This window comes from uncultured Modestobacter sp. (assembly GCF_947486615.1).
In the GTDB taxonomy this organism is placed as follows: Bacteria; Actinomycetota; Actinomycetes; order Mycobacteriales; family Geodermatophilaceae; genus Modestobacter.
The window spans coordinates 221,978-332,820 of sequence record NZ_CANKUD010000003.1 but is presented as its reverse complement, the minus strand read 5'-3'; the positions used below and the strand labels follow the sequence as shown (position 1 = coordinate 332,820).

109 protein-coding genes, 2 pseudogenes and 2 riboswitches (2 of these 113 running past the window's edge) are annotated in these 110,843 nt (G+C 74.6%); of the genes and pseudogenes, 71 read left to right on the top strand and 40 right to left on the bottom strand.

Annotated elements, in window-relative coordinates:
• Both Q1A09_RS07830 and Q1A09_RS07825 read left to right on the top strand, forming a co-directional pair.
• Window positions 1-359, top strand: partial view of an MOSC domain-containing protein gene (locus Q1A09_RS07830; protein ID WP_299953294.1) — the 3' portion only. 253 nt of this gene lie to the left of the window's left edge; the window shows 359 of its 612 coding nt (coding positions 254-612); its start codon lies off the left edge, out of view; it ends in the stop codon at window positions 357-359.
• A gap of 62 nt (window positions 360-421) precedes the next feature.
• The gene (locus Q1A09_RS07825; protein ID WP_299953292.1) at window positions 422-1,141 is read left to right on the top strand and encodes a hypothetical protein; all 720 of its coding nucleotides are present in this window, start codon (window positions 422-424) and stop codon (window positions 1,139-1,141) included.
• A gap of 45 nt (window positions 1,142-1,186) precedes the next feature.
• On the opposite strand, the gene Q1A09_RS07820 is transcribed toward Q1A09_RS07825, so the two are convergent.
• Window positions 1,187-2,314: an NDMA-dependent alcohol dehydrogenase gene (locus Q1A09_RS07820; RefSeq protein ID WP_299953290.1), complete on the bottom strand. Its 1,128-nt coding sequence runs from the start codon at window positions 2,312-2,314 to the stop codon at window positions 1,187-1,189.
• A 181-nt stretch (window positions 2,315-2,495) separates the two neighbouring features.
• On the opposite strand from Q1A09_RS07820, the gene Q1A09_RS07815 reads away from it, so the two are divergent.
• Window positions 2,496-4,397 carry an L-lactate permease gene (locus tag Q1A09_RS07815; protein ID WP_299953288.1) on the top strand — a complete coding sequence of 634 codons (1,902 nt, stop codon included), beginning with the start codon at window positions 2,496-2,498 and terminating at the stop codon, window positions 4,395-4,397.
• Window positions 4,398-4,571: 174 nt separating this feature from the next.
• Entirely contained in the window at window positions 4,572-5,984 is a 1,413-nt protein-coding gene (locus Q1A09_RS07810; protein WP_299953286.1) for a bifunctional 3-(3-hydroxy-phenyl)propionate/3-hydroxycinnamic acid hydroxylase, read from the top strand.
• On the opposite strand, the gene Q1A09_RS07805 is transcribed toward Q1A09_RS07810, so the two are convergent.
• The gene (locus tag Q1A09_RS07805) at window positions 5,981-6,340 is read right to left on the bottom strand and encodes a hypothetical protein (protein ID WP_299953283.1); all 360 of its coding nucleotides are present in this window, start codon (window positions 6,338-6,340) and stop codon (window positions 5,981-5,983) included. The two genes, Q1A09_RS07810 and Q1A09_RS07805, sit on opposite strands and share 4 nt — an antisense overlap.
• A gap of 259 nt (window positions 6,341-6,599) precedes the next feature.
• Here Q1A09_RS07805 and Q1A09_RS07800 point away from each other — a divergent pair, with 259 nt between their 5' ends.
• The 3 genes from Q1A09_RS07800 to Q1A09_RS07790 are packed head-to-tail and all read left to right on the top strand — an operon-like array spanning window position 6,600 to window position 8,725.
• On the top strand, window positions 6,600-7,259 hold the full coding sequence (locus Q1A09_RS07800; RefSeq protein WP_299953281.1) for a maleylpyruvate isomerase family mycothiol-dependent enzyme: 660 nt from the start codon (window positions 6,600-6,602) through the stop codon (window positions 7,257-7,259).
• Between the two features lie 43 nt (window positions 7,260-7,302).
• A complete protein-coding gene (locus Q1A09_RS07795; RefSeq protein ID WP_299953279.1) occupies window positions 7,303-7,500 on the top strand; it encodes a hypothetical protein in 198 nt (65 codons plus the stop codon).
• A gap of 22 nt (window positions 7,501-7,522) precedes the next feature.
• Window positions 7,523-8,725, top strand: a complete 1,203-nt coding sequence (locus Q1A09_RS07790) for a cysteine desulfurase-like protein (RefSeq protein WP_299953278.1) — start codon at window positions 7,523-7,525, stop codon at window positions 8,723-8,725.
• A 27-nt stretch (window positions 8,726-8,752) separates the two neighbouring features.
• Here the strand turns inward: Q1A09_RS07790 and Q1A09_RS07785 are convergent.
• The 4 genes and pseudogenes from Q1A09_RS07785 to Q1A09_RS07770 form a co-directional block, all read right to left on the bottom strand.
• A pseudogene (locus tag Q1A09_RS07785) lies at window positions 8,753-9,892 on the bottom strand (MFS transporter); the annotation flags it as partial.
• The gene (locus Q1A09_RS07780; protein ID WP_299953275.1) at window positions 9,892-10,470 is read right to left on the bottom strand and encodes a winged helix-turn-helix domain-containing protein; all 579 of its coding nucleotides are present in this window, start codon (window positions 10,468-10,470) and stop codon (window positions 9,892-9,894) included. The pseudogene Q1A09_RS07785 and the gene Q1A09_RS07780, both read right to left, overlap by 1 nt.
• 43 nt (window positions 10,471-10,513) lie before the next feature.
• Window positions 10,514-10,978, bottom strand: a complete 465-nt coding sequence (locus Q1A09_RS07775) for an SRPBCC family protein (RefSeq protein ID WP_299953273.1) — start codon at window positions 10,976-10,978, stop codon at window positions 10,514-10,516.
• 11 nt (window positions 10,979-10,989) lie between these two features.
• On the bottom strand, window positions 10,990-11,712 hold the full coding sequence (locus tag Q1A09_RS07770) for a hypothetical protein (protein ID WP_299953271.1): 723 nt from the start codon (window positions 11,710-11,712) through the stop codon (window positions 10,990-10,992).
• Window positions 11,713-11,849: 137 nt separating this feature from the next.
• Between Q1A09_RS07770 and Q1A09_RS07765 the strand changes: the two genes are divergently transcribed.
• On the top strand, window positions 11,850-12,398 hold the full coding sequence (locus Q1A09_RS07765; protein WP_299953269.1) for a hypothetical protein: 549 nt from the start codon (window positions 11,850-11,852) through the stop codon (window positions 12,396-12,398).
• Window positions 12,399-12,604: 206 nt separating this feature from the next.
• On the top strand, window positions 12,605-13,423 hold the full coding sequence (locus tag Q1A09_RS07760) for a mycofactocin-coupled SDR family oxidoreductase (protein WP_299953266.1): 819 nt from the start codon (window positions 12,605-12,607) through the stop codon (window positions 13,421-13,423).
• A gap of 60 nt (window positions 13,424-13,483) precedes the next feature.
• On the opposite strand, the gene Q1A09_RS07755 is transcribed toward Q1A09_RS07760, so the two are convergent.
• Window positions 13,484-14,077, bottom strand: coding sequence for a TetR family transcriptional regulator (locus Q1A09_RS07755; RefSeq protein ID WP_299953264.1), 594 nt, complete (start codon window positions 14,075-14,077; stop codon window positions 13,484-13,486).
• A gap of 134 nt (window positions 14,078-14,211) precedes the next feature.
• Between Q1A09_RS07755 and mftA the strand changes: the two genes are divergently transcribed.
• The 12 genes from mftA to Q1A09_RS07695 all read left to right on the top strand — a co-directional run bounded on the left by mftA (window position 14,212) and on the right by Q1A09_RS07695 (window position 25,351).
• Window positions 14,212-14,331, top strand: coding sequence for a mycofactocin precursor MftA (mftA, locus tag Q1A09_RS07750; protein WP_299953261.1), 120 nt, complete (start codon window positions 14,212-14,214; stop codon window positions 14,329-14,331).
• A gap of 29 nt (window positions 14,332-14,360) precedes the next feature.
• A complete protein-coding gene (gene mftB / locus Q1A09_RS07745; protein WP_299953258.1) occupies window positions 14,361-14,690 on the top strand; it encodes a mycofactocin biosynthesis chaperone MftB in 330 nt (109 codons plus the stop codon).
• A 91-nt stretch (window positions 14,691-14,781) separates the two neighbouring features.
• A complete protein-coding gene (gene mftC, locus Q1A09_RS07740; protein ID WP_299953255.1) occupies window positions 14,782-16,017 on the top strand; it encodes a mycofactocin radical SAM maturase in 1,236 nt (411 codons plus the stop codon).
• Between the two features lie 357 nt (window positions 16,018-16,374).
• On the top strand, window positions 16,375-17,211 hold the full coding sequence (locus Q1A09_RS07735; protein ID WP_299953250.1) for a mycofactocin-coupled SDR family oxidoreductase: 837 nt from the start codon (window positions 16,375-16,377) through the stop codon (window positions 17,209-17,211).
• 93 nt (window positions 17,212-17,304) lie between these two features.
• Window positions 17,305-18,558: a pre-mycofactocin synthase MftD gene (gene mftD / locus Q1A09_RS07730; RefSeq protein ID WP_299953248.1), complete on the top strand. Its 1,254-nt coding sequence runs from the start codon at window positions 17,305-17,307 to the stop codon at window positions 18,556-18,558.
• Window positions 18,559-18,570: 12 nt separating this feature from the next.
• The gene (locus tag Q1A09_RS07725) at window positions 18,571-19,392 is read left to right on the top strand and encodes a mycofactocin-coupled SDR family oxidoreductase (protein WP_299953245.1); all 822 of its coding nucleotides are present in this window, start codon (window positions 18,571-18,573) and stop codon (window positions 19,390-19,392) included.
• A 100-nt stretch (window positions 19,393-19,492) separates the two neighbouring features.
• Window positions 19,493-20,323 carry a mycofactocin-coupled SDR family oxidoreductase gene (locus Q1A09_RS07720; RefSeq protein WP_299953243.1) on the top strand — a complete coding sequence of 277 codons (831 nt, stop codon included), beginning with the start codon at window positions 19,493-19,495 and terminating at the stop codon, window positions 20,321-20,323.
• Window positions 20,324-20,335: 12 nt separating this feature from the next.
• Complete coding sequence (locus tag Q1A09_RS07715; protein WP_299953241.1) at window positions 20,336-21,169, top strand: mycofactocin-coupled SDR family oxidoreductase; 834 nt, start codon at window positions 20,336-20,338, stop codon at window positions 21,167-21,169.
• A 46-nt stretch (window positions 21,170-21,215) separates the two neighbouring features.
• Window positions 21,216-22,217, top strand: a complete 1,002-nt coding sequence (locus tag Q1A09_RS07710; RefSeq protein WP_299953239.1) for a MoxR family ATPase — start codon at window positions 21,216-21,218, stop codon at window positions 22,215-22,217.
• A gap of 63 nt (window positions 22,218-22,280) precedes the next feature.
• Entirely contained in the window at window positions 22,281-23,213 is a 933-nt protein-coding gene (locus tag Q1A09_RS07705; RefSeq protein WP_299953236.1) for a VWA domain-containing protein, read from the top strand.
• A gap of 55 nt (window positions 23,214-23,268) precedes the next feature.
• A complete protein-coding gene (locus tag Q1A09_RS07700) occupies window positions 23,269-24,666 on the top strand; it encodes a TrkH family potassium uptake protein (protein ID WP_299953234.1) in 1,398 nt (465 codons plus the stop codon).
• Entirely contained in the window at window positions 24,659-25,351 is a 693-nt protein-coding gene (locus Q1A09_RS07695) for a TrkA family potassium uptake protein (RefSeq protein ID WP_299953231.1), read from the top strand. The genes Q1A09_RS07700 and Q1A09_RS07695 overlap by 8 nt, the downstream gene beginning before the upstream one ends.
• A gap of 58 nt (window positions 25,352-25,409) precedes the next feature.
• On the opposite strand, the gene Q1A09_RS07690 is transcribed toward Q1A09_RS07695, so the two are convergent.
• Complete coding sequence (locus Q1A09_RS07690) at window positions 25,410-25,889, bottom strand: pyridoxamine 5'-phosphate oxidase family protein (RefSeq protein WP_299953229.1); 480 nt, start codon at window positions 25,887-25,889, stop codon at window positions 25,410-25,412.
• A gap of 57 nt (window positions 25,890-25,946) precedes the next feature.
• Between Q1A09_RS07690 and mftE the strand changes: the two genes are divergently transcribed.
• The gene (gene mftE, locus Q1A09_RS07685) at window positions 25,947-26,642 is read left to right on the top strand and encodes a mycofactocin biosynthesis peptidyl-dipeptidase MftE (protein ID WP_299953227.1); all 696 of its coding nucleotides are present in this window, start codon (window positions 25,947-25,949) and stop codon (window positions 26,640-26,642) included.
• Window positions 26,643-26,697: 55 nt separating this feature from the next.
• Here mftE and Q1A09_RS07680 read toward each other — a convergent pair whose 3' ends face one another.
• Window positions 26,698-27,699 carry an iron-siderophore ABC transporter substrate-binding protein gene (locus Q1A09_RS07680; RefSeq protein ID WP_299953225.1) on the bottom strand — a complete coding sequence of 334 codons (1,002 nt, stop codon included), beginning with the start codon at window positions 27,697-27,699 and terminating at the stop codon, window positions 26,698-26,700.
• 178 nt (window positions 27,700-27,877) lie between these two features.
• On the opposite strand from Q1A09_RS07680, the gene Q1A09_RS07675 reads away from it, so the two are divergent.
• The gene (locus tag Q1A09_RS07675) at window positions 27,878-28,129 is read left to right on the top strand and encodes a type B 50S ribosomal protein L31 (protein WP_299953223.1); all 252 of its coding nucleotides are present in this window, start codon (window positions 27,878-27,880) and stop codon (window positions 28,127-28,129) included.
• A gap of 66 nt (window positions 28,130-28,195) precedes the next feature.
• Here Q1A09_RS07675 and Q1A09_RS07670 read toward each other — a convergent pair whose 3' ends face one another.
• Both Q1A09_RS07670 and Q1A09_RS07665 read right to left on the bottom strand, forming a co-directional pair.
• Window positions 28,196-29,188 (bottom strand): hypothetical protein, encoded by a 993-nt coding sequence (locus tag Q1A09_RS07670; protein ID WP_299953222.1) that lies wholly within the window; start codon window positions 29,186-29,188, stop codon window positions 28,196-28,198.
• Window positions 29,185-29,511, bottom strand: coding sequence for a PadR family transcriptional regulator (locus tag Q1A09_RS07665; protein WP_222194668.1), 327 nt, complete (start codon window positions 29,509-29,511; stop codon window positions 29,185-29,187). Before Q1A09_RS07665 ends, Q1A09_RS07670 begins: the two co-directional genes overlap by 4 nt.
• A 136-nt stretch (window positions 29,512-29,647) precedes the next feature.
• Here Q1A09_RS07665 and Q1A09_RS07660 point away from each other — a divergent pair, with 136 nt between their 5' ends.
• From Q1A09_RS07660 to Q1A09_RS07645, 4 genes are all read left to right on the top strand, one after another.
• Window positions 29,648-31,126, top strand: coding sequence for a cytosine permease (locus tag Q1A09_RS07660; protein ID WP_299953187.1), 1,479 nt, complete (start codon window positions 29,648-29,650; stop codon window positions 31,124-31,126).
• A complete protein-coding gene (locus Q1A09_RS07655; protein WP_299953185.1) occupies window positions 31,123-31,689 on the top strand; it encodes a cysteine hydrolase family protein in 567 nt (188 codons plus the stop codon). The genes Q1A09_RS07660 and Q1A09_RS07655 overlap by 4 nt, the downstream gene beginning before the upstream one ends.
• Window positions 31,686-33,119 carry a mycofactocin biosynthesis glycosyltransferase MftF gene (gene mftF / locus Q1A09_RS07650; protein ID WP_299953183.1) on the top strand — a complete coding sequence of 478 codons (1,434 nt, stop codon included), beginning with the start codon at window positions 31,686-31,688 and terminating at the stop codon, window positions 33,117-33,119. The genes Q1A09_RS07655 and mftF overlap by 4 nt, the downstream gene beginning before the upstream one ends.
• A gap of 136 nt (window positions 33,120-33,255) precedes the next feature.
• The gene (locus Q1A09_RS07645) at window positions 33,256-34,608 is read left to right on the top strand and encodes a multidrug effflux MFS transporter (protein WP_299953180.1); all 1,353 of its coding nucleotides are present in this window, start codon (window positions 33,256-33,258) and stop codon (window positions 34,606-34,608) included.
• A gap of 94 nt (window positions 34,609-34,702) precedes the next feature.
• Here the strand turns inward: Q1A09_RS07645 and Q1A09_RS07640 are convergent, their stop codons facing one another.
• A complete protein-coding gene (locus Q1A09_RS07640) occupies window positions 34,703-35,527 on the bottom strand; it encodes a hypothetical protein (protein WP_299953178.1) in 825 nt (274 codons plus the stop codon).
• A gap of 102 nt (window positions 35,528-35,629) precedes the next feature.
• Between Q1A09_RS07640 and Q1A09_RS07635 the strand changes: the two genes are divergently transcribed.
• The 6 genes from Q1A09_RS07635 to Q1A09_RS07610 all read left to right on the top strand — a co-directional run bounded on the left by Q1A09_RS07635 (window position 35,630) and on the right by Q1A09_RS07610 (window position 44,456).
• The gene (locus Q1A09_RS07635; protein WP_299953176.1) at window positions 35,630-36,847 is read left to right on the top strand and encodes an MFS transporter; all 1,218 of its coding nucleotides are present in this window, start codon (window positions 35,630-35,632) and stop codon (window positions 36,845-36,847) included.
• Between the two features lie 136 nt (window positions 36,848-36,983).
• Window positions 36,984-38,873: a hypothetical protein gene (locus Q1A09_RS07630; protein ID WP_299953174.1), complete on the top strand. Its 1,890-nt coding sequence runs from the start codon at window positions 36,984-36,986 to the stop codon at window positions 38,871-38,873.
• Window positions 38,874-39,032: 159 nt separating this feature from the next.
• On the top strand, window positions 39,033-39,587 hold the full coding sequence (locus tag Q1A09_RS07625; protein ID WP_299953172.1) for a (2Fe-2S)-binding protein: 555 nt from the start codon (window positions 39,033-39,035) through the stop codon (window positions 39,585-39,587).
• Window positions 39,584-42,079 carry a xanthine dehydrogenase family protein molybdopterin-binding subunit gene (locus Q1A09_RS07620; protein ID WP_299953170.1) on the top strand — a complete coding sequence of 832 codons (2,496 nt, stop codon included), beginning with the start codon at window positions 39,584-39,586 and terminating at the stop codon, window positions 42,077-42,079. The genes Q1A09_RS07625 and Q1A09_RS07620 overlap by 4 nt, the downstream gene beginning before the upstream one ends.
• Before the next feature lie 28 nt (window positions 42,080-42,107).
• Window positions 42,108-42,965, top strand: a complete 858-nt coding sequence (locus Q1A09_RS07615; protein ID WP_299953167.1) for a xanthine dehydrogenase family protein subunit M — start codon at window positions 42,108-42,110, stop codon at window positions 42,963-42,965.
• Window positions 42,966-43,175: 210 nt separating this feature from the next.
• Entirely contained in the window at window positions 43,176-44,456 is a 1,281-nt protein-coding gene (locus Q1A09_RS07610) for an SRPBCC family protein (RefSeq protein ID WP_299953165.1), read from the top strand.
• Window positions 44,457-44,559: 103 nt separating this feature from the next.
• Here Q1A09_RS07610 and Q1A09_RS07605 read toward each other — a convergent pair whose 3' ends face one another.
• Genes Q1A09_RS07605 through Q1A09_RS07595 form a run of 3 tightly spaced genes read right to left on the bottom strand, consistent with a single transcriptional unit; the run spans window position 44,560 to window position 46,582 of the window.
• Window positions 44,560-45,186, bottom strand: coding sequence for an alpha/beta family hydrolase (locus tag Q1A09_RS07605; protein WP_299953164.1), 627 nt, complete (start codon window positions 45,184-45,186; stop codon window positions 44,560-44,562).
• Window positions 45,183-45,863, bottom strand: coding sequence for an HAD family hydrolase (locus Q1A09_RS07600; protein WP_299953162.1), 681 nt, complete (start codon window positions 45,861-45,863; stop codon window positions 45,183-45,185). Before Q1A09_RS07600 ends, Q1A09_RS07605 begins: the two co-directional genes overlap by 4 nt.
• Complete coding sequence (locus tag Q1A09_RS07595; protein ID WP_299953160.1) at window positions 45,860-46,582, bottom strand: DedA family protein; 723 nt, start codon at window positions 46,580-46,582, stop codon at window positions 45,860-45,862. Before Q1A09_RS07595 ends, Q1A09_RS07600 begins: the two co-directional genes overlap by 4 nt.
• Before the next feature lie 71 nt (window positions 46,583-46,653).
• Here Q1A09_RS07595 and Q1A09_RS07590 point away from each other — a divergent pair, with 71 nt between their 5' ends.
• Complete coding sequence (locus tag Q1A09_RS07590) at window positions 46,654-47,946, top strand: amidohydrolase family protein (RefSeq protein WP_299953158.1); 1,293 nt, start codon at window positions 46,654-46,656, stop codon at window positions 47,944-47,946.
• Between the two features lie 81 nt (window positions 47,947-48,027).
• Here the strand turns inward: Q1A09_RS07590 and Q1A09_RS07585 are convergent.
• Together Q1A09_RS07585 and Q1A09_RS07580 are read right to left on the bottom strand one after the other, a co-directional pair.
• A pseudogene (locus Q1A09_RS07585) lies at window positions 48,028-48,207 on the bottom strand (cupin domain-containing protein); the annotation flags it as partial.
• Between the two features lie 170 nt (window positions 48,208-48,377).
• On the bottom strand, window positions 48,378-49,184 hold the full coding sequence (locus Q1A09_RS07580) for an MBL fold metallo-hydrolase (protein WP_299953156.1): 807 nt from the start codon (window positions 49,182-49,184) through the stop codon (window positions 48,378-48,380).
• Between the two features lie 163 nt (window positions 49,185-49,347).
• Here Q1A09_RS07580 and Q1A09_RS07575 point away from each other — a divergent pair, with 163 nt between their 5' ends.
• From Q1A09_RS07575 to Q1A09_RS07565, 3 genes are all read left to right on the top strand, one after another.
• Window positions 49,348-49,686, top strand: coding sequence for a UBP-type zinc finger domain-containing protein (locus tag Q1A09_RS07575; RefSeq protein ID WP_299953154.1), 339 nt, complete (start codon window positions 49,348-49,350; stop codon window positions 49,684-49,686).
• Between the two features lie 81 nt (window positions 49,687-49,767).
• Complete coding sequence (locus Q1A09_RS07570; protein WP_299953152.1) at window positions 49,768-51,279, top strand: TldD/PmbA family protein; 1,512 nt, start codon at window positions 49,768-49,770, stop codon at window positions 51,277-51,279.
• Entirely contained in the window at window positions 51,276-52,664 is a 1,389-nt protein-coding gene (locus Q1A09_RS07565; protein WP_299953149.1) for a metallopeptidase TldD-related protein, read from the top strand. Before Q1A09_RS07570 ends, Q1A09_RS07565 begins: the two co-directional genes overlap by 4 nt.
• Before the next feature lie 45 nt (window positions 52,665-52,709).
• On the opposite strand, the gene Q1A09_RS07560 is transcribed toward Q1A09_RS07565, so the two are convergent.
• Window positions 52,710-53,000: a hypothetical protein gene (locus tag Q1A09_RS07560; RefSeq protein WP_299953147.1), complete on the bottom strand. Its 291-nt coding sequence runs from the start codon at window positions 52,998-53,000 to the stop codon at window positions 52,710-52,712.
• A gap of 73 nt (window positions 53,001-53,073) precedes the next feature.
• A riboswitch (ZMP/ZTP riboswitch) is annotated at window positions 53,074-53,156 on the top strand.
• 18 nt (window positions 53,157-53,174) lie between these two features.
• On the opposite strand from Q1A09_RS07560, the gene Q1A09_RS07555 reads away from it, so the two are divergent.
• From Q1A09_RS07555 to Q1A09_RS07540, 4 genes are all read left to right on the top strand, one after another.
• Complete coding sequence (locus Q1A09_RS07555; RefSeq protein ID WP_299953145.1) at window positions 53,175-54,617, top strand: glycine hydroxymethyltransferase; 1,443 nt, start codon at window positions 53,175-53,177, stop codon at window positions 54,615-54,617.
• A gap of 201 nt (window positions 54,618-54,818) precedes the next feature.
• The gene (locus Q1A09_RS07550) at window positions 54,819-55,124 is read left to right on the top strand and encodes a hypothetical protein (protein ID WP_299953143.1); all 306 of its coding nucleotides are present in this window, start codon (window positions 54,819-54,821) and stop codon (window positions 55,122-55,124) included.
• Window positions 55,125-55,215: 91 nt separating this feature from the next.
• Window positions 55,216-55,695: a hypothetical protein gene (locus Q1A09_RS07545; protein ID WP_299953141.1), complete on the top strand. Its 480-nt coding sequence runs from the start codon at window positions 55,216-55,218 to the stop codon at window positions 55,693-55,695.
• A gap of 131 nt (window positions 55,696-55,826) precedes the next feature.
• Window positions 55,827-56,831 (top strand): C40 family peptidase, encoded by a 1,005-nt coding sequence (locus tag Q1A09_RS07540; protein ID WP_299953139.1) that lies wholly within the window; start codon window positions 55,827-55,829, stop codon window positions 56,829-56,831.
• Between the two features lie 111 nt (window positions 56,832-56,942).
• Here Q1A09_RS07540 and Q1A09_RS07535 read toward each other — a convergent pair whose 3' ends face one another.
• Window positions 56,943-57,524: a YdeI family protein gene (locus tag Q1A09_RS07535; protein ID WP_299953135.1), complete on the bottom strand. Its 582-nt coding sequence runs from the start codon at window positions 57,522-57,524 to the stop codon at window positions 56,943-56,945.
• A gap of 121 nt (window positions 57,525-57,645) precedes the next feature.
• Here Q1A09_RS07535 and Q1A09_RS07530 point away from each other — a divergent pair, with 121 nt between their 5' ends.
• From Q1A09_RS07530 to Q1A09_RS07505, 6 genes are read left to right on the top strand one after another with little or no spacing between them, the layout of a single operon-like run.
• Window positions 57,646-58,398, top strand: a complete 753-nt coding sequence (locus Q1A09_RS07530; RefSeq protein ID WP_299953133.1) for a histidine phosphatase family protein — start codon at window positions 57,646-57,648, stop codon at window positions 58,396-58,398.
• Window positions 58,379-59,269, top strand: a complete 891-nt coding sequence (locus Q1A09_RS07525) for an NAD(P)H-hydrate dehydratase (protein WP_299953131.1) — start codon at window positions 58,379-58,381, stop codon at window positions 59,267-59,269. Before Q1A09_RS07530 ends, Q1A09_RS07525 begins: the two co-directional genes overlap by 20 nt.
• 48 nt (window positions 59,270-59,317) lie before the next feature.
• Entirely contained in the window at window positions 59,318-59,644 is a 327-nt protein-coding gene (locus Q1A09_RS07520; protein ID WP_299953128.1) for a hypothetical protein, read from the top strand.
• Window positions 59,645-59,699: 55 nt separating this feature from the next.
• The gene (locus Q1A09_RS07515) at window positions 59,700-60,230 is read left to right on the top strand and encodes a gamma carbonic anhydrase family protein (RefSeq protein WP_299953126.1); all 531 of its coding nucleotides are present in this window, start codon (window positions 59,700-59,702) and stop codon (window positions 60,228-60,230) included.
• A 4-nt stretch (window positions 60,231-60,234) separates the two neighbouring features.
• A complete protein-coding gene (locus Q1A09_RS07510) occupies window positions 60,235-60,723 on the top strand; it encodes a hypothetical protein (RefSeq protein ID WP_299953124.1) in 489 nt (162 codons plus the stop codon).
• On the top strand, window positions 60,720-61,391 hold the full coding sequence (locus Q1A09_RS07505) for a sigma factor-like helix-turn-helix DNA-binding protein (protein ID WP_299953122.1): 672 nt from the start codon (window positions 60,720-60,722) through the stop codon (window positions 61,389-61,391). The genes Q1A09_RS07510 and Q1A09_RS07505 overlap by 4 nt, the downstream gene beginning before the upstream one ends.
• Before the next feature lie 72 nt (window positions 61,392-61,463).
• Here the strand turns inward: Q1A09_RS07505 and Q1A09_RS07500 are convergent, their stop codons facing one another.
• The 3 genes from Q1A09_RS07500 to Q1A09_RS07490 form a co-directional block, all read right to left on the bottom strand.
• Window positions 61,464-62,570, bottom strand: a complete 1,107-nt coding sequence (locus Q1A09_RS07500; protein WP_299953120.1) for an acyl-CoA desaturase — start codon at window positions 62,568-62,570, stop codon at window positions 61,464-61,466.
• A 163-nt stretch (window positions 62,571-62,733) separates the two neighbouring features.
• The gene (locus Q1A09_RS07495) at window positions 62,734-63,843 is read right to left on the bottom strand and encodes a homoserine O-acetyltransferase (protein WP_299953118.1); all 1,110 of its coding nucleotides are present in this window, start codon (window positions 63,841-63,843) and stop codon (window positions 62,734-62,736) included.
• Between the two features lies 1 nt (window position 63,844).
• Window positions 63,845-65,137: a bifunctional o-acetylhomoserine/o-acetylserine sulfhydrylase gene (locus tag Q1A09_RS07490; RefSeq protein WP_299953115.1), complete on the bottom strand. Its 1,293-nt coding sequence runs from the start codon at window positions 65,135-65,137 to the stop codon at window positions 63,845-63,847.
• A 43-nt stretch (window positions 65,138-65,180) separates the two neighbouring features.
• A riboswitch (SAM riboswitch) is annotated at window positions 65,181-65,297 on the bottom strand.
• A gap of 52 nt (window positions 65,298-65,349) precedes the next feature.
• Between Q1A09_RS07490 and Q1A09_RS07485 the strand changes: the two genes are divergently transcribed.
• Together Q1A09_RS07485 and Q1A09_RS07480 are read left to right on the top strand one after the other, a co-directional pair.
• Window positions 65,350-65,601, top strand: a complete 252-nt coding sequence (locus Q1A09_RS07485) for a DUF167 domain-containing protein (RefSeq protein ID WP_299953113.1) — start codon at window positions 65,350-65,352, stop codon at window positions 65,599-65,601.
• A 22-nt stretch (window positions 65,602-65,623) separates the two neighbouring features.
• On the top strand, window positions 65,624-65,932 hold the full coding sequence (locus Q1A09_RS07480; protein WP_299953111.1) for a hypothetical protein: 309 nt from the start codon (window positions 65,624-65,626) through the stop codon (window positions 65,930-65,932).
• 18 nt (window positions 65,933-65,950) lie between these two features.
• Here Q1A09_RS07480 and Q1A09_RS07475 read toward each other — a convergent pair whose 3' ends face one another.
• Window positions 65,951-67,012 (bottom strand): low specificity L-threonine aldolase, encoded by a 1,062-nt coding sequence (locus Q1A09_RS07475; RefSeq protein WP_299953109.1) that lies wholly within the window; start codon window positions 67,010-67,012, stop codon window positions 65,951-65,953.
• A 27-nt stretch (window positions 67,013-67,039) separates the two neighbouring features.
• Here Q1A09_RS07475 and Q1A09_RS07470 point away from each other — a divergent pair, with 27 nt between their 5' ends.
• Complete coding sequence (locus tag Q1A09_RS07470; protein ID WP_299953107.1) at window positions 67,040-68,068, top strand: zinc-binding dehydrogenase; 1,029 nt, start codon at window positions 67,040-67,042, stop codon at window positions 68,066-68,068.
• Window positions 68,069-68,073: 5 nt separating this feature from the next.
• Here Q1A09_RS07470 and Q1A09_RS07465 read toward each other — a convergent pair whose 3' ends face one another.
• Both Q1A09_RS07465 and Q1A09_RS07460 read right to left on the bottom strand, forming a co-directional pair.
• Window positions 68,074-68,616 carry a hypothetical protein gene (locus Q1A09_RS07465; protein WP_299953105.1) on the bottom strand — a complete coding sequence of 181 codons (543 nt, stop codon included), beginning with the start codon at window positions 68,614-68,616 and terminating at the stop codon, window positions 68,074-68,076.
• Window positions 68,613-69,542 (bottom strand): mechanosensitive ion channel family protein, encoded by a 930-nt coding sequence (locus Q1A09_RS07460; protein ID WP_299953103.1) that lies wholly within the window; start codon window positions 69,540-69,542, stop codon window positions 68,613-68,615. Before Q1A09_RS07460 ends, Q1A09_RS07465 begins: the two co-directional genes overlap by 4 nt.
• A 211-nt stretch (window positions 69,543-69,753) precedes the next feature.
• On the opposite strand from Q1A09_RS07460, the gene Q1A09_RS07455 reads away from it, so the two are divergent.
• On the top strand, window positions 69,754-71,601 hold the full coding sequence (locus Q1A09_RS07455; RefSeq protein ID WP_299953101.1) for a BCCT family transporter: 1,848 nt from the start codon (window positions 69,754-69,756) through the stop codon (window positions 71,599-71,601).
• Between the two features lie 81 nt (window positions 71,602-71,682).
• On the opposite strand, the gene Q1A09_RS07450 is transcribed toward Q1A09_RS07455, so the two are convergent.
• Genes Q1A09_RS07450 through Q1A09_RS07440 form a run of 3 tightly spaced genes read right to left on the bottom strand, consistent with a single transcriptional unit; the run spans window position 71,683 to window position 74,662 of the window.
• Complete coding sequence (locus tag Q1A09_RS07450) at window positions 71,683-72,507, bottom strand: ABC transporter ATP-binding protein (RefSeq protein ID WP_299953099.1); 825 nt, start codon at window positions 72,505-72,507, stop codon at window positions 71,683-71,685.
• Window positions 72,504-73,598, bottom strand: a complete 1,095-nt coding sequence (locus tag Q1A09_RS07445) for an iron chelate uptake ABC transporter family permease subunit (RefSeq protein WP_299953098.1) — start codon at window positions 73,596-73,598, stop codon at window positions 72,504-72,506. Before Q1A09_RS07445 ends, Q1A09_RS07450 begins: the two co-directional genes overlap by 4 nt.
• Window positions 73,595-74,662: an iron ABC transporter permease gene (locus Q1A09_RS07440; RefSeq protein WP_299953096.1), complete on the bottom strand. Its 1,068-nt coding sequence runs from the start codon at window positions 74,660-74,662 to the stop codon at window positions 73,595-73,597. Before Q1A09_RS07440 ends, Q1A09_RS07445 begins: the two co-directional genes overlap by 4 nt.
• Window positions 74,663-74,815: 153 nt before the next feature.
• On the opposite strand from Q1A09_RS07440, the gene Q1A09_RS07435 reads away from it, so the two are divergent.
• Window positions 74,816-75,826 (top strand): endonuclease/exonuclease/phosphatase family protein, encoded by a 1,011-nt coding sequence (locus Q1A09_RS07435; protein WP_299953094.1) that lies wholly within the window; start codon window positions 74,816-74,818, stop codon window positions 75,824-75,826.
• Window positions 75,827-75,929: 103 nt separating this feature from the next.
• Here the strand turns inward: Q1A09_RS07435 and Q1A09_RS07430 are convergent, their stop codons facing one another.
• Window positions 75,930-76,523 carry a TetR/AcrR family transcriptional regulator gene (locus tag Q1A09_RS07430; RefSeq protein WP_299953092.1) on the bottom strand — a complete coding sequence of 198 codons (594 nt, stop codon included), beginning with the start codon at window positions 76,521-76,523 and terminating at the stop codon, window positions 75,930-75,932.
• Window positions 76,524-76,652: 129 nt separating this feature from the next.
• On the opposite strand from Q1A09_RS07430, the gene Q1A09_RS07425 reads away from it, so the two are divergent.
• Both Q1A09_RS07425 and Q1A09_RS07420 read left to right on the top strand, forming a co-directional pair.
• A complete protein-coding gene (locus tag Q1A09_RS07425; protein WP_299953089.1) occupies window positions 76,653-77,822 on the top strand; it encodes an acyl-CoA dehydrogenase family protein in 1,170 nt (389 codons plus the stop codon).
• A 147-nt stretch (window positions 77,823-77,969) separates the two neighbouring features.
• Window positions 77,970-78,239: a DUF2277 domain-containing protein gene (locus Q1A09_RS07420; RefSeq protein WP_299953087.1), complete on the top strand. Its 270-nt coding sequence runs from the start codon at window positions 77,970-77,972 to the stop codon at window positions 78,237-78,239.
• Window positions 78,240-78,311: 72 nt separating this feature from the next.
• Here Q1A09_RS07420 and Q1A09_RS07415 read toward each other — a convergent pair whose 3' ends face one another.
• Window positions 78,312-80,375, bottom strand: a complete 2,064-nt coding sequence (locus Q1A09_RS07415) for a PTS mannitol transporter subunit IICBA (RefSeq protein ID WP_299953084.1) — start codon at window positions 80,373-80,375, stop codon at window positions 78,312-78,314.
• A gap of 368 nt (window positions 80,376-80,743) precedes the next feature.
• Here Q1A09_RS07415 and Q1A09_RS07410 point away from each other — a divergent pair, with 368 nt between their 5' ends.
• Window positions 80,744-81,802 (top strand): zinc-dependent dehydrogenase, encoded by a 1,059-nt coding sequence (locus tag Q1A09_RS07410; RefSeq protein ID WP_299953081.1) that lies wholly within the window; start codon window positions 80,744-80,746, stop codon window positions 81,800-81,802.
• Window positions 81,803-81,954: 152 nt separating this feature from the next.
• Here Q1A09_RS07410 and ilvA read toward each other — a convergent pair whose 3' ends face one another.
• Window positions 81,955-83,214, bottom strand: coding sequence for a threonine ammonia-lyase IlvA (gene ilvA / locus Q1A09_RS07405; protein WP_299953080.1), 1,260 nt, complete (start codon window positions 83,212-83,214; stop codon window positions 81,955-81,957).
• A 603-nt stretch (window positions 83,215-83,817) separates the two neighbouring features.
• Window positions 83,818-84,720 carry an SDR family oxidoreductase gene (locus Q1A09_RS07400; protein ID WP_299953077.1) on the bottom strand — a complete coding sequence of 301 codons (903 nt, stop codon included), beginning with the start codon at window positions 84,718-84,720 and terminating at the stop codon, window positions 83,818-83,820.
• Between the two features lie 200 nt (window positions 84,721-84,920).
• Between Q1A09_RS07400 and Q1A09_RS07395 the strand changes: the two genes are divergently transcribed.
• On the top strand, window positions 84,921-88,298 hold the full coding sequence (locus Q1A09_RS07395; protein ID WP_299953074.1) for a pyruvate carboxylase: 3,378 nt from the start codon (window positions 84,921-84,923) through the stop codon (window positions 88,296-88,298).
• Here the strand turns inward: Q1A09_RS07395 and Q1A09_RS07390 are convergent.
• Window positions 88,295-89,059, bottom strand: a complete 765-nt coding sequence (locus Q1A09_RS07390) for an SDR family NAD(P)-dependent oxidoreductase (RefSeq protein ID WP_299953072.1) — start codon at window positions 89,057-89,059, stop codon at window positions 88,295-88,297. The genes Q1A09_RS07395 and Q1A09_RS07390 overlap by 4 nt on opposite strands.
• Window positions 89,060-89,161: 102 nt before the next feature.
• Between Q1A09_RS07390 and nhaA the strand changes: the two genes are divergently transcribed.
• Both nhaA and Q1A09_RS07380 read left to right on the top strand, forming a co-directional pair.
• Entirely contained in the window at window positions 89,162-91,810 is a 2,649-nt protein-coding gene (nhaA, locus tag Q1A09_RS07385; RefSeq protein WP_299953069.1) for a Na+/H+ antiporter NhaA, read from the top strand.
• A gap of 13 nt (window positions 91,811-91,823) precedes the next feature.
• Window positions 91,824-92,825, top strand: a complete 1,002-nt coding sequence (locus Q1A09_RS07380; RefSeq protein WP_299953066.1) for a DUF2332 domain-containing protein — start codon at window positions 91,824-91,826, stop codon at window positions 92,823-92,825.
• 37 nt (window positions 92,826-92,862) lie between these two features.
• On the opposite strand, the gene Q1A09_RS07375 is transcribed toward Q1A09_RS07380, so the two are convergent.
• Together Q1A09_RS07375 and Q1A09_RS07370 are read right to left on the bottom strand one after the other, a co-directional pair.
• On the bottom strand, window positions 92,863-94,125 hold the full coding sequence (locus Q1A09_RS07375; protein ID WP_299953064.1) for a glutathionylspermidine synthase family protein: 1,263 nt from the start codon (window positions 94,123-94,125) through the stop codon (window positions 92,863-92,865).
• Complete coding sequence (locus Q1A09_RS07370; protein WP_299953061.1) at window positions 94,122-94,547, bottom strand: hypothetical protein; 426 nt, start codon at window positions 94,545-94,547, stop codon at window positions 94,122-94,124. Before Q1A09_RS07370 ends, Q1A09_RS07375 begins: the two co-directional genes overlap by 4 nt.
• Window positions 94,548-94,731: 184 nt before the next feature.
• On the opposite strand from Q1A09_RS07370, the gene Q1A09_RS07365 reads away from it, so the two are divergent.
• The 3 genes from Q1A09_RS07365 (at window position 94,732) to Q1A09_RS07355 (ending at window position 96,865) form a co-directional block, all read left to right on the top strand.
• A complete protein-coding gene (locus Q1A09_RS07365; RefSeq protein WP_299953058.1) occupies window positions 94,732-95,295 on the top strand; it encodes a hypothetical protein in 564 nt (187 codons plus the stop codon).
• A gap of 88 nt (window positions 95,296-95,383) precedes the next feature.
• Window positions 95,384-95,785 carry a VOC family protein gene (locus Q1A09_RS07360; RefSeq protein WP_299953056.1) on the top strand — a complete coding sequence of 134 codons (402 nt, stop codon included), beginning with the start codon at window positions 95,384-95,386 and terminating at the stop codon, window positions 95,783-95,785.
• Between the two features lie 126 nt (window positions 95,786-95,911).
• Window positions 95,912-96,865 (top strand): DMT family transporter, encoded by a 954-nt coding sequence (locus tag Q1A09_RS07355; protein ID WP_299953053.1) that lies wholly within the window; start codon window positions 95,912-95,914, stop codon window positions 96,863-96,865.
• A gap of 19 nt (window positions 96,866-96,884) precedes the next feature.
• On the opposite strand, the gene Q1A09_RS07350 is transcribed toward Q1A09_RS07355, so the two are convergent.
• The gene (locus tag Q1A09_RS07350) at window positions 96,885-97,283 is read right to left on the bottom strand and encodes a DUF2237 family protein (RefSeq protein WP_299953050.1); all 399 of its coding nucleotides are present in this window, start codon (window positions 97,281-97,283) and stop codon (window positions 96,885-96,887) included.
• A 102-nt stretch (window positions 97,284-97,385) separates the two neighbouring features.
• Here Q1A09_RS07350 and Q1A09_RS07345 point away from each other — a divergent pair, with 102 nt between their 5' ends.
• The 4 genes from Q1A09_RS07345 to Q1A09_RS07330 all read left to right on the top strand — a co-directional run bounded on the left by Q1A09_RS07345 (window position 97,386) and on the right by Q1A09_RS07330 (window position 101,774).
• Window positions 97,386-98,300 (top strand): NAD(P)H-binding protein, encoded by a 915-nt coding sequence (locus Q1A09_RS07345; RefSeq protein WP_299953047.1) that lies wholly within the window; start codon window positions 97,386-97,388, stop codon window positions 98,298-98,300.
• Entirely contained in the window at window positions 98,297-99,091 is a 795-nt protein-coding gene (locus Q1A09_RS07340; protein WP_299953045.1) for a CPBP family intramembrane glutamic endopeptidase, read from the top strand. Before Q1A09_RS07345 ends, Q1A09_RS07340 begins: the two co-directional genes overlap by 4 nt.
• Before the next feature lie 53 nt (window positions 99,092-99,144).
• On the top strand, window positions 99,145-100,416 hold the full coding sequence (locus Q1A09_RS07335) for an amidase (protein ID WP_299953042.1): 1,272 nt from the start codon (window positions 99,145-99,147) through the stop codon (window positions 100,414-100,416).
• A gap of 95 nt (window positions 100,417-100,511) precedes the next feature.
• Window positions 100,512-101,774 carry an acyl-CoA dehydrogenase family protein gene (locus Q1A09_RS07330; protein WP_299953040.1) on the top strand — a complete coding sequence of 421 codons (1,263 nt, stop codon included), beginning with the start codon at window positions 100,512-100,514 and terminating at the stop codon, window positions 101,772-101,774.
• 5 nt (window positions 101,775-101,779) lie between these two features.
• Here the strand turns inward: Q1A09_RS07330 and Q1A09_RS07325 are convergent, their stop codons facing one another.
• Entirely contained in the window at window positions 101,780-102,700 is a 921-nt protein-coding gene (locus Q1A09_RS07325; RefSeq protein ID WP_299953038.1) for a polysaccharide deacetylase family protein, read from the bottom strand.
• Between the two features lie 193 nt (window positions 102,701-102,893).
• Here Q1A09_RS07325 and Q1A09_RS07320 point away from each other — a divergent pair, with 193 nt between their 5' ends.
• Entirely contained in the window at window positions 102,894-103,937 is a 1,044-nt protein-coding gene (locus Q1A09_RS07320; protein WP_299953036.1) for a heparan-alpha-glucosaminide N-acetyltransferase domain-containing protein, read from the top strand.
• Window positions 103,938-103,946: 9 nt separating this feature from the next.
• Here Q1A09_RS07320 and Q1A09_RS07315 read toward each other — a convergent pair whose 3' ends face one another.
• Window positions 103,947-106,634 (bottom strand): ATP-binding protein, encoded by a 2,688-nt coding sequence (locus tag Q1A09_RS07315; protein WP_299953034.1) that lies wholly within the window; start codon window positions 106,632-106,634, stop codon window positions 103,947-103,949.
• Window positions 106,635-106,931: 297 nt separating this feature from the next.
• On the opposite strand from Q1A09_RS07315, the gene Q1A09_RS07310 reads away from it, so the two are divergent.
• Window positions 106,932-107,309 (top strand): FKBP-type peptidyl-prolyl cis-trans isomerase, encoded by a 378-nt coding sequence (locus Q1A09_RS07310; protein ID WP_299953032.1) that lies wholly within the window; start codon window positions 106,932-106,934, stop codon window positions 107,307-107,309.
• Between the two features lie 87 nt (window positions 107,310-107,396).
• Here Q1A09_RS07310 and Q1A09_RS07305 read toward each other — a convergent pair whose 3' ends face one another.
• On the bottom strand, window positions 107,397-108,101 hold the full coding sequence (locus Q1A09_RS07305) for an SDR family oxidoreductase (RefSeq protein ID WP_299953031.1): 705 nt from the start codon (window positions 108,099-108,101) through the stop codon (window positions 107,397-107,399).
• A gap of 96 nt (window positions 108,102-108,197) precedes the next feature.
• Between Q1A09_RS07305 and Q1A09_RS07300 the strand changes: the two genes are divergently transcribed.
• The 3 genes from Q1A09_RS07300 (at window position 108,198) to Q1A09_RS07290 (ending at window position 109,714) form a co-directional block, all read left to right on the top strand.
• Window positions 108,198-108,563 (top strand): MerR family transcriptional regulator, encoded by a 366-nt coding sequence (locus Q1A09_RS07300; RefSeq protein ID WP_299953029.1) that lies wholly within the window; start codon window positions 108,198-108,200, stop codon window positions 108,561-108,563.
• A 41-nt stretch (window positions 108,564-108,604) separates the two neighbouring features.
• Window positions 108,605-108,898, top strand: a complete 294-nt coding sequence (locus Q1A09_RS07295) for a DUF1905 domain-containing protein (RefSeq protein WP_299953028.1) — start codon at window positions 108,605-108,607, stop codon at window positions 108,896-108,898.
• Window positions 108,899-109,021: 123 nt separating this feature from the next.
• Complete coding sequence (locus tag Q1A09_RS07290) at window positions 109,022-109,714, top strand: DsbA family oxidoreductase (protein ID WP_299953026.1); 693 nt, start codon at window positions 109,022-109,024, stop codon at window positions 109,712-109,714.
• Window positions 109,715-109,778: 64 nt separating this feature from the next.
• On the opposite strand, the gene Q1A09_RS07285 is transcribed toward Q1A09_RS07290, so the two are convergent.
• Window positions 109,779-110,741 (bottom strand): nitronate monooxygenase family protein, encoded by a 963-nt coding sequence (locus Q1A09_RS07285; protein ID WP_299953024.1) that lies wholly within the window; start codon window positions 110,739-110,741, stop codon window positions 109,779-109,781.
• Window positions 110,742-110,791: 50 nt separating this feature from the next.
• On the opposite strand from Q1A09_RS07285, the gene Q1A09_RS07280 reads away from it, so the two are divergent.
• Window positions 110,792-110,843, top strand: partial view of an NUDIX domain-containing protein gene (locus Q1A09_RS07280; RefSeq protein ID WP_299953022.1) — the 5' end (the start) only. It continues 404 nt past the right edge of the window; only the first 52 of its 456 coding nucleotides appear in the window; the start codon lies at window positions 110,792-110,794; its stop codon lies beyond the right edge, outside the window.

Here is a 110,843-nt window from a genome sequence, read left to right as displayed (position 1 = left end):
TCGACCCGCTGGCGACCCGGCGCAACGTCGTCCTGCGCGGTGCGGAGGTGGAGGCGCTGCGCGGGCAGCTGTTCAGCCTGGACGGCGGAGAGGGTGCGGTGCTGCTGGCCGGCGGCCGGCCGGCGAACCCGTGCGCCTGGCTGGACCTGGCGCTGGCACCGGGCGCGCACCGTGGGCTGCGCGGCCGGGCGGGGATCCGCTGCGCACCCCGCACCGACGGCGTGCTGCGGCTGGGCCCGGCCGTCCTCCGGTCCGCCGTCCGGCTGGACGCGGCGCGGGCGGGCGACGCCGTCCGGCCCGTCCCGCGACACGCCGCGGCACAGCCCCCGCACAGTCCGGCGGCGCGCGAGTCGCGATGATCTCGCGTGTCGCCGCACGAGCACGTGCGCGGCACCGGCCAGAGACGGGACGACCCATGCACGTGCGACAGCGAGTCGCGACCCAGCTGACCGCCGGCCTGGCAGCCGCCGTGCTGCTCACCGGCTGTGGCGGCTCCGACGAGAGCTCGGAGGACGCCGCTGCCAGCAGCGCGGCGAGCAGCAGCAGTGCGAGCGAGGAGACCGGCGCCGAGGTGGCCGCCGACGCCGCCGACGCGCTCGAGGAGGCCGGCGCCGCCCACGTCACCGGCACCATCGGCACCGGCGCCGAGGAGCAGGCCATCGACCTGTACCTGCAGGGCGAGGACGCCACCGGCTCGATCACCGTGGCCGGCCAGGAGGTCCAGCTGCTCACCGTCGGCGGGGTGTCCTACTTCCAGGGGCCGGCGGACTTCTGGCTGAGCTCGGGCGTGCCGCAGGAGGCGGTCGACCAGCTGGTCGGGGTGTGGGTCGTCGTCCCCGCCACGGAGGCGGCCGCCTTCCAGCAGCTCACGCTCACCGGTCTGGCGCAGGAGCTGCGCTCGCCCACCGACGGCGCGGTCGAGGACGAGGTGACCACCGAGGAGCTGGACGGCGAGGAGGTCCTGGTCGTCACCCAGGCCGACGGCAGCTCGCTGTACGTGGCCGCCGACGACCCGCGCTACCCGCTGCAGATCGTCAACTCCGGCGACGACGCCGGCACCCTGACCTTCGACGGCTTCGGCGAGGAGCAGGAGATCACCGCCCCGGCCGACGCGCTCGACCTGTCCGAGCTCGGCGCCTGAGCTCGTTCCCGGCCCGGCGCCCTCCGCGGGGCGGCGGGCCGGGAGTCAGCGGTCGGCGTCGGTGTAGACGATCAGCCCGCGGATGTTCTTGCCGTCCCGCATGTCCTGGTAGCCCTGGTTGACCTGCTCCAGCGAGTACTTCTGCGTCACCAGACCGTCGAGCTTCAGCTGGCCGGCCTGGTAGAGGCCGAGCAGCGCCGGGATCTCCGCACGCGGGTTGGCCCCGCCGAAGATGGCACCCTGCAGGTCCTTCTGCAGCAGGGTGAACTCGAACAGGTTCAGCTTCACGTCCATGTTGGCCGCGTTGCCCATGCCGGTGACGACGACCCGGCCGCCCTTGCCGATCATCGAGACCGCCGTCTGGACGTCCTCGCCCTGGATGTCGCCGACGGTGATGATCGCCTTCTCCGCCATCCGGCCCCACGTCATCTCGTGGACCGCGGGCATCGCCTCCTCGGCGGTGGCGAACACGTGCGTGGCGCCGAAGTCCTTGGCCCACTGGTGCTTCTCGGCGACCGGCTCGACCACCACCACGTGCCGGGCCCCGGCGGCCGCGGCGCCCTGGACGGCGTTCATCCCGACCCCGCCGGCGCCCATGATGACGACCGACTCACCCGGGCGGACGTCGGCGACCTTCGTGGCCGAGCCCCAGCCGGTGGTGACGCCGCAACCGACCAGCGCCGCGACCTCCAGCGGGATGCTCGGGTCGATCTTCACCACCGACGCCTGGTGCACGGTGATGTAGGGGGCGAACGTGCCGAGCAGGCACATCGGGACGACGTCCTGGCCCTGCACCTGCACGCGGTAGGAGCCGTCGGAGATCGACGTCCCGGCGAGCAGGCTGGCGCCGAGGTCGCAGAGGTTCTGGTGGCCGTTCGAGCACGGCGGGCACTGCCCGCAGGCCGGGATGAAGGCGGTCACCACGTGGTCGCCGACGGCCAGCCCGGTCACCCCCGGCCCCACCGCGGTGACGACGCCGGCGCCCTCGTGCCCGCCCAGCACCGGGTAGGAGGCGACCGGGGTGCCGCCGGTGACCAGGTGCTCGTCGGAGTGGCACAGCCCCGAGGCGGCGAGCTCGACGGTCACCTCGTTCGCCCGGGGGTCGCCGATCTCGATCTCCTCGATCGACCACTCCTGGCCGACGCCCCACAGGATCGCGCCCTTGGTCCTCATCGCCGCTTCCTCCCAGCACCTACGCCACGTCGCCGTTGACGTGGTCGAGCTCACAGACTGCTGAGGGGTCTCGACCGCGTCAAGGTGGACGCCGAGGGGTGGCGGACGGCCGTGTCGTGCGCCACAGTGCAGTGTCCGCGCGCCGCAGAGCGCGCAGATCATGCCGACGAGAGGCGTCAACGTGGACAACCTCGCTGTGCTCAGCCTGCTGGCGTTGCTGCCGATCCTGGTGGTCGGCGTCCTCCTGGCCGGGTTGCGGTGGCCGGCCAAGCGGGCGATGCCCGTGGGCTTCGTGGTCGTGGTGCTGGTGGCCCTGTTCGCCTGGGAGATGAGCGCGACGGCGATCGCCGCCTCCGTCGTCCAGGGGCTGCTGCTGGCGCTGACCCTGCTCTACATCGTGTTCGGCGCGCTGCTGCTGCTGGAGACGCTGACCAAGAGCGGCGCGATGGCCACCATCCGCGCCGGTTTCACCAGCATCAGCCCCGACCGGCGGGTGCAGGCGATCATCATCGGCTGGCTGTTCGGCAGCTTCATCGAGGGTGCGTCGGGCTTCGGCACCCCCGCCGCCGTGGTCGCGCCGCTGCTGCTGGCCCTGGGCTTCCCGGCGATGGCCGCGGTCATGGTCGGCCTGATCATCCAGAGCACGCCGGTGAGCTTCGGCGCGGTCGGCACCCCGATCCTGGTCGGCGTCAGCGGCGGGCTCAGCGGCTCCGGCGCCGTCGAGGAGCGGACGACGGTGCTCGGCATCCAGTTCCCCGAGCTGCTGGAGCGGATCGGCCTGCAGGTGGCGCTGATCCACGCGGCCATCGGCACGCTGATCCCGCTGTTCCTCGCCTGCATGCTGTGCGGCTTCTTCGGTGAGCGGAAGCGGTTCGCCGACGGCCTGGCGATCTGGCCGTTCGCGCTGTTCGCCGCGTTCGCCATGACCATCCCGTCGGTGACCGTCGCCGCGGTGCTCGGCCCGGAGTTCCCGTCGCTGCTGGGCGGCCTGACCGGCCTGGTCATCGTGATGTTCGCGTCCAGCCGCGGCTTCCTGATGCCGAAGAAGACCTGGGACTTCCCGGCCCGCGAGCGCTGGGCGGCCAACTGGATGGGCAGCCTCGCCCCCGAGGACGAGAAGGGCGTCGCCGGCCCGAAGATGAGCATCTGGCTGGCCTGGACGCCGTACGTCATCGTCGCGGCGCTGCTGGTGCTCAGCCGCACGATCGACCCGGTGACGGAGTTCCTCACCACCGGCTGGCGGGTGGTCAACGTCGACGACATCTTCGGCACCGGCATCGCCCAGGCGCTGCAGGTGGTCTACCTGCCCGGCTTCCTGTTCATCCTCACCTGCCTGATCACCTACGCCCTGCACCGGATGAAGCCGGCGCAGATCGCCGCGTCGTGGAAGGTGGCCGGCAGTCAGCTGGCCGGGGCGGCGGTGGCGCTGCTGTTCGCCCTGCCGCTCGTCCGGGTGTTCATCAACTCCGGGGCCGACTTCAACGACTCCGGCCTGGCGTCGATGCCGCTCACCCTCGCCGAGGGGGCCGCGTCGATCGCCGGCAACACCTGGCCGGCGTTCGCGCCGTGGATCGGGGCGCTGGGCGCGTTCGTGGCCGGCAGCAACACGGTGAGCAACCTGATGTTCTCGCTGTTCCAGTTCTCCACCGGCGAGCAGATCGGCGTCACCCCGGAGACCGTCGTCGCCACCCAGGCGGTCGGCGGTGCGGCGGGCAACATGATCACGGTGCACAACATCGTGGCGGCGTCCGCGACGGTCGGCCTGATCGGCCGCGAGGGCGACCTGATCCGCAAGACGATCCTGCCGACCATCTACTACTGCCTGATGGCCGGCGGCATCTCGCTGGTGGCGATCTACGGGTTCGGGGCCAACCTGAGCACGCTGTGGCTCGCCGTCCTGCTGGTCGCGCTCGCGGCGCTGATCGTCGCGCTGCGGCGGGCGCCCGGCCGGGACAACGACGAGCTGGTCGGCGCCGGGGGTGGCACGGTGACGGGTGGGGCGGAGACCGGTGGCGCGCCCGGGGACGGGCGCGAGCACACCGACCTCGTCGTCGACCCCAGCCGCACCCGCGACGAGCGCTGACCCGGCGCCGCTGATCGTCCCCCGCCCCCTGCGTCATCCGGCGCAGGGGGGCGGTCGGGGTCGGCAGTTCGCGGGCGGCGGTGCGCGGACCGGCGATGACGCGGCCCGCGTCCGCTGGCCGGCCCGGATGCCCGCCCGCTGTCCCGGGGGAGGGTGCCGGGCAGACTCGCCGGCGTGACGGTGGTGGTGGTCGGTGCCGGCCCGGTCGGGGTGACCGCGGCGCTGCTGCTGGCCCGCCGCGGCGTCGACGTCCTGGTGCTCGACCGGCACCCGGCCGCCTATCCCCAGCCGCGCGCGGTGCACCTGGACGACGAGTCGCTGCGGGTGCTGCAGGCCGCCGGCGTCGCCGAGGCGTTCACCGCGGTCAGCCGGCCGATGGCCGGGCTGCGCCTGCTGGACGGCGAGCACCGCACGCTCGCCGAGTTCCCCCGCGGGGACGGCGAGCACGGCTGGCCGCAGGCCTCGATGTTCAGCCAGCCCGACCTGGAGGCGGTGCTCCGCGATGCGCTGGCCGCCGAGCCGCGGGCGTCGCTGCGCGGCGGGGTCGAGGTGTTGCACGTGGAACAACCGGGACCCGTCCGTCTCACCGTCCGCGACCGGGCCACCGGCGCCGAGGACGTGCTGACCGCCGACGCCGTGCTCGGCTGCGACGGCGCGAACAGCACGGTGCGCCGGCTGATCGGGTCGTGGATGGTCGACCTCGGCCCCTCCGAGCGGTGGCTCGTCGTCGACCTGGCGGCCGATGCCCCGCTGGACGTCTGGCCCGGCGTGCACCAGGTCTGCGACCCGGTGCGCCCGGCGACGTTCATGCCGATCGCCGGCGACCGCTACCGCGCCGAGTTCCGGCTGGGCGCCGAGGAGTCCGCCGCCGATCTCGACCTGCCGGCGCTGCTCGGCCGGTTCGGTGCGCAGGGTTGCACCGTCGTCCGCCGGGCCGAGTACACCTATGCCGCCCAGGTGGCCGACCGCTGGCGGGACCGGCGGGTGCTGCTGTGCGGGGACGCCGCGCACCTGACCCCGCCGTTCATCGGTCAGGGCCTCGGGCTCGGCTTGCGCGACGTGCACCAGCTGACCTGGAAGCTCGCCGCGGTGCTCGACGGCGCGGACGACGCCCTGCTCGACACCCACCAGGCCGAGCGGGCCCCGCACGCGACCGCGCTGATCCGGGTCGCGGTGCTCCTCGGCCGGCTGATGACCGGCGGCGGCGACCGGGCGGCCCTGGCCCGGCGGGCCGCGCTGACGGCGGTGCAGCGGCTGCCCCGGCTGGCCGCCTTCGCCGCCGCCAGCCGGACGCCTCCGCTGCGTCGCGGACCGCTGGTGCGCCGGGCCCGGTTCGCACCCGGCTCCCCGGTCGGGTCGCTCCTGCCCCAGCCGCCGGTCGCGGGCGTCCAGCGGTTGGACGACCTCCTCGGCCCCGGCTGGGCGGTGCTCACGGCGGGTGGGCCGGTGCCGGCGGACTGGCCCGGGCGCCGGGTCGTGCTGGGCGCGGACGTCGACTCCCCGGAGCTGGCCCGGTGGCTGCGCGGTCGCTCGGTGCTGGTGCGCCCCGACCGGATCGTCGCCGCCGTCCAGCCGGGGACCGCCTAGAGGTACTGCTCTCCGGCGGAGGCCGCTCGCTCGGCCTTCGCGGCGGCCGCGGCCTGCTGCGTGAGGGCGGCCGCCAGCGCCGAAGCGCAGGCGTGGACACGCTGCTGGGCGGCCCGGATCGCCTGCTCGTCCGCCTTGGCGTCGACCAGGCGCTGCAGCGCCTCCTGCGCCTCGGCGAGCTGCTGCTTCAGCGCCGCGATCGCGGGCGTGCTGCCGTCCGTGGTGCCGCTCGCAGGGGCTGCCCCGGCGGCGCCGCCGGGCGTGCGCTGTGCCCCGGTGCGGGCATCGGCCGCCTGGGACTGACGGAACGCTGCAGCGATCACCGCACTGCTGCTTCCCACCGCACTGATCGACACGACGCCTCCTCGGAGTGACTGCTCCCTCTTGCCATCGGCTGCCGTGCGACGTCCTTGATCCGAGCGGTCGATCTCCTGCCCACCGAGCGCGCCCGGTCGTGCGACGTCGCACCTCTCGGCGCCCACTCCCCTGCCCTGACCGACCGCGCACGGCACTCACGTAGTCGCCCAGGTCGCGGCGGCCGCTTCGCGGTGACGCGCCGGATCGTCGGCGGACCGGGGACCTGCCAGGGTGGGGTGCCGACGAGAGGGGCAGCGCGTGGCTGACACGGACCCGGTGGACCCGTTCCCGCTGGCTGCGGCGCGCCGGCGCGCGGTCGCCGACCTGCTCGAGGGCCTGGACGACGCCCAGCTGAGCACGCCGAGCCTGTGCGCGGGGTGGGACGTGCGCACGGTGGGTGCCCACCTCGCCGACTCCACCGCCCCCGGGGCGCTGGGGGAGTTCGTGCGGGACCTGGTGCGCGCCCGCGGCCGGCTGCACCGGGCCAACGACGAGGCGGCCCGTCGAGCCGGGCGTCGTCCGGTGGCCGAGACGGTGGCGTTGCTGCGGGAACGGGCGGAGAGCCGGTCCACCCCACCGGTCACCGGCCCGCGGGCGCCGCTGACCGAGGTGCTGGTGCACGAGGGGGACATCAGGGTCCCGCTGGGGCTCCCGTTCGACCCGGATCCCGCGGCGGTGCGGGTGGCGCTGGAGTTCGTCACCACCGGGCGCCCGGTGGGGTTCGTGCCCCGCGGCCGGCTGCGTGGCCTCCACCTGCTGGCCACCGACCTGGACTGGTCGGCGGGGGACGGCGCCGAGGTCCGCGGGCGGGGGATCGACCTGCTGCTCGCTGCCTGCGGCCGGTCCGCCGTCCTCCCGCAGCTCGAGGGCCCGGGGCGGCAGCTCCTCGTCGACCGGCTCGGAGCTCCCCCGGCGTGACGGGGCGCTGTACAGGCGCGGCCGGCTGCGCCATCCTCCGCGCATGCCCGAGCGCCGCCGTCCGTTGCTGCTGACCGCCGAGATCGGCTGGCTGCTCGTCTCCACAGTGCTGCTGGCCATCGCCGCCACCCAGACCGATGGGTGGCGGGCCGTCTGGCTGGTCGTCCTGGCGGTGAACGCCGTGGTGGTCGGCCGCCGGGTCGCGGTGATGGCCCGCCGGGCTGGGCGCGCCCACCCGTAGCCGGCGCGGCTAGCGTGGCCGGGTGAGCTTCGACGTCGCCGCCCTCCGCGCCCACTTCCCGGCCCTGACCGACGGGGCCGCGCACTTCGACGGCCCGGGCGGCTCGCAGACCCCCGACGTCGTCGCGCAGGCGGTGGCCGCCACGATGACCCAGCCGATGGCCATCCGCGGTTCGGTCACCCAGGCCGAGCGGAACGCCGACGCGGTGGTCGTCGAGGCCCGGCAGGCGGTCGCCGACCTGACCGGTGGGCACCCCGGCGGCGTCGTCTTCGGCCGCAGCGCCACCGCGCTGACCTACGAGTTCGCCCGCGCGCTGAGCGCCGGCTGGGGCGCCGGTGACGAGGTCGTCGTCACCCGGCTGGACCACGACGCCAACATCCGGCCCTGGGTGCAGGCGGCCGAGGCGTGCGGGGCGACGGTGCGGTGGGCCGACTTCGACCCGGCCACCGGCGAGCTCGACCCGGCCACCGTCGGGGCGCTGCTGTCCGACCGCACCCGGCTGGTCGCCCTCACCGGCGCCTCCAACCTGCTCGGCACCCGCCCCGACGTCGCCGCGATCACCGCCCTCGCACACGACGCCGGGGCGCTGACCTGGGTCGACGGCGTGCACCTCACCGCGCACGCGCCGGTCGACGTCACCGCCCTGGGCGCGGACTTCTTCGTCTGCTCGCCGTACAAGTTCCTCGGCCCGCACGTCGGCTGCCTGGTCGCCGCCCCGGAGCTGCTGGAGACGCTGCACCCGGAGAAGCTGCTGCCCTCCAGCAACGCCGTCCCGGAGCGCTTCGAGCTGGGCACGCTGCCCTACGAGCTGCTGGCCGGCACCACCGCGGCGATCGACCTGATCGCCGCGCAGGCCGGTGCCGAGGGCGACCGCCGCAGCCGGCTGGTCGCCGCGATGGCCGCCTTCGAGCAGCACGAGGACCGGCTGCGGGAGCGGGTCGAGGACGGCGTCCGGGACCTGCCCGGCGTCACCCTGTGGTCACGGGCGGCGCTGCGCACCCCCACCCTGCTGCTCACCTTCGACGGCCGGGACGCCGCCGAGGCCCATCGGGCCCTGGCCGAGCGGGGCGTCAACGCCCCCGCCGGCTCCTTCTACGCCATCGAGGCCAGCCGCCACCTGGGGCTGGGCGACGCCGGCGGGCTGCGGGTCGGGCTCGCCCCCTACACCGACGACGCCGACGTCGACCGGCTGCTCGCCGGTCTCCGGGAGTGGCTGGCTGCCTGACGCCGGCCGGGTGCACAGCCGGACGCCGGTGACGGCCAGGACGGCGACCGCGACGGCGATCAGCAGCCGGAAGTCGACCAGACCGACCAGCACCGCGCCCAGCCCGGAGGAGACGGTCTGCGCGCCGTTCATCGCCACCATGCCGGCGCCGGCCACCCGGCCCTGCAGGTGGCGGGGCGTGCGCTTCTGCCGCGCGGTGACGTAGGCGACGACGAACCAGGGGATCGCCGCCCCGGCCAGCGCCGAGCCGGCGAGCACCAGCGCCGTGGAACCGAACGCCATCGGGGTCAGCGCGACGGCGAAGGCGGCCAGCGCGACCCCGACCGCGCGCCCCTCACCCACCCGGCGCAGCAGCCAGGCGGCGGTGAGCCCGCCGAGGACGCTGCCCGCGCCCTGCACGCTGGTCAACACGCCGAAGAACGCGGCCGGCTGACCGAGCCCCTCGTCGATGACCGCGAAGACCACCGTGTCGAGGAGGCCGAGCACGCCCATCCCGGCCGCCAGGGCCAGCACGATCTGCCGCAGCACCGGGTCACCGCCCAGGTGCCGGAACCCGGCGGCGAACTCCCGGCGGAACGACTCGCGGGCCACCGCCGCCGGGTCGGACTCGGCGATCCGCACGGTGGTCAGCATCAGGGCGGCGACCGCGAAGGTCCCGGCGGTCAGCACCGCCACCGAGCCGCCGCCGAACCCGGCGTACAGGGCCGCGCCGACCAGCGGGCTGACCAGTCGCAGCCCCTGGTCGACGGTGGACAGCGCGGCGTTCGCCGAGCCGAGCTGGGCGTCGGGGAGCAGGTCGCGGAGCAGCCCGGACTGCGCCGCGCTGTGCGTGATCGCGACCAGGCCGTAGCCCAGCGCCACCGCGTAGAGCAGCCACAGTTGCTCGGGTCCGTGGACGGTGAGCAGGGAGAGCACGCCGGCGCCGGCGGCGAGGTCGACCCCGATCAGCAGCGGACGGCGGCGCACCCGGTCGACCAGGTGGCCGATCACCGGGGCGGCCGCGGTGGGCAACAGGATCGCCAGGAAGACCAGGCCGGCGGCGGAGTTGCTTCCGGTGAGCTCCTTGGCCCAGATCGCCAGGGTCAGGTACAGCGCGCTGTCGCCGAAGTTGCCCAGTGACCAGCCGAGGAACAGCCGGCGGAACCGCGGCTCGGCGAAGGCGCCCATCAGCCGGTGCCGGTGCTCAGGCCCACGCTGGTGGCGGTGAACAGCCGCACCGGGCGGGCGCCGTCGGGGCGGCCGGCCGGGTCGCCGGCGCGCTGGACGAAGAACTGCTCGACCACCGCGGCCAGCGCCTCGTGCAGCTCGCCGACCTCCTCGGCGGTGAGCCAGGCGGTCGAGCCGGTCATCCGGGTGGCGTCCCGCCAGGGCGGCTCCTCGCCGTCTCGCCGCGCTGACCAGGCGCGCAGCCGCCCGAGCTCCTGGTCCAGGAAGAACTCGTCGACCGCGGCGGCGACGGCCCGGCCCTCCGCGTCCTGCGCCGGCTCGATCAGCTGGGTCGTCGAGGTCAGCCGCCAGGGCTTCTCCCGCCCGGTGCCCGGTGCCCGCTCGATGAAGCCGTGCTTCTCCAGGGTGCGCAGGTGGAACGAGCAGCTGGCCACGCTCTCGCCCACCAGTTCGGCGCACCGGGTGGCCGTCGCGGTGCCCTCGCCGGAGAGGGCCTCGAGCAGGGCCAGCCGCAGCGGGTGGGCGAGCGCCCGGATCGCCTGCGGGTCCCGGACGTGCCGGCGTCCGTCGTCGGTCATACGAGGAGCGTGGCATGCGCAATAAGTATTGCGCAAGAACTCTTTAGCGTTCGGCGATGCCCTTGATGGCAGCCAGCGTCGCCGGGATGCCCTCGTGGGCGGCGCGGGTGCGGTTCTCGATCTGGGTCTGCGCCTGGTCGCCGTAGTTCTCGGCGAAGAACTGCTGGCCGGCGGGCAGGAACTCCCACGACTCGGTCAGTCGGGTGCCGTCCTCGACCGGGGTCATGGTGAAGCCCCAGCGCACCAGCTTCCCGCCGACCAGCCAGGCGAACTCGCGACCGCGCTCGGCGGCGACCACCTGGCTGCGGGTCTCCCAGACCCGGCCGGGCACCTCGTTGCGGCCGGTGAACCAGTCGCCGACCTGGCCCGATGCCCCCTCGTCCCACCAGCAGGCGGTGCAGATCGGGCTCCACTCGCCGGTGCGGGTCACGTCCGACACCAGGTCGTAGAGGGCCTCGGGGGTGGTGGCGACGACGATCGACTCGGCGTGGGTCAGGCTCTCGGTCACCGGGGCAGTCTCTACCTGTGCTGACGGCGGCTGCCGCCGTGCCAGTCCTCCTGCGCGCCCACCTGGTCCGGCTCGACGCCGAGCCCGCGCAGCTGGGGCAGCTCGCGCAGGCTGCGCTTGAGCTCGGCGAACCCGGGGAAGCTGGCCAGACCCACCACGTGGTCCCACAGCGCGACGGCGTCCTCCTCGGCGGGCAGCCGGCTGATCACCGGGCCGAAGAACGCGACCCCGGCCGGCGGCTGGAAGTGCAGGATCGGCGTCCCGACGTCCTTGCCGGTGAGCGCCAGCGCCTCGTCGGTCTCGGCCTGGATCAGCCGGTCGTACGAGGAGTCCTCCAGCGCGTCGGCCAGCCCGGCCGGCAGCCCGGCGCCGGTCAGCACCGGCTCGAGGTAGCCGCGGGTGCCCCGGTCGCCACCGGTCGCGCCGGGCTCGGGTGGGGTGTCGAAGATGCGCCGGCCCAGCGCCTCGTAGAGCGTGCCGACCGCCGCCGGGCCGTGCTCGGCCCGGGTGCGCGCGGCGACCCGCAGCAGCCGCAGGCCCGCGGTGTGGCCGGCCTCGTACTCCGGCGGGAACTGCGCGGCGTAGTCGACGTGCGCGTTGACCAGCCGCAGCGAGATGAACCGCCACTCGACGGTGTAGTCGCGCTGGGCCATGACCAGCCGCACCCACTTGCTGGTCATCCAGGCGAACGGGCAGACGGGGTCGAAGTAGAAACGGACGTCGGCATCGGCCATGGCCCGAGGCTGCCACCGACGGACCGGTCCGGCTCGTCGCGGGCCCGAGGGGTGGAACCGAGACCGGCGGGTACCGGGCTGCCCATGTGCGGCGCCGTGCGGTCGCCGCCCCGTCCCTCGACCTCAGGAGCGCCGCCATGGCCCGCAACACCCTCTCCCGTTCCCTGCACGACGTCGGCCTCGCCGCCTGGTTCGGCGGCACGCTCGCCAACGCCGTCGCCCTCAACCCGGCCTCCGGCGAGGCGGGCAGCGCCCGGGCCACCGGCGCCGTCGCGAACGACGGCTGGAACCGGTGGACGCCGGTCAACGCCGCCGCCATCGGCGCCCACCTCATCGGCAGCGTCGGCCAGCTCGGCGCGAACAAGCAGCGGGTCGCCCAGCAGCAGGGCGCCGGCGCCATGTCCGGGGTGAAGACGCTGCTCACCGTGGCCGCCCTCGGGGTCACCGCCTACAGCCGGGTGCTCGGCAAGGTCGTGTCGCAGGGCGGGGCCACGCCGTCGAAGCGGGCGACCAAGCCCTCCAAGCGGGCGCGCGGCGAGATCGCCGCCGCCCAGGAGCGGCTCGACCAGCTGCAGTGGGTCGTCCCGGCGCTGACCGGCGCCCTGGTCGTGGTCAGCTCCTACGCCGGGGAGCAGCAGCGCCCGTCCGAGGTGCTGCGCGGCATCTCCGGCACGACGACGGTCTGACCCGTCTGCCCCCGGGCCGGCGGCAGGCCGCCGGCCCGGGGGCGGAAGGCCCCTGCGGCCGGCTGCGTCCCGGTCGCGGGCCCGGAGTCGACCGCGCGCCGACAGGTGCGGCTTGCACCGGCTGGCACTCGGTGCCAGCGTGGTGGTGACGGAGCACGGGCCACCACCACCACCGCGCCACCGACGGCGCAGGGCGGAGCGATCCCATGACAGGACGGCTGACCGGCAAGGTCGCCTTCATCACCGGTGCGGCTCGCGGACAGGGGCGGGCGCACGCGGTGCGGCTGGCTCGCGAGGGGGCGGACCTCCTCGCGCTGGACCTGGCCGGGCCGCTGCCCGGTGTGCCGTACGAGTCGGCGACCCCCGACGACCTCGCGGAGACCGCGCGGCAGGTCGAGGCGCTGGACCGCCGGGTGCTCACCCACCAGGGCGACGTCCGCGACCTGGCCGGGATGAAGGCCTTCCTCGACCAGGGCGTTGCCGAGCTGGGCCGGCTGGACGTCGCGGTCGCCAATGCCGGCATCTGCATCCCGGCCACCTGGGACGAGACCACGCCGCAGGTCTTCCAGGACCACATGGACATCAACGTGACCGGGGTGTGGAACACGGTCATGGCCGCGGCGCCGCACATGATCAGCGGCGGCAACGGCGGCGCCATCGTGCTGACCAGCTCCTACGCCGGCAAGAAGATGCAGCCCTTCATGGTCCACTACACGGCCAGCAAGCACGCCGTCACCGGCATGACCCGGGCCTTCGCCGCCGAGCTCGGTCAGCACGGGATCCGGGTCAACTCGGTGCACCCCGGCGCCGTCGCCACGCCGATGGGCGGCGGCGACATGCAGAGCGCCATCGAGCGCACCAACGCGAGCTACCCGCGGCTGGCCGGGATGGGCACCGCATTCCTGGACCCGCCCTACGCCGAGGCCGACCAGATCGCCGACGCCGTGGCCTTCCTGGTCTCCGACGACGCGCGGTGGATCACCGCCGAGCACCTGTCGGTCGACGGAGGCGCCCAGTACTTCTGAGCGGCTGTGCGGCGGTGGGCGCAGCCCGGTCGGCGGAGGCTCGGAGCGTCCGTGGACCGGTCAGCGCAGGCTGGGGAAGCCGGCGGAGAGCTCGTCGAAGGCGTCGTGCAGCGCGCGGGCCAGTGGCAGCCGGACGTCGTCCAGCCAGGTCTCGAACGCCGTCGTCGCGGCCGCCCGGGTGCTGGCGGCGACCAGCCGGGGCACCAGCGCGTCGGGTCGCCCGCCGGTGCGCCGGGCCACGTGCGCGGCGACCACCCGGTCGACGTCGCCGTAGCGCACCTGCGAGTGGGCCAGCAACGCCGGCTCGGTGAGGATCAGCCGCATCCGCTGGCGCAGCATCGGCAGTGCGTCGTCGGCGTAGGCGTTGACCTCGACGTAGGCCGCGCAGATCGAACCGAGCACCGGCTGCCCCGCGGGGGTGGCGGCCAGCATCGCGTCCAGCCGCCGCACGTGCGCGGCGAAGTCGCCCCACACCGCGTCCGCCTTCGACTCGAAGCACCGGAAGAAGGTGCGACGGCTGGTGTCGGCCGCCTCGGCCACCTCGTCCGCGGTGACCTGCTCGAAGCCCCGCGCGGTGAACAGGTCGAGCGCCGCCCGCTCCAGGCGTGCGCGGGTGGCCTCGCGGGTGTCGGGAGCGACCAGCGTCTTGGTCATGGGCGCCATCGTCCTCCCCGGGCACGTCGCACCGACGTTGACACGATCGTCATGTCGCGGAGGTTGCTGGTGGCACTGGGTGTCACTAACGTCGGCGTCGTCCGCACCGTGAGCAAGATCACCAGGAGGTCATCGTGCCCGAGACCAGCCAGAACGACGTCCAGACCGACACCGCCGCCCCGGCCGAGGAGGCCCTGGTCGAGGAGTCGCTCGTCGAGGAGGTCTCCATCGACGGCATGTGCGGGGTGTACTGATCGACACCCCGACGCCCCCGTCCGGGCTGGTGACCGGCTCCTCGGCCGGTGCCCAGCCAGCCGCGGAGCCGGTCACCGTCCCCGCCGACGAAGCGCCCTTCGACCCCGCGGTCCCGTGGCGGAAGTCGGCCTCGGTGGCCCTGCGGCCCGAACCGTTCGGCGCGCTCGTCTACCACTTCGGCAACCGGAAGCTGTCGTTCCTGAAGTCCAAGCCCCTGGTCGCCGTGGTCACGGCGCTGGAGGAGCACCCGGACGTCCCCGGCGCCCTGGCTGCCTGTGACGTCCCGGAGGCCCAGCACCCGGCCTACGTGACCGCGCTCGCCACACTCGCCCGTTCGCAGATGATCGAGCGCCGCTGACCGACCCCCTGTCGCGCCGGCCCCGAGCTGGCCGTGGCCGGTAAGAGCCCCAGACCCGGGCTGCACCCAGCGCAACACCCGGAGGTGTTCCATGACCGCCGTCCTGCCCACCCGACCACCGGCACCGGCACGGCCGACCGGTGGCAAGCTGATCGACCAGTTCGAGTACGGCCTGGACGCACCCATCTGCCTGACCTGGGAGCTCACCTACGCCTGCAACCTGGCGTGCGTGCACTGCCTGTCCTCCTCGGGCCGGCGCGACCCCCGGGAGCTGTCCACCGCCGAGGCCGAGGCGGTGATCGACGAGCTGCAGCGGATGCAGGTGTTCTACGTCAACGTGGGCGGCGGCGAGCCGACCGTCCGGCCGGACTTCTGGCACCTGCTCGACTACGCCATCGGGCACGACGTCGGGGTCAAGTTCTCCACCAACGGCGTCAAGCTGGACAAGGCCCGCGCCGCGCAGCTGGCCCGCACCGACTACGTGGACGTGCAGATCTCCCTGGACGGCGCCACCGCCGAGGTCAACGACCGGGTCCGCGGCACCGGCTCGTTCGCCACCGCCACGAAGGCGCTGGAGAACCTGGCCGAGGCCGGGATGAAGGACTTCAAGGTCTCCGTCGTGGTCACCCGGGAGAACGCCGGGCAGCTCGACGAGTTCAAGGAACTCACCGACCACTACGGCGCCCAGCTGCGGATCACCCGGCTGCGACCGTCGGGCCGCGGGGCCGACGTCTGGGACGAGCTGCACCCCACGATGGCCCAGCAGAAGGACCTGTACTCCTGGCTGCTGGCCAACGGCGACAAGGTGCTCACCGGCGACTCGTTCTTCCACCTGTCGGCGTTCGGCGAGGCGCTGCCCGGGCTCAACCTGTGCGGCGCGGGGCGCGTGGTGTGCCTGATCGACCCGGTGGGTGACGTGTACGCCTGCCCGTTCGCCATCCACGAGAACTTCCTGGCCGGCAACGTGCGCTCCCCCGGTGGGTTCCAGCAGGTGTGGCAGGGCAGCGAGCTCTTCGCCGACCTGCGCAACCCGCAGACCGGCGGTGCCTGCACCAAGTGCCAGCACTTCGACTCCTGCCGGGGCGGCTGCATGGCGGCGAAGTTCTTCACCGGTCTGCCGCTGGACGGACCCGACCCGGAGTGCGTGCAGGGCTACGGGGAGAGCGCGCTGGCCGCCCGCGACCTGGAGCTGGTCACCCCCAAGAGCCACCTCGACCACTCGCACACGGGGCCGGTGCGCGGCCAGCCCACCTTGCTGGGCATGCCGAGCGTCCCCCCGGCGAAGATCTGCGACGAGTCCCCGCTGGCCGGCCTGCAGCTGGGCTGACCCGGACGCCCGCCGCTCGCCGCCCGTCGCCCTGCTGCCAGCAGGGTGGCGGGCAGCGGGCGTGCGCCCTCCCGTCCCCGGGCTCCGGGCCGGGCGTCCGGCGGTCAGCGCCCGGACATTGCGACCGGATGACGCTTCGCCGGACGGGTGTAGCCGCCGGCGCGTTCGGGCAGGTCCACGAGCAGGCAGCGAGCTGAACCCAGCGCTCGTGCCTGCCGGACCTCGCCTCCCTGGCGGTCGTGCAGTGCGCACCCACGGAGGCCGGTGGCGCCCCCGGTAGGGGTGGCGCCCATCTGATCCCCCGCTGAGCCGAGGCGAGAGACCGGATCCCGAGACGATCAGTCAGAGGAGAAGGACATGGCACTCACCAGCAACCACGAGGGCAAGGTCGCCCTGATCACCGGCGCAGCCCGCGGCCAGGGCCGCAGCCACGCCGTCCGGCTCGCCGAGGAGGGCGCGGACATCATCGCGGTCGACCTGTGCGCGCAGATCGGCTCGGTGGCCTACCCGATGGCCACCCCCGACGACCTGGCGCAGACCGCCAAGGAGGTCGAGGCGCTCGACCGGCGGATCGTCACCCGCCAGGCCGACGTCCGGGACATGGCCGCCCTGCAGGCCGCGGTCGACGAGGGCATCGCCGAGCTCGGCGCGGTCGACATCGTGCTGGCCAACGCCGGCATCGCACCGCAGCTGACCTCCGACCCGGACCCCGACCACGAGCAGGCCTTCCGCGACGTGGTCGAGGTGAACCTCTTCGGCGTCCGCAACACCGTGCACGCCGCCGTCCCCAGCATGATCGACAAGGGGCAGGGCGGGGCGATCGTGCTCACCAGCTCCACCCAGGGCCTCACCGGTCGCGGCGGGGACGGCAGCGGCGGGATGGACGGCTACGCCGCCGCCAAGCACGGCGTCGTCGGCCTGATGCGCACCTACGCGAACTGGCTGGCCGAGCACAAGATCCGGGTGAACACCGTGCACCCCACCGGTGTGCAGACACCGATGATCGAGAACGACGAGATGACCGCCTACATGGAGGCGAACCCCGGCATCTCCGCCGCGCTGGAGAACCTCATGCCGGTGGAGAGCGTCGAGGCGGTCGACATCAGCAACGCCATCGCCTGGCTGGTCAGCGACCACGCCCGCTTCGTCACCGGGGTGACCCTCCCGGTGGACGCCGGGTTCACCGTCAAGTGACCGCCGGCCCCGCCCGCGGGCGGGGCCTCCCGACCGGTGACCCGGCCGCGGGCCGGGTCGCCGGCGACCCCACGAACAGGAGACAGGAGCACCATGGCCAGCACCAAGGACTGGTTCGAGACCGTGAACGAGGCCCAGTGGCGGGCGAAGAAGCGGCTGCCGCGGTCGGTCTACCTGGCACTGCTGGCCTCCACCGAGCGGGGGCTCACCCTCTCGGACAACGTCGGCGCCTTCGACGAGCTGGGCTGGCGGCCGAGGATCGCCGACCTCCCCGGCGAGCGCGACCTGAGCACCACGGTGCTCGGCCACGAGATCTCGATGCCGCTGATGATCTCGCCGGTGGGCGTGCAGGCGGTGCACCCCGAGGGTGAGGTCGCCGTCGCCCGTGCCGCCAAGGAGGAGGGCACCGCGATGGGCCTGTCCGCCTTCGGCAGCAAGCCGGTGGAGGAGGTCGCCGCGGCCAACCCGCTGACCTTCCTGCAGACGTACTGGGTGGGCTCCCGGGACGACATCCTGGCCCGCGCCGAGCGCGGCAAGGCGGCCGGCGCAAAGGCGTTCATCCTCACCCTCGACTGGTCGTTCGCCTCCCGCCGCGACTGGGGCAGCCCGCCCATCCCGCAGAAGCTGGACCTCAAGACGATGGCCAGCTTCGCCCCCGAGGTGATCCGCAAGCCGCGGTACCTGGCCACCTACCTGCGGCACAAGCAGCTGCCGGAGCTGGGCGTGCCCAACATCGGCGCGGTCGGCGAGGAGCCGCCGGGGTTCTTCGACGCCTACGGCATGTGGATGCAGACCCCGCCCCCCACCTGGGACGACCTCGCCTGGCTGGTCGACCAGCTGGACCTGCCGGTGGTGATCAAGGGCGTCAGCCACCCGGACGACGCGCGCCGGGTGGTGGACATCGGTGCCGCGGCGCTCTCGGTCTCCACCCACGGGGGCAACAACCTGGACAGCACCCCTGGCTCGATCCGCTCGCTGCCCGGCGTCGTCGACGCGGTCGGCGACCAGGTCGAGGTCCTCTTCGACGGCGGCATCCGCCGCGGCGCGGACGCGGTCAAGGCGCTGGCACTCGGCGCCCGGGCGGTGATGATCGGCCGGGCCTACCTGTGGGGCATGGCCGCGGGTGGCGAACAGGGCGTGCGCAACGTGCTGTCGATCATGCGCAGCGGCATCGACGAGACGCTGCTGGGTCTCGGGCACTCCTCCGTGCACGACGTGCGCCGCGAGGACCTCATCGTCCCGGCCGGCTTCACCCGGCTGGACGGCGAGCCCCCGGCCGCCGCGACCGCGGTCGCGGCCCTGCCGACGACGCGGCAGGCCCCGCCCACCGCGCACCCCGAGGGCTGACCCACGGGCACGATGGAGGGCAAGGTCGCCCTGGTCACCGGCGCCGCACGTGGCCAGGGGCGCAGCCACGCGGTCCGGCTGGCGGAGGAGGGCGCCGACGTGATCGCCGTCGACCGGTGCGGCCAGATCGGCACGGTGCCCTACCCGATGGCCACGCCGGACGACCTGGCCGAGACCGTGCGGCAGGTCGAGGCGGCCGACCGGCGGATCGTTGCCGCCCAGGCCGACGTCCGGGACGGTGCGGCGATGAAGCAGGTCGTGGACGACGGGGTCGCCCGGCTCGGCCGGCTGGACGTCGTCGTCGCCAATGCCGGGGTGACCAGCTACGCCCGGGCGGAGGACCTCTCCGACGAGATGTGGGACGACGTCGTCGGCACCTGCCTCTCCGGCGTCTTCCGCACGGCCCGGGCGGCCATCCCGCACCTGAAGGCCGACGGCGGTGCGATGGTGCTGATCAGCTCCACCGAGGGGCTGACGGCCAACCAGCACATGGCGCACTACACCGCTGCCAAGCACGGTGTCGTGGGCCTGACCAAGGTGCTCGCCCTGGAGCTGGCACCGCACCGGATCCGGGTCACCTCGGTGCACCCCACCTCGGTGGACACCGGGATGATCCACAACGAGGCCACCTACGAGCTGTTCCGGCCCGACCTGGCCCCCGGCGAGATCTCCCGGGACGACGTCGCCGGGCCGTTCCAGGGGCTGAACGCGCTGCCCGTCCCGTGGATGGACCCGGTGGACACCACCGAGGCGGTGGCCTGGCTGGTCAGCGACGCGGCCCGGTACGTCACCGGGATCCAGCTGCCGGTCGACGCCGGCGCCACCACCACGTAGCTCCCCATCCACGCAACGGGCCGACCCCGGTTGCGTGGGCTGGCCGCCGGCAGCTCCCAGACCCGGAGCGGGCCGGCACCCCCGACCGAGAGGACCTCTCATGGGAAAGCTCGACGGCAAGGTCGCATTCGTCACCGGCGCGGCACGCGGTCAGGGCCGCAGCCACGCCGTGCACCTGGCACGCGAGGGGGCGGACATCATCGCCGTCGACCAGTGCGCCCCGGTGGGCACGGTGCCCTACGACCTGGCCACCCCCGACGACCTGGCGCAGACGGCCACGGAGGTCGAGGCGCTGGACCGCCGGATCATCACCACCCAGGCCGACGTCCGGGACGGCGCGGCGATGAAGCAGGCGGTGGACGACGGCGTCGCCCAGCTCGGCCGGCTGGACATCGTCGTGGCCAACGCCGGCATCCTCAGCTTCTCCACCGCCGAGGAGATGAGCGACGAGATGTGGGACGACATGATCGCCACCAACCTCTCCGGCCAGTTCAAGGCGGTGCGCCCGGCGATCCCGCACCTGAAGGCCAATGACGACGGCGGGGCGATCGTGATCACCAGCTCCACCGCCGGCCTCAAGGCGGTGCAGAACCTGGCGCACTACACCGCGGCCAAGCACGGCGTCGTCGGTCTGGTGAAGGTGCTCGCCCTGGAGCTCGCGCCGGACAAGATCCGGGTCAACTCGGTGCACCCCACCAACGTGAACACCGACATGATCCAGAACCAGTCGACGTACTCGAACTTCCGGCCCGACCTGGACAACCCGGGCAAGGACGAGGTGCAGGACACCTTCGCCAGCCTCAACGCGCTGCCCATCCCGTGGGTGGAGTCCGCCGACGTCAGCGAGGCGGTGCTCTACCTGGTGTCCGACTCCGGCCGGTACGTCACCGGCATCCAGCTGCCGGTGGACGCCGGGATGCTCACCAAGTAGGAGGAGATCGCCATGGCAGGACGACTCGAGGGCAAGGTCGCCTTCATCACCGGCGCCGCACGCAGCCAGGGACGCAGCCATGCGCTGCGGCTGGCCGAGGAGGGCGCCGACATCATCGCCGTCGACATCGCCGCCCCGGTGGAGTCGATCGGGATGTACCCGCCGGCCACCGAGGACGACCTGGCGGAGACCGTGCGCCAGGTGGAGGCCCTGGACCGGCGGATCATCGCCACCAAGGCCGACGTCCGCGACCCGGCGGCGCTGAAGTCCGCCGTCGACGACGGCGTCGCCCAGCTCGGCAAGCTGGACATCGTGCTGGCCAACGCCGGGGTGTTCGAGATCTTCCCGGCGCTGGAGCTCGCCGACAGCGCCTGGCAGGAGATGATCGACATCAACCTGACCGGCGTGTGGAACACCTGCAAGGCGACCCTGCCGCACCTGATCGAGAACGGTGGCGGGGCGATGGTGCTCACCAGCTCCACCGCCGGGCTCAAGGGGACGCCGAACACGATCCACTACACCGCGGCCAAGCACGGCGTGGTCGGGATCATGCGGACGCTGGCCAACGAGTTCGCGGCCAACTCGATCCGGGTCAACACCGTGCACCCGACCGGGGTGGACACGGTGATGATCCAGAACGAGAAGACCCGCGGGCTGTTCCTCGGCGGCGCGGAGAACCCGACCCGGGAGCAGGCGGCCGAGGCGTTCGAGGCCACCAACGCGCTGCCGGTGCCCTGGGTCGAGGCCCGGGACATCTCCAACGCGATCCTGTTCCTCGTCTCCGACGAGGCGCGGTACATCACCGGGGTCACCCTGCCGGTCGACGCCGGCTACACCGTCAAGTGACCACCCCCGGTGCCGGGGAGCAGCTCCGGCACCGGGGTCGCAGATCGTGGAGGTCGACATCAGCGCGCAGCAGGGCACCAGCGACGAGGTCGTCACCGGCAGCCGGGTCACCGGCGACACCGGGGAGCAGGTCCGCAAGGCCCGGGAACGGATCGCCGAGCACGTCGTCGGCCGGGAACGGGAACTGGACCTGCTGCTCGCCGCGGTCGCCGCCGGCCGCGACCTGCTGCTGGAGGGCCCGCCGGGCACGTCGAAGTCGACGCTGCTGCGCGCGGTCACCGAGGAGTGGGGCATCCCGCTGGTCTTCGTGGAGGGCAATGCCGACCTGACGCCGTCCCGGCTGATCGGCCACCACAACCCGGCCCGGGTGCTGCGCGAGGACTACACGCCGGAGAACTTCGAGCCCGGACCGCTGGTGCAGGCCATGCGGCAGGGCGGGTTCCTCTACGTCGAGGAGTTCAACCGGGCACCGGAGGACACCCTCAACGCGCTGCTCACCGCGATGGCCGAGCGCCGGGTCACCATCCCGACCGCCGGCACGGTCGACGCCGAGCCGACCTTCCGGGTGGTCGCCTCGATGAACCCGTTCGACAACGTGGGCACCACCCGGCTGCCGCAGAGCGTGCACGACCGGCTGTGCCGGCTCGCGATCGGGTACCAGGACGCCGAGGCCGAACGGGGCATCACCGTGCGCCGCACCGGCGTGGAGAACGGCCGGCTGGTCGCCGATGCGGTCGCGGTCAGCCGGGCCACCCGGGAACGGGACGACGTCCGGCAGGGCAGCAGCGTGCGCGGCGCCATCGACATCACCCTGGTGGCCGCCCAGCTGGCCGCGGTGCGGGACGTCGACCTGCCGGCCGAGGACTCGGTCGACCCGCCGCGCGGCCTGCCCGAGCAGTACACCACCGTCGTGCTGGACGCGATGATCGTCGCGCTGTCCGGCCGGATCCAGGTCGACGAGGTCAGCGGCGCCACCCCGGAGAGCGTGATCCGGGAGATCTGGGAGGACCACTTCCTGCTCGAGCCCTCGGCGGCCGAACCCGGTTGAAGGGACGTCGCCGCCGACGCGCCGGTGGAACGCCGGCGGCCCGGCGGAGGGCGCCCCCAGGGCATGCAGCCGCTGCGCCGCAAGCCCAAGCAGCTGGACGAGGAGCCGTCGCTGTTCCAGCCGTCCTCCGGTGGGGGCGGCGGCCTGGTGCTCCGCGGCGGGGACCGGGGCCGGCGGCGCGACGCCCCGCAGCCGGGCAGCGCCGCCCCGGGGGAGACCGAGGAGGAGGGCTCGGTGGTGCCGCTCGACGACCTGCAGGCCGAGAGCGAGGCGGACGCCCGTACCCGCCAGCGGGCCCGGGAGATCGCCGCCCGGCTCGCCGTCCCCCGGCCGCAGCGGGACCGGTCGGCCCGACGTGGTGTGGGTGAGCTGGTCAGCCTGCGCTACCGCGGTGGCTCCGACGAGCTGGACCTGGACCGCACGCTCGAGGTCCTCGCCGCCGACCCGGTGCCCGCGGAGGACGACCTGGTCGTGCGCGAGCGGCTGCGCACCCGGCGGTCGGTCGTGCTCGTCGTCGACGTCTCCGGGTCGATGAAGGGCGAGCGGGTGCGCACGGCGGCGGCCGCCGTCGGCGCGCTCGCCGGTGAGCTGGGTCGCGACTCCCTCGCCGTCGTCGCCTTCTGGTCCGACGCGGCGGTGCTGGTGCCGCTGGGTGCCCAGGTGCAGCCGCTGGAGGTGCTCGACCTGCTGCTGCGGGTGCCCACCCAGGGGCTGACCAACGTCTCCTTCGCGCTGGAGACCGCCGGCGAGCAGCTGGTCGGCGTGCCGCAGCGGGACGCCCGGGTGCTGCTGCTGTCGGACTGCGTGCACAACGCCGGCCCGGACCCGCGGATCGCGGCCGGCCGGCTGCCCCGGCTGGACGTGCTGCTGGACACCTCCGGTGAGGACGACGTCGACCTGGGCCGGGACCTCGCGCAGGTCGGCCGGGGCCGGGTGCGGCTGGTCCGCGACCACCGCGACGTCGCCGGCGCGCTGAGCGCCGTGTTCGCCGACTGAGGCCCCCGGGGCCGGTCGTGCCCGCGCCGCCGACCCGCTGACCTAGTGTTCCGGCGTGGCCGGGAGGAGTGCTGACGCGCCGGTCAGGTCCGACCCAGCTCGGCGCCGTCGGCTGCGCGGGCTGCACGTGCGGTTCCGGCACCCGGCGCAGGCGGTGGTCGCCGCCTTCGCCGCGGCGGTGGCCGTCGGCACCGGGCTGCTCTCCCTGCCGGGGGCGACCGCCGGCCCGGCGCGGGCCGGGTTCATGGAGGCGCTGTTCACCGCCACCTCCTCGGTCTGCGTGACCGGGCTGGTCACCGTGGACACCCCGACGTACTGGAGCGGCTTCGGCCAGGCGGTGATCCTCGCCCTGATCCAGGTCGGCGGCTTCGGGATCATGACGCTGGCCTCGGTGCTGGCCCTGCTGCTCGCCCGCCGGCTCGGGCTGCGGGCCCGGCTGAACGCCGCGGCGGAGACGAAGAGCCTGGGCGTCGGTGACATCCGGCAGCTGCTGATCGGGGTCGCCACGGCCAGCCTGCTGTTCGAGTCCGTGGTCGCCGTCCTGCTGACCGCGCGGTTCGCCCTCGGCTACGACGAACCGCTGCCCCGGGCGCTGTGGCTGGGCGTCTTCCACTCGGTGTCGGCGTTCAACAACGCCGGTTTCGCTCTCTACAGCGACAGCCTGATGTCCTTCGTCACCGACCCGTGGATCTGCCTGCCGATCGTGGGCGCGGTGATCGCCGGCGGCCTCGGGTTCCCGGTGCTGCTGCAGCTGCGGCGCGAGTTCCGCACCCCGCGCACCTGGACGGTGAACACCCGCCTGGTGCTCGCCGGCACCGCGGCGCTGCTGCTGCTCGGCACGGTGTTCCTCACCGCGCTGGAGTGGCGCAACCCCGACACGCTCGGCCCGCTCAGCGTCCCGGGCAAGCTGCTCGCCGGGTTCACCGCCGCGGTCATGCCGCGCACCGCCGGCTTCAACAACCTCGACATCGCCGCGATGGAGCCGGCCAGCTGGCTGGGCATGGACCTGCTGATGTTCATCGGCGGCGGACCGGCCGGGACGGCGGGCGGCATCAAGGTCACCACGTTCCTGGTGCTGTTCTTCATCATCTACACCGAGGTGCGCGGCGAGGGCGCCGTCAACGTCTTCGGCAAGCGGCTCCCGCGGTCGGTGCACCGGCAGGCCACGACGGTGGCCCTGCTGTCGCTGGCCGCGGTCATGGGGCCCACCCTCGTGCTGCTGGTCATCACCCCGTTCACCCTCGACCAGGTGCTGTTCGAGGTGGTCTCCGCCTTCGCCACCGTCGGCCTGTCCACCGGCATCACCGCCGACCTGCCGGTGGCCGGCCAGCTGCTGCTGGTGGCGCTGATGTTCATCGGCCGGCTCGGCCCCATCACCCTCGCCTCGGCGCTCGCGCTGCGGCAGCACACCCAGCTGTACGAACTGCCGAAGGAGCGACCCGTCATTGGCTGACTGGCTGACCCGCCACCGCCCGCAGGAACGCGCCGACTCCAACGCCGTGGTCGTGATCGGCCTCGGCCGGTTCGGCTCCGCGCTGGCCCTGGAGCTGATGGCCGCGGGCACCGAGGTGCTGGGCATCGACGACGACCCGGACATCGTGCAGGGCCTCAACGGCCGGCTGACCCAGGTCGTGCGGGCCGACAGCACGAAGGAGGAGGTGCTGCGCCAGCTCTCGGTGCCCGACTTCGACTTCGCCGTCGTCGGGATCGGCACCAACGTGGAGGCCAGCATCCTGACCGCCTCGCTGCTGCTGAACTTCGAGATCCGCAACGTCTGGGCCAAGGCGCTCAGCGAGCCGCACGGCCGCATCCTGCAGCAGCTCGGCGTCGGCCACGTCGTCTTCCCCGAGCACGACATGGGGCGCCGGGTGGCCCACCTGGTGCGCGGGACGGTGCTGGACTACATCCAGTTCGAGGACGACTTCGCCATGGTCAAGACCCGGCCACCGGCCGAGATCCTGGGCCGCCGGCTCGGCGACACCGGGGTGCGCACCCGGTACGGCGTCACCATCGTGGCCGTGCACCGCCGCGGCGAGGGGTTCAGCTACGCCACCGCCGACACCGTGGTCGAGGCAGACGACATGATCCTGGTCGCCGGCCGCACGAAGCTCGCCGAACGCTTCAGCCGCCTCCACTGACCGCCGCCGTCCTGCACCAGCCGTGCGGTGCAGGACGACGGCGGCGTCGAGCTGCGTCTCAGAGGTCGACGCGCTCGTTCTCCCCGCCGGAGTGCGGCTGCCCGGTCGCCTTGGCCTTGGCGAAGCTGATCGCCGAGGCGATCCGGCCGCCGGGGGAGTTCCAGTACTCCGCGGAGGCTGCCTCCACCCGCAGCAGCACGATGTCCGGGTCCTCCGGGCCGTCGGGGAACCAGGCCTCCACGGCCTTGTTCCACAACTTCTTCTTCCGCTCCAGCTCGTCGATCACCACGGCGTGCCCGGTCAGGGACACCCAGCTGTCGCTGCCGGAGGTGGCCACGTTGACCTGCGGGCTGGCGGTGACGTGGGCGACCTTGCGGGAGCCCCGGCTGGCGAAGAACCACAGGTCGCCGTCGAACTCGATCTCCTGCATGGCCATCGGCCGGCTCATGAGCGTGCCGTCGGGGGCGGTGGTGGTGAACACGGCGATGCGCTCGTCCTTGAGCAGCTCCGCCACCTTGCGGGTCTCGTCGGTAGCCATGGGGTGCCCGTGCCCGGTTCGGCGCACGGTGACACCCCGTCTGACAGGGTTCCCGGCGTGAGGTTGCAGCAGGCCACCTGGCCGGACCTGGACGGGCGGTCGCCGCTGGTCGTCGTCGCGCTCGGGTCGGTGGAGCAGCACGGCCGGCACCTGCCGCTGACCACCGACACGGTGATCGCCCAGGCCGTGGCCGAGGCCGCCGTCCCCGAGCTGGACGACGCGGTGCTCGCGCCGTCGCTGGCCTACGGCGCGAGCGGTGAGCACGAGGGCTTCCCCGGCACCATCTCGATCGGCACCGAGGCGCTCACCGCGCTGCTGGTCGAGTACGGGCGCTCGGTGGGGCGCTGGGCGGGCCGGCTGCTGGTGGTGAACGGCCACGGCGGCAACCTCGACGCGCTGCGGACGGCGGTGCCCCGGTTGCGGCAGGAGGGCCGGGACGTCGCCTGGTTCCCGTGCGGCGTCCCCGGCGGCGACGCCCATGCCGGGCGGACCGAGACGTCACTGGCGTTGCACGTGGAACCAGCCGGGGTGCGCAGCGAGCTGGCCGCGGCGGGGGAGACCGCACCGATCGGGGAGCTGCTCCCCCGGCTGCGGGCCGGAGGGGTCCGCGCGGTCAGCCCGGACGGCGTGCTCGGCGACCCGGCCGGGGCGTCGGCGGCCGAGGGGGCGGAGCTGCTGACCGGGCTGGTCGACCGGCTGGTCGCCGCCGTCCGGGGCTGGGACGCCGACGCCGCCGGGCGGCTCCTGGGCTGACCCAGGTGCGCGCCCGGCGGCGCCGGTGGTGCGGTCGTGCAGGGAGTGCGGGTGCTCAGTCCGCCAGCGCGTCGGCGAACAGCGGGACGGCGTTGTCCAGGGCGTACTGGATGCCCTGCGGGGTGCCGATCGAGAAGGCGTTGGTCAGCGTGGTGTCGTCCAGGACGACGGCATTGCCGGCCTGCACCGACGGGATCGCCTGCCACAGCGGGTTGCCGGTGATCTCGCTGGCCTCGACGAAGATCGGGAAGGCGACGGTCAGGTCGGCGTCCAGCAGCGGCAGCTGCTCCTCGCTCACCGACACGTAGAAGCTCTCGTCTGCCAGGTCCTGGACCGCCGGGGAGTTGGTGAACCCGAGCTGCTCCATGAAGTCGACCCGGGAGTCGCCGCGCACGTAGGCGCCGAACCCGTCGGAGGTGTAGGCCGCGACGGCGACCTCGGTGCCGTCGAACTCCGGGTGCGCCTCGGCGGCGTCGGTGAAGGCCTGCTCGACGTCGTCCTGGACCGCCTCGGCCTCGTCGGTCCTGCCGAGGGCCTGGCCGATCAGGTCCAGCTGCTGGTCGAGGGAGACGACGTAGGCGTCGGTGCCCTCGGGCTGGCTGATCGTCGGGGCGATCTCGCTCAGTGCGTCGTACCGCTCCTGGGTGGCCGGGGACTTGGTGTCCAGGATCAGGTCGGGGTCCAGCGCCGCGATCGCCTCGATGCTGGGCTCCAGCGTCTCGATGATCTCCGGGGCCTCGTCGTACTCGCCCTCGGCCCACGGGCCGACGCCCTCGCCGCCGAAGCCGAGCCAGTCGCTGGCGCCGACCGGCTGCACGCCCAGTGCGAGCGCGATCTCCGCGTCGCCCCAGCCGAGCGCGACCACGCGGGTCGGCTCCTCGGGGACCTCGACGTCGCCGAAGGCGGTGCTGACGGTGACCGGGAAGGCGCCCGAGGAGCTGCCGGTGCTGCCACCGCCCTCGGCACCGGTGTCGTCGCTGGCGTCGGTGCCGCCGCAGCTGGTGACGACGAGTGCGGTCGCCACGAGGGCGGCACCGCGGAGGGCGTTGCGGGACATGCGAGCTCCTTCGAGGTGGTCAGGTGAGGCTGACCTAACCACACGGAGGTCACGGTCCGGTCACCGTCCGGCCGGGGTGTGCGGGGAACAGTCGGGGCCCCACCGCGGTTGACCAGGACAGTCGCGATCAGCCCGCCCCACCGGGGGTGGACGTCCCGCGCAGACCGAGGAGATCACCATGCGAAACGGCATCCACCCCGAGTACCGCACCGTCGTGTTCCAGGACACCTCGACGGGCGAGACCTTCCGGACCCGCTCGACGGTCGAGACGACCCGGACGATCGAGCTGGACGGCGAGACGCTGCCGGTGGTCCCGGTCGAGATCAGCTCGTCCTCCCACCCGTTCTGGACCGGCAACCAGCGCGTGCTCGACACCGCGGGCCGGGTCGAAAAGTTCAACCAGCGGTACGGCGCGCGCACCCGCGGCTGACCGCCCGCACTCCCTGATCGACGCCGCCGGGCCCCGCGTGGGCCCGGCGGCGTCGTCGTGTGCGGGTCAGGCCGGGACGTCGGCCGGCAGGGCGCGCAGCGCCCGCGTGCCCACCGCCCCGGTGGCCGCCGCCGCCAGCAGCACGCCGACGGTGACCGCCAGCACGGTCGGGGCGTAGCCGGCCGGGGTGTCGTAGGGCAGCCGGCTCGCCAGGGCGGGCAGCAGGGCGACCGCCAGGACGGCGGTGGCCAGCTCGGCGGCCCCCCGCTCCGGCCGCCGGCGGGCGAGCAACACCACGGCCGTGGCCACCAGTGCGATCCCCAGCTGGACGAACTGGTCGCCCAGCGCGAGCAGCCCGTCGGCCGGCCCGGCAGGGAGCAGCGTCACCAACGTGGCGCCGACCACCCACGGCGCAACGAGCAGCAGGCCGAGCCAGACGGGCCACCAACGGCGGTGTACCGGTGGGCCGGTCGGGGCGAGGGCGGCGGCGACCACCGGCACGGCGACGGTCAGCTGGGTCAGCAGGGTCAACAGCGCGCCCGGGCCGCCCACTGTCGTCACCGCCTCGACGACGAGGGTGGCCAGGACCACCAGGGCCAGCGGGCGGGTGGCGGCCAGCCCGCGCAGGGCGCAGACGCCCAGGGTCACGGTCAGCCCGCTGACCAGCGTGGCGACGGCGTCCCAGGGGCCCCACCCCACCGGTCCGAGCTCGGGGGCGTCGACCAGCGGCAGCAGACCGTGCAGCCACGCCCTCGACACCAGGCCGACCAGTGCCATCGAGGCCAGCGCCAGGGTCCCGGCGACGGCGACCAGCCGCACCGTCCGGCCGGTGGCCACCGCCCGCACCGACGCACCCGGTGCCCCCAGCCGCAACCGCAGGGCCAGCCGGGCGACGTCCAGCCGGTCGGCGAGCGACGGGCTGCCGAACTCCGCGTACTCCGGGTCGTCGGTGGTGGTCGCCTCGAGCCAGGTCCCGGTCATGTCGTCGGCCCACCGGGAGCGGGCCGGTTCGGGCAGCCAGGTCAGCAGCCGGCGGTAGCGCTGCTCCAGCGGGCTCACGCCGGCCGCACCGCGAGCCGGGCCCGGACGGCGCGGGCGTTGGACTCCTGCCGGGCCAGCTCGGCCTCCAGCGCCTGCCTGCCGGCCGCGGTGAGCCGGTGGTAGCGGCGCACCCGGCCGGCGTGCACCTCCTCGCGGTCGGGCTCGACCCGCCCCTCGGCGACCAGTCGGTCGAGGACGCCGTAGAGCGTGCCGACCCGCAGCGTGACCCGGCCGCCGGACAGCTCCTCGACCTCGCCGATCACCCCGTAGCCGTGCCGCGGGCGGTCGGCGAGCGCGGCGAGCACCAGGAACGTCGGTTCGGTGAGCGGCCTCGCGTCCATGCCGGGACGCTAACGCGGTGATGCATCGGCTGTCGATGCATCGTGTCGCGGAGTCCGGTACGGCTGTCGGTGGGCGCGGTTAGGGTCCGGCTCCGGGAGCGGGGCAGCAGCGCCCGCCGGCGAGGACGGAGCACCGATGGCACACCAGGCGACGGGGGAGACGGGCGCCCCGGCGGCGGCCCCCACCCCGCGGGTGGCGGTGGAGGCCAACGGCATCAACGTGATCGCCGAGGCCGAGCGCAAGGGCACGCCCCGGCAGCTCTTCTGGCCGTGGTTCGGCGCCAACGTCAGCGTGCTGGGCCTGGCCTACGGCGCGTTCGTGCTCGGCTTCGGCATCTCGTTCTGGCAGGCCGTCGTCGCCGGCCTGGTCGGCATCGTGGCCAGTTTCACCCTCTGCGGCCTGATCGCCATCGCCGGCAAGCGCGGCTCGGCGCCCACCCTGGTGCTCAGCCGCTCGGCGTTCGGGGTCACCGGCGGCCGGGTGCCCGCGGTCCTGTCCTGGGTGCTCACCGTCGGCTGGGAGACGGTGCTCTGCTCCCTGGCCACGCTGGCCACCGCGACGGTCTTCACCGAGCTCGGCTGGGGCGGCGGCACGGCCACCCAGCTGGTCGCGCTGGTGGTGGTGGCCGCGCTGGTGGTCGCCGGCGGGGTGCTCGGGTTCGACCTGATCATGCGCATGCAGGCGGTGATCACCGTGGTCACCGGCGTGCTCACCGTGGTCTACCTGCTGCTGGTCGCCGACGAGATCGACTGGTCCGCGGTCAGCGCCGTCCCGTCCGGGTCGACCGCGGCGTTCATCGGGGCGCTGGTGTTCGTGATGACCGGCTACGGCTTCGGCTGGGTCAACGCCGCGGCCGACTACTCCCGCTACCTGCCGCGCACCGCCGCCACCCGCGGCGTCGTCGGCTGGACGACGTTCGGCTCCGCGCTCGCCCCGGCGGTGCTGCTCGTGGTCGGGCTGCTGCTGGCCGGCTCCTCACCCGACCTGGCCGGGGCGATCGGCGGTGACCCGATCGGGGCGCTGGCCACGCTGCTGCCCACCTGGTTCCTGGTGCCGTTCGCCGTCGTCGCCGTGCTGGGTCTGATCGGCGGCGCGCTGCTGGACATCTACTCCTCCGGCCTCGCCCTGCTGGCCGCCGGGGTGCGCATCCGGCGCCCGGTGGCGGCCTCCATCGACGGCGCGCTCATGGTGCTGGGCACCGTCTGGGTCGTCTTCCTCGCCGAGGGCGACTTCTTCACCCAGTTCCAGGGCTTCCTGATCACCCTCGGCGTGCCGGTCGCCGCCTGGTGCGGCATCGTCCTGGCCGACCTGCTGCTGCGCCGCCGCGACTACGACGAGGCCGCGCTCTACGACCCGCGCGGGCGCTACGGCGCCGTCCCGCCGGTCCCGCTGGCGCTGCTGGCCGCCGGCACGGTGCTCGGCTGGGGGCTGGTCACGAACACCTACGCCGGGTGGCTGCAGTGGCAGGGCTACCTGCTCGGCCCGCTGGGCCTGGGCGGCAAGGACGGCGACTGGGCCTTCGCCAACCTCGGCGTGCTGGTCGCGCTGGTGGTCGGCTTCGCCGGCACGCTGCTGCTGCGGCGCGGGGCGGTCCGGCAGCAGGAGGCCGGGTGACCGAGGCGCCGATGGGTCATGCGCCCGTGACCGACGGCGTGCTCGTCGTCGTCGACGTCCAGCACGTGTTCGCCGACACCGGTTCCCCGTGGGGTGCGCCGCGGTTCGCCGAGGTGCACCCGGCGATCCGGCGGCTGACGGCCGCCTTCGCCGGGCGCGTGGTGCACACCCGGTTCGTCGCGCCGGCCGAGCCGGCCGGGGCGTGGGTGCCCTACTACGCGCAGTTCCCGTTCGCGCTCACCTCGCCGGACGCCCCGCTGTACGCGCTGGTCGACGACCCGGGGGAGGCGCCGGTGCTGACCGCGACGACGTTCGGCAAGTGGGGCCCGGAGCTCGCCGCCCTGGTCGGGGACGGGCCGCTGGTGCTGGCCGGGGTCTCCACCGACTGCTGCGTGCTCTCCACCGCCCTGCCGGCCGCGGACGCCGGGGTGCCGGTGCACGTGGTCACCGACGCCTGCGCCGGGGCCACCGACGCCGACCACGAGCGGGCACTGGCTGCCATGGCGCTCTACGCTCCGCTGATCACGCTTACCACCACCGACGCCGTGCTCGGCCGCAGATGACCGTCCCTGCGCCGTCGGGCACGCTGCCGCCCGGGCTCGTGGTCGCCCTCGACCCGGCTGTCCAGCGCCGCGAGGACGGCGCCGTCCTGGTGGGCGGCTCGCCGCTGCGCCAGCTGCGGTTGTCCGCCGCTGCTCGGGCGATGCTCGACGGCGACCGGCTGACGGTCACCGACGCCCGCACCGCCGGTCTCGCCGGCCGGCTGCTCGACACCGGGCTGGCCCATCCGCAGGTCGAGCCGGTGCGGCCGGCCGAGGTGACCGTCGTCGTACCGGCCAAGGACCGCACCGAGGGGCTGGCCCGGTTGCTCGCCGCGTTGCGCACCGACCCGGGGACCGCGGACCTGCCGGTGCTCGTGGTGGACGACGGCTCGACCGACCCGGCTGCGGTCGCCGCCGCCGCGGCCGGCGCTCGGGTGCTCCGCCGCGAGCGCTCCGGTGGCCCCGCCGCGGCCAGGAACACCGGGCTGCGCGCCGCCGACACGCCGCTGGTCGCCTTCCTCGACTCCGACGTCGTGCCCGAGCCCGGCTGGCTGGACCGGTTGGCCGGGCACCTGGTCGACCCGCGGCTGGCGCTGGTCGCCCCACGGATCACCGCGCTGCCGGGATCCGGCGCGAGCGGCTGGGTGGCTCGCTACGAGGCGCTGTCCAGCGCGCTGGACATGGGGGACCGCTGCGCACTGGTGCACCCCCGCAGCGCACTGCCCTACGTGCCCAGCGCGGCGCTGCTCGCCCGGCGAGTGGCCCTGGGCGCGGGCTTCGACGAGTCGTTGCAGGTGGGGGAGGACGTCGATCTGGTCTGGCGGACCATCGGCGCCGGCTGGCGGGTGCGGTACGAGCCGGCCGCGCGGGTCGCGCACGAGCACCGGGTCCAGCCCCGCGAGTTCCTCGCCCGCCGGGCCTTCTACGGCAGCAGCGCCGCTCAGCTGGCCCAGCGGCACGGCGCCCTGGTGTCCCCGGTGGTCATCTCGCCCTGGTCGGCGGCCGCGCTCGCGCTCGCGGGCACCGGTCGCCCGCTGGGGCTGCTGGGGGCCGGTGCGGTGCTCGGCGAGGCCACCCGGCGGCTGGCCGCCCGTGTGGCCGCCCCCGACGGCGCACGGCCCTGGAGGTGGTCGGCCGGGCTGGTGCTGCGCGGGACGGCCGGCGCCGCCCGGATGCTGGCCCGCACGGTGACCCGGCACCACTGGCCACTGGCGCTGGCCGCCGGGCTGGTCTCCCGCCGTGCCCGCCGGGGAGTGCTCGCCGTCGCCGTCGCTGACGCCGTCCTCGCCTGGTGGCCGCACCGGAGCGAGGTCGACCTGCCGGCCTTCGCCGCCGGTCGCCGGCTGGAGGACCTCGCCTACGGCGCCGGGCTCTGGTCCGGCGCGTTGCGGGCAGGCTCGGTCCGCGCCCTGCTGCCGGCCGCACCGGAGCCGGTCAGCCCGCAGGCATGAGCCGCGGCGATCCGAACGGCGGATGAACTCCGCCGCCGGCCGGAATGCGGTTGCATCGTGCAGCCTTGTCCTCCTCGTACCGCGAGCGTGGCCAGCGTCGGTCCTGCGTGAGCACAGCACCGACCAGGGGGACCCGATGACCGCCACCCAGGACAGCCGAACCGCCGCCCCACCCGTGGGTGCCGCCGCCCCACCCGTGGGTGCCGCCGCCCCCGTGGCGGCCACCGCCCAGGCCGGGGCCGCCGCGACGCAGCTGCCGGACCGCTCGATCGAGAAGCCGCGCACCGCGCGCCTCGCGCTCACCCTGGGCGCCTTCGTCGCGCTCGGGCCGCTGACCATCGACATGTACCTGCCGGCCCTGCCGACGATCGCCACCGAGCTGGAGACGACGTCCGCGGCGGTGCAGCTCACCCTCACCGGCACGCTGATCGGCCTCGCGCTCGGCCAGTTGGTGCTCGGCCCGCTGTCGGACCGGTTCGGCCGCCGCCGCCCGCTGCTGGCCGGCACCGCGGTGCACGTGGTCGCCTCGCTGCTGGTGCTGCTCGCGCCGAACATCGCCGTCCTGGGTGCGCTGCGGGTGCTGCAGGGGGTGGGCACCGCGGCCGGCGCGGTGATCGCCATCGCCGTCGTCCGCGACCTGTTCGACGGCCGCGCGGCCGCCACGATGCTCTCCCGGCTGTTCCTGGTGCTCGGCGCCGCGCCGGTGCTCGCGCCCACCATCGGCGGCGAGGTGCTGCGGTTCACCTCCTGGCGCGGGGTGTTCGTGATCCTGGCGCTCTACGGGCTGGCGCTGCTGGCCATCGGCTTCTTCCTCATCCGGGAGACCCTGCCGCCGGAGCGGCGCAGCACGGCGGGGGTCGCCGGCACGTTGCGCGGCTACCGGTCGCTGTTCGGTGACCGTGCCTACGTCGGCCTGGTGCTGGTCGCCGGGCTCACCATGGCCGGGCTGTTCGCCTACGTGTCGGGCTCCTCCTTCGTGTACCAGGACCAGTTCGGCCTGGACGAGCAGCAGTTCGGGCTGCTCTTCGGCGCCGGCGCCTTCTGGTTGATCGCGGCCACCCAGCTCAACCCGGTGCTGCTGCGCCGCTTCTCCCCGGCGCAGGTGCTGGTCGCCGGCACGGTGGCCGGCACGCTCTCCGGGCTGGCGCTGCTGCTGCTGGCCGCCACCGACACCGGCGGGCTGTTCGCGGTCGCGATCCCGCTGTGGGCGGTGCTGTTCGCCTGCGGCCTGGCGCTGCCCAACGCCCCGGCCCTGGCACTGTCCCGGCACGGCGAGTCCGCCGGCACCGCGGCGGCGCTGCTCGGCGCGGTGCAGTTCGGCGTCGGCGCGGCCGTCTCGCCGCTGGTCGGCCTGCTCGGCAACGACGCCGTGGCGATGGGCATCGTGATCGTCGGGTCGCTGGGGCTGGCGATCGTCGTGCTGGTCACCGTCGTCCGGCCCTGGCAGCTGGCCGACGTCGACACGGACGCCGCGGTCGCCGTCCACTGACGGCGCGAGTGCCCGGCCGTCCACGGGCGGCCCAGGCGCCCAGCCATCCACGGACGGGTGGCCATGCGTCCGGCCGTCCACGGACGGCCAGGCGTCAGCCGATGACGACGGCCTCGGTGGTGCCGACCTGCACCAGCCGGGTCACCCCGGTGCTGGCGCTGGTCACCTGCTGCTCGAACCAGAAGACGTAGGGGACGCCGGGGGTCAGCCCGGCGATGGTGACGGTCATCGGCTGGCAACCCTCCACCTGGGCGACCGCCTGCACGACCGGCGGCGGCTGCACGCCGCCGACCAGCCGCTGGCTGACCGCCTGCACCCGGTAGCCGAGCACCTCGGGGCGGGGGTCCGACATCCAGTCCAGCGTCGCCGAGCCCGGCCCGGGCACGACACCGGGGACGATCCGGCGGGGCGTGGTGCCGGCGCCGCCGCAGGGGTCCGGGCGCCGCTCGTACTCCGGCGCCCGGCCGACGGCGGCGTTCGGCATGATCGTGATCCGCCCGGGGCGGGGTGGCTGGGGGATCGCCAGTCCGCCCTCGGCCGCGACCGCCGCCCGGGAGGCGGCCGAGGCGCGGGAGTCCGCGACGTCGTCCAGCGTGTCGACGCCCTGCGCCTGGGCCAGCACCGGCGCCGGGGTCGTGGTGGGGGTGGGGGTCGCCGGCTCGGGGGCGGCGGTCTGGGGCGCTGCGGAGTCGGGTGCGACGGTCTCGGGGGCGACGGTCTCGGTCGAGGCGGTGAGGTCGACCAGCGCCGGGGTCACCTGCGGGGCGAGCACCGCCGCCCCGACGGTCACCGCCAGCAGCGGCACCAGCCAGCGGGTGTGGTCACGCCGGCGACGGGCCGGGGCGCGCCGCGGGCCGGCCGGGCGACTGCCCGCCGGGCGTCGTCGCTGGTCGGCCGTGGCAGCCCGCTTGCCGGTCATCGGTTGACCATCGGCAGACCGCCCCCGGGACTTGTGCCGAAACACCCGAAGGGGGTCCTGGCCGCGGGAATGCGGCGCGCGGGCACGGTCTTGGCCTCAGCTGTGAGTGCACCCCCCGCCGTCGGGACGACGCAGGCCCCGCCCCTCCCTTCCGCCCGGACCGCGGCGCTGGCGACGGTGGCCCTCGGCCTCGGGGGCTTCGCCATCGGCACCACCGAGTTCGTGACCATGGGCCTGCTGCCCGACATCGCCGAGGGGATCGACGCGAGCATCCCCTCCGCGGGTCACCTGATCTCCGCCTACGCGCTCGGGGTCGTGGTCGGCGCCCCGGTGATCGCCTCGCTCGGTGCCCGGCTGCCTCGCCGGGCCCTGGCGATGGCGCTGATGACGGCGTTCGTCGTCGGCAACGCCCTCAGCGCCCTGGCCTCCGGCTACGGCAGCCTCGTGCTGGCCCGCTTCGTGGCCGGCCTGCCGCACGGTGCCTACTTCGGGGTCGCCTCGCTGATCGCCGCCTCGCTGGTGCCGGCGCACCTGCGCGGCCGGGCGGTCAGCTCGGTGATGCTCGGGCTGGCCGTGGCCAACGTCGCCGGGGTGCCGGCCGGCACCTGGCTGGGCCAGCACCTGGGCTGGCGGTCGGCGTACTGGGCGGTGGTGCTGATCGGCGCGCTGACGGTGCTGGCCGTGCTGACCGTCGTCCCGTCGGTGCCGGGGCGGTCGGAGGCGAGCATCCGGTCGGAGCTGGGCGCGCTCCGGCGGCCGCAGGTGATCCTGACGCTGGGCGTGGCCACCGTCGGCTTCGGCGGCATGTTCGCCATGTACAGCTACATCGCGCCGATCGTCACCGAGGTCGCCGGGCGCCCGGCGAGCTTCGTGCCGATCGTGCTGCTGGCCTTCGGCATCGGCGGCGTGCTCGGGACCGTGCTGGGCGGCAAGCTCGCCGACCGGGCGCTGTTCCGCTCCCTGGTCGGGGCCACGATCGCCACCGGGGTGCTGCTGGCCGTCATGGTCGTCGCCGCCGGCAACGCGTTCACCCTCACCGCCACGGTGTTCACCATCGCGGCGGCGGCCTCGACCATGGTGGTGCTGCTCCAGCTGCGGCTGATGGAGGTCGCCGGTGACGCGCAGATGCTGGGCGCCGCGCTGAACCACTCCGCGCTGAACGCGGCCAACGCCCTCGGTGCCTGGCTGGGCGGACTGGTCATCGCGGCCGGGTACGGCTACCGGGCGCCCAGCGCGGTCGGCGTGGGCCTGGCGGTGCTGGGGCTGGGCTTCCTGCTGGCCTCGGCCGTGCTCCGCCGCCGGGAGCTCGCCGCCGCCTGACCGGGTGAGCACAGCGGGTGCACAGCCGACTCCTCAGTGACGTCGCGCGTCGCCTAGGTTGTGGTCCAGGACACACCTCAGGTGGTCCCGCCGGCCACCCCGCCGGCGACCGTCGACCGAAGGCAGGCCGTCGCCCATGCACCTCCGGGTCGTTCAGCGCAGAGACAACTCGGTTCCCCGCCCAGGTCGCGCCCGCCGGCGCGTCCCCGCCCTCGCCGCCACCGCGCTGGCCGGTGCACTGCTCGCCGCGGCACTGCCGACCGGGGTGGCCACCGCCGCACCCCGGCCGGCCGCCGGCCAGCAGCAGCCCGACCTCGGGCCGAACGTGCACGTCTTCGACCCGAGCATGCCGTCCGCGGAGATCGAGGCGACGGTCGACGCGATCGCCGCCCGGCAGGTCGACAACCACTTCGGGCCGGAGCGGTACGCCCTGCTGTTCATGCCGGGCACCTACGGCAGTGCCGCAGACCCGCTGGACATCGAGGTCGGCTACGGCACCGAGGTGGCCGGGCTGGGCGCCGCACCCTCCGACGTGGTGGTCAACGGCCACGTCGAGGTCTACAACCGCTGCTACCCCACGGCACCGGGCGCACCGAGCGACTGCACCGCGCTGAACAACTTCTGGCGGTCGCTGTCCAACCTGACGATCAACATCACCGACCTCGACCGGGGCTGCCGGGCCGGCACCAACTTCTGGGCCGCCTCCCAGGCCTCGCCGATGCGCCGGGTCGACGTCACCGGCGGCCAGCTGTCGCTGATGGACTACTGCACCGACGGCCCGCAGTACGCCAGCGGCGGCTACATCGCCGACTCCCGGGCCGGCACGGTCGTCAACGGCTCGCAGCAGCAGTACCTGATCCGCGACAGCACGATCGGCAGCTGGTCCAACGGGGTGTGGAACCAGGTGTTCTCCGGGGTCGAGGGTGCCCCGGCGCAGAGCTTCCCGGACCCGCCGTACACCACGCTGCCCACCACCCCGGTCTCCCGGGAGAAGCCGTACCTCTACGTCGACGACCGCGGCGCCTGGCAGGTCTTCGTGCCGGCCCAGCAGACCGACTCCGCCGGGACGACGTGGGCCGACGGCGCCACCGAGGGCCGCTCCATCCCGCTCAGCGACTTCGTCATCGCCCGGCCCGGTGACCGGATCGGGCAGATCAACGGCGCGCTGGCCCGCGGGCAGCACCTGCTGCTCACCCCCGGCGTCTACGACGTCGACCAGACGATCAAGGTCAAGCGGGCCGACACCGTCGTCCTCGGCCTGGGGCTGGCGACGCTGACCGCCCAGCGGGGCGCGGTGCCGATGGAGGTCTCCGACGTCCCCGGGGTGACCATCGCCGGGCTGATGATCGACGCCGGACCGGTGAACTCCCCGGCGCTGCTACGGGTGGGCAGCCGGCCCGGCTCCGACCGCGGGTACGCCTCCGGGAACGACACCGCGCTGATGGACGTCTTCTTCCGGATCGGTGGGCCGCACGTCGGCAAGGCCTCGGTGAGCCTGGAGGTGGACAGCGACCACGTGCTGCTGGACCACATCTGGGCCTGGCGCGCCGACCACGGCGAGGGCGTGGGCTGGACGGTCAACACGGCCGACACCGGCGTGGTCGTCAACGGCGACGACGTCACCGCCCTGGGGCTGTTCGTCGAGCACTACCAGCGCTACCAGACGATCTGGAACGGCGAGCGGGGCCGCACGGTGCTCTACCAGAACGAGATGCCCTACGACCCGCCGAACCAGGCGGCGTGGCAGCATGACGGCGTCCTGGGCTGGGCCGCGTACAAGGTCGCCGACCACGTGCGCGAGCACGAGGCCTGGGGGCTGGGCAGCTACATCTACACCAACGTCGACCCGACGATCCACGCCACGACCGCGTTCGAGGTGCCGGTGACGCCGGGGGTGCGGCTGCACGACCTGCTCACCGTCTCGCTGAACAACGCCGGCACGATCGACTCGGTGGTCAACGGGGTGGGGGCGCCCGCCCGCGCCGAGCAGTCCGGCGTGGCCAGCACGGTGGTCAGCTACCCCTGACCTGCGCCTGAGCAAGACGAGGGCCGGGGGCGCAGTCGCGTCCCCGGCCCTCGGTCGTCGTCCGGCTCGGTATGGCGTGCGGAGTGTGTCCGCTGACACACTCACGCCGAGGCCGGGTGACCCCGGCCACACCTGCCCTGCAACGGAGCGGAGGACTCGGTGACCCAGATCAACGTGCGGGTCGACGGGGCGTCCTACCAGGACGACGTCGAACCCCGGACCCTGCTGGTCCACTACCTGAGGGAGCAGCTCGGCAAGGTCGGCACGGTCGTCGGCTGCGACACGAGCAACTGCGGCGCCTGCACCGTCCACCTGGACGGCCACGCGGTGAAGTCGTGCACGGTGCTCGCCGTCCAGGCCGACGGCTGCCAGGTCACCACCATCGAGGGCGTCGCCACCGGCGAGGGCCCGACCGCCACCCTGCACCCGGTGCAGCGGGCCTTCCACGAGATGCACGGCCTGCAGTGCGGCTTCTGCACGCCCGGCATGATCATGGCCTCGATCGACCTGCTCGAGGAGAACCCCGACCCCAGCGACGAGGAGGTCCGGGAGGGCATCGAGGGCAACCTCTGCCGCTGCACCGGCTACCAGAACATCGTCCGGGCGGTGCGTCAGGCCGCGGCCGAGATGAGCGGCACGGCCGCCGACGACCCGAAGGCCGAGCCCGCCGCCGTGGACACCGCGGCCGCCGAGCACGTGGCGGTGCAGGCGTGACCGCCGTCGAGGACCCGGCCGCCCCGGTCGACGCCCCGGCGAAGGAGGTCGGCCAGGCGCGCCGCCGCAAGGAGGACGCCCGGCTGATCACCGGCAGGACGACGTGGACCGACAACATGGTGCTGCCCGGGATGCTGCACCTGGCGGTGCTGCGCAGCCCGGTCGCGCACGGCCGGATCACCCACCTGGACGTGAGCGCCGCGAAGGAGCGGGGAGGCGTCGTCGCCGTCTACACCGGTCGCGACCTCGCCGAGGAGCAGGGCTCGCTGCCCTGCGCCTGGCCGGTCACCCCGGACATGGTCAACCCCGGCCACCCCTCGATCGCCGTCGACCAGGTCAACCACGTCGGCGAGGCGGTCGCGATCGTCGTCGCCCGCAGCCGCACGGCCGCCGCCGACGCCCTGGAGGCCATCGACGTCGACTACGAGCCGCTGCCGGTGGTGCTGGACATGGAGCAGGCGGTGCAGGACGGCTCGCCGCTCGTGCACGACTCCACCAGCTCGAACACCAGCTACCACTTCGTCTTCGACGCAGGCGAGGCCGGCACCGGGGCCGACACCGACGGTGCCTTCGCCGACGCCGAGGTCACCGTCAGCCGGCGGTTCGTGCAGCAGCGGCTCATCCCGGCGTTCATGGAGCCCCGGTCGGTCGTCGTCCAGCCCTCCGGGGACAGCTACACGATGTGGTCGGCCACCCAGATCCCGCACATCCTGCGGGTGATGGCCGCCATGGTCACCGGCATCCCCGAGCACAAGCTGCGGGTGATCGCCCCCGACGTCGGCGGCGGGTTCGGCGGCAAGCTGCAGGTCAACCCGGAGGAGATCCTCTGCCTGCTGATCGCCCGGCGGCTGGGCAAGCCGGTCAAGTGGACCGAGACCCGCAGCGAGTCGCTGATGACCGCCCACCACGGCCGCGACCAGGTGCAGTTCATCGACATCGCCGCCGATCGGGACGGCACGGTTCGCGGTCTGCGGGTGCGGCTGCTGGCCGACATGGGCGCCTACCTGCGGCTGATCACCCCGGGCGTGCCGGCGCTGGGGGCGTTCATGTTCCCCGGCATCTACAAGTTCCCGGCCTACCGGTTCGAGTGCGACGGCGTCTTCACCAACAAGGTGCCCACCGACGCCTACCGCGGCGCCGGCCGGCCCGAGGCCACCTTCGCGATCGAGCGGATCATGGACGAGCTCGCCGTCGAGCTGGACATGGACCCGCTCGAGCTGCGCCGGAAGAACTGGATCGGCGCCGAGGAGTTCCCCTTCACCACCGTGGCGGGCCTGGAGTACGACTCCGGGGACTACCACCAGGCCACCGAGCAGGCGCTGCAGCTGATCGGCTACGACGAGCTGCGCGCCGAGCAGCGGCGGCGACGCGAGTCGGGCGACCCGGTCCAGCTGGGCATCGGCTTCTCCACCTTCACCGAGATGTGCGGGCTGGCGCCGTCCCGGGTGCTGGGCTCGCTGGCGTTCGGCGCCGGCGGCTGGGAGCAGGCCTCGATCCGGATGCTGCCCACCGGCAAGGTCGAGGTCGTGACCGGCTCGACGCCGCACGGGCAGGGCCACGAGACGGCCTGGAGCCAGATCGTCGCCGACCAGCTGGGCGTGCCCTTCGAGGACGTCGAGGTGCTGCACGGCGACACCGCCATCTCCTCACGCGGGCTGGACACCTACGGCTCCCGGTCGCTGGTCGTCGGCGGCACCGCCGTGGTCAAGGCCGCGGAGAAGGTCGTGCAGAAGGCCCGGGTGATCGCTGCTCACCTGCTCGAGGCCAGCGAGGACGACCTGGAGTTCACCGGCGGGAAGTTCACCGTCCGCGGGACGCCGGGCGCCGGGGTCGGCATCCAAGAGGTCGCCCTGGCGATCTTCGCCGCCCACGACTACCCGGAGGGCATCGAGCCCTCGATCGACGCCGAGGCCACCTTCGACCCGGAGAACTTCTCCTTCCCGCACGGCACGCACATCTGCGCGATGGAGGTCGACACCGAGACCGGCTTCGTGAAGATCCGCAAGTACGCCTGCGTGGACGACGTCGGCACGATCGTCAACCCGCTGATCGTGGAGGGGCAGGTGCACGGCGGCCTGGCCCAGGGCATCGCGCAGGCGCTGTACGAGGAGGCGATCTACGACGCCGACGGCAACCTGACCACCGGCAGCTTCGTCGACTACCTGGTGCCCGCCGCCTCCGACCTGCCGCACTTCGACACCGGCAACACCGTGCACGCGGCGACCAGCAACCCGCTGGGCGCCAAGGGCGTGGGGGAGGCCGGCTGCATCGCCAGCACCCCGGCGGTGGTGAACGCCGCGCTCGACGCCGTCCGGCACCTGGGCGTCAGCGACATCCGGATGCCGCTGACCCCCGAACGGGTCTGGCGGGCCGTGCACCAGGGCGGGGACGGCGGCGACCGGGCCGCCGCGGGCAGCAACGCCCAGGGCGCCTCCGCCGCGGAGGCCGCCGCTGCGTCCACCGACCCGTCGTCGAACGGGAGCCACCTGTGACCCGCCGGACCGACCTTGGAGCGAAGCCATGATCCCCGCACCGTTCGCCTACGCCCGCCCGACCACGGTGGAGGAGGCGCTGCAGGCGATCGCCGACGGCGGTGAGGACGTGAAGGTCCTCGCCGGCGGGCAGTCGCTGATCCCGGTCATGCGGCTGCGGCTGGCCGCGCCGGAGACCGTCGTCGACCTGACCCGCGTCGAGGGGCTGCGCGGCGTCCGGGAGGAGGGCGACCAGCTGGTGGTGGGCGCGATGACCACCCACGCCGACGTGCTCACCGACCCGCTGCTGGCCCGGTACGGGCAGCTGGTGGTGCAGGCGACCGAGACGGTGGCCGACCGGCAGGTGCGCCGCCGCGGCACCTTCGGCGGCGCGCTGGCCCACGCCGACCCGGCCGGTGACCTGCCGGCGGTGGCACTGGCCCTGGACGCCGAGTTCGTCATCGCCGGGTCGGGCGGGCGGCGGACCGTCGCGGCGGCCGACTTCTTCGTCGACTACCTCACCACCGTGCTGGAGGAGGGGGAGCTGCTGGTGGAGATCCGGCTGCCCAAGCTCGGCGAGGACTGGGGCGTCCGGTACGAGAAGTTCAACCGGGTGGCCCAGGCGTGGTCGATCGTGGCGGTGGCGGCCGCGGTGCGCCGGGAGGGCGGCCGGATCGCGGAGGCGCGGATCGGGCTGACCAACATGGGGCCGACCCCGCTGCGGGCCAGCGCCACCGAGGCGGCGCTGGTCGGGGTGGACGTGAGCATGGAGACGGTGACCGCGGCGGCCGCCCAGGCGGCCGAGGGCACCAGCCCCAGCAACGACCTCAACGCGCAGGCCGACTACCGGCAGCACCTGGCGCAGGTGCTCACCCGGCGGGCGGTGGCGGCCGCGGCCGGCTTGTGACAGGGCGCGCCGGACCGGTCCGTCACGACCGGTCCGGCGCGCCGACGGCCTCCCACCTGCGCCGGGCCGCCGGTCGTGATCGGATGTCGGCAACGGGCGCGGCGCGGCGCGGTAGCGTCGCCGTCTCGCCCGTGATCACCGCACGACCCGGACGGGCTGTCGCCGACTCGTCGCCTCCCGCCCGGGCTGTCCACACTCGGAGGTCCTGCAGTGCAGCTGGAGAACGCGTTCACCGTCCCGGTGCCCATCGACGAGGCCTGGCGGGTGCTGCTGGACATCGAGCGCATCGCGCCCTGCATGCCCGGGGCGGCCCTGGACTCGGTGACCGGCGACGAGTTCACCGGCCGGGTCAAGGTCAAGCTCGGCCCGATCAACCTGACCTATCAGGGCAAGGCCGAGTTCGTGGAGAAGGACGAGGCCGCGCACCGCGCCGTCATCGACGCCCGCGGCAAGGACCAGCGCGGCAACGGCACGGCGGCGGCGGTGATCACCGCGACGCTGGCCGCCGAGGGCGACACCACCCGCGTCGACGTCCTGACCGACCTGAACATCACCGGCCGCCCGGCCCAGTTCGGCCGCGGCGTGATGACCGACGTGGGCAACAAGCTGCTCGGCCAGTTCGCCGACAAGCTCTCCGCCCAGCTGGCCAGCGGCGATGCCCAGGGCGACGCCGCCCGGGCCGCCGCGGCCGCGGGCTCGCAGGAGCCGACGGTGGCGAAGAAGGCCACCGCAGCGGCCGCCAAGGCCGCCGCGACGACCGCGGGCGTCGTGGAGGAGGCCGCCATGTCCGTCGAGGGCGCGGCCGCCGACACCCCGGCGGCCGGGGCCGCGAAGAAGGCCGGCTCCGCGGCGAAGAAGACCGCCGCCGCGGCTGCGGACAAGGCCGCGGACGCCGAGCAGGCCGCCACCCCGGCCAAGGCGGCCAAGAAGGCGGCGCCCGCCAAGAGCGCCCCGGCGAAGGCGGCACCGGCCAAGGCCGCGCCCGCCAAGGCCGCGCCCGCCAAGTCGACGCCGGCCACGGCGACCACCGCCCGGGTGCCCGACCCGCTGACCCCGCCGGCCAAGGGTGCACCGGCCGCCACCTCGGCCGCGCCCGCCGACGGTGACGCCGCCCCCGCGGCCGAGGACACCGCGCCCGCGGCCACCGGCGCCGCGCCGTTCTCCGGCACCGGCACGGTGGAGGACCAGGAGATCAGCGCCGAGCCCGCGTCGACCACGGCACCGGACGCCTCGGTCGGCGCCCCCGCCAAGAAGGCCCCGAGCCGCCCGCCGGCGCGCACCACCGCCCCGCCGAACCGCCCCGCGGGCGGTGGCCCGGCCAAGAGCACCCCGTCGTCCGGCCCGCGCCCGCAGGCGGCCGAGCCCGAGCCGATCGACCTGCTCGAGGTGGCCGGTTCTGCCGCGCTGACCCGGTACGCGGCCCCGGCCGCCGGGGTCACCGTCCTCGCGCTGCTGATCGCCCTCCTGGTGCGCCGCCGCCGCAAGCACTGACCCGCGCGCCCTGACGTCGATCAGGTGACTTGATCACCGGCTGTCCCCCTGCCCCAGCGTTGGTGCAGGGGGACAGTCGTCGGTGCGGGAGGACGCCCCGCGATCAGGTCGCGAGGCGGGTGCCCAGCCAGTCGACGGCGGCGGTGGCGACGGCGCCCGGGTCCTTCTTCAGGCCGTGGTCGCCGGGAACTGCCTGTACCTGCCCCGGGTGGCCGGCGAGCGCAGCCTCGACCTCGGCCGGCCGCCCGAACGCATCGGTCCCGCCCTGCACCACCAGCAGCGGGACGTCGACCTGCGCCAGCTCGGCGGCCCGGCTCTTCTCCGGCTTCCCCGGCGGGTGCAGCGGGAAGGCCAGCGCCAGCACCCCGGCGGCGCCGAGCGCGGCGGCGGTGCGGCAGGCCACCCGGGCCCCCGCGCTGCGGCCGCCGACGACCACCGGTCCGGTGAGTCCACCGGCGGCGCGCAGCTGGGTGACCACCGCCGTCCATCCCTCGTCCAGCCGGGCCGGAGCGGGAGCGATCCGCCGGCCGGCCACCACCCACGGCTGGTCGACCCGCAGGACCGCCCAGCCGGCCGCGCAGGCGGCGTCCGCGACGGCCAGCAGGTCGGCGCTGTCGCTGCCGGCACCGGCGCCGTGGCCCAGCAGCAGCGTGCCGCGCGGGGCGCCGTCCGGCTCGGTGCGGTGCACCCGGGCGGGGCCGTGCGGGGTGGGGACGTCGCGGGTGGTCACGCCGGGGGCAGCGCGAGCAGCGCCTCGACCACCTCGACCAGCGAGCTGCCCTGCACGTGCGGCGGGTCGTAGACCTCGGCGAACACCTGCTCCGAGCGGCCGGAGGTGAAGCCGGTGGTCAGTCCGGCGCGGCCGGCGCCGAGCACGTCCCACGAGTGCGCCGCCACCATCGCCATCTGCTCCGGCGCCACGCCGCAGACCCCGGCCGCCCAGAGGTAGGCCTCCCGGCCGGGCTTCCAGGCGCGGATCGACTCGGAGGTGAGCGTCCGCTCGACCAGTGCGGTGAGCCCACCGCGGGTCAGCCCCGCCTCGGCCACCCCGGGCGACCCGTGGCTCAGCGTCACGATGCGCACGCCGGCGTCGGTCAGCCGGCGGAACGCGGGCTCGACGTCCGGGTGCGGGGACAGCTCCATGAACGCGTCGGCCACCCGGGAACAGGCGTCCGACGGCAGCCCGGTCACCTGCGCGACCGAGGCCTCGAACGCGGCCCGGAAGGGGAACCAGGCACCGACCGCCGCGCCGGCGAAGCCGGTCAGCAGCGCCCGGGAGAAGACCGCCGGCAGCTGGTCGGCCGAGCTGCCCTGCTCGGTCAGGGCCGCACCGACGGGGGCGATGTCGAGCAGCGTCTCGTTGACGTCGAAGGCGACGACGTCCGGCCGAGTGCGCCCGGCGGTCACGCCCGGTCCTCGTGCTCCAGGTCCTCGCGCTGCAGGTCCCCGTGCTCCAGGTCCCCGTGCTCCATCGGGAGGTGCTGGCCCGCCTGCGCCGGACGGCGGTACCGCCCGGTCACCTTCTTGTAGACGAACCAGGCCACCGCGCCGACCACGACGGCGACCACCGCGTAGTCCAGGTAGTGCAGGTTGGCCTGCACGAAGTCACCGGCGGCCACCCCCAGCCCGATGAGCAGGCAGTTCCAGATCAGGCTGCCACCGGCGGTGAACAGCAAGAACTGCCAGAACGGCATCTTCACCACGCCGGCGGGCACGGAGACGAAGCTGCGCACGATCGGCACCATCCGGCCGAAGAACACCGCGCCCCGCCCGTGCCGGGCGAACCACTCGAAGGAGCGGTCGACGTCGGCGGTCTCCACCAGAGGCAACCGGTCGAGGAAGGCGTGCGAGCGGCGGGGACCGAGCAGCCGGCCCACCCAGTAGAGGATCGTGGCGCCGGCCACCGAGCCGACCGTGGCCCAGATGATCACCGGGACGATCGACATCCGGCCGTCGTTGATCAGCACCCCCGCGGCCCCGAGCACGGCCTCGCTCGGGATCGGCGGGATGACCGTCTCGATGAGGATCGTCAGCCCGACGCCGAACGCGCCCAGCCTCTCGATGAGGTCGAGCAGGAAACCGGTGATCCCGCCTTCGTCGGACGCGGCAGCGGCGAGGACGGACATGCCCACACGGTAACGGCGCAGGCTGTGCGCCGTGCTGCTGCCGGGCCGGGCCGACCGTAGGGTCTGCAGCCATGGCGCACCGCTTCACCGCCCGAGCCGTCGTGGTCGGGGACCGCGCCGGCACCGTCGTCCCCGATGCCGTGTTGGACGTCGAGGACGGCCTGATCACCTGGGTCGGCCCGGCCGCGGAGGCGCCGGAGGCCCCGGACGCCGAGGTCACCGCCCTGCCGGGGGTCCTGACGCCGGGCATGGTCAACACCCACTCGCACGCGCCGATGGTGCTGTTCCGCGGCCAGGGCGAGGGGCTGCCGCTGGACCGCTGGCTCAATGAGGTCATGTGGCCGCGGGAGGCCCGGCTCACCCCCGAGGACGTCGAGGTGGCGATGACCGCGGCCTCGGCGGAGATGCTGCGGCACGGGGTGACCACCAGCGTGGAGATGTACTTCCACCCCGAGCGGATGGCCGCCGCGGTGCGGCGCACCGGGGCCCGCGGCCTGATCACCCACGCGCTGATCGGGCTGCCCGGGTTCGGCAGCTTCGACGAGCAGCTGGCCCGGGCCGCCGCCTCCGCCGGCACCGGCGACGACCAGGTCGAGTGGGGGATCGGCCCGCACTCGGCCTACACCGTGCCGCTGCCGGTGCTCACCCAGGCTGCCGAGGTGGCCCGCGAGCACGACATGCTGCTGACCACCCACGTCGCGGAGACCGCCACCGAGGGCGCCGACCTGCTGGCCCAGCACGGGCAGAGCGTGCCGCAGCTGCTGGCCGCGCACGACGTGCTCGGCGGCCGGGTGCTGGGCGCCCACTGCGTGCACATGGACGACGGCGACCTCGAGCTGTGGCGCGAGTACGACGTCGCCGTGGCGCACTGCCCGGGCAGCAACACCAAGCTGGCCAGCGGCACCGCCCGGCTGCGGGACATGCTCGACCTGGGCATCCGGGTCGGCATGGGCACCGACGGGCCGGCGTCCAACGACAACCTGGACCTCTTCGAGGACCTGCGGCTGGCCGCCCAGCTGGCCCGGCTGCGCGAGCGGGACGCCACCGCGCTCACCGCGCCGGAGGCGTTCTGGTTGGCCACCGGCGGGGCAGCCGCGGCGATCGGCCGGGACGACCTCGGCCAGCTGAGCGCCGGGCGGCGGGCGGACCTGGTGCACGTGGACACCGAGGACATCGCCTTCGTCCCGGTCGGTGACGTCACCGACCTGCTCACCCACCTGGTCTGGTCGGTGGGCTCCCGGCACGTCCGGGACACCTGGGTCGCCGGACGGCGGGTCGTGGCCGACGGGGTGTCGACCACGGTCGACGAGGCCGAACTGCGCGCCGACGTACAGACCCGGGCCATGCGGCTGGCCGGCCGCTGAGCCCCGCGTGGGCCACCCCTCGTCGGTGAACCGGTAGCGCACGTCCTCGAAGGAGTCGGTGGGGAAGGCGTAGACGAACCGCAGCGGACCCTCACCGGTGTTGCGGATGCCGTGCTCCACGTCGCCCGGGATGAACACCGCCGACCCCGCGGTCACCGGGTGCTCCTCCCCGTCGAGGACGACGACGCCGGTGCCCTCGATCAGGTGGTAGACCTCGGTCGCGGTGTGCCGGTGCCGGCCCAGCCAGCCGCCGGGCGCCATCTCGGTGAGGCCGGTGTACAGCGCGGCGGTCGGCGTCCGGTCCCGGCTGATGAGGACCCGGAAGGAGACCTGCCCGCGCACCGGGTCGTCCCAGGTCTCTAGGTCGACGTCGGTGCTGTTCCGGCCTCCGGGGTGATCTGCCCAGCTCGGCGGGTCGTCCCCGGGATGGATCAGGCGCGCAGCGAGACCGTCTGACCGCGGCCGACGGTGCGGATCTCGCCCGGCGCCCGGCGGGCGGCCACCTCGGCGACGAAGTTCCCCAGCGGGTCCTTGAACAGGCCGTAGTCGTCGTAGTGCACCGGCACGGTCACCGGGGGCGTGAGCAGCTCGACCAGGTCCGCGCCCTGCCGGGCGTCCATGGTCACCGTGATGCCGGCGACCTTCGTGCCACCCAGGTGCGGGACCATCGCGTCGAGCGGCCCGCAGCGCTGCAGCACCTCGCCGAGCACCGGGCGGAACAGGGTGTCGCCACTGACGTAGCCACGCCAGGTCACCTGCCCGCCGCGGACCAGTTCCAGCACGCTGCCCATCACCTGGGGCAGCAGCCGGGCCAGGGGGCCGGGACCGTGCACGCCCGGGACGCTGGTGACCCGCAGCGTGTCGGTGCCCCGGGTGAGCTCGTGGGTCTGCCAGGCCCGCAGGTCCGCCGTCGCGGTGAAGCCCCGCTTCGCCAGGCAGCCGGCGGCCTCCGGGGTGGTCACCACCGGGGTCTCCTTCGGCAGCGCCTTCGTGGCCACCCGGTCCCAGTGGTCGCCGTGCATGTGGCTGAGCAGCACGGCGTCCAGCGCCGGCAGCTGCGCCGGCACCAGCGCCGGGTCGGTCAGCCGCCGGCTGCGCAGCCCGTAGCCCAGGTGCGCCCACTGGCCGCGGTGCAGGAAGTTCGGGTCGGTCAGCAGGGTGAACGGCCCGATCCGCAGCAGCGTGGTGGCGGTGCCGCCGAAGGTGAGCGTGACGTCGTCGTCCCCGGGTGCGGTCATGCCGGCCGGGTTACCCCTCGGGCGGACGTCCGCAACCGGCCGGTGTGCGCGCGTCGTCGTCCGGCGCTCCGGGACAGCAGGAACTGCCCAGCGGCGGCGTTGCCCTGGTGGCCCGTGGCGGGGCACGATCACCGCGCCCGGACGCCGGACCCGAGGAGCCCCGATGGACCAGATCGACCCGACCGTGCCGCCGAGCGGCGCCGGGTGCCTCGAGTGCGACCGCAGCGGCAGCTGGTGGCTGCACCTGCGCCGCTGCGCCGCCTGCGGGCAGGTCGGGTGCTGCGACTCCTCGCCGTCCCAGCACGCGTCGCACCACGCCGCCGACACCGGCCACCGCATAGCGCAGAGCTACGAGCCGGGCGAGGACTGGTTCTGGGACTACGGCGCCGCGCAGTTCGGCGCCGGACCGGCGCTCGCCCCGCCGCACTCCCGGCCGGCCGGCCAGCCGGTGCCGGGCCCCGCCGGACGGGTTCCGGCCGACTGGCAGCGGCACCTGCACTGACGCCGTCCGGGTCCGCAGATCTGTAGCCCGGCTCAGGAACTCCGGTGCGCCGTGTCGGAGGGGCCTGGTAGACACGCACCCGTGGCACAGCCCCGTTCCGTCGACGAGTCCTTCCTCGCCCTGCCGCTGTCGGCGCTGGCCGACGCGGCGCTGACCCGCGCGGTCGACCTGGGCTGCGAGCACGCCGACCTGCGGGTCGAGCGGATCCGCACCCAGACCGTGCGGCTGCGCGACGCCCGGCTGGAGGCCCTCGCCGACGGGGAGGACCTCGGCCTCGCCGTCCGGGTGGTGCACGAGGGCACGTGGGGGTTCGCCGCCGGCGTCGTCCTGACCGCGGCCGAGGCGGTGCGGCTGGCCGAGGAGGCCGTCGCCGTCGCCCGGGTCTCGGCGGCGATGAACACCGACCGCGTCGAGCTGGCCCCCGAGCCGGCGTACGACGGGGAGTGGGTGTCGGCCTACGACGTCGACCCGTTCGCCGTCCCGGACGCGGAGAAGACGGCGCTGCTGACCGAGCTCTCCGAGCGGCTGCTGGCCGCCGACGGCGTCGAGCACGTGCAGACCAGCGTCATGCAGGTCAAGGAGCAGAAGTTCTACGCCGACACGGCCGGCACGCGCACCCGGCAGCAGCGGGTGCGGGTCAACCCCGAGTTCACCGCGCTCACCGTCGACCGCGCCACCGGGAGCTTCGAGTCGATGCGCACGCTGGCCCCGCCGGTGGGCCGCGGCTGGGAGTACCTGACCGGCACCGGGTGGGACTGGCGCGCTGAGCTGGCCGAGCTGCCCGAGCTGCTGCGCGAGAAGGTCAAGGCGCCCTCGGTCGACCCCGGGCGCTACGACCTGGTCGTCGACCCCTCGAACCTGTGGCTGACCATCCACGAGTCGATCGGCCACGCCACCGAGCTCGACCGCGCGCTGGGCTACGAGGCCGCGTACGCCGGTACCTCCTTCGCCACCGTCGACAAGCTGAACTCGCTCCAGTACGGCTCACCGCTGATGAACGTCACCGGCGACCGCACCGCCGAGCACGGCCTGTCCACGGTCGGCTGGGACGACGAGGGCGTCGCCGGCCAGCAGTGGGACCTCATCCGCGACGGCGTGCTGGTCGGCTACCAGGTCGACCGGAACATGGCCCGGCTGCGCGGGATGGAGCGCTCCAACGGCTGCGCCTTCGCCGACTCCGCGGCCCACGTGCCGGTGCAGCGGATGGCGAACGTCTCCCTGCAGCCGGTACCCGACGGCCCCTCGACCGAGGAGATCATCGGCGGGGTCGAACGCGGCGTCTACGTCGTCGGCGACAACAGCTGGTCGATCGACATGCAGCGCTACAACTTCCAGTTCACCGGTCAGCGGTTCTACAAGATCGAGGGCGGAAAGCTGGCCGGCCAGCTCCGGGACGTTGCCTACCAGGCGACGACCACGGACTTCTGGGGCTCGATGACCGCGGTCGGTGGCCCGCAGACCCACGTGCTCGGCGGCGCGTTCAACTGCGGCAAGGCCCAGCCCGGTCAGGTGGCCCCGGTCAGCCACGGCTGCCCGACCGCGCTGTTCGAGAACACGACCATCCTCAACACGAAGCAGGAGGGTGGGCGATGAGCGCCATGTCCCCGCAGGAGATCGTCGAGCAGGCGCTGGCGGCGTCGCAGGCCGACGGCGCAGTCGTCTACGTGACCGACAGCTCGGAGGCCAACCTCCGCTGGGCGAGCAACAGCCTGACCACCAACGGCGCGATGCGCTCGCGGCAGGTGGTCGTGATCTCCTTCGTCGACGGCGGCGCGGGCATGGCCAGCGGCACCGTCGCCCGCACCGGCACCCCGGACATCGCCGAGCTGGTCGCTGCCAGCGAGCGGGCTGCCCGGGACGCCGGTCCGGCCGAGGACTCGGTGCCGCTGATCAGCGAGGCGCCGCCGGGCTCCGGTGACTGGGACGCGCCGGCCGCGACCACCTCGATCGACGTCTTCCGCGACTTCTCGCCCGCCCTGGGCGAGGCATTCGGCGCCGCGCGCGGCCGCGACGAGCTGCTGTTCGGCTTCGCCGAGCACCAGCTGGCCACCACCTGGCTGGGCACGTCCACCGGGCTGCGGCTGCGGCACGACCAGCCCACCGGCCGGGTCGAGCTCAACGGCAAGAGCACCGACTTCGGCCGTTCGGTCTGGGCCGGCGTCGGCACCCGCGACTTCACCGACGTCTCGGTGGCCGACCTGGCCGCCGAGGTGCAGCAGAAGATGGCCTGGTCGGCCCGCCGCATCGACCTGCCGGCCGGGCGGTACGAGACGCTGCTGCCGCCGTCCACGGTCAGCGACCTGATGATCGTCGCCTACTGGTCGATGGAGGCCCGGGACGCCGACGAGGGCCGCAGCGTCTACGCCAAGGCCGGCGGCGGCAACCGGATCGGCGAGCGGCTGGCCCAGCTGCCGCTGACCCTGCGCAGCGACCCGCACGCGCCCGGGCTGGAGACCTCGCCGTTCCAGGTGGTCGGCGGTTCGTCGGGCAGCGCCTCGGTGTTCGACAACGGCATGGCCACCCCCGCCGTCGACTGGATCTCCGGGGGCGTGCTCACCAACCTGATCCGGCCGCGGGCCTGGGCGCTGAAGACGACCGCACCGGCGACGGCCGCGCTGGACAACCTGGTGCTCGAGGACCCGAACGCCACCGCCACCCAGGCGGAGATGATCGCTCGCACCGAGCGCGGGCTGCTGCTGACCACGCTCTGGTACATCCGGGAGGTCGACCCGCAGACCCTGCTGGTCACCGGCCTCACCCGGGACGGCGTCTTCCTGGTGGAGAACGGCGAGGTGACCGGCGCGGTGAACAACTTCCGGTTCAACGAGTCGCCGGTCGACCTGCTGGGCCGGGCCACCGAGGCCAGCCGCACCGAGCGGACCCTGCCGCGGGAGTGGAACGACTGGTTCACCCGCACCGCGATGCCGATGCTCCGGGTGCCCGACTTCAACATGAGCTCGGTCAGCCCGGCCAGCTGAGCGTCGGCCGGGGCGCCCTGGTGGGCGCCCGGCCGAGCCGCAGGGTCAGCGCTGGTCGCGGCCGGTCTGCCCGGGGTCCGGGGAGTTCGTGGCCACCGCCGGGTCGACGGGGTTGCCGGTCGCCTCGGGCCCGACCTCGTCGGGATCCGGGGTCTGGAACGGGGTGTCGCCCTGCGGTGCGGCGCCGGCGGTGTCGCCGTCCCGCTCGGGGGCGTCGGGCTCCTCCCCGCCGATGCCGAACCCCTCGGCGGGCGGCGGGGCTCCCTGGCCGGCGTCCGCGGCGGGGATGCCCTGGTCGTCGTTGCTGGGCTGGACCGGGTCGAACGGTGCGCTCATGGACATGCGCCGCCCCTACCCGCTGGAGGCCGGACCCATCCTCCGTCCAGGTCGCCGGCCGGCGGCTACCCTCTGCCCGGGCCGTGACTGGCGCTGACAGGTGGGCCACCACCGGGGAGCGGCTCCGCAGAACCGCCGCGCGCCTGGGCTCCCGCCGAGATCGAGGAGACCCCTGTGACCAGCACCGTCACCCGCGAGACCGCCGCCTTCGCCAACGCCCTGGACGTCATCTCCCAGGTCGAGCCCCGGGTCGCCGAGGCCATCGGGCAGGAGCTCGCCGACCAGCGCTCGAGCCTCAAGCTCATCGCCAGCGAGAACTACGCCTCGCCGGCCGTGCTGCTCGCGATGGGCAACTGGTTCAGCGACAAGTACGCCGAGGGCACCCCCGGACGCCGGTTCTACGCCGCCTGCCAGAACGTCGACACCGTCGAGCGGCTGGCCGCCGAGCACGCCCGCGAGCTGTTCGGCGCCGACCACGCCTACGTGCAGCCGCACTCGGGCATCGACGCCAACCTGGTCGCCTTCTGGTCGATCCTCGCCCACCGGGTGGAGACGCCGGCGCTGGCCGAGGCGGGGGTGAAGAACGTCGACGCGCTCACCGACGCCGACTGGGCGCGGCTGCGGCGGGCGCTGGGCGACCAGCGGATGCTCGGCATGAGCCTGGACGCCGGCGGGCACCTCACCCACGGGTTCCGGCCCAACATCTCCGGCAAGATGTTCGAGCAGTCCAGCTACGGCACCGACCCGGCCACCGGGCTGATCGACTACGCCGCGCTGCGCGAGCGGGCCCGGGAGTTCCGGCCGCTGGTGCTGGTCGCCGGTTACTCGGCCTACCCGCGCCGGGTCGACTTCGCCGCCATGCGGGAGATCGCCGACGAGGTGGGCGCCACCCTGCTGGTGGACATGGCGCACTTCGCCGGGCTGGTCGCCGGGAAGGTGCTCACCGGCGACTTCGACCCGGTGCCGCACGCCGACGTCGTCACCACCACGACGCACAAGTCGCTGCGCGGACCGCGCGGCGGCATGGTGCTCTGCACCGAGGAGTACGCGCCCTCGGTCGACCGGGGCTGCCCGATGGTGCTCGGCGGCCCGCTGCCGCAGGTGATGGCCGCCAAGGCGGTGGCGCTGGCCGAGGCGCGCCGTCCGGAGTTCGCCGGCTACGCCGAGCAGATCGTGGCCAACGCCCGGGCGCTGGCCGACCAGCTGCTGCGCCGCGGGGCCCGGCTGGTCACCGGCGGCACCGACAACCACCTGGTGCTCGTGGACGTCGGCGGCTTCGGCCTGACCGGCCGGCAGGCGGAGGCGGCCCTGCTGGACGCCGGCCTGGTCACCAACCGCAACTCCGTGCCGGCCGACCCGAACGGGCCCTGGTACACCAGCGGCATCCGGCTGGGCACCCCGGCGCTGACCACCCGGGGCCTGCGGGAGAGCGAGCTGGCCGAGGTCGGCGACCTGCTGGTCGACGTCCTCACCGCCACCCGCCCGGACGGCGACTCGAAGGTCCGCTACCAGCTGGACGCCGCGGTGGCCGAGCGGGTGCGGGCCCGGGCGACCGAGCTGGTCGACGCCCACCCGCTGTACCCGGACGTGGCCCTGGACCTGGCCGGACGCGGCTGACCCGCCGCACGGCGGGGGCGGGCGGTGCCCCAGGGGCCTGCGGGGCGGGTGTGACCGGCGATGCGGTTGTGCACGACGAATTCGGCGAACCGCGTTTCGTGACCCCGTGACGCGGACATGTAACGCAGTTCCTGTCTACTTCCCCCGAACGCCGACAACGACCCCCTGCCTCCCGCGGCAGGACGGCGAGGGGAGACCGACATGACGTACCGCCAGAAGCCCTCCATCTTCCAGCTGGGCAAGGTGCACGAGAACGGGCCGGCCGTGATCGTCTCGGGCTGGGGCCTGGGCATGTGCGCCTCGTCGTGCCGGTGTCACCGCAACCCCGAGGACGGCCAGCTCGCCCTCGCCGAGGACCAGGCCGGCGGCAGCCTCGGGCTGCGCAGTTTCTCCGCCACGGGCACCTGCGACTGCTGCGAGGCGTGGACGTCGGCCGAGCTGTCCGCCATCCTGCGCGACGTCGCAGCCCTCGACGCCCTCGACTCCGCCGAGCCCGCCGCGGGCTGACCACCACCAGCACGGCACGAGCCGTCCACCGGGGAACCGGTGGGCGGCTCGTCGTCTTTGCCGGGGCCGAGCCGGGGGTAGGCCGCTGCCCATGTGGGGACGAGCAGCGGTGCGTGGTGCGGTGGCGGGGCTGGCCGGCGTGGCGGTGATGACCGTCGGGGAGAAGCTGGAGCAGCAGCTCACCGGGCGGCCGGACTCCTACGTCCCGGCCCGGACGCTGACCGCACTCGCCACCGGACGGCGACTGCCCGGGTCGGCGCGCCCGCCCGTGCGCAACCACCTCATGCACTGGGGCACCGGGGCCGCCGTCGGTGCGCTGCGCGGGGTCTGGGCCGCCGCCGGCCTGCGCGGGGTGCGGGCGTCCGTCTGGCACACCTCGGTGCGGCTGGCCGTGGACCAGACGCTGGAGAACGTCACCGGGGTCGGCGCCCCGCCGTGGACCTGGTCGCGCCGGGACCAGGTCGTCGACGTGCTGCACAAGGCGGTGTACTCCTTCGCCACCGGCGCGGTCGCCGACCGGATCATCGGCAACGCACGGGGCCGGAGTGGCGCACGGGGCCTCTGGGACTGAGCAGGTCAGCGGACCGATCGTCCCCCGGCGCGGCGGTCGCATCGCGTCGCAGCCGTCTCCTTACCTTCCGTTCCGACGCGCGCGGGACGTGTCGCCCCTCCCCGGGCGCGACGCGCGCACTCGGAGGTCCGATGACTCGCACGACCACGCGACGGGGGGGGACCCGTGCTGCCGCTCTCGCGCTGAGCGCCGGGGCCTGCGTCGCGCTGCTCCCCTCGACCGCCTCGGCCGCCCCCACGACCGCCGCGGCGGCCCGGCAGGCGGTCACCGAGACCGGCCAGAAGCTGAGCGCGCTCGACGAGCAGGTGCACGAGGCGACCGCCACCGCCGAGCAGCAGCAGGCCGCGGCCGCCGCCGCAGCCGGTTCCGCGGCTCAGGCGCAGGCTCAGCTGGACGCGCTGGAGCCGCAGCTGCGGTCCATCGCCCAGACCGGCATGGTCGGCACCACCCGGGGTCGGCTCGCCGCCTTCCTCACCAGCGGGTCGGCCGACGACCTCATCGCCCAGATGAGCACGCTGGACCAGCTCGCCTCGCACGCCGACGCCGTGGTCGCCGAGGCGGCCGCCGCCCGCGCCGCCGCCGACCAGGCCCAGGCCGACGCCACGGCCGCGGCTGCCGCCGCCGACGCCGCGGCAGCCGACCTGGAGGCCCAGAAGGAGCAGCTGGAGGACGAGCTGGCCGGCTACCAGGCCGACTTCGCCCGGCTCTCGGCCACCGACCAGGTGCGGGTGCACAACGTGCTCTCCGGCCCCGACGTCACCGCGGCCCCCGCGCCGGCCCCCACCGAAGCCGCCGGCGTCGCCGTGCAGACCGCGCTCGCCCAGGTCGGCGACATGTACCTGCCCGGCGGCAGCGGCCCGGACCGGTTCGACTGCTCCGGCCTCACCCAGTACGCCTACGCCGCGGCGGGCATCTCGCTGCCGCACTCCAGCCGCGCGCAGTCCGGCATGGGCGTCGCCGTCTCCCGCGCCGAGCTGCAGCCCGGCGACCTGGTCTTCTTCTACTCCCCGATCAGCCACGTGGGCATGTACATCGGCAACGGCCAGATGGTGCACGCCAGCGTCACCGGCAAGCCCGTCGCGGTGACCAGCGTGGACAAGGGCGGCTACGTCAGCGCCCGCCGCGTCACCGGCTGACGAAGGACCCCGCTCAGCATTGATCAGGTTCCCTGATCACTGGCTGTCCTACTGCAGCAGCGTTGGTGCGGTAGGACAGTTTTCGATCAGGGAACCTGATCAACGCTGGGGTCACTCGTGGATGCGGCGGCCCTCGGCGAGGAGCTGGACCGCGGCGGCAATGCGCTTGGCGCGGGTCTGCGGCGTGGCCGCGGTGTGCACCCGCCAGAGGACGGCGTAGCGGTTCCCCCCGTCGAGCGCGGCGAACGCCTCCTGGGCGGCCGGCTCCGCGGCGAGCGCGGCGACCAGGTCGTCGGGCACGGTGATCGTGGCCGGGCCGGCGTAGGCGCGGTCCCACCGGCCGTCGGCCTGGGCGGCCTCCACCGCGGCCAGCCCCGCCGGGCGCATCCGGCCGTCGGCGATCAGCCGGCCGACCGAGGTGACGTTCTTCTGCGACCACACGCTCTTCGGCCGCCGCGGCGTGTACCGGACGGTGAACCAGTCGTCGTCCACCCGGTTGGCCCGGCCGTCGATCCAGCCGTGGCACAGCGCGACCTCCACCGCCTCCGCGGCGGTCAGCGACGGGATGCCCGAGGACTTCTTGGCGATCCGCAGGAACAGCCCCGGCGCCCGGTCGTGCTCGGCGGCCAGCCACTCGTCGAACTCCGCCGCGGTGTCGAACGCCCGGGTCTCGAAGGTGCTCTCGTCGGCCACCCGGTCATCGTGCGCAGTCCGCCGGTCGGCGTCCAGAGGTCGCGGTTTGGTCGCGGAGGTGGTCGGCTACCGCTGACCGGACGGCGCTCAGCAGGGGCGCTCCACGACCGACGGGACGGCGATGGCACAGGCACCCGGGCCGCAGGCGCTCTGGCTGGTGCGACACGGCGAGAGCCTGGGCAACCTGGCCGACGCGCAGGCCCACGAGAGCGGCTCGGGGCGCCTGCAGCTCGACGTCCGCGACCCCGACGTCCCGCTGTCGGAGACCGGTGAGCAGCAGGCCGACGCGCTCGGTGCGTGGCTGCGCGACCTGCCGGCGGACCAGCGGCCGACGACGGTGCTCAGCTCGCCGTTCACCCGGGCGCTGGACACCGCCGGGCGGGCGGTGGCGGCGAGCGGGCTGGACCTGACGATCCGGCACGACGAGCGGCTGCGGGAGCGCGACTTCGGGGTGTTCGACGGGATGACCCGCTCGGGCATCCGTGCGGAGCACCCGGAGGAGGCCGAGCGTCGGGAGCTGCTCGGCAAGTTCTACTACCGGCCGCCGGGCGGGGAGAGCTGGGCCGACGTGGCCCTGCGGGTGCGCAGCCTGCTGGCCACCGAGGCGCTGCGGCACGACGGCGACCGGCTGCTCTGCGTCGCCCACCAGGCGGTGATCATGGTGTTCCGGTACGTGCTCGAGGAGCTCACCGAGCAGCAGCTGCTGGAGATCGACCGCACCGAGCAGGTCGCCAACACCTCGGTCACCCGCTACGAGCTCACCGGGGACGGGCGCTACGCCCTCCTCGGCTTCAACGACGTGCACCACCTGACCGACGACCGGGACGCCGGTGCGCCCGTGACCGAGGAGTCCGATGTCCCGTCCCCGGCCTGACAGCACGCTCGTCACCCCCCAGGTGCTCCGCGACTGGCGGCTGCCCGAGCCGACCGGCGGCAAGGAGGCCCGCGGGTCGATCCTGGTGGTCGGCGGCAGCACCGAGACCGTCGGCGCCGTGCTGCTGGCCGCGGAGGCCGCGCTCCGGTCGGGGGCGGGGAAGCTGCAGGTCGTCGTCCCGTCGAAGGTGGCACCGCACGTCTCCATCTCGCTGCCGGAGGCGCTGGTCCGGGGTGTGCCGTCCACCGAGGCCGGCGCGATCAAGGGCGACTCGGCCGAGCTGTTCCTGGACCTCGCGCAGCGCGCGTCGGCGGTGCTGATCGGGCCGGGCATGGCCGACGAGCCGGAGACCCGGGAGCTGGTCGAGCGGCTGCTGCCCGAGCTGGACGGCCCGGTGGCGCTGGACGCGCTCGGCCTGGCCGCGGTCACCGCCGACCCCAGCTGCCTGCACCACCTGGGCGGCCGGGTGGTGCTCACCCCGAACCCGACGGAGCTCGCCATCGCGTTGCACGTGGAACACGACGAGGTGGACGACGACCCGGCCGGCGCCGCCCAGCGGCTCGCCGAGCAGGCGCAGGCCACGGTCGGCCTCGGCGGGGCGACCAGTTGGGTCGCCGCGCCCGACGGTCGGCTCTGGGTGGACGAGAGCGGCGGTGCGGGGCTCGGCGTGTCCGGGTCCGGCGACGTGCGCGCCGGCGTGGTGGCCGGGCTGCTGGCCCGCGGCGCCGACCCGGAGCAGGCCGCGGTGTGGGCTGCCCACCTGCACGGCCGGGCCGGCGAGCGGCTGGCCGCCGGCGTGGGCCGGCTGGGCTTCCTGGCCCGGGAGCTGCCGCCGGAGATCCCCCGGGTGCTCGCCGAGGTCGACCTCTGACGAGTGCCGGGGAGTGACGTCCCGCCCTGAGTTGGGCAGGCTGGGCCGGTGACCGACGCAGACAGCGGGACGGCGGACGGCGTCCGGGCCGCGGACGTGTACGAGGCGACGCTGCAGCTCAAGCCCGGTGGGCGGGTGCTGCGCAGCGCCCGGCTGGCCGCGGCGTTCGTGGCCGAGCTGGCCTGGGGGCTGCTCCCCGGGCCGTCGCTGCACGACGTGGTGGTGACCCGGCGGGCCGACGGTGCCGAGGTGCTGCGGGTCTCCGCCGGTGACCCGGCCGTGCCCGGAGACATGCTGGCGGTGGTCCGGCGGCTGCTGGAGGAGTGCTCCCCGGCCGAGTTCCTCGCCGAGTGGGGCGCCGACGAGCCGGTGTGATCTGCTGCGCACAGCAGCGGGAACCGCCCGCGACCTCGGTGAGGAGAGCAGCAACGTGGCTGACAGCTACATCGGAGCCCTCGACTTCGGTGCCCCGGAGATCGACGAGACGGCGTTCGTCGCCCCGACGGCCGTCGTCGTCGGCAAGGTGACCATGGGTCCGCGGGCCAGCATCTGGTACGGCGCCATCGCCCGCGCCGACGCGGAGGTCATCGAGATCGGCGCCGACTCCAACGTGCAGGACGGCTCCACCCTGCACAGCGACCCCGGTTCCCCGCTGGTGATCGGCCGCGGCGTGACCGTCGGCCACAACGTGGTGCTGCACGGCGCCCGGGTGGACGACGACGTGCTGGTCGGCATGGGCAGCACCGTGCTCAACGGGGCGCACATCGGCTCCGGGTCGATCGTGGCCGCCGGCGCGGTGGTCATGCAGGGCGCGGAGATCCCGCCGAACTCGCTCGTGGCCGGGGTGCCGGCGAAGGTACGCCGGGAGACCACCGAGGACGACCGCGCCGCGATCGCGCTGAACGCGAAGAGCTACACCGACCGGCTCGACCAGCACCGCGCCGTCCGCCGGGTGCAGTGAGCCGATGAGCGCCGACGAGCTGCGCCGCCGGGTCCACTGGACGGTGCAGGACCCGCCGCCCGGTGTGCGGGCCGGCCGGGCGCTGAGCTCGGTGCTGCACGCGGTCTCCACCGTGGTCACCCTGGGGGCGGACGCCGCGCTCGGCACCCGCCGGGTCGGCTGGTCGCTGCCGGCCGACCCGGCGGCGTACCTGGACCTCGGCGTCGTCCGGCTGCGCTGGCCGGCCGAGGCGGCCGCCGAGCCCGTCCAGGCGACCCAGGAGGGCGTCTGGGCGACCCCGGAGGGGCGGCCGGCCCGCCGGCTGCCGGTCGAGACCTGGCGGGTGGTCGAGGCCGTCCCGGGCACCGGGTCGGGGAGGCCCCGGTACCCGGAGGCGGGGTGGCAGCTCACCGTCACCGACGGGACGACGACCGGGTCGCTGAGCGGCGCCTGGCTGGCGCTGGCCTGGATCGGGCACCTGGCCGGCTGGCCGGACCCGGCGCCCACCGCGTGAGCGCGGGCGACGACGCGGCGTTCCGGGCGTTCGTCGCGGAGCAGGGCACCGGGCTGCTGCGCACCGCGCACCTGCTCACCGGCGACCCGGCGCAGGCGCACGACCTGCTGCTCACCGCCCTGGACGCCGCCCGCCGGGAGTGGACCGGACCCGAGCAGGCAGCCCGGGGGACACGGCGGGCGATGCTGGCCGAGCAGCTGAGCTGGCGCGGCCGGCTCGACCTGGGCGAGGTGCTGGCCGACAGCCCGCTGCTGTCCGGGACGGCCGGCCTCCCCGGCCTGGCCGCGGCGGCACCGGCCCGGCGCTCGCCGACCGCGGCCGCGCTGGCGCGGCTGCCACCGCTGACCCGCGCGGTGCTCGTGCTCCGCTACGGCGAGGGGCTGTCGGTAGCGGAGGCCGCCGCCGACCTGGCGCGCCCGGAGGCCGACGTCGGAGCGGCGGACCGGCGCGGTCTCGCCCGCTACGCCGAGCAGACCGACGGCGGGGACGCCGAGGCCCGGCTGCGACGCGCCCTGGCCGCCCAGGCCGCCGAGGTCACGGGCGTCCCGGCGGACCTCGCCGACCAGGTGTGGGTCCGGGCCCGCGGCCGGCGGCGGCACCGCGCCGGCCTGCTGGTCGTGGTGGTGTTCCTGCTCGCCGTCCTCGTGGTCGTGGCGCTGACCATCTGAGCCCCCCGGAACGACCAGGGCCCGGCCACCCCTACGCGGAGGTGACCGGGCCCTGGCCGGAGGAGCTGTGCGTCAGTTGCGGACCGACGCCGTCAGCGGGCAGACGAACGGGTCGCGCTCGGCGATGCCCACGCGGTTCAGGTACTGGACGACGATCCGGTACGAGCCGACCAGCGACGTCTCGGTGTAGCTGATCCCGTGCTTGGCGCAGTGCGCGCGCACCATCGGCTGCACCTTCTTCAGGTTCGGCCGCGGCATGCTCGGGAAGAGGTGGTGCTCGATCTGGTAGTTCAGGCCGCCCATCATGAAGTCGGTGACCCGGCCGCCGCGGATGTTGCGGGACATGAGCACCTGGCGGCGCAGGAAGTCGACCTTGGCGTTCTTGGGCACGATCGGCATGCCCTTGTGGTTGGGCGCGAACGAGCCACCCAGCAGCAGGCCGAACACCGACTGCTGCACGACGATGAAGGCCACGGCCAGCAGCGGCGGCATGATCAGGAACACCGCGGCGACGAAGAGCCCGAGCCGGGCCACGATGATCGCGATCTCCAGCCGGCGGTGCGGCATCGTCTTGTCCCGGATCAGCGTGCTCAGGCTGTTGGCGTGCAGGGCCGCACCCTCGAAGCACAGCAGCGGGAAGAACGCCCAGCCCTGGTGCCGGGTCCACCAGCCGCGCAGACCGCTCATCCGGGTCTCGGCGTCGTCCGGGGTGAAGGCCAGCACCGCCGACTCGATGTCGGGGTCCTTGCCCATCTGGTTCGGCGCGTTGTGGTGCTTGTTGTGCTTCTGCATCCACCAGCCGTAGCCGATGCCGGCGAAGCCGCAGGAGAGCACCCGGGCGTTCCACTCGTTGGCCCGGTGCGACCCGAAGGCCTGCCGGTGCGCGGTGTCGTGCCCCAGGAAGCCGAACTGGGTGCAGATGAGGGAGAACACGACGGCCAGGCCCAGCTGCCACCAGGAGTCGCCCAGCGCCACGATGGCGACCCACACGCCGGCGAAGGCGGCCACGGTCAGCACGATCGAGACGACGTAGTACGGGCGGCGGCGGTTCAGCAGCCCGGCGTCCTTGACCTGCTGGGAGAGCTCGGCGTACACGCTGACCTGGCGGTCACGGGGTCGCTCGGGGCGCGGTGCCCGGGCGGGGGGAGGCGTGGAGCCCTCCAGGGTGGATGCGGACATCTGCTCTCTCTGGCTGGGTCCCGGGCTGCTCCGGGGTGGCCGGGAGTGCCGGCGACGACGGGGGGCCGCGCTACCTCTGGATGGAGCACCGCGTGCGGCCGACGGTAGGCGACGCATGCCGTCACTGCCACGCGGGTGCCACCCAGCGGGACGGCGTGGCGCGTCAGCCGGCCAGCAGCTCGCGGACCAGGTCGCCCACCGCGGCGGTCTCCAGCAGGAACCCGTCGTGGCCGTACGGCGAGCCGATGACCTGCAGCGGGACGTCGAGACCGTCGGCCACCTGCTGCTGCTGGGCGAGCGGGTAGAGCCGGTCGGAGTCGACGCCGGCCACCACCACGCGGGCGGTGACCCGGCCCAGCGCCGCCTCCACGCCACCCCGGCCGCGGCCGACGTCCCAGGTGTTTATCGCCTCGGTGAGCAGCACGTAGCTGCCGGCGTCGAAGCGGGCGGCCAGCTTGGTGGCGTGGTGCTCCAGGTAGGAGGCGACGGCGAACCGGCCGTCGTCCTGCACCCGGGCTCCGAAGCGGGACTCCAGCTCGCCGGCGCTGCGGTAGCTGAGGTGCGCGATCCGCCGGGCGACGCCCAGCCCGGCCACCGGGCCGGCGCCGGGGAGGTAGTCGCCACCGGCCCAGGCCGGGTCGCTGCGGACGGCGGCCTGCTGGGTGGTCTGGGTGCCGATCTGGTCGGCGCCGGCGACGGCGGCCGAGGCGAGGAAGAACAGCCGCTCGACCCGCTCGGGCCGGGACACCGCCCACTCCAGTGCCCGCATGCCGCCCATCGAGCCGCCGAGCACCGCCCGCCACCGGCCGATGCCCAGCGCGTCGGCGAGCGCGGCCTCCACCGCGACCTGGTCGCCGATGGTCAGCTCGGGGAACCGCGAGCCCCAGGGCGCGCCGTCCGGGGCGGTGGAGGAGGGGCCGGTCGTCCCCTGGCAGCCGCCGAGCACGTTGGCGCAGACGACGAACAGCTCACCGGTGTCCAGCGGAGCGCCCGGGCCGATCAGCGACGGCCACCAGCCGGGGGTGGCGTGGCCCGGCCCGGCGTCGCCCACCACGTGGCTGTCGCCGGTCAGCGCGTGCTCGACCAGCACCGCGTTGCCGCCGTCCGGGGCCAGGGTGCCCCAGGTCTCGAAGGCGACCCGAACGGCGGGCAGCTCGCCGCCGCGTCCGAGCCGGACCGGTCCGTCCAGGTCGAGAAACCGGCGGTGCCCGACCGGGTCGCCCTCCCGCCAGCCGCCGGTCCGGGAGCCGGCGCGCGCCGGCTCCCGGAGCACGTCAGGCGCCCTTCGCGGCCCGGAACCCGACCTCGAGGTCGGCGAGGATGTCCTCGATCCCCTCCAGGCCCACGGCGAGCCGCACCAGGCCCGGGGTGACGCCGGTGGTGGCCTGCTCCTCCGGGGTCAGCTGCGAGTGCGTGGTCGACGCCGGGTGGATGACCAGGCTGCGCACGTCGCCGATGTTGGCCACGTGGCTGTGCAGCTCGAGCGCCTCTACGAACCGCTTGCCGGCCTCGATGCCGCCGCGGACGTCGAAGGCCAGCACCGCACCGGCCCCACGCGGGGCGTACTTCTGCTGGGCGGAGTGCCAGGGGGAGGAGGGCAGCCCGGCGTAGTGCACCGACTCCACCTCGTCCCGGGACTCCAGCCACTCGGCGACCCGCTGGGCGTTGGCCACGTGCCGCTCCATCCGCAGCGACAGCGTCTCGATGCCCTGCACCACCAGCCAGGCGTTGAACGGCGAGATCGACGGGCCGAGGTCGCGCAGCAGCTGCACGCGGGCCTTGAGCGCGTAGGCCGGTGCGCCGAGGTCGGCGTAGACCACGCCGTGGTAGCTCGGGTCGGGCTCGGTGAAGCCGGGGAACGTGCCGCCGGTCCAGGCGAAGTTGCCGGAGTCGACGATGACCCCGGCGATCGCGGTGCCGTGCCCGCCCAGGTACTTGGTGGCGGAGTGGACGACGACGTCGGCGCCGTGCTCGATCGGCCGGATCAGGAACGGCGTGGCGACGGTGTTGTCCACGATCAGCGGCACGCCGTTGCGGTGCGCCACCTCCGACACCGCGGAGATGTCCAGGACGTCGCCCTTCGGGTTGCCGATCGTCTCGGCGTAGAAGGCCTTGGTGTTCTCCTGCACCAGCGACTGCCAGTTCTCCGGGTCGTCGGGGTCCTCGACGAAGGAGACGGTGATGCCCATCTTCGGCAGCGAGTGGTGCAGCAGGTTGTAGGTGCCGCCGTAGAGCGAGGCGGAGGCGACGACGTGGCTGCCGGCCTCGGCGACGTTCAGGATCGCCAGGGTCTCCGCGGCCTGCCCGCTGGCCACCGCCAGCGCGGCGACCCCGCCCTCCAGCGAGGCGACGCGCTGCTCCAGCGCGTCCTGCGTCGGGTTCATGATCCGGGTGTAGATGTTGCCCATCTCGGCGAGGGCGAACAGGTCCGCGGCGTGCTGGCTGTCCCGGAACTGGTAGCTCGTCGTCGCGTAGATCGGCAGCGCGCGGGCGCCGGTGGTCGGGTCGGGGGCCGCCCCGGCGTGGATCTGCCGGGTCTCGAAGCTCCAGCCGCTGGGTTCGGTCATGCGCCTACCTCCTGGGATCGCCGGAGCACCCACGGCGCGGAGGGCTCCGTCCTTGCCGGACGGCGGTCGCCGCCCAGCCAGCTCTTCCCCTGGGAGCACCTCGGACGGAGTCGAGGTTGCCGGGCAGCAAGCCAGGTGCTTGTCGCTGCCTCTCGTGAGCTGGTCCGATCCTAGGACGACGCCCCGGTGCGCGCACACTCCCCTGCGTGCGGGTGGCGATCAGGGTCCGGCCGGGGGCGGGCCGGACGGCGGTGGGCGGCGAGCACGACGGCGCGCTCGTGGTCCGGGTGAGCGCCCGCGCGGTGGACGGCAAGGCCACCGAGGCGGCGCTGGCCGCGGTCGCCGACGCGTTCGGCGTCCGCCGGTCCGCGGTCACGCTGGTCACCGGTGCGACGTCCCGCACCAAGGTGGTCGAGGTCGACGGCGGCACCGACACGGCGCTGCGGGCCCTGGTGGGCACCTGACCGGCGTGCTTCGATGCCGGGCATGGGGTGGCCGGAGTTCGCACTCGTCGTGCTGGCTGCGGGGCTGCTGATGATGCTCCTCGCCCGGGCCGAGGTGGTGGCGGCCCGGCGCCGCGGGCAGGCCGCGGCCCAGCTCGCCGCGCTGGAGCGGAAGGTCGACGCGATCGCCGAGCACCTCGGGGTGGTCGTGCCCGACCCGCACCACCCGGAGGTCGTCCTGCTGCTGGACCAGGGGCAGCAGGTCGCCGCGATCAGGCAGTACCGCGAGGAGACCGGCGCCGACCTGCTCACCGCGAAGAACGCGGTGGAGGAGATGGCCCGCCGGCTCTGAGCCGTCTCGCTCCGGTGCTCAGCCGGCCAGGGCGGCGATGGCAGCGCGGGCGTCGGCGACCGGCAGGGCCATCGTGGCGTCCCCGACCGGCAGCTCGACCCGGACGACGTTCGGGTCGGCGGTGGGCATCGCGCGCTCCCAGGTCCACAGACCCTGGTCGGCGGCGAGCGTGCGCACGGCGGCGCCGAAGGCCTCCGGGGTGGTGCGCAGCACCAGGTGCAGCATCGGCGTCTGCGGCGGGTCGGGCAGCACGGTGACCCCGGGCAGGCCGCGGACGGCGTCGGCGATCTCCCGGGCCCGGTCCAGGTAGGCCGGCATCAGCGGCAGCCGGCGGCGCAGGCAGCTCAGTGCCGAGGCCGCGCCCGGCCACATGCCGAACAGCGTGCCGCCCAACCGGCGCCGCCACTCCCGCACCTCGGCGACGACGTCGTCCGGGCCGGCCAGGCAGCAGCCGGCCAGCGCGCCGATGCCCTTGTAGAAGCTGACGTAGGTGGTGTCGAACAGCGCGGCGACCTCCGCCGGGGGCCGGTCGTAGCCGGCGGCAGCCTCCCACAGCCGGGCGCCGTCCAGGTGGGCGGCCGCGCCCCGCTCCCGGGCCCAGGTCACCTGGGCGACCAGGTCGTCCCACGGTGGGAGCTGCCCGCCCAGGTCGCGCTGCGGCAGCTCCACCACCAGCGCGGCGGGCTGCTCGGCGACGTCGTCCAGGTCGGTGCGGGCCAGCAGCCGGTCGCGGGCGCCGGCCGGGCGGCCGATGAGGCCCTGCAGCCGCTCCAGCGGGCGGCCCTCGTGCACGTCGAGGTGGCTCTGCGGGTGGAAGACGACGGTGCGGCGGCCGCGCCGGTCGGCGTGCACCCGCAGCGCGGCCTGCTGGGCCATGATCCCGCTGGGCAGGTACACCGCCGCCGGCTGCCCGAGCAGCTCGGCGACCTCGCCCTCCAGCTCGCCGACCACGCCGCCGTCCCCGTACCGGTCGACCGCGGTGTCGGTGGGGATCGTGGCCAGCAGGTCGGCGGCGGTCTGCGGGCCGTGCCCGGTCAGCGCGCGGTCGCAGGACCGGCGGAGTGCGGTGAGGTCGTCCACGGGGACAGCCTGGGGGAGGCTGTCGGGGTGCGCGCGCTGGTGTTCGAGGAGTTCGGTGGTCCGCTGACGGTCCGGGCGGTGCCCGATCCGGAGCCGGCGCCGGACGGCGTCGTCGTCCGGGTCGGCGCCAGCGGCATCTGCCGCAGCGACTGGCACGGCTGGTCCGGCCACGACCCGGACGTCGTCCTGCCGCACGTGCCCGGCCACGAGCTGGCCGGCACGGTGGCCGCGGTGGGCAGCCGGGTGCGGAACTGGTCGGTGGGTGACCGGGTGACCGTGCCGTTCGTCTGCGCCTGCGGGTACTGCGCGCCGTGCCGGGAGGGCGCCGGGCAGGTGTGCCTGAACCAGACCCAGCCCGGGTTCACCCACTGGGGCTCGCTGGCCGAGCTCGTCGCCCTGGACGCCGCCGACGTCAACCTCGTCGCGCTGCCGGAGGGGATGTCGTTCGCCACGGCGGCCAGCCTGGGCTGCCGGTTCGCCACCGCCCACCGGGCCGTCACCGGGGTCGGCCAGGTGCGGCCGGGGGAGTGGGTGGCCGTGCACGGCTGCGGCGGGGTGGGGCTGTCCGCCGTCCAGGTCGCCGTCGCCGCCGGCGCCCGGGTGGTCGCCGTCGACGTCGCCCCGGGGGCGCTGGAGCTGGCCCGTGCCTTCGGCGCGGAGCACGTGGTGGACGGCGCGGGCGACGTCCCGGCGCAGATCGCCGAGCTGACCGGCGGCGGCGCGCACGTCTCGCTGGACGCCCTCGGCGCGGCGGTGACCTGCCAGAACTCCGTCCGGAGCCTGCGGCGGCGCGGCCGGCACGTGCAGGTCGGCCTGCTGCCGCCGGCGCTCGGCCGCCCGGAGATCCCGATGGAGCTGGTGATCGCCGGCGAGCTCGCGCTGCTCGGCAGCCACGGCATGGCCGCCGCCGACTACCCGGCGATGCTCTCGCTGATCGCCGCCGGCCGGCTGCGCCCGGAGCTGCTGGTCACCCGCGAGCTGGGCCTGGACGACGCCGGCGCGGCGCTGGCCGCGATCGGCCGGGAGCCGGGGATCGCGGTCGTCACCTCGTTCTGAGCGGCTCAGTCGGTCGTCGTCGTCGTCGCCTCGTCGTCGGTGACGTCGGTCGGCTCGGGCTCCGTCGTCTCGTCCTCGGTGGTCTGGCTGGTCGAGGGCGGCGTGCGGGTGGTCTGCGCCGGCGTGCTGGTCTGCACCGGGGTGCGGCTGGGGGACCGCGTCGGGGTGGTCACCGGCTCCTCGTCCTCGCCGTCGTCCGCCGGGACCGGGGTGCTCGGCGCCGTGGGCGTGCTGGTCGGCGTCGGGGTCGTCGTGGTGCGGGCGTCGCTGGGGATCAGCGAGTTGGGCACGGGCACCGTCTCCCCGCTGGGCAGGACGACGTCGGTGGTACCGCTGTCCGGGCGGGGGAGCAGCAGGTTGAGCACGAACAGCACCGCGAACAGCGCGCCGATCACCAGCGTCGACGTGCGCGCCCGGCCGATCCGGGCCGGCACGTGCCGGTGCCACAGCGACGTCCCGCGGGTGGCCGGCGCGGCGTTCGCGGACGGCTGCTCGACGGTCTGCTGCGGCAGCACCGTGGTGGGCTGCTCGTCGGCGGGCCGGGTCATGCGGCACCTCCGCTGCGGGCCCGGTCCTCGGCCAGCGCCTCGTCCTGGACGCTCACGCCGTCGGTCGCGCTGGTGGCCCGCAGCGACACGCCCTCGCGGGACAGCGCCAGCGCCACCCGGGCGCGCAGGTCACGGCCCACGTCGAACTGCTTGCCCGGCAGCGTCCGGGCGACGACCCGCAGGTTCACCTCGTCCAGCGACAGGCTCTCCACGCCCATCACGGTGGGCTCGTCGAGCAGCAGCTTGTGCAGCCGGGGCGAGTCGTAGGCCTGCTTGCCGACCTCGCGCAGCACCTCCTGCACCCGGGTGACGTCGGCGGTGGAGGGCACCGGCACGTCGACCACGGCCCGGGCCCAGTCGCGGGAGAGGTTGGTGACCTTGACGATCTGCCCGTTCGGCACGATCACCACCTCGCCGTCCACCGAGCGCACCCGGGTGATCCGCAGCGTGACGTCCTCGACCGTCCCGGACGCCGGTTCCATCCCGCCGACCACCTGGATGGCGACCACGTCGCCGAACCCGTACTGCCGCTCGGTGATCAGGAAGAAACCGGCCAGCACGTCGCCGACCACCCGCTGGGCGCCGAAGCCCAGCCCGACGCCGAGCACGGTGGCCGGCGCGACCAGACCGGTGACCGGGAGCCCGAGGGTGTCCAGCACGAAGAAGATCGCGATCGACCAGATCAGCACGATCGCCGCCCAGCTGATCACCTGGGTCAGGGAGTGCCGGTGCTTGGCGGCCTCCGAGCGCACCAGCGCGTCGGAGCCGGTCTCGGCGGCGTCGATCCGGTCGGTGATCCGGTTGGCCGCCCAGCTCACCAGCCGGGCCAGCAGGACCGCGCCGAGGACGATCAGCAGCGCGTCCAGGGCGGGGCCGCGGAGCCAGTACAGCGTGTCGGTGACCGGGCCTGCTGCGAGCACGTTCATCGTCGTCCAGTGTGGCCTGCCGGCGCCTCCGGTGGGTGGCCGGGGGGCTCCGGAACGCGACCGGCCGAGACGCGATCGTGATCACCTGCGTTTGCGCTCAGCGGGCCGCAGGGAGCACGGTGTCCTGCGGAGACGGCGCTCCAGTCACGGGGCCGCCGTCCGACCTGTGCGCCGACCCGATTGGAGGGGCGCCCACCAGGCGCCACACCACGTGACCACGACACCCACTGATCCGCCCGGCCAGCAGCCGCGCGGCGCCACCAGCGCCGCCGAGGCCGCCGCGACGCCCGACCAGCCCGATCGGTCCGCCCAGACGATCGACGACGTGCTCGACCCCGAGGTGCCCAGCGACCTGCACCCGGCCATCGCCCAGCCGCCCGCGCACGAGGACGAGCGCCGGCCGCGGCTGGACAAGACCGTGTTCGGCGTCGCCGCCGTGGTCTCGCTGGCCTTCCTCGCCTGGGGGTTCGTCAGCCCGACCGGGCTGGGCACCGCCAGCGCCGACGCGCTGGGCTGGATCGAGGGCAACCTCGGCTGGTTCTTCGTGCTGCTCGCCTCGGCGGTGGTCGTCTTCGTCCTCTGGCTCGCGGCCAGCGCCTACGGCCGCATCCCGCTGGGCGGTGACGGCGAACGGCCGGAGTTCAAGACGATCAGCTGGATCGCGATGATGTTCAGCGCCGGAATGGGCATCGGCCTGATGTTCTTCGGCGTCTCCGAGCCGCTGTCGCACTTCGTCTCGCCACCGCCGGGCACCGTCGAGGGCGAGACCAACGAGGCCGTCACCACCGCGATGGCCACCACGCTCTTCCACTGGACGCTGCACCCGTGGGCGCTCTACGCCCTGGTCGGCCTGGCCGTCGCCTACGGCACCTACCGCCGCGGCCGCGGCCAGCTGCTCTCCTCCGCGTTCACCTCGCTGTTCGGCCGCGGGGTCGCCGAGGGGCCGGCCGGCAAGGTGATCGACGTCCTGGCGATCTTCGCCACGCTGTTCGGCACCGCCGCCTCGCTGGGCCTGGGCGCGCTGCAGATCGGCAGCGGGCTGGAGATCCTCGGCTGGCTCGGCCCGGTGGGCAACGCGGCCACCGTCGGCATCATCGCGGTGCTGACCGCTGCCTTCGTCGCCTCGGCCTTCTCCGGCGTCGCCCGCGGCATCCAGTGGCTGTCCAACATCAACGTCGTCCTGGCGTTCGTGCTGGCGCTGTTCGTCTTCGTCGTCGGCCCGACCGTGCTGATGCTGAACCTGGTGCCGACCGCGCTGGGCTCCTACGTCGCCGACCTGCCGGAGATGGCCGCCCGGACCAACGCCTCCGGCGGCGACCCGATGGCCGAGTGGCTGTCGGGCTGGACGGTCTTCTACTGGGCCTGGTGGATCTCCTGGACGCCGTTCGTCGGTGTCTTCCTCGCCCGGATCAGCCGCGGCCGCACCATCCGCGAGTTCATCGCCGGGGTGCTGCTGGTGCCCAGCGTCGTGACGCTGTTCTGGTTCGCGATCTTCGGCGGCGCCGGGATCGGCGCCCAGCGGTCCGGGGAGGACCTCGTCGGCCAGTCGACCGCCGAGGGCCAGCTGTTCGGCCTGCTGCAGGGGCTGCCCTGGGCCACGGTCACCAGCGTGCTGGTGATGCTGCTGGTGGGGATCTTCTTCGTCACCGGTGCGGACTCCGCCTCCATCGTGATGGCGTCGCTCTCCGAGCGGGGCACCCGGGAGCCGACCTCGAAGATGGTCGTGTTCTGGGGCCTGCTGACCGGCGGTGTGGCCGCCGTGATGCTGCTCGTCGGAGGCGACGAGGCGCTGCAGGGGCTGCGGAACCTCACGATCATCGCCGCCCTGCCGTTCGCACTGGTGATGATCGGCCTGGCGATCGCGCTCACCAAGGACCTGCGCTCGGACCCGATGGCGCTGCGCCGGGCCTACGCCAACGAGGCCGTCGAGCAGGCCGTGGTGGAGGGCATCACCCGGCACGGTGACGACTTCGCCCTGGTCGTCGAGCACAGCCAGGACGGCGACGGTCAGCCGCGGACCGTCGTCTCGTCGAAGGGCCCCGAGGAACCGCGGGCCTGACCCGCTCCACCCAGTGGCCCCCTCGCCGACCGGCGAGGGGGCCACTGGCCGTCCGGGGCGCCGTGGGGCCGGGCCGCGGAGTCAGCGCAGGCGGCGGACCGGGACCACCATCGGGGTGCCGGTGACCGGGTCGGGGACGACGCGGGCCTCCAGCTCGAAGACGTCGGCCAGCAGCTGCTCGGTGAGCACCTCCGCGGGGGTGCCGGCGGCGACCAGGACGCCGTCCTTCATCGCCACCAGGCGCTGGGCGTAGCGGGCGGCCAGGTTCAGGTCGTGCAGGACGACGACCACGGTGCGCCCCCGCTCGGTGTGCAGCCGGCCGACCAGCTCCAGCACGTCCACCTGGTGGGCCAGGTCGAGGTAGGTGGTCGGCTCGTCCAGCAGCAGCAGGTCGGTGCCCTGGGCCAGTGCCATGGAGATCCAGGCGCGCTGCCGCTGCCCGCCGGAGAGGGCGTCGACCGGGGCGTCGGCCAGCTCGGCCATGTCGGTCCAGCGCAGCGCCTCGGCGACCACCGCCTCGTCGTCGGAGGACCACTGCCGCAGCCAGCTCTGGTGCGGGTGCCGGCCGCGGGCGACCAGGTCGGCCACGGTCAGGCCCTCCGGGGCCAGCGGGGTCTGCGGCAGCAGGCCGAGCACCTTGGCGACCTCGCGGGTCGGGGTGGAGGTGATCGCCCGGCCGTCGAGCAGCACGCTGCCGGCGGTGGGGCGCAGCAGCCGGCCCAGCGCCTTGAGCAGGGTGGACTTGCCGCAGCCGTTGGGGCCGACGATCGCGGTGAACGACCCGTCGGTGAGCTGCAGGTCCAGGTCGTCGACGACGACCTTCTCCCCGTAGGCCAACCGGACGCGCTCGGCGGCCAGGCGCACCCGGTCCGTCGGCGTGGTGGTGGGGGTGTCGAGAGCGGTCACAGGGTCGATCGCCGCCTTCCGCGGACGAGGAGCCAGAGCAGGTAGGGCGCGCCGACCACCGCGGTGACCACCCCGACGGGGAAGGCCTCGGTGAGCACGGTGCGCGCCGTGAGGTCGCTGGCCACCAGCAGCAGCGCGCCGAGCAGGCCGGAGGCGATCAGCGGGGGCCGGGAGCCCCCGGTGAGCCGGACGGCGATCTGCGGCACGACGAGCGCGACGAACTGGATCGGCCCGGCCGCGGAGACGGCGAACGCGGCCAGCGCGACGGCCACCACGACGACGGTGCCCTGGGCGAGCGGCACCCGCACCCCCAGCCCGCGGGCGGTCTCGTCGCCGAACTGCAGCACGTTGAGCACCCGCCCCAGCGCGAGCGCGGCCGGCACCAGCACCGCCAGGGCGAGCGCCAGGGGCAGGACGTCGTCCCAGCCCCGGCCGTTGAGCGAGCCGGTGATCCAGACGTTGGCCGCGGCGGCGTCCCAGATGGTGCTGCGGGTGAGCAGGTACTGCACCACCGCGTGGGACATCGCGGACAGGCCGACCCCGATGAGCACCAGGCGGTAGCCGTCGACGCCCTTGCGCCAGGCCAGGCCGAACACCGCGAAGGCGATGACGAACCCGCCGAGCAGGGCGGCCAGCGGCAGCCCGATGCCGCCGAGCACCCCGGCGGCGGTCGTGCCGGTGCCGGCGAAGACGATCACGCTGACCGCGCCGATCGCCGCGCCGCCGTTGACGCCCAGGATGTCCGGGCTGGCCAGCGGGTTGCGGGCGAAGGTCTGGATCAGCGCGCCGGACATGCCCAGCGCCAGGCCGACGAGCACGGCGGCGACGATCCGCGGGGCGCGCAGCTCGGTGACGATGAACCGCTGCGTGTCATCGCCCAGCCCGACCAGTGCCCCGAGCACCTGCGGGATGCTGATCGGGTAGTCACCGCGCCCCATGCTGATCGCGGCGGCCAGCAGCAGCACGACCACCGTCGCCAGCGGCACGACCAGCTGGCGGAGCCGGTAGGTGGCCGAGACCGACCCGGCCCGCAGCACCCGGCGGGGCCGGCTGCGCTGCTCGGGGGCCCGGGTCGGAGCGGTCAGGGTCACAGCGTCACCAGCCGGCGACGGCGGACGAGGGCGATGAAGAACGGCGTGCCGACGACGGCCAGGACGATGCCCACCTGCAGCTCGCCGGGGCGGGCGACCACCCGGCCCAGCACGTCGGCCAGCAGCAGGAACACGATCCCCAGCAGGCCGGAGTACGGCACCAGCCAGCGGTGGTCGGGCCCGGTGACCGCCCGGGCGACGTGCGGCACGACCAGCCCGACGAAGGCGATCGGCCCGCAGGCGGCGGTCGCGGCACCGGTGAGCAGGGTGATCGCGCCGAGCCCGACGCTGCGGGCCACCCAGATCCGCTGGCCCAGGCCGCGGGCGACGTCCTCGCCGAGGTTGAGCAGGTTCAGCGCCGGGGCGTTGAGCAGGGCGAGCAGCAGGCCGACGACGACGAAGGGGGCCACCTGGGTGGCGACCGAGGCGTCCCGGCCGGCCAGGGCGCCGACGATCCAGAAGCGGTAGGCGTCCAGGGTGTCGGTGCTGCTGATGGTGATCGAGGAGACCAGCGCGAACAGCAGGGCGCTGAGCGCGGTGCCGGCCAGCGCCAGGCTGACCGGGGTGGCACCGCCCCGGCCGGAGCCGATCGCGAAGACGGCGACGCTGCCCAGCAGGGCCCCGGCGAAGGCGAACCAGACGTAGGCGCTCGGGGTGGACAGCCCGAGCACGGAGATGGACAGCACCACGGCGAACGCGGCACCGGCGGTGACCCCCAGCAGGCCCGGGTCGCCCAGCGGGTTGCGGGTGTGCCCCTGCATCAGCGCACCCGACACGCCCAGCGCCAGCCCGGCCAGCACGCCGAGCAGGGTTCGGGGCACCCGCAGCTCCCGGATGATCACCGTCTCGTCGCCCGGGGTGGACGCGTCGGTGAGCGCCTGCCAGACGGTGCCCAGGCCGATCGGCCGGGTGCCCACGGTGATGCTCAGCGCGCAGACCGCCAGCACCAGCAGGAGCAGCAGCCACAGGCCCAGCGATCGGCCGACCGCGCCCCGGAGCAGTCCCCGGCGCGGGGTCGCAGCGATCGCCTCCTCGGGGGGCCCGGTGGCCGTGCGCTGCGCCACGTGCGACTCCTGGGGACGGCGGTCAGCCGGGTCCCGGCCGGATTGGTGAGGCTGACCTTACCCACTTGCGCGGGCGGGGGGAGTGACGAAGCCGACTCCACCCCGTCGGCGGAACGGGCCGGTTCACCGCCCGCGGCCCGCACCATGGTGCTCGTGCCCGGACCAGACCCCCGGCCGCGGTGGCCGTGGCGGCGACTGGCGGCCGGCTACGGGGTCGCCGGCACCGCGGTGCTGCTCGCCGTCGGCGTGGTCGGCGACCGGACGGCGGCCACCTACACGGCCGCGCTGTTCTCCGCCTGGTGGCTGGCCCCGGCGCCGGCGTTGCTCGTGCTGGCCGCCGTCCGCCGGGCCTGGCGGGTCGTCGCGGCGCTGCTGGTGCCGGCCGTCGCCGTCCTGGTGCTGCAGGGGCCGTACCTGGTCAACCGGTTCACCGGGGACGACGCCGCCGCCGACCTGCGGGTGGCCGCCTACAACGTGACGCACGGACGGCCGCTGGACGGCCTGCGCGCGCTGGTCGAGCAGGAGCGGCCCGACGTAGTGCTGCTCCAGGAGGTCACGGTGGCCCGGCGGGCCGAGCTGCGGGCCCTGGCCGACTACCCCCACCTGCACCTCGGGCCGCTGACCGGCGGCCGGCTGGGCGACGGGGACGCCGTGCTGTCCCGGCACCCGATCGTCGGCGCCGACCGGGTGACCGGGCTGCCGGCCGGCGCCCGCGCGACCGACCTGGTCACCCTGGACGTCGACGGGCGGGAGCTCGACGTGCTCTCGGTGCACCTGGCCTCGCCGTGCGTCGGCTGCACACCCGCCGGGGGTGAGGCCAACCCCGCCGGCGGCACCGGCGAGGCGGCGCGCACCCGGGTGGCCGAGGCCCGGCGCTACGCCGAGGTCGTCGCCGGGCTGGTCGACCGGGGCCGGCCGGTGGTGCTCGGCGGCGACCTCAACTCCTCCCCGCTGAACCGGCCGCTGCACGTGCTGACCCGCGCCGGCCTGACCGACGTGCACCGGGCGGTGGGCACCTGGCCGGCGCTCACCCGCGGACCCGGGCCCGGGGTGGCCCGGGTGGACGCCGTGCTGGTCAGCGGCCTGCGCCCGCTGAGCAGCAGGGAAGGCGACCGGGGGGCGAGCACCCACTCCCCGATGGTCGCCGACCTCGCCTGGCCCTGAACGAGCCTGGCCCTGAACGAGCCTGGCCCTGAACGAGCCCGGCCCCGAACGAGCCCGGCCCTGACCGGGCCCGTGTCCTGGCCGACGGGGTCCTGGACGACGGTCAGCGGGGCGGGGCGATCCCGGCGACGACCAGGTCGGCGAGCTCCCGGTAGGCGGCGGCGTCGTCCAGGCCGGTGGCGGCGGTGACGTCGCCCCGGTGGATCGCGCTCATCACCGCGGCGACCGCGACGCCGACGAACGAGGGGTGCACCGGCCGGATGGTGCCGGCGGCGACCCCCTCCCGGACCAGCTGCTGCACCCGGTCGGCGGCGGCGCGGGTGTTGCGCTGGTAGATCTCCCGGGCGGGGGCGAAGGCGGCGAGGTCGGCGAAGAACGCCGGTGAGGCGGGCTGGAGCTGAGCGGCGACGGTGAGCAGGTAGCAGCTGATCCGTTCCCGGTGGTCGCCGGGGCCGGTGGCCTGCTGCTCGACCGCGGTCGTCGCACGCTGGAAGAAGCGCTTGACCGCGGCCACGACCAGCTGTTCCTTGCTCGCCGCGATGCCGTAGAGCGTGGTCTTGGAGCAGTGCAGCCGGCGGGCCAGCTCGTCGAGGGTGAAGGCGGCGAAGCCCTCGGCCAGGAAGACCGCGACCAGCTCGTCGAGCAGCGCCGCGCGCCGCGTCGAGCTGCGGGTGCTGCGGGTGTCCAGCGACGTCATGGCCCTCCTCCGGAGTACCGGAGGGTAACAACGGCGCGCGGTTGAGTACCCGGCTCAGTACTGCGTACCGTTCGGCAGTACTGCAACCAGTCCGGGACGACGGCGTCCCGGACCTCCTGGAGGTGCGCTGTGCCCGTTCGTCGTCTGGTCCCCACGCAGGAGGCCGCCGACCTGCTCGACCTCACCCGGCAGCTGGCCCGCGACGAGCTCGCCCCCCGGGCCGCCGCGGCGGAGGCGGACGAGGAGTTCCCCCGCGACGTCTTCCGCACCCTCGGCCGGGCCGGACTGCTGGGCCTGCCCTACGCCGAGGAGCTGGGTGGTGGCGGGCAGCCCTACGAGGTCTACCTGCAGGTGCTCGAGGAGATCGCCGCCGCCTGGGCCAGCGTCGGCGTCGGGGTGAGCGTGCACGGGCTCTCCTGCTTCGGCCTGGCCACCCGGGGCACGCCGGAACAGCAGCGCTGGCTGCCGGAGATGCTGGGCGGCGAGCAGCTGGGCGCCTACTGCCTCTCCGAGCCGCACGCCGGCTCCGACCCCGCGGCGATGCGCACCCGCGCCGTGCGGGACGGCGACTCCTACGTCCTCACCGGCGAGAAGGCCTGGACCACCCACGGCGGGCACGCGGACTTCTACAAGGTCATGGCCCGCACCTCCGACGACGGCGCCCGTGGCATCTCCTGCTTCCTGGTGCCCGCCGACAGCGCGGGGCTGTCCGCGGACACCGCCGAGCGCAAGATGGGGCTCACCGGCTCGACCACCGCCACCATGCGGTTCGACGGCGTCCGGGTCGACGCCGACCGCCGGCTGGGCGAGGAGGGCGAGGGCCTGTCGATCGCCCTCGCCGGGCTGGACGCCGGCCGGCTGGGGATCGCCGCCGTCGCCACCGGCCTGGCCCAGGGCGCGCTGGACGACGCGGTCGCCTACGCGCAGGAGCGGGAGACCTTCGGCAAGCCGATCATCGAGCACCAGGGCCTGGGCTTCCTGCTCGCCGACATGGCCGCCGCCGTCGAGACCGCCCGGGCGACCTACCTGTCCGCGGCCCGGCTGCGCGACGCCGGCCAGCCCTACGGCCAGCAGGCCTCGATCGCCAAGCTGGTGGCCACCGACAACGCGATGAAGGTGACCACCGACGCCGTCCAGGTGCTCGGCGGGTACGGCTACACCCGCGACTTCCCGGTCGAGCGGTACATGCGCGAGGCGAAGGTCATGCAGATCTTCGAGGGCACCAACCAGATCCAGCGCCTGGTGATCAGCCGCGCCCTGGCCCGCGGCGGCGCCCCCACCACCACCGTCGTCCCCTGAGGGGCTTCGCCGTACGCGAGTGACAGCTGAGCGGGGCGTGGACCCGCCGGAAACCCCGCTCACCTGTCACTCGACGCCGGGCGTCGGCCAGGCGAGACCGCCAAAATGGCCATTTTGGCGGCCGTGGGGTGGGCCTAGGGTGCGGGCATGTGTCGGAACATCCACGTCCTGCACAACCTGGAGCCCGCCACCACCTCCGACGAGGTGCGGGCGGCGGCGCTGCAGTACGTGCGCAAGGTCAGCGGGTCGGCCAAGCCGTCGCAGGCGAACCAGGCGGCGTTCGACCGGGCGGTCGAGGCGATCGCGCACGCCACCGAGCACCTGCTCGCCGAGCTGGTCACCACCGCCCCGCCCAAGGACCGCGAGGTGCTCGCCGCCCAGGCCCGCGCCCGCGCCGCCGTCCGCTACGCCCGCTGACGGCACCGGCCCGGCCCCCACGAGGGGAGCCGGGCCGGTGTCTGGACGTCCCGCCCTGAGGCGGGGGCGGTGTCAGGCGGGCTGCATCGAGCCGAGCACGGCGCGGACGTCGGCCGGGCTCTGCGCCGCCTCGAGGCGGGCGACCTGCTCGGGGTCGACGAAGACCTCCGCGATCCGGCCGAGCAGCTTCAGGTGGTCGTCGCCCGCGCCGGCGACGCCGATCACGAACGAGACGTCCTTGCCGTTCCAGTCGATGCCCCGGTCGTACCGGACGAAGGAGATCGCCGTCCGGTGGATGGCCGGCTTGGCCTCGTTCGTGCCGTGCGGGAGCGCCAGGCGGTTGCCCATGTAGGTGGACACCGAGGTCTCCCGCTCGTGCATCGCCTGGACGTAGGAGGCGTCGACCGCCCCCGCGGCGACCAGCAGCTCGCCGGCCTCGGCGATGGCCCCGTCCCGGGTGGCAGCGCTGCCGTTCAGGACGATGCTCTCCACGGCCAGGACGTCGGTGCCGTCGTCGTTGAGCCGTGCCACGCCACCGGCCGCGGCGGGCGCGGTGGCCTCGCGGCCGGGCACCGCGGCGCCGTCCGGCGCGGCAGCGGCGGTGGCGGCCGCGGCCCCGGGGCCGGCGTTGGTGCGCTGGAGCATCTCGACGATCTCGTCGTAGCGCGGGCTGGACATGAAGTCCGAGACCGACACGTGCACCGCCGAGCCGGTCTTCTGCTGGGCTCGCTCGGTGAGGTCCTCGTGGGTGACGACCAGGTCGTAGCTGTCGGTCAGGCTGGAGATGGCCTTGTTGACGACGGTGACGTCGCCGAACCCGGCGCCCTGCACCTTCTTGCGCAGCACCGAGGCGCCCATGGCCGAGGAGCCCATGCCGGCGTCGCAGGCGAACACGATCGAGTGGATCGGGCCATCGGTGCGGGCGGCACCGGCGCCGGTCAGCGCGGAGGCGACCGAGGACTTCTTGCCCTTGTTCGCCTCCATCGCGGCGGTCGCGGCGGTCAGGTCACCGTCGTCGTCCTTGTCCAGCTTCAGCAGGAAGGCGGCGACCAGGAACGTGACACCGGCGGCGACCAGCACCGAGGCGGTGACGCCGACCAGGCTGCTCGGCGGGGAGGCTGCCCAGACGGCGATGATCGAGCCGGGGGAGGCCGGCGAGCGCAGACCCGAGCCGAACAGCAGGTTGGTGGCCACGCCGGCCATGCCGCCGAGGATGACCGCGGCGATCAGCTTCGGCTTGGCCAGCACGTAGGGGAAGTAGATCTCGTGGATGCCGCCGATGAACTGGATGAGGATCGCGCCCGGCGCCGATGCCTTGGCCGCACCCCGGCCGAACAGGGCGAAGGCGAGCAGCAGGCCCAGGCCCGGGCCGGGGTTGGCCTCGAGCAGGAAGAGGATCGACTGCCCGACCTCGGCCGCCTCGGTGGTGCCGAGCGGGGTGAGGATGCCCTGGTTGATGGCGTTGTTCAGGAAGAGGATCTTGGCCGGCTCGATGAAGATCGAGGTCAGCGGCAGCAGGTTGCTCTCGACCAGGGTGTCGACGACGTTGGACGCCAGGTTGCTGAAGGCCTGCACGAGCGGGCCGGCCCCGACGAAGCCGAGGACGGCCAGGATGCCGCCCCAGATGCCGGCGGAGAAGTTGTTGACCAGCATCTCGAAGCCGGGGCGGATCTTGTGCGCCCACAGCGCGTCGAGCTTCTTCATCGACCAGCCGGCGAACGGGCCCATGACCATGGCGCCCAGGAACATCGGCACGTCGGCGCCGGTGACCGCGCCCATCGTGGCGATGGCGCCGACGACCCCGCCGCGGAGGTTGTCGTCGTACATCATCCGGCCGCCGGTGTAGCCGATGAGCAGCGGCAGCAGGTAGGTGATCATCGGGCCGACGATCCCGGTCTCCTCGGCGCCGGAGCCCCACGCGCCGAGGTCCTCGACGAAGCCGTAGCCCCCGCTGTAGCCGAGTGCGTCACCGATGGTGGTGATCCAGCCGGTCTCGATGAAGAGGGCGGTGATCAGCCCCCAGGCGATGAAGGCGCCGATGTTCGGCAGCACCATGTTCGACAGGAAGGTGCCGAACCGTTGGACGTGCAGCCGGACCCCTCCCGATCGGGCGGCCGGGGGGTTCGTCGTGGCCATGGCGGACCTTCCTGGAGCTGGGGTGGAGTCGTTCGGCACGGAGTCGTCCCGAAGCGCGAGAGGTGTGCTCACAGTCCTGTGATCGGAGTCACGAGTCTGTGAGAGTGTCTGTATATATACCCGTGAAGCGACGGTCAAGGGGGTGAAAGCCACACGTTCACACCGAGAACCACGCAACCGGGCGGAACAGCAGGTCCTAGAGTGACCGGTGACACCAGCGGTGGGTCGCCTCAGCGCCGATGACCACGCACCGCCCCGCCGGCGGACCACCGCCTCGACGCACCATCGGTCGACGGGCGACCCGGTCGACGGCACCGGTCGGCACCCCCGCCGACACCCCCCTCACCGACACCCACTCGGAGGACGACATGAAGGCCCTGCGGTTCTACGCACCGGAAGACGTGCGACTCGAGGACGTCCCCGAGCCCGAGTGCGGCCCGGACGAGATCAAGATCAAGGTCAAGAACACCTCGACCTGCGGCACCGACGTCAAGATCTTCCACAACGGCCACCAGAACCTCACCCCGCCGCGCACCATCGGGCACGAGATCGCCGGGGAGGTCGTGGAGGTCGGCGCGAACGTCAACGCCACCTACGGCAGCACCTGGGCGCCCGGCGACCGGGTGCAGGTCATCGCCGCCGTGCCGTGCGGGCACTGCCACGAGTGCCGCAAGGGCTGGATGGCCGTGTGCCAGAACCAGACCTCGGTCGGCTACCAGTACGACGGCGGGTTCGCCGAGTACATGATCGTCCCGCAGCAGGTGCTCAAGGTCGACGGCCTCAACCGGATCCCGGACAACGTCGGCTACGACGAGGCCTCGGCCGCCGAGCCCTTCGCCTGCGCGATCAACGCCCAGGAGCTGCTGGGCATCGAGGAGGGCGACACCCTCGTCGTCTTCGGGGCCGGGCCGATCGGCTGCATGCACATCCGCATCGCCCGCGGGGTGCACAAGGTCGGCAAGGTCATCCTGGTCGACGTCAACGCCGAGCGGCTGGAGATGTCGGCCAACGCCGTCCAGCCCGACGAGGTCATCAACGGCGCCGAGACCGATGTCGTCGCCCGGGTCCTGGAGCTGACCGAGGGCCGGGGCGCGGACGTGATCATCACCGCGACGGCCGCCAACGTCACCCAGGAGCAGGCGATCGCGATGGCCGCCCGCAACGGCCGGATCTCCTTCTTCGGCGGTCTGCCCAAGACCAACCCGACGATCACCTGCGACTCCAACGTCGTGCACTACCGCCAGCTGCACATCCACGGCGCCAACGGCTCGGCTCCGGAGCACAACAAGCGGGCCCTGGAGTACATCTCCACCGGTCAGGTGCCGGTCAAGGACCTGATCACCGCACATCTGCCGCTGGACCGCGTCCTGGACGCCTTCTCCATCGTGCAGAAGGGCGAGGCGATCAAGGTCACCGTCGAGCCGTGACCACTGTGCGCTGAGTGCCCACTTCCTGGCCGGAACGGGCACTCAGCGCACACCGCTGAGGAGCTCGGGCGCAGGTGGGAGACCCGGCGGTGCTGTGCGCCGGGTGCCCGTTCCCTCCCCGGGACGGGCACCTGGCGCACAGTGCTGCCGGACTACACGAGGAAGCGGTAGGCGGTCGTACCGGGGGCCAGGTGCTGGATCTTCAGCGGACCGGCCTCGATCCGGGCCAGCAGCGGGGCCAGGCCGGCGACGCTGCCCAGCTCGATCCCGGTCAGCGCCGCCCCGGTCTCCCGGTTGTCCCGCTTGACGTACTCGAACAGCACGATGTCGTCGTCCGGGCCCAGCACCTCGTCGAGGAACCGGCGCAGCGCGCCGGGCTCCTGCGGGAACTCGACCAGGAAGTAGTGCTTGAGCCCGCGGTGCACCAGTGACCGCTCGACCACCTCGGCGTACCGGCTGACGTCGTTGTTGCCCCCGGACAGCACGGTGACCACCGTCTGCCCGGGTTCGACGAGCACCGAGCCGCCGGTGAGCGCGGCGCCGGCCAGCGCGCCGGCGGGCTCGGCGATCACCCCGTCGACCTGGTAGAGGTCGAGCATCTCGGTGCAGACCTGCCCCTCGGGCACCGTCACCAGCTCCGCCCCGGAGTCCCGCACCAGCGGGAAGGTGACGTCGCCGGCCCGGCGCACCGAGGCGCCGTCGACGAAGGTGTCGATCTCGGCCAGCTCCACCGGCCGGCCGGCGGCCAGCGCCGCGGCCATGTTCGCCGCTCCGGCCGGTTCGACCCCCACCAGTCGGACGCCGGGGGCGTGCTCGCGCAGCCAGGTGCCACAGCCGGCCAGCAGTCCGCCCCCACCGACGGGCAGGACGACGACGTCGGGGGCGGCGCCCAGCTGGTCGAGCAGCTCGAGGGCCACGGTCGCCTGGCCGGCCACGGTGGAGAGCGCGTCGAAGGCGGGCACCAGGGTCGCCCCGGTCCTCGCGGCGTGCTCGGCGGCGGCGGTGGCCGCGTCGTCGTAGGTGTCGCCGTGGACGACGAGCTCGACCATGTCCCCGCCCAGCGCGGCGATCCGCTGCCGCTTCTGCCGCGGCGTCGTCCCGGGCACGACCACCCGGCCGCGGACGCCGAGCACCCGGCAGGCGTAGGCGACGCCCTGGCCGTGGTTGCCGGCGCTGGCGGTCACCGCGCCGGCGGCCCGGCCGGCGGCGTCCAGCTGGCTGATCGTGTTGTAGGCGCCGCGCACCTTGTACGACCGGCCGACCTGCAGGTCCTCGCGCTTGACCCAGACCTCGGCGCCGGTGAGCTCGGACAGCCGGGCGTTCCGCTGCAGCGGGGTGCGCTCGGCGACGCCGGCCAGCCGGGTGGCGGCGGCGGAGACCTCGGCGGAGAAGGCGGTGCGGAGGTCGGTCACCGCGCCATCCTCCCCGACGCGCCACCGCCGGCGGCGGAGCGCGCCATCAGCCCCGGTGGCAGCGGTCGGCTCAGGCTCCGGCGAGGGGGCGGCGGGCGGGGGGCAGCGGGGTCGGGCGCCGCGGGCCGCCGCCGGGTCGGCCGGCTGCGCGGGGGCGTCGGCGAGCACCCTCGCGACGCCGCTGCCGGGCCTCCTCGGCGAGCTGGCGGGCGGCCAGGAAGCTGGCCGCCTCGGGGTCGTACCAGGACATCAGGTCGCCGCCGGGAAGGCCAGCCGCGTCATCAGCAGCTGGAGCCGGAGTCGCACCGCAGTGCGGCCATGGCGCACGGACGAGCCCCCGGGCCGCGGGGCCGGGCGGACCGGCCGGATCTGGGTCATGGGGAGAGCCTCCACCGCGCCGGGGGCCCCGCACATCGTCCGCAGGTCTCGCTCGGGCGCGACGAAGGTCGTAGGTCCGGGGACGGGGCGTCAGCCCGTGGGGGGACGCCCTGGTGCCTGCCGACCTCTCGGGGCGGTCGGCCGACCCCGGCGCACCGACCTCGGGGCTGCCCCCGTCGGGCGGCGCCGGCCTCGATCCCCCCCCCCCCCCCGCGGGTGGGCGGCTCAGATGCCGCGGAAGGGCCCCCGGGTGGCCTCCTTCTCCGGCACCGGGGCGAAGACGTTGCCGGTGGTGGCGGCCACCGAGTCCCGGGCGTAGCCGAAGACCTTCAGCAGTGGGCCGACGAGGGCGTCGTAGACCGGCGGCAGCAGCCGGAACCCGGCGATGATCAGCGGGTTCGCGATGCCGGACTGCCGGAGCCGGCGGGGCCGGTCGACCACGGCGACGACGGTGCGGGCCACCCGCTCCGGGGTGTAGACCGGCGGCGGCGGGTGGCCGGTGTTGCCGAGCACGGTGGCGGCCTGCGAGTAGATCGGGGTCGTCGTCCCGCCCGGGGCGACGGCGGAGACGTGCACGCCGGGCAGGTCGCGCAGCTCCTGCTGGAGCGTGCGGATCAGGCCCAGCTGCCCCCACTTGGCGGTGATGTAGGCGCCCATCGTCGGCGTCGCCACCGAGGCGAGCAGGGAGCTGACCACGACCATCGACCCGCGCTGCTGGGCGCGGAAGACCGGGAGCACCGCCCGGAAGAGGTGGAAAGTGCCCTGGATCGCGGTGTCGACCACCCGCTCGAAGACGGCAGGGTCGAGGTCCTCCACCGTGCCGTAGGCCATCACCGTCGCCGAGTGGACGACGACGTCCAGCCGGCCGAACGTGCCGGTGGCCCGCTCCACGGCGGCCCGCACCGCGTCGGCGTCCAGCACGTCGCCGGGGCAGACCTCCACCGCCCGCGCCCCCGCCGCCCGGCACTCGGTCGCCGCGTCCTCGAGGGCCGAGAGGCTGCGGGAGAAGAGCACCAGCGACGCGCCGCGCCGGGCGAACTCCACGGCACTCGCCCGGCCGATCCCGGAGGAGGCGCCCAGAACGAGGACGACATCAGGGGCCCGGTCTGCTGTCTGCTCAGCGGTCACGCTCCGGCGGCTACCCGAAGCCGCTGACGGACACGCATGTTGTGCACGACCGGTTCTGCTGAGCCCCGGCTCGGCGGCGTACCCCGGGCCTCCTCGGGGGAGTGACGCCGCCCACGGTCACGGCGACCCCGCGCGCCACTACGGTCGGGCGGCACGAGGACGGCCAGCGCCGGCCGTCCCCGAGCCGAGAGGACGTGCCCGTGTTCCAGAAGGTCCTGGTCGCCAACCGCGGGGAGATCGCCGTCCGCGCGTTCCGTGCCGCCTACGAGCTGGGCGCCGGCACGGTCGCCGTCTTCCCGCACGAGGACCGGAACTCGGTCCACCGGCTCAAGGCCGACGAGAGCTACGAGATCGGCGAGCCCGGCCACCCCGTGCGGGCCTACCTGGACGTCGCCGAGATCGTCCGCGCCGCGCAGCGGGCCGGCGCGGACGCCGTCTACCCCGGGTACGGCTTCCTGTCGGAGAACCCCGACCTCGCCGAGGCCTGCGCGCAGGCGGGGATCACCTTCGTCGGCCCGTCGGCGGAGGTGCTGACGCTGACCGGGGACAAGTCCCGGGCGATCGCCGCGGCACGGGAGGCCGGCCTCCCGGTGCTGCAGGGCACCGAGCCCAGCGACGACGTCGAGACGCTGCTGGCCGCCGCCGAGGCGATCGAGGGCCCGGTGTTCGTCAAGGCCGTCGCCGGCGGTGGCGGGCGGGGCATGCGCCGGGTGGACGACCGGGCGCAGTTGCGCAGCTCGATCGAGGCGGCGATGCGGGAGGCGGAGTCGGCGTTCGGCGACGCGACGGTGTTCTGCGAGCAGGCGGTGGTGGACCCGCGGCACATCGAGGTGCAGATCCTGGCCGACGCCACCGGCGACGTCATCCACCTCTACGAGCGCGACTGCTCGGTGCAGCGGCGGCACCAGAAGGTCATCGAGATCGCCCCGGCACCTGACCTGGACCCGGCCCTGCGGGAACGGATCTGCGCCGACGCCGTCGCCTTCGCCCGGCAGATCGGCTACAGCTGCGCGGGCACCGTGGAGTTCCTGGTCGACGCTGCGGGCCGGCACGTGTTCATCGAGATGAACCCGCGGATCCAGGTGGAGCACACGGTCACCGAGGAGGTCACCGACGTCGACCTGGTCGGCAGCCAGCTGCGGATCGCGGCGGGGGAGACCCTGACCGACCTGGGCCTGACCCAGGACTCGATCGTGCTGCGCGGGGCTGCGCTGCAGACCCGGATCACCACGGAGGACCCGGCCAACGGCTTCCGCCCGGACACCGGCCGGATCACCGCCTACCGCTCGCCCGGCGGCGCCGGGGTGCGGCTGGACGGCGCCGCGACGCTGGGCGCCGAGGTGGGCGCGCACTTCGACTCGATGCTGGTCAAGCTCACCTGCCGCGGCCGCACCTGGGACATCGCGGTCGCCCGCGCCCGCCGCGCGGTCGCCGAGTTCCGCATCCGCGGCGTCTCCACCAACATCCCGTTCCTGCAGGCAGTGCTGGACGACCCGGAGTTCCGGGCCGGCCGGGTGACCACCTCGTTCATCGAGCAGCGGCCGGAGCTGCTGACCGCCCGCAGCTCCGCCGACCGCGGCACCAAGATCCTCAGCTACCTGGCCGACGTGACGGTCAACCAGCCGAACGGTGAGCGCCCGCACCTGGTCGACCCGATGGAGAAGCTGCCCCGGGTGGACATGGCGCTGCACCCCCTGGACGGCTCCCGCGACCGGCTGCGCGAGCTGGGTCCCGAGCGGTTCGCCGCCGACCTGCGGGCGCAGAAGGCCCTGGCGGTCACCGACACGACCTTCCGGGACGCCCACCAGTCGCTGCTGGCCACCCGGGTGCGGACCAAGGACCTGCTGGCCGTGGCCGGGCACGTGGCCCGGACGACGCCGCAGCTGCTGTCGATCGAGGCCTGGGGTGGGGCGACGTACGACGTCGCGCTGCGCTTCCTGCACGAGGACCCGTGGGAGCGGCTGGCCGCGCTGCGCGAGGCGGTGCCCAACGTCTGCCTGCAGATGCTGCTGCGCGGGCGCAACACCGTCGGCTACACGCCCTACCCGGAGCAGGTGACGACGGCGTTCGTCGCTGAGGCCGCGCGCACCGGCATCGACGTCTTCCGGGTGTTCGACGCGCTCAACGACGTCGGCCAGATGCGCCCGGCGATCGACGCCGTCCGGGAGACCGGGACGGCGGTCGCCGAGGTCGCGCTCTGCTACACCGCCGACCTCTCCGACCCGGCCGAGCAGCTGTACGACCTCTCGTACTACCTGCGGCTGGCCGAGCAGATCGTCGACGCCGGGGCGCACGTGCTGGCGATCAAGGACATGGCCGGGCTGCTCCGCCCACCGGCGGCGGCCACCCTGGTCACCGCGCTGCGCGAGCGGTTCGACCTGCCGGTGCACCTGCACACCCACGACACCCCCGGTGGGCAGCTGGCCACCCTGATGGCCGCCTGGCAGGCCGGGGTCGACGCGGTGGACGGCGCCAGCGCGGCGCTGGCCGGGACGACGTCGCAGCCGGCGCTGTCCTCGATCGTGGCGGCCACCGACCACACCGAGCGGGCCACCGGCCTGGACCTCACCGCGGTCAACGACCTGGAGCCCTACTGGGAGGCGGTGCGGCGGGTCTACGCGCCGTTCGAGTCGGGGCTGCCGGCCCCGACCGGGCGGGTCTACACCCACGAGATCCCCGGCGGGCAGCTGTCCAACCTGCGCCAGCAGGCGATCGCGCTGGGCCTGGGGCAGCGGTTCGAGGAGGTCGAGGCGATGTACGCCGCGGCCGACCGGCTGCTCGGCCGGCTGGTGAAGGTCACCCCGTCGTCCAAGGTGGTCGGGGACCTGGCGCTGCAGCTGGTGGGCGCGGGGGTGGACGTCGAGGAGTTCGCCGCCGACCCGGGCCGCTTCGACCTGCCCGACTCGGTGGTCGGGTTCCTGCGCGGCGAGCTGGGCGACCCGCCCGGCGGCTGGCCGGAGCCGTTCCGCTCGCGTGCCCTGGAGGGGCGGCGGGCGGCCGAGCCGCCGGCGGAGCTGTCGGCCGACGACCTCGCCGGCCTGAGGCAGGAGCCGCGGCCGACGCTGAACCGGCTGCTGTTCCCCGGCCCGACGACGGAGTTCCTGGCGCACCGGGAGACCTACGGCGACACCTCGGTGCTGCCCAGCAAGGAGTTCCTCTACGGGCTGCGGTCCGGGGTCGAGCACTCGGTGGACCTGGAGCCCGGCGTGCGGCTGCTGATCGGCATCGAGGCGGTCTCCGACGCCGACGAGCGGGGGATGCGCACGGTGATGTGCACCCTCAACGGCCAGCTGCGGCCGGTCAGCGTGCGGGATCGGTCCGTCACCTCCGACGTCCAGCCCGCGGAGAAGGCCGACCGCGCCGATCCGGGCCAGGTCGCGGCGCCGTTCGCCGGCGTGGTCACCCTGAGCGTGGGCGAGGGCGACCAGGTGGAGGCCGGCGCCCAGCTGGCCACCATCGAGGCGATGAAGATGGAGGCCGCGATCACCGCCCCCCGCGCCGGCACGGTGACGCGGCTGGCGATCGGCGCCGTCCAGCAGGTGGAGGGCGGTGACCTCCTGGTCGTCCTCGGCGGCTAGCGGGCGGTCCAGCCGCCGTCGACGGTGAGGGTGTGGCCGGTGACCAGGCTGGCGGCGGGGGAGGCGAGGAAGGCCACCGCGGTGGCGACCTCCTCCGGGCGGCCGATCCGGTGCAGCGCGGCGATCCGGTCGACGACGTCGGCGCGGAACGCCGGGTCCGACAGCGCCGGCTCGGTGCCCGGCGTCTCGATGAAGGTCGGCGCCACGGCGTTGACCCGGATGCCCAGCTCGCCCCACTCCACGGCCAGGCAGCGGGTCAGGTGGATCACCGCCGCCTTCGCGGTGCAGTAGGCCGACTCACCGGGCAGGGCGACCAGGCCGGCCTGCGAGGCGACGTTGACGATCGCCCCGCCGCCGGCCCGGGCCATGTGCCGGGCGGCGTGCTGGGCGAGGAAGAAGGTCGAGCGGGTGTTGCGCGCCCAGACTTCGTCGAAGTCCGCCTCGGTGAGCTCCAGCGCGGAGGCCATCACGCCACCGCCGGCGTTGTTGACCAGCACGTCGACCGACCCCAGCTCGTCGGCCACCCGGTCGATCGCCGTCCGGCTCTGCGCCAGGTCGGTGACGTCCATCGGGACGGCGACGACCCGGCGGCCGAGCGCGGCGACCTCCGCGGTGAGCCCGCCGTCGGCCGTGACGTCCCGCAGACCCAGGCCGACGTCGGCGCCGGCGCGGGCCAGCTCCAGGGCGATCGCCCGGCCGATGCCGCGCGCCGCCCCGGTGACCACCGCGACCTGTCCCTCGAGTGCTCCGCTGGGCGTCATCGCCGTCCTCCCGGTCGTTCGTCCACCGCACGGTCGTCCGGTGGCCGGGACCAGTCATCCGACTGATTCCGCGGTGTCACACCGGCAGGGTAGGAAGACCCGGTGAGCGCCCCTGCACGGACCACCACGCGATCGGGGTCCAGTCACCTGATCGCCCAGCTCTCCGCCCAGGCCCGGCGGATGCTGCAGACCGAGGCGGCCAGCGCCGGTCTGCTGGTCGCGGCCACGCTGGCCGCGCTGCTGTGGGCCAACTCGCCCTGGGGCGACGGCTACGACCGGTTCTGGCACACCGAGCTCTCCTTCGAGCTGGGGTCGGCGGGCGTCGCGATGGACCTGCGGCACTGGGTGAACGACGGCCTGATGTGCTTCTTCTTCTTCCTCATCGGGATGGAGGTGCGCCGCGAGCTGCAGATGGGCGAGCTGACCCAGCGCAGCCGGCTGTCCATCCCGGCGATCGCGGCGCTGGCCGGGCTGGCCGTCCCGGCGCTGGTCTACCTGGCGTTCAACGCCGGTGGGCCGGGCGCGCACGGCTGGGGCATCCCGATCGCCACCGACACCGCCTTCCTGCTCGGCGCGCTCGCGCTGGCCGGGCCGCGGGCCTCCACCCAGCTGCGGGTGTTCCTGCTCTCGCTGTCGGTGGTCGACGACATCGGCGCGCTCACCGTGATCGCGGTCTTCTACTCCGACACCATCGACCTGACCGCCCTGGGCATCGCCGCGCTGTGCATCGTCGCGTTCCAGGTGCTGGCGCGGCTGCAGGTGTGGCGCGGGCCGGCCTACTTCGCCGTCGGGGTGGCCATGTGGCTGTCCATGCACGCCTCGGGCGTGCACGCGACCATCGGCGGCGTCGTCCTGGGCATGCTGGTCAGCGCGTACCCGCCGCGGCGGGAGGCGGTCGAGTCCGCCGGCCTGCTGACCCGGGCGTTCCGGCAGTCGCCGGAGGTCTCGCTGGCCCGGCAGGCGAAGCTGTCGGTCGAGCGGGCCATCTCGCCCAACGAGCGGATCGGCGCGCTGCTGGTGCCGTGGAGCGGCTACGTGGTGGTGCCGGTGTTCGCGCTGGCCAACGCGGGCGTGGAGTTCAGCTCCGAGCTGCTCGAGCGGTCGCTCACCTCGCCGATCACCCTCGGGGTCCTGGCCGCGCTGGTGGCCGGCAAGCTGATCGGCGTCGGCGGGGCGGCGACGCTGGCGGTCAAGCTGCGGCTGGGTGCGCTGCCCCCGGGCGTGCCGCTGAGCAGTGTCTGGGGCGGCGCGGCGCTGTCCGGCCTGGGCTTCACCGTCTCGCTCTTCGTTGCCGACCTCGCCTTCCCCGACACCGAGCTGCGGGACGAGGCGATGGTGGGCATCCTGGCCGCCGCGGTCGTCGCCGCCGCGCTGGGCATGGGTCTGTTCCGCTGGCTGTCCCGGCGCGACCCGGTCCAGCAGTCCACCGGCGCCACCGTGCTCGACCCGCCGGTCGACCCGGCGCGCGATCACGTGCGCGGCCCGGCCGACGCGCCCCTGGAGCTGGTCGAGTACGGCGGCCTGGAGTGCCCGTTCTGCGGGCGGGCCACCGGGGTGGTCGAGGACCTGCGGCGCCGGTTCGGTGACGACCTGCGCTACGTCTTCCGGCACCTGCCGCTGCCCGAGGTGCACCCGCACGGGGAGCTCGCCGCCGAGGCGACCGAGGCCGCCGGCGCCCAGGGCGCCTTCTGGGCGATGCACGACCGGCTGTTCGCCCACCAGGACCAGCTGGAGGCCGGTGAACTCCTCGACCACGCCGCCGCGCTCGGCCTGGACCTCGGCCGCTTCGCCCAGGAGCTCGGCGACGGCACCCACGCCGGACGGGTCCGCGAGGACGTCGCCTCCGCCGAGGCCAGCGGCGTGCGCGGGACGCCGACCTTCTTCGTCAACGGCGTCCGGCACGAGGGGCCGACCGCCACCGACGCGCTTGCCGCGGCCCTGCTCGCCAGCGACCCGCGCGGCCCCCAGCGGCAGCCGCTGCCCGTGCCCGCGCCGGCGACCGGCGGCCTGCGCACCCTCTCCCCGCCGGCCCGGCTGCCGGGGCTGACCAAGCTGCCCGGCGGCCGGTTCGAGGAGTCCCCGGACGACGGCTCGACGCCCCGGCTCAGCGACGAGCACCTGAGTGCCTTCCAGCGGGCCGGGCGGCGGGTCCGCGCCGAGCGCGGACAGGTGCTGCTGCGCTCGGGAGCGGCCGAGTACGACTTCTTCGTGATCCTCTCCGGGGCGGTGGCGATCGTCGAGGGGCCGCTGGACGGCCTGGACGGTGCGCCGCCCCGGGTGGTCGCCGTCCACGGTCCGGGGCGCTTCCTCGGCGGGCTCAACCAGCTCGCCGGCCAGCGTCCGGTGCGCTCCCTGGTCGCCGTCGAGGCCGGCGAGGTGATCGTGGTGACCCTGGAGCGGCTGCGCACGCTGCTGACCCGCAACCGCGAGCTCAACGACCTGGTGACCCGCTCCTTCCTGCTCCGCCGGGCGATGCTGATCGGCCAGGCCAGCGGGCTGCGGGTGGTCGGCGACCGACGGTGGCCGGCCAGTGTCGAGCTGCAGGCCCGGCTGGCCGAGGACGGCATCGCCCACCAGTGGCTCGACCCGGCCGAGGACGCCGCCGCCCGCACCCTGCTCGCCGAGGCCGGGGTGGAGGGCACCACCACCCCGCTGGTGATCCGGCCCGACGGCCGGGTGCTGGTCGACCCGAGCCGGGACGACCTGCTGCAGGCCGCCGGCACGGCCACCCGCGACCTGACCACGACCTGACCCGGGAGACGGCATGCGCGCGCTGGACGAGGAGCTGACCGACCTGGCCGACCACTACCGGTGGTTCGCCGAGGTGGAGGCCGCGCCGGTCTCGCCCCGCTACGCCGAGCTCGCGGCGGCGGTCGCCGAGGACGACGGGGTGCTGGCGTTCCTCGGCACCCTGCCCCGGGCGAAGCGGCAGGCCAACCTGCTGCTCGGTGCCCTCCAGTACCTGCACGGCGGCCCGCCGGCCGACGGCGGCCAGCTGCGCGAGCGGGTGCTCGGCGATGGCAGCCGGCTGCGGGACACGATGCTCACCCGGGCCACCCAGACCAACGAGGCCGCCCGGTGCACCGCCCTGCTGCCGGTGCTGTCGACGATCCCGGGGCCGCTGGCGCTGATCGAGGTCGGCGCGTCGGCCGGCCTCTGCCTGTACCCCGACCGGTACGGCTACGAGTACTCCGGCGGCGTCCGCGTGGGGCCGGCCGGCAGCCCGGTCCAGCTGCGGTGCGTCGTCACCGGGCGTGGGCCGGTGCCGGCCGGCGTGCCGCCGGTGGTGCGGCGGGCCGGGATCGACCTCAACCCGCTGGACCCGGCCGACCCCGACACCGTCGCCTGGCTGGGCGCGCTGATCTGGCCCGGGATGGAGGAGCGGCGGGACCGGCTCACCGCTGCGGCGGGCGTCGCGGCCCGCGAGCCCGCCGAGATCGTGTCGGGTGACCTGGTGGCGGAACTGCCGGGGCTGGTGGCGCGGATGCCCGCCGAGGCGACCGCCGTGGTCTTCCACACCGCGGTGCTGGCCTACCTGCCGGCCGCGGCGAAGGAGGCGTTCACCGAGCTGGTCACCGGCCTGCCGGTGCGGTGGGTCTCCCAGGAGGGCGTGCCCGTGCTGCCCGCCGTCCGGGACCGGCTGCCCGAGCCGCCGGCGCCGGAGGAGTCCCGGTTCCTGCTGGCCCTGGACGGCGAGCCGCTGGCCTACACCGCCCCGCACGGCGGCCGCCTCGACTGGCTCCCCGCCGCGGCCGCCCTGGCCTGAACCCGGTCCGTCGGCCGGACCGCACGGCCGTGAGCGGTCAGGCCGACCAGGTGGTGTTCGGCGGGCGCTTGTAGTCGATGGTGTGCGGCACGAAGAAGGACAGGTCGTCGGTGATCAGCCCGTCGGACTCCCGGATGCCCAGACCCGCCGCCTCGCCGTCCACCACCCACGTGCCGAGCACCGGGTGGTGCGGGCCGTCCGGGCCGGCGAAGTCCGGTAGTGCGCACAGCTGCTGCACCACCCACCCCTCGGCGCCGTACTGGCCGCCGAGCGAGGCCAGCACGTCCCCGCCCGGCGCGACCAGCTCGACGTTGTTGCCCTCGCGGCCGAACAGCGGCTTGCGGGCGAAACCGGTGGCGCGCAGCTCCTCGGCGCGCGGGTCGTCGGCGAAGAACGAGGGCAGCAGGTGCCGGGAGATCACCGGGTCGTGCTCGTACCGCTGCCACAGCACCGGCAGCAGCCCCTTGTTGGACCAGAGCATCTTCCAGATCGGCTCGATCCACGCCGTCCCGCCCGGGTCGCGGACGTCGGCGATCACCGACGGGCCGTACTCGTCCTGCAGCAGCCACTCCCAGGGGTAGAGCTTGAAGAGGACGTCGATCCGGTTGCCCTTCGCGTCGTAGAACCGGGCGTCCCCGGTGTCCAGCCCGATCTCCTCGGTGGTCATCACCACCGTCTCGTAGCCGGCCCGCTGCACCGTGTCGGCCAGGTAGGCGACGGTCATCCAGTCCTCGCCGCTGCGATCGCCGTTGGTCCAGGCCAGGTGCACCGTCGGACGGCGGCGGTGCAGGGCTTCCCAGCGGGACAGGTTGCGGCGCCAGGCCTCCACCAGCCGGTCGTCGAGCTGGTTCCACTGGTCGGTGCCCTGGCCGGTCTCCAGGTGCCACGCCCACTGCACGACCGCCGCCTCGACCAGCGACGTCGGGGTGTCGGCGTTGAACTCCAGCAGCCGGGGGTGGCCCGTGCCGTCCCACCACAGGTCGAACCGGCCGTAGACGCTCGGCGGCTCCTGCTCCCAGGTGGCCCGGATGACATCGCGGGCGTCGCGCGGGATGCGCATCCGGTCCAGCAGGCGTTCGTCGGACAGTGCCAGCTCGCCGGCCTCGACGCAGGCGGCGAACAGCTGGTCGGTGACCTCGGCCAGCCGGTCGACCTCGGCGGCGGTGAAGTCGTAGAAGACGTCCTCGCGCCAGTACGAGCGGGTCTCCCCGCCGGGCACCGTCGTCTTGTTGTAGACCAGGCCCTGGCTCTCGATCTCGGCCTCCCAGCCGAGCCGGGCCTTGCCGTAGAGGCGCCTCACGAGCCGCCGCTGCCGCCGCCGAGCCGACCGGAGCCGATGCCGCCGGAGATCCGGGTGCCCGAGCTGACCCGGCCGGTGCCGGGCAGGCCGGCGCGGGACCGGGCGCTGGTGTCCGAGGGGTTCACCCGGGTGGCCGGGCCGGTGTACTGGTTCGGGATCGTCTGGCCGACCGAGTAGCGGTTGCCGCCGAAGCCGCCGAGCAGGAAGAAGAAGGGCACCCCGCCGACGAACCCGCCGTTGCGCTCGGCCTCCTCGCACTGCTCGTCGTCGACGACCTGGTCCTGCTCGTCGACGCAGTAGACCGTCTGGGCCTCCTGGTCGTCGCCCTCGACGCCGCACGCCGACAGGAAGCCCATGGCGGCACCGGTCAGGCTCACCGTGCCGATCGCGGCCTTCACCCGGTTGCTCCTCGACGTGGTCACCGTCTCGCTCCTCACCTGGGCGTCCCGCGGGTGCGGACCCGCACATGCTGTCGGACCCGGGTGGGCGGTGCACACCCACCCCCGCACCGACATCTTCACAGGCCCCGCCCAGTCGGTGGCGCCGGTGCCCACAGTCGGTGCGTCGAGGGTCTCGTGTGCAGACCCCCGAGCCCGAGGAGCACCGATGAGCGACCCCACCCGCCCCGGCGACGTCGAGCCGCAGCCGGGTGTCCCGGCGCGCGAGGAGACCCGGCCGTTCCCGGCCCCGGTCGCCCCGGCGGACGCACCCACCGAGCAGTCGCCGACCGTGGGCACGCCGGCTCACCAGCCGGCCGGTGCGCCGGTGGCGGAGCCGGTCGCCGCTGCGCCTGCGCGACGGCGCCCGGGCAAGGGCGCCGTCCTCACCGGACTTGCCGGTGCCGGCCTGCTGGCCGTGGGCGTCGTCGTCGGCGTGGTGGTCGGCCAGGCCACCGCCGGGGCGGCGACGGCGGACACCGGCTCGTCGACCAGCCAGACCGTGCCCGGCAGCACCGTGCCGGACGGCAGCTCCGGCTACGGCACGCTCCCGGACGGGAACCTGCCCGGTGGCACGGGCGGCCGGGGCGTGCCGCCGGGCGGGACGGGCGGCTTCGGCGGCACCGCCCCCGACGGCAGCACCGTCCCCGACCGCGGCACGGACGACAGCAGCACGGACGACGGGAGCACGAGCGAGGACAGCGGGTCCACGTCGACCACCCTGGACAGCTGACCGGCGCCACCGATGAGTTCTCCGCGGCCGGGGCGTCTGAGCTGCTGACGGGGCCGGACGGCGGCCCCACGCCACCGAGGAGCTCCCCGTGCGCACGATCTTCGTCAACCTGCCGGTCACCGACCTGGCGCGGGCCACCGCCTTCTACTCGGCCCTGGGCTTCGCCCGGAACGAGCAGTTCAGCGACGAGACCGCGGCCGCGCTGGTGGTCGAGGAGAACATCATGGTGATGCTGCTGACCCGGGAGAAGTTCGCCGGCTTCCTCCCGGGCCCGATGGGCGACCCGGCCGAGGCCACCTCGGTGATGCACGCGCTGTCGGCGACCGACCGGGCCGAGTGCGACGACCTGCTGGCCCGGGCGCTGGCCGCGGGCGGGAAGCCCTGGCAGCCCGCCATGGACCACGGGTTCATGTACGGCACCAGCTTCACCGACCCGGACGGGAACGTCTGGGAGACGGTCTGGATGGATCCGGCGGCCCTGCAGGGCTGACCCGGGCGCGTCGAGTGCCGGGCTGTGCACGTCTCGTCCCGGTGCCAGACGTGCACAGTTCGCCAGTCGAGGACCGGGAAGGAAGAAGTAGGTGGCAAAAGCAGATTCACCCGCTACCGTCACGGGGTGCCCGCTCCTCGCCCCGCCGTGGGCCACCTGCTCACCCTCGGGGCGGCCGGCGTCTTCGCGATCAACGGCACGGTGTCCACGCTGGCGCTGCAGGCGGGGATCGCGCCGACCCGGCTGACCGCGCTGCGCTGCACCGGCGCGGCGATCGCCCTGCTGCTGGCCCTCGCCGTCGTGGCCCCGCGCCGGCTGCGGCTGCGGCGGCAGGACGTCCCCCTCGTCGCGCTGCTGGGCGTGGTGGGCATCGCGGCGACCCAGTTCCTCTTCTACACCGCCATCGACGACCGGCTGCCCGTCGGCATCGCCCTGGTGTTCGAGATGACCGCGCCGGTGTTCATCGCGCTCTACGTGTGGCTGGTCCGCCGGGAGCAGGTGCGCAACCGGCTGTGGTGGGCGCTGGCCCTCTCGCTGTCCGGCCTGGTGCTGGTCGCCGAGGTCTGGTCCGGCGGCGGGTCGCTCGACCCGCTCGGCGTCGCCGTGGCCCTGGCCGCCGCCATCTGCCTGGCCACGTACTACCTGGTGGGTGAGCGCAGCGCCGCCGACCTCGACCCGATGGCGGTGACCGCCTGGAGCTTCGCCGCGGCCGCGGTGTTCTGGGGGATCGTCGCGCCGTGGTGGCAGTTCGACGCCGGCGTCCTCACCGAGGAGGTGCCGGTCTCGCTGGGTACCGCCCAGTTGCCGCTGTGGGTGCTGGTGGGCTGGATCGCCGTGCTGGGTGCCGCGCTGCCCTTCTGGCTGTCCCTGGCGGCGCTGCGCCACCTGCCGCCGACCACCGCCGGGATCGTGGCCACGGCCGAGCCGGTGCTGGCGTCGATCGTGGCCTGGCTCTGGGTCGAGCAGGTGCTCACGCCGTGGCAGGTGGCCGGCGGCGCCGTCGTCCTGACCGGGATCGTGCTGGCCCAGACCGCGCGCCCGGCGGCGCCCGCCCCGGTGCCGGAGACCGTGCCCAGCTGAGCTCAGCGCAGCGGCAAGGTCAGAGCGCGGAGAGGTCGTCCGGCACGTCGACCGCCTGGGAGCGCAGCGCCTCCAGCGGGACGACCTGCAGTGCGCGGGCATTGGTCGCCGCCAGCACCACCCCGGCCGGCACCCCGGCCTGGAACGCCTGCAGCCAGCGGACGGCGACCACGCACCAGCGGTCGCCCGGCCGCAGTCCCGGGAAGCCGTACTCGGGGCGGGGGGTGGTCAGGTCGTTGCCCAGCTCCCGCTGCATCTCGAGGAACTCGGCGGAGACGACGGTGCACACGGTGTGGCTGCCCCGGTCCTCCGGCCCGCTGGTGCACGAGCCGTTGCGAGTGAAGCCGGTCATCGGGTCGGTGCCGCACGGTTCCAGCGGCCCGCCCAGCACGTTCCGCTCGTCCTGGGGGGCGGTCATCCCCTGATCCTGCCGCCCCGGCCGGTCCCGCGCCCTCCAGCGGGCGGACCGGTCGTGCACGGCCGAGTCGCGCGCCGGGGCCGCGACGACCAGGGTGGGCACGTGCGAGTACTGGTCACCGGAGCGTCGGGGTTCGTCGGCAGCAGGCTGTGCGTGGCGCTGGAGGAGGCCGGTCACGAGGTCCGGGCGATGACCCGGCACCCGGACACCTACCCGGGCGCCGGCACGCCGGTCCGGGCCGACGTCGGCGACGAGTCCTTGCTGCGCGACGCGCTGGCCGACTGCGAGGCCGCCTACTACCTGGTGCACTCGCTGGACTCCGCCGACTTCCAGGACAAGGACGCCGCGGCCGCCCGCTCCTTCGCCCGGGCCGCGGCCGACGCCGGGGTGGGGCGGATCGTCTACCTGGGTGGCCTCGGCAACGACGCCGACGACCTGTCCCCGCACCTGCGCAGCCGCCGGCAGGTCGAGCGCCTGCTGGGCGAGACCGGGGTGCCGGTCACCGTGCTGCGCGCCGGCATCGTGGTCGGCCACGGCGGGGTGTCCTGGGAGATGACGCGGCAGCTGGTCGCCCACCTGCCGGCCATGATCACCCCCCGCTGGGTGCACACCCGCACCCAGCCGATCGCCATCGCCGACGTCGTCCGGTACCTGGTGGGCGTGCTGGAGGCACCAGAGGCCGAGGGGCGGGTCTTCGAGGTCGGTGGCCCCGAGGTGCTCGAGTACCTGGAGATGCTCACCCGGGTCGCGGACATCCAGGGCCGACGGCTGCTGATCGTCCCGGTCCCGTTGCTGACCCCCCACCTGTCCTCCCGGTGGCTGTCGCTGATCACCGACGTCGACCTGCAGACCGGGCGGTCGCTGATCGACTCGATGACCAACGAGGTCGTGGTGCGGGACGACTCGATCCGCGCAGTCGTCCCGTTCGAGCCGATGAGCTACGACGACGCGGTGCTCACCGCCCTGGGTGAACGGGCCCGGGAACGGCGGGCGGCGCGCGAGGGGCGGGGCCGGTGACCCGCGCCCGGCGGCGCCTGGCGCAGGCCCTGGTCTCCGACGACGGGCTGACCCGGCTGCTGGCGCGGGCGCCGTCCTGGCTGGTGGACAAGGTGCCGCGTGACCACCGGGAGTCCGACGCCGCGTTCCGCCGCCGGCGGCGGGTGACCGGCGCGGTCTCGGTGCTGGGCGCCGGGCTGCTGGGCGTCTCGCTGTCCCGGCGGCCGAACTCGCCGTCGTTCTACGCGCTCACCCTGGGCGTCGCCGCGACCTGGGCGGCCGGCGGGGTGGCGTCGGGGCCGCTGCACCTGGGCTGGGTGCAGACCCCCAGGGCCACCCTGCGCCGTCCGCTGCTGACGCCGGTGGCCGCCGGGGCCGGGGCGTTCGGGCTGTTCTACGGCGCCGCGCTGGTGGCCAAGCGCATCCCGCCGCTGGACGCCGCGGTGACCCGGGTGCTGCGGTACGCCCAGCAGGGCAACCCGGGCATGGTGACGGCGACGACGCTGGCCAACGGGATCGCCGAGGAGGTCTTCTTCCGCGGCGCGCTGTACGCCGCGGTGGGGGTCGAGCACCCGGTGCTGAAGTCCTCGGCCGTCTACTCGCTGGCCACCGTCGCCACCCGCAACCCCGCGCTGGTGCTGGCGTCGGTGCCGATGGGGCTGCTGTTCGCGCTGCAGCGCCGGGCCAGTGGCGGCATCCAGGCTCCGGTGATCTCGCACGTCACCTGGTCGGTGCTGATGCTGCGCCACCTGCCGCCGCTGTTCGCCGACGAGCCGTCGGTGGACGACCCCCGTCCGGCCCAGCCCGCCTGACTCGCGCGCGCGGCTGGGCTGACGGGAGGCCGCGCGGGTGGCAGGCTCCGCCCGTGACCGCGCAGACCTCCCGCCCCCGGCCGGCCGGGCCCGGCGCCGCGGACCGCCGGCGCGAGGTGCTCGCCGCCACCAACGCGGTGGTCACCGTGGTCGACCCGCCGCTGCCGCACGCCGCCGAGGGGCCGCTGGCCGGCCTGCGCGTGGGGCTGAAGGACAACATCGACACCGCCGGGGTGCGCACCACGTGCGGGTCGGCCCACTTCGCCGACCGGGTGCCCGAGGACGACGCCGAGGTGGTCACCCGGCTGGTCGACGCCGGCGCACAGGTGGTGGCCAAGACCAACCTCAGCGAGTTCGCCGTGGGGCTGACCTCGCAGAACTCCGCGGCCGGCCCCTGCCGCAACCCCTGGGACCTCGCCCGCATCCCCGGCGGGTCCAGCGGTGGCAGCGCGGCCGCGGTCGCCGCCGGACTGGTCGACGTGGCCGTGGGCACCGACACCGGCGGGTCGGTGCGCGTCCCGGCGGCGGCGTGCGGGGTCACCGGGCTGCGGCCGGGCGGGTCCGTCGTCCCGCAGGCGGGCACCTTCCCGGTCTGCGAGCTGGTCGACGCCGTCGGCCCGATCGCCCGGGACGTGCAGCTGGTGGCCCGCACGTTCGCGGTGCTCGCCGGCCGCCCGGTGCGCGAGCCCGTCCCTGCGCCGCCGACCCGGATCGGGCTGCCGGCGCACTGGTACGGCGAGATCGACGCCGGCGTCGAGCAGGTCGTCGCGGCGGCGGCGCAGGTGTTCGCCGACGGCGGCGCGGAGCTGGTGCCGGTGGAGGTGCCGGGCATCTGCTCGGCCCAGGACGTGCTCTACACCATCGTCTACGCCGGGATGGCCGACCTGCACGAGGCCCGGCTGGCCGCCCCGTACCTGTTCCACCCCGACACCCTCGCCCGGGTGCGGGTCGGCACCCGGGTCACCGAGGGCGACCGGGCGGAGGCGCTGGAGGCCCGGGCGGAGTTCCAGCGGGGCCTGGACGAGGTGTTCGCCGGCGTCGACGTGCTGCTCACCCCGACGCTGCCGGTCGACGTCCCGCTGGCGACGACGGACGACGACGTGCTGGCCCTCACCCGCCGGCTGGCCCTGCTCACCGCGCCCTGGTCGCTGCACGCCGGCCCCACGCTGGCGCTGCCGGTGGGGCGGCACCCGGTCTCCGGCATGCCGGTCGGGGCCCAGCTGACCGCGCCGGCGGGCGGGGAGGACCGGCTGCTGGACGCCGGGGCCTGGTTCCAGCAGCGCACCCCGTGGCACGCGCAGCGGCCGCCGTGCGCCGTGGACTGAGGCGGTGTCGTCTTGATCACTCAGGGGTGCGTCCGGGGCCTGCTCCCGGGACAGTGAGCGAACCGGACCGCTGACGTTCCAGGAGGCCCCCGACGATGACGTCGACCGCCCGCCGCACCGCGACCCCCGACCAGCCCTGGCCGCCCGAGCCACCGGCGCTGCTCCCGCCCTGGCACACGCCGGCCCGCGCGGCGCTGCAGGAGCAGGCCCGCCGGTTCGCGATGGACGAGGTGCTGCCGGTCGCCGACGAGCTCGACCCGCAGAAGGGTGAGATCCCGCAGCACCTGCTGGAGCGCCTGGGCGAGCTGGGGTGGTTCGGCATCACGATCCCCGCGGACGACGGCGGGCTGGGGCTCGGCGTCTTCGAGTACTGCATGGTCAGCGAGGAGCTGGCCCGGGCGTGGATGAGCGTGGCCAGCATCCTGGCCCGCTCCCAGGGCATGGGGACGGCGGTCGCCGACCCGGATCGCCGCCGCGAGCTGCTGCGCCGCAGCGCCGGTGGCTCCTGGATCGGCGCGGTGGCGTTGTCGGAGCCCGAGGCCGGCTCGGACCTGGCCAACGTGCAGACCCGCGCGGTGCTCGACGGGGACGAGTGGGTGGTCACCGGCCGCAAGCGCTGGTGCGGCAACGCCAAGGCCGCCGACTTCATCCAGGTGCTGGTCCGGGTGGCCGACCCGCAGCCCGGGGAGTCCCGGTCCCGCGGGCTGCGGAACCTGCTGCTGGTCAAGGAGCGCGGAGAGTTCCCGCCGGGGCTGTCCGGCTACGCCATCGACAAGGTCGGCTACCACGGCTTCCTGACCTGGGACCTCACCTTCGACCGGGTGCGCATCCCGGCCGCGGACCTCATCGTCGCCCCCGGCGAGGGCGGCTCGGACGGCGCGGACTCCGGCGCCGGCTTCCGGGAGGCGCAGGCGTTCCTGAACACCGCCCGGGTGCACACCGCGGCCCGGGCCGTCGGCCTGGCCCGCGCCGCCGTCGAGGACTGCACGCTGTACCTGCAGGAGCGCGCGCAGTTCGGCCACCCGATCGGGGACTTCCAGGCGCTGCGCTTCACCCTCGCGGAGATGGCCGCCGAGGTGGAGCAGTCGCGGGCCTTCTACCGGCAGGTCGCCCACCTGCTCGACGAGGGCGTGCCCTGCGAGCGGGAGGCGGCGATGGTGAAGCTGCAGGCCACCGAGATGGCGGTGCGGGTGACCAACCAGGCGATGCAGCTGCACGGCGGCAACGGCTACACCACCGAGCGGCAGGTGGAGCGGCACTGGCGCGACGCCCGGCTGACCACCATCTTCGAGGGCACCAGCGAGATCCAGAAGCGGATCATCAGCAACGCGATCCTGCCGCGCAGCCCGCTGGGCTGACCGGCTCAGGCGGTCCCGACGGGGAGGCCGGCCGCCGTCAGCGTGCGGACGGCGGCCTCCCGGTCGGCGGCGGCGAGCAGCTGCCCGGCGCTGGTCAGGGTGATGCCCCGGTCGGCGATCCGGCGCAGCGCGTCGGGCAGCGCCCGGACCTCCACCTCGCGGCGCGCGGCCAGGTCGGCGGCGAACGCCGTCCCGGGCTGGAAGGTGCCCCGGCCGAGCCCGTCGTGCAGGCAGACGACGTCCCCGGCCCGGACCGTGCGGGCCAGGTGGGTGCTGACCACGTCGGTGGTCCCGGTGCCGTCCGGGCCGCGGGTGCACGACCAGATCCACACGTCGTAGCCGAGCTCGGCGCACACCCGCAGGCCGTAGCCGGTCAGCTTCCCGCGGGGCGGCCGGAAGACGGTCAGCGGCTGGGCGGTGATCGCCGCGACCTCCTCGGCGCAGCGGACGATCTCGGTACGGGTCTCGGCGACGGTGAGCCCGGTCTGGTCCCGGTGGCTCCAGGAGTGGTTGCCGACCTCGTGCCCGGCCGCGACGATCTCGCGCAGCAGGCCGGGGTGGGCGACGGCGTTGGCGCCCATCACGTTGAACGTGGCGGTGACCCCGGCAGCGGCCAGCGCGGCCAGAACCCGCGGCGTGTACTCCGGGGTGGGGCCGTCGTCGAAGGTGAGCGCGGCCAGCGGCGCCTCGACCGGCAGCGACCAGACCACCCGCGGGGCGCCGAAGCGGCCCGGTTCCTCCCACACCTCCGGGAAGGCGGCACCGACCCCCTGGCCCGACGTCCCGTCGGCCGGCCCGCGGGGTGCGGGGACCAGGCTCTTCGCGCCGGACACCGCCTCGGCGGTGGCGGCGGAGCCGAGGCCGATCGCCAGGCCGGTGGCGCCGGCGCCCAGCAGGAAGCGCCGCCGGCTGCTGCCCCCCATCATCGGCCCCCCTGCTCGTCCCCGGCCCGGGTCCCGATCGGGAGCAGGCGCACCGCCGTTCGGGTCGGCCCGCTCGGTCGGCGGACGCTAACCCACCCCGACGGAGCCGGGCGGTGCGTGCCGGGGCGTGTCGCCCGACCGGGGGAGGATCCGCGCTCGGCAGGCGCGCCGGCGTGGGCCGCCTTAGCGTGGCTGCGTGACCAGCCACCTGGTGGCACCACCGCGTGCGACCGAGGTGGCGCGCCCCCCGGCCGCGCCGCCACGGCTGCGCGGGGTCGACGCACTGCGCGGGCTGGCCGTGGTCGGGATGCTCGCGGTGGACAACCGCGGCAACGACTCGATCACCCCGCAGCTGCAGCACACCGACTGGGACGGGCTGCACCTGGCCGACGTCGTCTTCCCGGTCTTCCTGCTGGTCGTCGGCGTCTCGATGCCCTTCTCCCGGCGGGCCGCCCGTCCCCGCGACGTCCTGGCCCGGGTGCTGAAGCTCGCGCTGCTCGGCTGGCTGGTGGTGACCGCCAAGTACGGTCCCGGCGTCGTCGGCGCCGGGGTGCTCGGGCACATCGCCGGCGCCTACCTGCTGTGCTGGCTGCTGCTCCGGCTGCCCCGGGCTGCCCAGCCGGTCGCGGCGGTCGCCGTGCTCGCCGGGCTCACCGTGGCCACCCGGCTCGCCGGGGCGACGCCGGATCGCTCCTGGGGGCACCTCGTCGACGGCGCGCTCGGGCTGCCCTTCTCCGCCGAGGCGCCGCACTCGTACCTCGGCAGCGCGGTCACCGTCTACCTGGGGGTGCTGGCCGGCCGGGCGCTGCAGCAGGCCCCCGGGCGGCCCGCGCTGGTGCGGCTGGTCGCGGGCGGGGCCGCGGCGCTGGCCACCGGGCTGGCGCTCGCCCCGCTCGTGCCGGTGAACAAGCGGCTGTGGTCGCCGTCCTTCGTGCTGGTCACCGCCGGGATCGGGCTGCTGGCGCTGGCCGCGCTGCACTGGCTGGCCGACCAGCGGGGCGTGCGGCGCCCGCTGCGGCCGGCCGAGGTGCTGGGCGCCAACGCGATCGTGGCGTTCGTCTTCTCCGAGCTGGTCTTCCGGGCGGCGCTCGGCGGCACGGTGCAGCCCGCCGTCGACGGCTGGGTCAGCTCGGTGGCGGGGGCGACCGTGTCGGCCTGGCTCTACCCGGCGGTCTCGGTCACGGTGATCTGGGCGGTCTGCGCGGTGCTGCTCCGCCGCGGCGTCGTCGTCCGGGTCTGACCGCGCGGGTCAGACCCGCGGCGCGCGGATGGTGACCGTGGTGCCCTCGGGCGCGGGGACGACGGTGATGTCGGCGAATGCGCTCATCAGGGCCGACCCGCGGCCGCGGTCCATGCTCGGCACCCGCTCCCGCCACTGTCCGTGGTCGCGCACGACGATGACCACCTCGTCGGCGGACGCCTCGGCGGTCACGTCGACGAACGGCTGGGTCGGGTGCTGGGCGTGCTCGATCGCATTGGTCGCGGCCTCGCAGGCGGCCAGCAGCAGGTCGTAGGCCTGGTCCTCGTCCAGCCCGGCGTCGGCCAGCAGCCGGCGCAGCGCCCGGCGCAGCGCGGGGATCGACCCGGGGGACGACGGGAGCCGCCAGCGCTCGGTGAGCGGCCCCGGGGCCGGGACCACCGGCGCCGGCGCCCCCGGGAGCGGGACCCCCGCCGTCGGGACCCCCGCGACCGACGCCGCCGGGACGGCGGGGACGGGCGCCGCCGCGATGGGGGTGGCGGCGGCCTGGAACGGCGCGGGGGTGGCCGAGGGGCGGCTCGCCGGCACCAGGCTGCGCACGTCCGGGTCGGCCGCCACCTGGCCCAGCGGGGGCGCGGCCGCGGCGCGGATGCCGGCGGCGCGGATGCCGGCGGCGCGGTCGATCGCGACCCGCACCCGGGCGATCAGCTCGGCGGCCTGGAAGGGCTTGGCCAGGTAGTCGTCGACCCCGGCGGCGAAGCCCTCGACCGCGGCCTCCTGGCCGGCCCGCGCGGTCAGCATGATGACCGGGACGGCGGCCGTGGCCGGGTCGGCGCGCAGCCGGCGGAGCAGCTCGAAGCCGTCGACCCGGGGCATCATCACGTCGGTCAGGACGACGTCGGGCCGGCGCTGCGCGACCCGGGCCAGGGCCTCCTCGCCGTTCGTGCAGGTCTCCACCCGCCAGACCGGCGTCAGCAGGCGGGTCAGGTAGGTGCGCATGTCGGCGTTGTCGTCGACGACGAGCACCGTGGGCAGGTCGGCCGACGCGGCGGGCTGCTGGTCGGGGGTGACGTCCTGCTCCCAGGCCTGCGCGGTGCCGCGCGCGGCCTCCGACGGTGCGGCCGGGTGGGCGGCGTCGGGCTCCGCGTCCGCGGTGCCGTAGGGGACCCGCACGGTGAACGTGCTCCCCGCGCCGGGCTCGCTGGCCACGGTGACCGTGCCGCCGTGCAGCCCGACCAGCTCGCGCACCAGTGCCAGCCCGATGCCGGTGCCCTCCCGGTTGCGGGCCCGCGAGCCCGGCACCCGGTGGAAGCGGTCGAAGACCAGCGGCAGCTCACCGGCCGGGATGCCGATGCCGGTGTCGGTGACGGTGAGCACGACCTCGTCGTCCCCGCCGCGGAGCACCACCTCGATGCCCCCGACGAAGGTGTACTTCACCGCGTTGGACAGCAGGTTGAGGACGACCTTCTCCCACATCCGCGGGTCGACGTGGGCCGGCCGTGGCAGGGGCGGGCAGTCGACCGACAGCCGGAGACCGGCCCGCTCCGCCGCGGCGCGCAGCACCCCGGCGAGCTCGGCGGTGAAACCGGCCACGTCGGTCTCGACCCGGACGGCGGCGGCCCGGCCGGCCTCGATGCTGGCGAAGTCGAGCAGGTCGTTGACCAGCCGCTGGAGCCGCTGACCGTTCCGCAGGGCGAGGGCGAGCTGCTCGCGGGCGGTCGCGGGCAGCGGCCGTCCGGTGTCGGCCAGCACGTCGCCGATGGGCCCGAGCAGCAGGGTCAGCGGGGTGCGCAGCTCGTGGCTGACGTCGGAGAAGAACGCCGTCTTGGCCCGGTCGAGCTCGGCCAGCGACTCGGCCCGCCGGCGTTCGGCCTCGAAGGCCCGGGCGTTGCCCAGCGCGCTGACGAACTGCCCGGCCACCAGCTCCAGGAAGGTGCGGTAGTCGGCGTCCAGCGCCCGGTTCGGGCTCACCCCGGCGACCAGCACGCCGATCGGCGCGCCTCCGTTGGACGCGGCCAGCGGGAGCGTCACGGCGTCGGCCACCGGGTCCTGCCAGAAGCCGCCGACCAGGCCGAGGTCGCCGACCGGTCCGGGGAGGGCAGCGGCGTCGGGGACGGTCGCGGGGAGCAGCTCCGGCCGGCAGCCGACCGTCACGGCGCGGCGCAGGACCCCGGCGTCGTGCAGGTAGACGGCGGCGAAGGGCACGTCCAGCGGGTCGCCGGCCAGCGCCTCGCCGAGGCCGGCCAGCAGGGCGTCCTCGTCGTCGAGCGAGCCGCCGGCGGTGGACAGGTCGTGCAGCAGCTGCTGCCGGCGCTCGGCGAGCACCTCGCCGGTGACCTCGGTGCAGACCCCGTGCATGCCGGCGACCGCGCCGTCGTCACCGAAGGCCGGGGCGTGCGAGACGGTGAAGTAGGTCTCCTCGCGGTAACCGGCGCGCTCGAGCAGCAGGGGCAGCCGGGGGAGCCAGGAGGCCTCGCGGGTGGCCATGGCGTGCTCGACCGGACCGGCCAGCGCGGCCCAGCCCTCGGCCAGGGTGACCCGGATGTCCTCCCCGATGGCCGGGTGCTTGTCGCCGATGAACGGCGCGTAGCCGTCGTTGTAGAACTGGACGTACCCCGGGCCCCAGGTGAGCACCATCGGGAAGCGCGAGGCCAGCACCGTGCGCACGGCGAAGCGCAGCCCGGCCGGCCAGCTCTCCACCGGGCCGACCGGGGTGCGCGACCAGTCGTGGGCGGCCATCAGCCGACCCGCCTCACCACCTCCGGTGAAGAGGTCGGCGGCGGTGGGAACGCTCCCAGGGTCCGACGACGGATCCGGAGCCACGCACACCTCCCACCAGGACACCAGCACGCTCGCGAGCCAGTGGCCGCCCAGCGGCCCCTGGAGCCGGTCGCCGGCGACCCACCCGCGGCGAGCAACTTACCTCCGGCCCAGTCGCGCCGCCCCGGAGGCCGATTGTCGCCGGCGGCCGGTCGGCGGGTTGGATGGGCCGGGACCCGCCGGGACAGCCCCGGCGCCGACCCCGAGGAGACCCCCGTGGCAGAGCTCACCCGCCCCGACGTCGAGCCGCCGACCGGCCCGGCCCCCGACGACCTCGTCATCGAGGACCTGGTGGTCGGCGACGGCCCCGAGGCCACCGCCGGCAGCCTCGTCAGCGCCCACTACGTCGGCGTCACCCACGACGGTGGCGAGCAGTTCGACGCCTCCTGGGACCGCGGCGACCCGCTGGAGTTCCGGATCGGCGTGGGCATGGTCATCCAGGGCTGGGACGAGGGCATCGTCGGCATGAAGGTCGGTGGCCGTCGCCGGCTGACCATCCCGCCGCACAAGGCCTACGGCGAGCGCGGCGCCGGTGGCGTCATCAAGCCCGGCGCCACCCTCGTCTTCGTGGTGGACCTCGTCGGCGTCCGCTGAGGGAGGACCCCGTTGCCCCCACCGCTCGCAGGCTCGCGGCGGGCCCCGGCAACGGGGCCGCCGGGGTGGGGGCAGCGGGGTCCTGCATCACAGTGCGAGCTGGGTGTAGAACTCGCGCGGGTCGGCGGCCAGGGAGGCCTTGACGCCGCGGCTCCAGTCGTCGACCAGCACCTCCCAGGCGCCGGCCTGGACGCCGTCGAGCGCGGTGCGGACGACGTCGGCCGGAGCGCTCATCGGGCCGGTGTAGCCGGCCATCATGTCGGTGTCGGCCGCCCCCAGCACGACCCCGGTCACCTGGGTGCCCTGGCCGGTGAGCTCGATCCGGACGCCGTTGGTCAGGCTCCACGCCGCCGCCTTGGCCGCGGCGTAGGCGTTCGCGCCGTCGGTGGAGAACCAGGACAGCGCCGAGAGCACGTTGACGATCCCGCCGCCGCCGTTGCGGGCCAGCACCGGCGCGAACGCCCGGATGACGCCCAGCGTGCCGTAGAAGTGGGTGTCCATCTCCCGGCGGACGTCGGTCAGGTCGCCGGTGACCAGGTTCGCGCGGGTGGTGATGCCGGCGTTGTTCACCAGCAGGGTCACGTCGCCGGCGGCCGCGGCTGCCGCCGCGACCGACGCCGGGTCGGTGACGTCGACCCGCAGCACCTCGACGCCGGGGACGTCGACCAGCTCGGGACGGCGGGAGGTGGCGTAGACCTTGGCGGCGCCGCGCTCGACGAGCTGCTGGGCGAACTGACGGCCGAGGCCGCGGTTCGCGCCGGTGACGAGGGCGACGGATCCGGTGATGTCCATGGTGGTTCTCCTTGCGCTCGGGGTGGGTCGTCCGGGACGCTAAGACCTCACGCTGACGTCAGGGTCAAGGTGAGCCCGATCACCCGAGGAGGTCCGGTGCTGCGCATCGGAGAGGTCGCCGACCGCGCCGGCGTGAGCGTGCGTGCGCTGCGCTACTACGAGGAGCAGGGCCTGCTGGAGGCCGAGCGCACCCCGAGCGGGCAGCGCCGGTACCCGGAGAGCGCCGTGGGCCGGGTCCGGTTCATCCAGCAGATGTACGCCGCGGGGCTGGGCAGCGCCGACGTCCTGGAGGTGCTGCCGTGCGTGCACACCGGCGTCGCCACCCCGGCCATGCTCGCCCGGCTGGCCGAGCAGCGCGACGGCATCGACCGGCAGATCGCCGAGCTGACCCAGGCCCGCGAGCGGCTGGCCGAGATCATCCGCATCGGCGAGCGGCACGTGCCTGCGGACGCCGCGTCCTGAGCCGCCCGATGAGTTCGGGCCGCCCAGCAGGTCTTCCCGGCATGACCACCACGGACACCCCTGCCCAGCCGCTCGACGCCGTCTTCAGCTGTGTCATCGAGAAGGACGGCGCCTTCCCCACCTACCTGGAGCTGCCCGGCTCGGCCGAGGTGCTCGGCACCCGGCGGGCGGTCAAGGTCGCCGGCACGCTGGACGGCCACCCGTTCGCCGCGACCCTGATGCCCTCGGGGCAGGGCCCGCACTGGCTGCCGCTGAAGAAGGCGCTGTGCGCCGGGATCGGCAAGAGCGAGGCCGGGACGCCGGTGCTGGTGCACCTGGAGCAGCGCCTCAGCTGACCGGCGCGACGGCTTCTGCCTCGTCGTCTCCGACCCGCGCCCGGCGACGGCCGGGGCAGGCGCCAGCTCCTCCTGCCGGGTGACGCCTGGAATGACCGGCGCGACCCGCGGGTTGCGCCGGTCATGCAGGTCGAGGTGTGGTCCGACGTCGTGTGCCCGTGGTGCTACATCGGCAAGCGCAAGCTGGAGACGGCGCTCTCCCGCTTCCCGCACGCCGACCAGGTCGAGGTGGTCTGGCGGTCCTTCCAGCTGGACCCCAGCGTGCCCGAGGGGCACACCGAGCCGACCCTGCCCGCGCTGGCCGCCAAGTACGGCAGCACCGTCGAGCAGATGGCCGCCCAGATGCAGCGGGTCGAGGAGATCGCCGCCGGTGAGGGCCTGGAGTACCACCTGGCCGACGGGGTCAGCGGCAACACCCTGCTCGCCCACCAGCTGATCCACCTGGCCGCCGAGCACGAGCTGCGCAGCGAGATGAAGGAGCGGCTGCTGCGCGCGTACTTCACCGAACAACGGTCGGTGTTCGACGTCGACGCCCTCGTGCCGCTGGCCGTGGAGGTCGGGCTGGACGAGGCAGAGGTGCGCGCCGCACTGGCCGACCGCCGTTTCCTGCCCGCCGTCCGGGAGGACATCGAGACCGCCCGGGCCCTCGGTGCGACCGGCGTCCCGTTCTTCGTCGTCGACCGCACCTACGGCGCTGCCGGCGCGCAGCCGGCCGAGCAGCTGCTGCAGCTGCTCGAGCGGGCCTGGGCCGATGCCCACCCGCTCACCACCGTCCCCGCCGCCGAGGGCTGCGCGGACGGCACCTGCTCGATCTGAGGAAGGGCCCCCTTGCCCCCCCGCCCCTCGCAACCTCGAGACGGGGCCCGGCGAGGGGGCCGGGTCAGCGCAGGAGGCGGGGGGCGCGCTCCAGGGCCTTGCGGGCGTCGGTGGCGAGTCGGCGGACGACGTCGGTGGCCGACTCCTCGCTGGTGACCAGCCCGACGGACTCCCCGGCGTAGACCGGAGCGTTGTCCAGGTCGCCCTCGGCGCGGGCCCGGCGCACCAGGTCGGCGGCCGCGGTGTCGCCGCGCAGCTCGTCCTCCCGGCCGTGCCAGGTTCGGGTGAAGTCGTTGACCAGGGCCCGGCCCGGCCAGCGGTCCGGCCACGGCAGCCCCTGGGCGACGTCGAACGCGCTGGTCAGCACCGTGTCATCGCCGCCGGCGGCCCGCACCCGCTCGCGGGCGGCAGCCGAGTTCGCCGCCTCCGTGCACGCCAGGAACGGGGTGCCGATCCAGGCGCCCGCCGCACCGGCCACCAGGACGGCGGCCAGCCCGGCCCCGGTGGCCACCCCGCCGGCCGCGAGCACCGGCCGGTCGGTCGCGGCCAGCACCTCCTGCAGCAGCGGCAGGGTGGCCCGCTGCCCGGTGTGCCCGCCGGCCTCGGTGCCCTGGGCGACGATCACGTCCGCGCCGGCGTCGAGCGCGCGGTCCAGGTCGGCAAGCGAGTTCACCGCGGTGGCGACCGCGACGCCGGCGTCGTGCAGCGGCCCGATGAACGGCTCCGGGTCGCCGAAGGAGACCGAGACCAGCACCGGTTCGGTCGCGATCGCCGCGGCCAGCAGCTCCGGGCGCCGCTCCAGCGCCCAGGCCATCAGCCCGACGCCGTGCGAGACGTCGGCCTCCGCGGGCAGCCGGGCCTGCTCGGCCAGCCACTCCACCGGGGTCTCCGAGCCGACCCCGATCATCCCCAGGCCACCGCCCAGGGAGATCGCGCGGGCCAGCGCGCCACCGGCGACGCCGGCCATCGGCGCCCCGAACAGCGGTACGTCGAGGTCGAACCAGCGGGTCAGCGGGGTCTTGATCACCGGCCCATCGTCGTCCCCGGTGCCGGTGGGCGCAGCACTACGGTCGCGGGGTGACCCAGCGGTTCCGCGTCGTCCCGGCGGCCTACGTGCTCTTCCTCCGTG

Excerpts from the sequence above, each read along its gene's own strand:
- Q1A09_RS07820 (WP_299953290.1), bottom strand. The coding sequence starts at position 2,314 with ATGAGGACCAAGGGCGCGATCCTGTGGGGCGTCGGCCAGGAGTGGTCG.
- Q1A09_RS07795 (WP_299953279.1), top strand. The coding sequence starts at position 7,303 with ATGCCCGAGCGCCGCCGTCCGTTGCTGCTGACCGCCGAGATCGGCTGG.
- Q1A09_RS07780 (WP_299953275.1), bottom strand. The coding sequence starts at position 10,470 with ATGACCGACGACGGACGCCGGCACGTCCGGGACCCGCAGGCGATCCGG.
- Q1A09_RS07770 (WP_299953271.1), bottom strand. The coding sequence starts at position 11,712 with ATGGCCGATGCCGACGTCCGTTTCTACTTCGACCCCGTCTGCCCGTTC.
- Q1A09_RS07765 (WP_299953269.1), top strand. The coding sequence starts at position 11,850 with ATGGCCCGCAACACCCTCTCCCGTTCCCTGCACGACGTCGGCCTCGCC.
- Q1A09_RS07760 (WP_299953266.1), top strand. The coding sequence starts at position 12,605 with ATGACAGGACGGCTGACCGGCAAGGTCGCCTTCATCACCGGTGCGGCT.
- Q1A09_RS07755 (WP_299953264.1), bottom strand. The coding sequence starts at position 14,077 with ATGACCAAGACGCTGGTCGCTCCCGACACCCGCGAGGCCACCCGCGCA.
- mftC (WP_299953255.1), top strand. The coding sequence starts at position 14,782 with ATGACCGCCGTCCTGCCCACCCGACCACCGGCACCGGCACGGCCGACC.
- Q1A09_RS07735 (WP_299953250.1), top strand. The coding sequence starts at position 16,375 with ATGGCACTCACCAGCAACCACGAGGGCAAGGTCGCCCTGATCACCGGC.
- mftD (WP_299953248.1), top strand. The coding sequence starts at position 17,305 with ATGGCCAGCACCAAGGACTGGTTCGAGACCGTGAACGAGGCCCAGTGG.
- Q1A09_RS07725 (WP_299953245.1), top strand. The coding sequence starts at position 18,571 with ATGGAGGGCAAGGTCGCCCTGGTCACCGGCGCCGCACGTGGCCAGGGG.
- Q1A09_RS07720 (WP_299953243.1), top strand. The coding sequence starts at position 19,493 with ATGGGAAAGCTCGACGGCAAGGTCGCATTCGTCACCGGCGCGGCACGC.
- Q1A09_RS07715 (WP_299953241.1), top strand. The coding sequence starts at position 20,336 with ATGGCAGGACGACTCGAGGGCAAGGTCGCCTTCATCACCGGCGCCGCA.
- Q1A09_RS07705 (WP_299953236.1), top strand. The coding sequence starts at position 22,281 with ATGCAGCCGCTGCGCCGCAAGCCCAAGCAGCTGGACGAGGAGCCGTCG.
- Q1A09_RS07690 (WP_299953229.1), bottom strand. The coding sequence starts at position 25,889 with ATGGCTACCGACGAGACCCGCAAGGTGGCGGAGCTGCTCAAGGACGAG.
- Q1A09_RS07680 (WP_299953225.1), bottom strand. The coding sequence starts at position 27,699 with ATGTCCCGCAACGCCCTCCGCGGTGCCGCCCTCGTGGCGACCGCACTC.
- Q1A09_RS07675 (WP_299953223.1), top strand. The coding sequence starts at position 27,878 with ATGCGAAACGGCATCCACCCCGAGTACCGCACCGTCGTGTTCCAGGAC.
- Q1A09_RS07665 (WP_222194668.1), bottom strand. The coding sequence starts at position 29,511 with ATGGACGCGAGGCCGCTCACCGAACCGACGTTCCTGGTGCTCGCCGCG.
- Q1A09_RS07660 (WP_299953187.1), top strand. The coding sequence starts at position 29,648 with ATGGCACACCAGGCGACGGGGGAGACGGGCGCCCCGGCGGCGGCCCCC.
- mftF (WP_299953183.1), top strand. The coding sequence starts at position 31,686 with ATGACCGTCCCTGCGCCGTCGGGCACGCTGCCGCCCGGGCTCGTGGTC.
- Q1A09_RS07645 (WP_299953180.1), top strand. The coding sequence starts at position 33,256 with ATGACCGCCACCCAGGACAGCCGAACCGCCGCCCCACCCGTGGGTGCC.
- Q1A09_RS07640 (WP_299953178.1), bottom strand. The coding sequence starts at position 35,527 with ATGACCGGCAAGCGGGCTGCCACGGCCGACCAGCGACGACGCCCGGCG.
- Q1A09_RS07630 (WP_299953174.1), top strand. The coding sequence starts at position 36,984 with ATGCACCTCCGGGTCGTTCAGCGCAGAGACAACTCGGTTCCCCGCCCA.
- Q1A09_RS07615 (WP_299953167.1), top strand. The coding sequence starts at position 42,108 with ATGATCCCCGCACCGTTCGCCTACGCCCGCCCGACCACGGTGGAGGAG.
- Q1A09_RS07595 (WP_299953160.1), bottom strand. The coding sequence starts at position 46,582 with ATGTCCGTCCTCGCCGCTGCCGCGTCCGACGAAGGCGGGATCACCGGT.
- Q1A09_RS07590 (WP_299953158.1), top strand. The coding sequence starts at position 46,654 with ATGGCGCACCGCTTCACCGCCCGAGCCGTCGTGGTCGGGGACCGCGCC.
- Q1A09_RS07580 (WP_299953156.1), bottom strand. The coding sequence starts at position 49,184 with ATGACCGCACCCGGGGACGACGACGTCACGCTCACCTTCGGCGGCACC.
- Q1A09_RS07575 (WP_299953154.1), top strand. The coding sequence starts at position 49,348 with ATGGACCAGATCGACCCGACCGTGCCGCCGAGCGGCGCCGGGTGCCTC.
- Q1A09_RS07565 (WP_299953149.1), top strand. The coding sequence starts at position 51,276 with ATGAGCGCCATGTCCCCGCAGGAGATCGTCGAGCAGGCGCTGGCGGCG.
- Q1A09_RS07560 (WP_299953147.1), bottom strand. The coding sequence starts at position 53,000 with ATGAGCGCACCGTTCGACCCGGTCCAGCCCAGCAACGACGACCAGGGC.
- Q1A09_RS07550 (WP_299953143.1), top strand. The coding sequence starts at position 54,819 with ATGACGTACCGCCAGAAGCCCTCCATCTTCCAGCTGGGCAAGGTGCAC.
- Q1A09_RS07545 (WP_299953141.1), top strand. The coding sequence starts at position 55,216 with ATGTGGGGACGAGCAGCGGTGCGTGGTGCGGTGGCGGGGCTGGCCGGC.
- Q1A09_RS07540 (WP_299953139.1), top strand. The coding sequence starts at position 55,827 with ATGACTCGCACGACCACGCGACGGGGGGGGACCCGTGCTGCCGCTCTC.
- Q1A09_RS07530 (WP_299953133.1), top strand. The coding sequence starts at position 57,646 with ATGGCACAGGCACCCGGGCCGCAGGCGCTCTGGCTGGTGCGACACGGC.
- Q1A09_RS07525 (WP_299953131.1), top strand. The coding sequence starts at position 58,379 with ATGTCCCGTCCCCGGCCTGACAGCACGCTCGTCACCCCCCAGGTGCTC.
- Q1A09_RS07510 (WP_299953124.1), top strand. The coding sequence starts at position 60,235 with ATGAGCGCCGACGAGCTGCGCCGCCGGGTCCACTGGACGGTGCAGGAC.
- Q1A09_RS07500 (WP_299953120.1), bottom strand. The coding sequence starts at position 62,570 with ATGTCCGCATCCACCCTGGAGGGCTCCACGCCTCCCCCCGCCCGGGCA.
- Q1A09_RS07490 (WP_299953115.1), bottom strand. The coding sequence starts at position 65,137 with ATGACCGAACCCAGCGGCTGGAGCTTCGAGACCCGGCAGATCCACGCC.
- Q1A09_RS07480 (WP_299953111.1), top strand. The coding sequence starts at position 65,624 with ATGGGGTGGCCGGAGTTCGCACTCGTCGTGCTGGCTGCGGGGCTGCTG.
- Q1A09_RS07465 (WP_299953105.1), bottom strand. The coding sequence starts at position 68,616 with ATGACCCGGCCCGCCGACGAGCAGCCCACCACGGTGCTGCCGCAGCAG.
- Q1A09_RS07460 (WP_299953103.1), bottom strand. The coding sequence starts at position 69,542 with ATGAACGTGCTCGCAGCAGGCCCGGTCACCGACACGCTGTACTGGCTC.
- Q1A09_RS07430 (WP_299953092.1), bottom strand. The coding sequence starts at position 76,523 with ATGACGTCGCTGGACACCCGCAGCACCCGCAGCTCGACGCGGCGCGCG.
- Q1A09_RS07420 (WP_299953087.1), top strand. The coding sequence starts at position 77,970 with ATGTGTCGGAACATCCACGTCCTGCACAACCTGGAGCCCGCCACCACC.
- Q1A09_RS07415 (WP_299953084.1), bottom strand. The coding sequence starts at position 80,375 with ATGGCCACGACGAACCCCCCGGCCGCCCGATCGGGAGGGGTCCGGCTG.
- Q1A09_RS07410 (WP_299953081.1), top strand. The coding sequence starts at position 80,744 with ATGAAGGCCCTGCGGTTCTACGCACCGGAAGACGTGCGACTCGAGGAC.
- Q1A09_RS07390 (WP_299953072.1), bottom strand. The coding sequence starts at position 89,059 with ATGACGCCCAGCGGAGCACTCGAGGGACAGGTCGCGGTGGTCACCGGG.
- Q1A09_RS07380 (WP_299953066.1), top strand. The coding sequence starts at position 91,824 with ATGCGCGCGCTGGACGAGGAGCTGACCGACCTGGCCGACCACTACCGG.
- Q1A09_RS07365 (WP_299953058.1), top strand. The coding sequence starts at position 94,732 with ATGAGCGACCCCACCCGCCCCGGCGACGTCGAGCCGCAGCCGGGTGTC.
- Q1A09_RS07350 (WP_299953050.1), bottom strand. The coding sequence starts at position 97,283 with ATGACCGCCCCCCAGGACGAGCGGAACGTGCTGGGCGGGCCGCTGGAA.
- Q1A09_RS07330 (WP_299953040.1), top strand. The coding sequence starts at position 100,512 with ATGACGTCGACCGCCCGCCGCACCGCGACCCCCGACCAGCCCTGGCCG.
- Q1A09_RS07325 (WP_299953038.1), bottom strand. The coding sequence starts at position 102,700 with ATGATGGGGGGCAGCAGCCGGCGGCGCTTCCTGCTGGGCGCCGGCGCC.
- Q1A09_RS07315 (WP_299953034.1), bottom strand. The coding sequence starts at position 106,634 with ATGGCCGCCCACGACTGGTCGCGCACCCCGGTCGGCCCGGTGGAGAGC.
- Q1A09_RS07305 (WP_299953031.1), bottom strand. The coding sequence starts at position 108,101 with ATGGACATCACCGGATCCGTCGCCCTCGTCACCGGCGCGAACCGCGGC.
- Q1A09_RS07295 (WP_299953028.1), top strand. The coding sequence starts at position 108,605 with ATGACCACCACGGACACCCCTGCCCAGCCGCTCGACGCCGTCTTCAGC.
- Q1A09_RS07290 (WP_299953026.1), top strand. The coding sequence starts at position 109,022 with ATGCAGGTCGAGGTGTGGTCCGACGTCGTGTGCCCGTGGTGCTACATC.